The 92,202-nt window shown below is 55.7% G+C and carries 85 protein-coding genes and 3 pseudogenes; 48 read left to right on the top strand and 40 right to left on the bottom strand.

The window, feature by feature from the left end:
- Positions 1-24 precede the first annotated feature (24 nt).
- The 3 genes from ynfE to CKK19_RS09780 form a co-directional block, all read right to left on the bottom strand.
- Positions 25-2,454: a selenate/tellurate reductase subunit YnfE gene (gene ynfE, locus CKK19_RS09790; protein WP_063853684.1), complete on the bottom strand. Its 2,430-nt coding sequence runs from the start codon at positions 2,452-2,454 to the stop codon at positions 25-27.
- A gap of 130 nt (positions 2,455-2,584) precedes the next feature.
- Entirely contained in the window at positions 2,585-2,890 is a 306-nt protein-coding gene (locus CKK19_RS09785; RefSeq protein WP_006808860.1) for a DUF1161 domain-containing protein, read from the bottom strand.
- A gap of 102 nt (positions 2,891-2,992) precedes the next feature.
- Complete coding sequence (locus CKK19_RS09780) at positions 2,993-3,847, bottom strand: beta-1,4-mannosyl-glycoprotein beta-1,4-N-acetylglucosaminyltransferase (protein ID WP_023306114.1); 855 nt, start codon at positions 3,845-3,847, stop codon at positions 2,993-2,995.
- 192 nt (positions 3,848-4,039) lie between these two features.
- On the opposite strand from CKK19_RS09780, the gene CKK19_RS09775 reads away from it, so the two are divergent.
- Entirely contained in the window at positions 4,040-4,750 is a 711-nt protein-coding gene (locus CKK19_RS09775; RefSeq protein WP_032622202.1) for a YnfC family lipoprotein, read from the top strand.
- 17 nt (positions 4,751-4,767) lie between these two features.
- Here CKK19_RS09775 and speG read toward each other — a convergent pair whose 3' ends face one another.
- The gene (gene speG, locus CKK19_RS09770) at positions 4,768-5,328 is read right to left on the bottom strand and encodes a spermidine N1-acetyltransferase (RefSeq protein WP_023300006.1); all 561 of its coding nucleotides are present in this window, start codon (positions 5,326-5,328) and stop codon (positions 4,768-4,770) included.
- Positions 5,328-5,666, bottom strand: a complete 339-nt coding sequence (locus CKK19_RS09765) for a DUF1283 family protein (protein WP_022647984.1) — start codon at positions 5,664-5,666, stop codon at positions 5,328-5,330. The genes speG and CKK19_RS09765 overlap by 1 nt, the downstream gene beginning before the upstream one ends.
- 150 nt (positions 5,667-5,816) lie before the next feature.
- Here CKK19_RS09765 and CKK19_RS09760 point away from each other — a divergent pair, with 150 nt between their 5' ends.
- The 5 genes from CKK19_RS09760 to CKK19_RS09740 all read left to right on the top strand — a co-directional run bounded on the left by CKK19_RS09760 (position 5,817) and on the right by CKK19_RS09740 (position 11,643).
- The gene (locus CKK19_RS09760) at positions 5,817-6,143 is read left to right on the top strand and encodes a YnfA family protein (protein ID WP_063853683.1); all 327 of its coding nucleotides are present in this window, start codon (positions 5,817-5,819) and stop codon (positions 6,141-6,143) included.
- Between the two features lie 111 nt (positions 6,144-6,254).
- Positions 6,255-7,469 carry a D-mannonate dehydratase ManD gene (gene manD, locus CKK19_RS09755; protein WP_023300009.1) on the top strand — a complete coding sequence of 405 codons (1,215 nt, stop codon included), beginning with the start codon at positions 6,255-6,257 and terminating at the stop codon, positions 7,467-7,469.
- Positions 7,470-7,483: 14 nt separating this feature from the next.
- Entirely contained in the window at positions 7,484-8,503 is a 1,020-nt protein-coding gene (locus CKK19_RS09750) for a Zn-dependent oxidoreductase (RefSeq protein WP_063853681.1), read from the top strand.
- A 73-nt stretch (positions 8,504-8,576) separates the two neighbouring features.
- Positions 8,577-9,956 carry an MFS transporter gene (locus CKK19_RS09745; protein ID WP_045309023.1) on the top strand — a complete coding sequence of 460 codons (1,380 nt, stop codon included), beginning with the start codon at positions 8,577-8,579 and terminating at the stop codon, positions 9,954-9,956.
- A 223-nt stretch (positions 9,957-10,179) separates the two neighbouring features.
- Positions 10,180-11,643, top strand: a complete 1,464-nt coding sequence (locus CKK19_RS09740; protein ID WP_063853680.1) for a mannitol dehydrogenase family protein — start codon at positions 10,180-10,182, stop codon at positions 11,641-11,643.
- A gap of 44 nt (positions 11,644-11,687) precedes the next feature.
- On the opposite strand, the gene ydfZ is transcribed toward CKK19_RS09740, so the two are convergent.
- Positions 11,688-11,891 carry a putative selenium delivery protein YdfZ gene (gene ydfZ / locus CKK19_RS09735; protein WP_003857405.1) on the bottom strand — a complete coding sequence of 68 codons (204 nt, stop codon included), beginning with the start codon at positions 11,889-11,891 and terminating at the stop codon, positions 11,688-11,690.
- 287 nt (positions 11,892-12,178) lie between these two features.
- On the opposite strand from ydfZ, the gene CKK19_RS09730 reads away from it, so the two are divergent.
- A complete protein-coding gene (locus CKK19_RS09730; protein ID WP_023300013.1) occupies positions 12,179-12,610 on the top strand; it encodes a universal stress protein in 432 nt (143 codons plus the stop codon).
- A 35-nt stretch (positions 12,611-12,645) separates the two neighbouring features.
- Here CKK19_RS09730 and CKK19_RS09725 read toward each other — a convergent pair whose 3' ends face one another.
- Positions 12,646-13,332 (bottom strand): GntR family transcriptional regulator, encoded by a 687-nt coding sequence (locus CKK19_RS09725; RefSeq protein WP_225455111.1) that lies wholly within the window; start codon positions 13,330-13,332, stop codon positions 12,646-12,648.
- Positions 13,333-13,422: 90 nt separating this feature from the next.
- Positions 13,423-14,169, bottom strand: coding sequence for a bifunctional NADP-dependent 3-hydroxy acid dehydrogenase/3-hydroxypropionate dehydrogenase YdfG (gene ydfG / locus CKK19_RS09720; protein ID WP_038415990.1), 747 nt, complete (start codon positions 14,167-14,169; stop codon positions 13,423-13,425).
- Positions 14,170-14,312: 143 nt separating this feature from the next.
- On the opposite strand from ydfG, the gene dcp reads away from it, so the two are divergent.
- Positions 14,313-16,346: a peptidyl-dipeptidase Dcp gene (gene dcp / locus CKK19_RS09715; protein WP_063853679.1), complete on the top strand. Its 2,034-nt coding sequence runs from the start codon at positions 14,313-14,315 to the stop codon at positions 16,344-16,346.
- 297 nt (positions 16,347-16,643) lie between these two features.
- Here the strand turns inward: dcp and CKK19_RS25375 are convergent, their stop codons facing one another.
- Positions 16,644-16,751: a YnaM/YnfT family protein gene (locus tag CKK19_RS25375; RefSeq protein WP_022647993.1), complete on the bottom strand. Its 108-nt coding sequence runs from the start codon at positions 16,749-16,751 to the stop codon at positions 16,644-16,646.
- Positions 16,752-16,959: 208 nt separating this feature from the next.
- A complete protein-coding gene (locus CKK19_RS09710) occupies positions 16,960-17,187 on the bottom strand; it encodes a hypothetical protein (protein WP_071881491.1) in 228 nt (75 codons plus the stop codon).
- A 150-nt stretch (positions 17,188-17,337) separates the two neighbouring features.
- Between CKK19_RS09710 and CKK19_RS09705 the strand changes: the two genes are divergently transcribed.
- Positions 17,338-17,502: a YnfU family zinc-binding protein gene (locus tag CKK19_RS09705; RefSeq protein ID WP_213083702.1), complete on the top strand. Its 165-nt coding sequence runs from the start codon at positions 17,338-17,340 to the stop codon at positions 17,500-17,502.
- 247 nt (positions 17,503-17,749) lie between these two features.
- On the opposite strand, the gene CKK19_RS09700 is transcribed toward CKK19_RS09705, so the two are convergent.
- The 3 genes from CKK19_RS09700 to CKK19_RS09690 all read right to left on the bottom strand — a co-directional run bounded on the left by CKK19_RS09700 (position 17,750) and on the right by CKK19_RS09690 (position 19,528).
- On the bottom strand, positions 17,750-17,968 hold the full coding sequence (locus CKK19_RS09700) for a cold shock domain-containing protein (protein WP_022647994.1): 219 nt from the start codon (positions 17,966-17,968) through the stop codon (positions 17,750-17,752).
- A gap of 367 nt (positions 17,969-18,335) precedes the next feature.
- A complete protein-coding gene (locus CKK19_RS09695) occupies positions 18,336-19,025 on the bottom strand; it encodes an SOS response-associated peptidase (RefSeq protein WP_023306122.1) in 690 nt (229 codons plus the stop codon).
- Between the two features lie 263 nt (positions 19,026-19,288).
- The gene (locus CKK19_RS09690; protein ID WP_006808847.1) at positions 19,289-19,528 is read right to left on the bottom strand and encodes a DinI family protein; all 240 of its coding nucleotides are present in this window, start codon (positions 19,526-19,528) and stop codon (positions 19,289-19,291) included.
- Positions 19,529-19,854: 326 nt separating this feature from the next.
- Between CKK19_RS09690 and CKK19_RS09685 the strand changes: the two genes are divergently transcribed.
- Positions 19,855-20,274 carry a translesion error-prone DNA polymerase V autoproteolytic subunit gene (locus CKK19_RS09685; protein ID WP_022647996.1) on the top strand — a complete coding sequence of 140 codons (420 nt, stop codon included), beginning with the start codon at positions 19,855-19,857 and terminating at the stop codon, positions 20,272-20,274.
- A gap of 1 nt (position 20,275) precedes the next feature.
- The gene (locus CKK19_RS09680) at positions 20,276-21,544 is read left to right on the top strand and encodes a Y-family DNA polymerase (protein WP_032622206.1); all 1,269 of its coding nucleotides are present in this window, start codon (positions 20,276-20,278) and stop codon (positions 21,542-21,544) included.
- Positions 21,545-21,623: 79 nt separating this feature from the next.
- On the opposite strand, the pseudogene CKK19_RS09675 reads toward CKK19_RS09680, so the two are convergent.
- Positions 21,624-21,728 (bottom strand): annotated as a pseudogene (locus CKK19_RS09675) (ASCH domain-containing protein); the annotation flags it as partial.
- Positions 21,729-21,845: 117 nt separating this feature from the next.
- Here CKK19_RS09675 and CKK19_RS09670 point away from each other — a divergent pair.
- Entirely contained in the window at positions 21,846-22,607 is a 762-nt protein-coding gene (locus CKK19_RS09670) for an OBAP family protein (RefSeq protein ID WP_023300017.1), read from the top strand.
- A gap of 74 nt (positions 22,608-22,681) precedes the next feature.
- Here the strand turns inward: CKK19_RS09670 and CKK19_RS09665 are convergent, their stop codons facing one another.
- From CKK19_RS09665 to CKK19_RS09650, 4 genes are all read right to left on the bottom strand, one after another.
- Positions 22,682-25,624: an autotransporter domain-containing protein gene (locus tag CKK19_RS09665; protein ID WP_225455110.1), complete on the bottom strand. Its 2,943-nt coding sequence runs from the start codon at positions 25,622-25,624 to the stop codon at positions 22,682-22,684.
- A gap of 135 nt (positions 25,625-25,759) precedes the next feature.
- A complete protein-coding gene (locus tag CKK19_RS09660; RefSeq protein WP_225455109.1) occupies positions 25,760-25,975 on the bottom strand; it encodes a hypothetical protein in 216 nt (71 codons plus the stop codon).
- A gap of 348 nt (positions 25,976-26,323) precedes the next feature.
- Positions 26,324-27,289 carry a magnesium and cobalt transport protein CorA gene (locus CKK19_RS09655; protein ID WP_022648001.1) on the bottom strand — a complete coding sequence of 322 codons (966 nt, stop codon included), beginning with the start codon at positions 27,287-27,289 and terminating at the stop codon, positions 26,324-26,326.
- A 121-nt stretch (positions 27,290-27,410) separates the two neighbouring features.
- A complete protein-coding gene (locus CKK19_RS09650; RefSeq protein ID WP_038415997.1) occupies positions 27,411-28,268 on the bottom strand; it encodes an alpha/beta fold hydrolase in 858 nt (285 codons plus the stop codon).
- Between the two features lie 370 nt (positions 28,269-28,638).
- Between CKK19_RS09650 and CKK19_RS09645 the strand changes: the two genes are divergently transcribed.
- Both CKK19_RS09645 and CKK19_RS09640 read left to right on the top strand, forming a co-directional pair.
- Positions 28,639-29,004: a hypothetical protein gene (locus CKK19_RS09645; protein ID WP_045621686.1), complete on the top strand. Its 366-nt coding sequence runs from the start codon at positions 28,639-28,641 to the stop codon at positions 29,002-29,004.
- 10 nt (positions 29,005-29,014) lie between these two features.
- Positions 29,015-31,111 carry a pyrroloquinoline quinone-dependent dehydrogenase gene (locus tag CKK19_RS09640; RefSeq protein WP_063853678.1) on the top strand — a complete coding sequence of 699 codons (2,097 nt, stop codon included), beginning with the start codon at positions 29,015-29,017 and terminating at the stop codon, positions 31,109-31,111.
- A 75-nt stretch (positions 31,112-31,186) separates the two neighbouring features.
- On the opposite strand, the gene CKK19_RS09635 is transcribed toward CKK19_RS09640, so the two are convergent.
- A complete protein-coding gene (locus tag CKK19_RS09635; protein WP_032624324.1) occupies positions 31,187-31,777 on the bottom strand; it encodes a DUF4142 domain-containing protein in 591 nt (196 codons plus the stop codon).
- Between the two features lie 249 nt (positions 31,778-32,026).
- On the opposite strand from CKK19_RS09635, the gene CKK19_RS09630 reads away from it, so the two are divergent.
- The gene (locus CKK19_RS09630) at positions 32,027-32,305 is read left to right on the top strand and encodes a DUF1471 domain-containing protein (protein WP_003857380.1); all 279 of its coding nucleotides are present in this window, start codon (positions 32,027-32,029) and stop codon (positions 32,303-32,305) included.
- 306 nt (positions 32,306-32,611) lie between these two features.
- Positions 32,612-32,785 (top strand): GnsA/GnsB family addiction module toxin, encoded by a 174-nt coding sequence (locus tag CKK19_RS09625; RefSeq protein ID WP_022648006.1) that lies wholly within the window; start codon positions 32,612-32,614, stop codon positions 32,783-32,785.
- An 87-nt stretch (positions 32,786-32,872) separates the two neighbouring features.
- Here the strand turns inward: CKK19_RS09625 and CKK19_RS09620 are convergent, their stop codons facing one another.
- Positions 32,873-33,709: an alpha/beta fold hydrolase gene (locus CKK19_RS09620; RefSeq protein ID WP_063853677.1), complete on the bottom strand. Its 837-nt coding sequence runs from the start codon at positions 33,707-33,709 to the stop codon at positions 32,873-32,875.
- Between the two features lie 659 nt (positions 33,710-34,368).
- Entirely contained in the window at positions 34,369-35,358 is a 990-nt protein-coding gene (locus tag CKK19_RS09615) for a 2-hydroxyacid dehydrogenase (RefSeq protein WP_003857375.1), read from the bottom strand.
- A 210-nt stretch (positions 35,359-35,568) separates the two neighbouring features.
- Between CKK19_RS09615 and CKK19_RS09610 the strand changes: the two are divergent.
- The 3 genes and pseudogenes from CKK19_RS09610 (at position 35,569) to CKK19_RS09600 (ending at position 38,719) form a co-directional block, all read left to right on the top strand.
- Positions 35,569-38,206: pseudogene (locus CKK19_RS09610) on the top strand (YdbH family protein).
- Positions 38,203-38,394 carry a YnbE family lipoprotein gene (locus CKK19_RS09605; RefSeq protein ID WP_003857369.1) on the top strand — a complete coding sequence of 64 codons (192 nt, stop codon included), beginning with the start codon at positions 38,203-38,205 and terminating at the stop codon, positions 38,392-38,394. The pseudogene CKK19_RS09610 and the gene CKK19_RS09605 overlap by 4 nt, the downstream one beginning before the upstream one ends.
- Before the next feature lie 7 nt (positions 38,395-38,401).
- Positions 38,402-38,719, top strand: a complete 318-nt coding sequence (locus CKK19_RS09600; RefSeq protein WP_022648010.1) for a YdbL family protein — start codon at positions 38,402-38,404, stop codon at positions 38,717-38,719.
- On the opposite strand, the gene feaR is transcribed toward CKK19_RS09600, so the two are convergent.
- Positions 38,720-39,628, bottom strand: a complete 909-nt coding sequence (gene feaR / locus CKK19_RS09595) for a transcriptional regulator FeaR (protein WP_023300024.1) — start codon at positions 39,626-39,628, stop codon at positions 38,720-38,722. It lies immediately after the preceding gene.
- A gap of 241 nt (positions 39,629-39,869) precedes the next feature.
- Here feaR and CKK19_RS09590 point away from each other — a divergent pair, with 241 nt between their 5' ends.
- The gene (locus tag CKK19_RS09590) at positions 39,870-41,369 is read left to right on the top strand and encodes an aldehyde dehydrogenase family protein (RefSeq protein ID WP_022648012.1); all 1,500 of its coding nucleotides are present in this window, start codon (positions 39,870-39,872) and stop codon (positions 41,367-41,369) included.
- A gap of 39 nt (positions 41,370-41,408) precedes the next feature.
- Here CKK19_RS09590 and CKK19_RS09585 read toward each other — a convergent pair whose 3' ends face one another.
- The 4 genes from CKK19_RS09585 to paaZ form a co-directional block, all read right to left on the bottom strand.
- Complete coding sequence (locus tag CKK19_RS09585; RefSeq protein ID WP_023300025.1) at positions 41,409-42,515, bottom strand: GGDEF domain-containing protein; 1,107 nt, start codon at positions 42,513-42,515, stop codon at positions 41,409-41,411.
- 52 nt (positions 42,516-42,567) lie between these two features.
- On the bottom strand, positions 42,568-44,541 hold the full coding sequence (locus CKK19_RS09580; RefSeq protein ID WP_022648014.1) for an alkyl/aryl-sulfatase: 1,974 nt from the start codon (positions 44,539-44,541) through the stop codon (positions 42,568-42,570).
- Positions 44,542-44,707: 166 nt separating this feature from the next.
- Complete coding sequence (gene tynA, locus CKK19_RS09575; protein ID WP_225455108.1) at positions 44,708-46,981, bottom strand: primary-amine oxidase; 2,274 nt, start codon at positions 46,979-46,981, stop codon at positions 44,708-44,710.
- A gap of 196 nt (positions 46,982-47,177) precedes the next feature.
- Positions 47,178-49,217 carry a phenylacetic acid degradation bifunctional protein PaaZ gene (gene paaZ / locus CKK19_RS09570; RefSeq protein ID WP_063853675.1) on the bottom strand — a complete coding sequence of 680 codons (2,040 nt, stop codon included), beginning with the start codon at positions 49,215-49,217 and terminating at the stop codon, positions 47,178-47,180.
- Positions 49,218-49,502: 285 nt separating this feature from the next.
- Here paaZ and paaA point away from each other — a divergent pair, with 285 nt between their 5' ends.
- The 14 genes from paaA to CKK19_RS09500 all read left to right on the top strand — a co-directional run bounded on the left by paaA (position 49,503) and on the right by CKK19_RS09500 (position 62,862).
- The gene (paaA, locus tag CKK19_RS09565) at positions 49,503-50,432 is read left to right on the top strand and encodes a 1,2-phenylacetyl-CoA epoxidase subunit PaaA (RefSeq protein WP_003857355.1); all 930 of its coding nucleotides are present in this window, start codon (positions 49,503-49,505) and stop codon (positions 50,430-50,432) included.
- Between the two features lie 12 nt (positions 50,433-50,444).
- Positions 50,445-50,732 carry a 1,2-phenylacetyl-CoA epoxidase subunit PaaB gene (gene paaB, locus CKK19_RS09560; protein ID WP_003857353.1) on the top strand — a complete coding sequence of 96 codons (288 nt, stop codon included), beginning with the start codon at positions 50,445-50,447 and terminating at the stop codon, positions 50,730-50,732.
- Between the two features lie 8 nt (positions 50,733-50,740).
- Positions 50,741-51,487, top strand: coding sequence for a 1,2-phenylacetyl-CoA epoxidase subunit PaaC (gene paaC, locus CKK19_RS09555; protein ID WP_063853674.1), 747 nt, complete (start codon positions 50,741-50,743; stop codon positions 51,485-51,487).
- Positions 51,488-51,498: 11 nt separating this feature from the next.
- Positions 51,499-51,996, top strand: a complete 498-nt coding sequence (gene paaD, locus CKK19_RS09550) for a 1,2-phenylacetyl-CoA epoxidase subunit PaaD (protein WP_063853673.1) — start codon at positions 51,499-51,501, stop codon at positions 51,994-51,996.
- Between the two features lie 7 nt (positions 51,997-52,003).
- On the top strand, positions 52,004-53,074 hold the full coding sequence (gene paaE / locus CKK19_RS09545) for a 1,2-phenylacetyl-CoA epoxidase subunit PaaE (RefSeq protein ID WP_063853672.1): 1,071 nt from the start codon (positions 52,004-52,006) through the stop codon (positions 53,072-53,074).
- Positions 53,071-53,838, top strand: coding sequence for a 2,3-dehydroadipyl-CoA hydratase PaaF (paaF, locus tag CKK19_RS09540; RefSeq protein ID WP_225455107.1), 768 nt, complete (start codon positions 53,071-53,073; stop codon positions 53,836-53,838). The genes paaE and paaF overlap by 4 nt, the downstream gene beginning before the upstream one ends.
- Positions 53,838-54,626 carry a 2-(1,2-epoxy-1,2-dihydrophenyl)acetyl-CoA isomerase PaaG gene (gene paaG / locus CKK19_RS09535; protein WP_100148794.1) on the top strand — a complete coding sequence of 263 codons (789 nt, stop codon included), beginning with the start codon at positions 53,838-53,840 and terminating at the stop codon, positions 54,624-54,626. Before paaF ends, paaG begins: the two co-directional genes overlap by 1 nt.
- 1 nt (position 54,627) lies before the next feature.
- Complete coding sequence (gene paaH / locus CKK19_RS09530) at positions 54,628-56,052, top strand: 3-hydroxyacyl-CoA dehydrogenase PaaH (RefSeq protein ID WP_225455106.1); 1,425 nt, start codon at positions 54,628-54,630, stop codon at positions 56,050-56,052.
- Positions 56,042-56,464 (top strand): hydroxyphenylacetyl-CoA thioesterase PaaI, encoded by a 423-nt coding sequence (gene paaI, locus CKK19_RS09525; protein ID WP_023300032.1) that lies wholly within the window; start codon positions 56,042-56,044, stop codon positions 56,462-56,464. The genes paaH and paaI overlap by 11 nt, the downstream gene beginning before the upstream one ends.
- Positions 56,464-57,669, top strand: coding sequence for a 3-oxoadipyl-CoA thiolase (gene pcaF, locus CKK19_RS09520; protein ID WP_063853669.1), 1,206 nt, complete (start codon positions 56,464-56,466; stop codon positions 57,667-57,669). The genes paaI and pcaF overlap by 1 nt, the downstream gene beginning before the upstream one ends.
- A gap of 26 nt (positions 57,670-57,695) precedes the next feature.
- Positions 57,696-59,012, top strand: coding sequence for a phenylacetate--CoA ligase PaaK (gene paaK, locus CKK19_RS09515; RefSeq protein WP_023300034.1), 1,317 nt, complete (start codon positions 57,696-57,698; stop codon positions 59,010-59,012).
- 122 nt (positions 59,013-59,134) lie between these two features.
- The gene (paaX, locus tag CKK19_RS09510; protein ID WP_032622213.1) at positions 59,135-60,070 is read left to right on the top strand and encodes a phenylacetic acid degradation operon negative regulatory protein PaaX; all 936 of its coding nucleotides are present in this window, start codon (positions 59,135-59,137) and stop codon (positions 60,068-60,070) included.
- A gap of 9 nt (positions 60,071-60,079) precedes the next feature.
- Positions 60,080-60,685 (top strand): phenylacetic acid degradation protein PaaY, encoded by a 606-nt coding sequence (gene paaY / locus CKK19_RS09505; RefSeq protein WP_023300036.1) that lies wholly within the window; start codon positions 60,080-60,082, stop codon positions 60,683-60,685.
- Positions 60,686-60,864: 179 nt separating this feature from the next.
- A complete protein-coding gene (locus tag CKK19_RS09500) occupies positions 60,865-62,862 on the top strand; it encodes a BCCT family transporter (RefSeq protein WP_063853668.1) in 1,998 nt (665 codons plus the stop codon).
- A 38-nt stretch (positions 62,863-62,900) separates the two neighbouring features.
- Here CKK19_RS09500 and CKK19_RS09495 read toward each other — a convergent pair whose 3' ends face one another.
- Positions 62,901-63,536: a helix-turn-helix domain-containing protein gene (locus CKK19_RS09495; protein WP_032624309.1), complete on the bottom strand. Its 636-nt coding sequence runs from the start codon at positions 63,534-63,536 to the stop codon at positions 62,901-62,903.
- 203 nt (positions 63,537-63,739) lie between these two features.
- On the opposite strand from CKK19_RS09495, the gene CKK19_RS09490 reads away from it, so the two are divergent.
- Positions 63,740-65,716, top strand: coding sequence for an alkyl/aryl-sulfatase (locus CKK19_RS09490; protein WP_022648033.1), 1,977 nt, complete (start codon positions 63,740-63,742; stop codon positions 65,714-65,716).
- A gap of 53 nt (positions 65,717-65,769) precedes the next feature.
- Here CKK19_RS09490 and CKK19_RS09485 read toward each other — a convergent pair whose 3' ends face one another.
- Both CKK19_RS09485 and CKK19_RS09480 read right to left on the bottom strand, forming a co-directional pair.
- Positions 65,770-66,522 carry a hypothetical protein gene (locus CKK19_RS09485; protein ID WP_022648034.1) on the bottom strand — a complete coding sequence of 251 codons (753 nt, stop codon included), beginning with the start codon at positions 66,520-66,522 and terminating at the stop codon, positions 65,770-65,772.
- A gap of 1 nt (position 66,523) precedes the next feature.
- Complete coding sequence (locus tag CKK19_RS09480; RefSeq protein WP_022648035.1) at positions 66,524-66,721, bottom strand: hypothetical protein; 198 nt, start codon at positions 66,719-66,721, stop codon at positions 66,524-66,526.
- Between the two features lie 258 nt (positions 66,722-66,979).
- Between CKK19_RS09480 and CKK19_RS09475 the strand changes: the two genes are divergently transcribed.
- From CKK19_RS09475 to CKK19_RS09440, 8 genes are read left to right on the top strand one after another with little or no spacing between them, the layout of a single operon-like run.
- Positions 66,980-67,414, top strand: coding sequence for a nuclear transport factor 2 family protein (locus CKK19_RS09475; RefSeq protein WP_022648036.1), 435 nt, complete (start codon positions 66,980-66,982; stop codon positions 67,412-67,414).
- On the top strand, positions 67,411-68,130 hold the full coding sequence (locus CKK19_RS09470) for an SDR family NAD(P)-dependent oxidoreductase (RefSeq protein WP_063853667.1): 720 nt from the start codon (positions 67,411-67,413) through the stop codon (positions 68,128-68,130). The genes CKK19_RS09475 and CKK19_RS09470 overlap by 4 nt, the downstream gene beginning before the upstream one ends.
- Complete coding sequence (locus tag CKK19_RS09465; RefSeq protein WP_063149988.1) at positions 68,127-69,386, top strand: NAD(P)/FAD-dependent oxidoreductase; 1,260 nt, start codon at positions 68,127-68,129, stop codon at positions 69,384-69,386. Before CKK19_RS09470 ends, CKK19_RS09465 begins: the two co-directional genes overlap by 4 nt.
- 1 nt (position 69,387) lies before the next feature.
- Positions 69,388-70,110 (top strand): DUF1365 domain-containing protein, encoded by a 723-nt coding sequence (locus CKK19_RS09460; RefSeq protein ID WP_063853666.1) that lies wholly within the window; start codon positions 69,388-69,390, stop codon positions 70,108-70,110.
- On the top strand, positions 70,107-71,327 hold the full coding sequence (locus CKK19_RS09455; protein ID WP_063853665.1) for an SAM-dependent methyltransferase: 1,221 nt from the start codon (positions 70,107-70,109) through the stop codon (positions 71,325-71,327). The genes CKK19_RS09460 and CKK19_RS09455 overlap by 4 nt, the downstream gene beginning before the upstream one ends.
- Positions 71,324-71,809, top strand: a complete 486-nt coding sequence (locus CKK19_RS09450; protein WP_038416013.1) for a DUF2878 domain-containing protein — start codon at positions 71,324-71,326, stop codon at positions 71,807-71,809. The genes CKK19_RS09455 and CKK19_RS09450 overlap by 4 nt, the downstream gene beginning before the upstream one ends.
- Complete coding sequence (locus CKK19_RS09445; protein WP_063853664.1) at positions 71,806-72,330, top strand: hypothetical protein; 525 nt, start codon at positions 71,806-71,808, stop codon at positions 72,328-72,330. Before CKK19_RS09450 ends, CKK19_RS09445 begins: the two co-directional genes overlap by 4 nt.
- Positions 72,327-72,860 (top strand): DUF3833 domain-containing protein, encoded by a 534-nt coding sequence (locus CKK19_RS09440; protein ID WP_023300045.1) that lies wholly within the window; start codon positions 72,327-72,329, stop codon positions 72,858-72,860. The genes CKK19_RS09445 and CKK19_RS09440 overlap by 4 nt, the downstream gene beginning before the upstream one ends.
- Here CKK19_RS09440 and CKK19_RS09435 read toward each other — a convergent pair.
- Both CKK19_RS09435 and CKK19_RS09430 read right to left on the bottom strand, forming a co-directional pair.
- Positions 72,857-73,315 (bottom strand): DMT family transporter, encoded by a 459-nt coding sequence (locus CKK19_RS09435; RefSeq protein WP_022648044.1) that lies wholly within the window; start codon positions 73,313-73,315, stop codon positions 72,857-72,859. The genes CKK19_RS09440 and CKK19_RS09435 overlap by 4 nt on opposite strands.
- A 4-nt stretch (positions 73,316-73,319) precedes the next feature.
- The gene (locus CKK19_RS09430) at positions 73,320-73,754 is read right to left on the bottom strand and encodes a DMT family transporter (protein ID WP_003857304.1); all 435 of its coding nucleotides are present in this window, start codon (positions 73,752-73,754) and stop codon (positions 73,320-73,322) included.
- A gap of 98 nt (positions 73,755-73,852) precedes the next feature.
- Here CKK19_RS09430 and CKK19_RS09425 point away from each other — a divergent pair, with 98 nt between their 5' ends.
- Positions 73,853-74,785 carry a LysR family transcriptional regulator gene (locus CKK19_RS09425; RefSeq protein WP_063853663.1) on the top strand — a complete coding sequence of 311 codons (933 nt, stop codon included), beginning with the start codon at positions 73,853-73,855 and terminating at the stop codon, positions 74,783-74,785.
- A gap of 3 nt (positions 74,786-74,788) precedes the next feature.
- Here the strand turns inward: CKK19_RS09425 and CKK19_RS09420 are convergent, their stop codons facing one another.
- Positions 74,789-75,817, bottom strand: a complete 1,029-nt coding sequence (locus CKK19_RS09420) for a methionine synthase (RefSeq protein ID WP_003857302.1) — start codon at positions 75,815-75,817, stop codon at positions 74,789-74,791.
- Between the two features lie 26 nt (positions 75,818-75,843).
- A complete protein-coding gene (locus tag CKK19_RS09415) occupies positions 75,844-76,818 on the bottom strand; it encodes a DUF1852 domain-containing protein (RefSeq protein ID WP_063147385.1) in 975 nt (324 codons plus the stop codon).
- A gap of 168 nt (positions 76,819-76,986) precedes the next feature.
- Between CKK19_RS09415 and CKK19_RS09410 the strand changes: the two genes are divergently transcribed.
- Positions 76,987-77,526 (top strand): DUF2058 domain-containing protein, encoded by a 540-nt coding sequence (locus tag CKK19_RS09410; protein ID WP_022648048.1) that lies wholly within the window; start codon positions 76,987-76,989, stop codon positions 77,524-77,526.
- Between the two features lie 7 nt (positions 77,527-77,533).
- Here the strand turns inward: CKK19_RS09410 and CKK19_RS09405 are convergent, their stop codons facing one another.
- Together CKK19_RS09405 and azoR are read right to left on the bottom strand one after the other, a co-directional pair.
- A complete protein-coding gene (locus CKK19_RS09405; RefSeq protein ID WP_063201468.1) occupies positions 77,534-78,220 on the bottom strand; it encodes an RluA family pseudouridine synthase in 687 nt (228 codons plus the stop codon).
- A gap of 89 nt (positions 78,221-78,309) precedes the next feature.
- Complete coding sequence (azoR, locus tag CKK19_RS09400) at positions 78,310-78,915, bottom strand: FMN-dependent NADH-azoreductase (protein ID WP_022648050.1); 606 nt, start codon at positions 78,913-78,915, stop codon at positions 78,310-78,312.
- A gap of 203 nt (positions 78,916-79,118) precedes the next feature.
- On the opposite strand from azoR, the gene hrpA reads away from it, so the two are divergent.
- Entirely contained in the window at positions 79,119-83,021 is a 3,903-nt protein-coding gene (gene hrpA / locus CKK19_RS09395) for an ATP-dependent RNA helicase HrpA (protein WP_063853661.1), read from the top strand.
- 83 nt (positions 83,022-83,104) lie between these two features.
- Here hrpA and CKK19_RS09390 read toward each other — a convergent pair.
- The 5 genes and pseudogenes from CKK19_RS09390 to CKK19_RS09370 all read right to left on the bottom strand — a co-directional run.
- Positions 83,105-83,545 (bottom strand): annotated as a pseudogene (locus tag CKK19_RS09390) (O-methyltransferase); the annotation flags it as partial.
- A 61-nt stretch (positions 83,546-83,606) separates the two neighbouring features.
- A complete protein-coding gene (locus CKK19_RS09385; protein ID WP_063853660.1) occupies positions 83,607-84,986 on the bottom strand; it encodes an efflux transporter outer membrane subunit in 1,380 nt (459 codons plus the stop codon).
- Complete coding sequence (locus CKK19_RS09380) at positions 84,983-86,065, bottom strand: HlyD family secretion protein (protein WP_032624299.1); 1,083 nt, start codon at positions 86,063-86,065, stop codon at positions 84,983-84,985. Before CKK19_RS09380 ends, CKK19_RS09385 begins: the two co-directional genes overlap by 4 nt.
- 22 nt (positions 86,066-86,087) lie before the next feature.
- A complete protein-coding gene (locus CKK19_RS09375; RefSeq protein WP_023300055.1) occupies positions 86,088-87,740 on the bottom strand; it encodes an MFS transporter in 1,653 nt (550 codons plus the stop codon).
- 158 nt (positions 87,741-87,898) lie between these two features.
- The gene (locus tag CKK19_RS09370) at positions 87,899-89,218 is read right to left on the bottom strand and encodes an MFS transporter (protein ID WP_063853659.1); all 1,320 of its coding nucleotides are present in this window, start codon (positions 89,216-89,218) and stop codon (positions 87,899-87,901) included.
- 391 nt (positions 89,219-89,609) lie between these two features.
- Between CKK19_RS09370 and CKK19_RS09365 the strand changes: the two genes are divergently transcribed.
- The gene (locus CKK19_RS09365) at positions 89,610-90,404 is read left to right on the top strand and encodes a YdcF family protein (protein ID WP_022648057.1); all 795 of its coding nucleotides are present in this window, start codon (positions 89,610-89,612) and stop codon (positions 90,402-90,404) included.
- 199 nt (positions 90,405-90,603) lie between these two features.
- The gene (gene aldA, locus CKK19_RS09360; RefSeq protein WP_023306155.1) at positions 90,604-92,043 is read left to right on the top strand and encodes an aldehyde dehydrogenase; all 1,440 of its coding nucleotides are present in this window, start codon (positions 90,604-90,606) and stop codon (positions 92,041-92,043) included.
- The last annotated feature ends 159 nt before the right edge of the window (positions 92,044-92,202 follow it).

The raw sequence follows: 92,202 nt of genomic DNA, 5'->3' as shown, positions 1-92,202 counted from the left end.
TACTGGGTTGTCATCGGTTAATCCTTATGCCTTCTCGATCTGCACCAGGTTCGTGTGCTGCGGATTGCCTTTCGCCAGCGGTGACGGGCGGTGTGTGGTCAGGGTATTGATGCAGGAGCCGTGATCGACACGATCGCCGTTCATGTTGGCGTCATGCCAGGCGCCCTGGCCCATCGCGCTCACACCAGGCATAATGCGCGGGGTGACTTTGGCGGCAATGCGCACTTCGCCGCGATCGTTAAACACGCGCACCGTGTCACCGTTTTTAATGCCGCGCTTCTCGGCGTCTACAGGGTTAAGCCACACCTCCTGGCGACAGGCGGCCTGGAGCACATCCACGTTGCCGTAGCTGGAGTGGGTACGGGCTTTAAAGTGGAAACCGAATAGTTGCAGCGGGAATTTGCTGCGCTCGGGCGCGTCCCAGCCTTCAAAGGTTGAGGTATAGACCGGTAGCGGGGTGATGGTTTCGTCTTTTTGCAGTTCCCAGGTTGCCGCAATATCCGCCAGCTTGCTGGAGTAGATCTCGATTTTCCCCGACGGGGTTTTCAGCGGATTGGCATCTGGATCGTCACGGAATTTTTTATAGGCCACAAAATGTCCATTTGGATCTTTGCGCTTATAAATACCCATTTTTTTCAGCGCGTCGTAGGACGGCAGCAGCGGATCTTTGGCAACCATTTTGGCGTAAAGGTAGCGCAGCCACTGCTCCTGCGTACGGCCTTCGGTGAATTTCTGATAGACATCCGGTCCGAGACGTTTCGCCACTTCGCTCATGATCCAGTAGATGGGCTTGCGCTCGAACTTCGGGGCGGTTACCGGCTGGAGGAAAATCAGGTATCCCATGTTGCCGGCGTAATCGTTGGGGATGATATCTTCCTGCTCAACGGTCATCAGGTCCGGCAGGACAATATCGGCATACTTCGCGGACGAGGTCATGAAGTTGTCGATAACGACGATCGTTTCGCACTTACTCTCATCCTGCAAAATGTCGTGAGTTTTGTTGATATCAGAGTGCTGGTTGATGATGGTATTACCCGCATAGTTCCAGATGAACTTGATCGGCACATCCAGCTTATCCTTACCGCGTACGCCGTCGCGCAGGGCGGTCATCTCCGGTCCACGCACGATGGCATCCGTCCAGCTGAAGCAGGAGATTTGCGTTTTCACAGGATTTTCCGGCAGCGGCATACGTTCGATGGTGATGGTGTAGGTCGATTCGCGCGCGCCGCTGTTGCCGCCGTTAATGCCGACGTTGCCGGTCAGGATCGGCAGCATGGCGATGGCGCGGGATGTCTGCTCGCCGTTGGCCTGACGCTGCGGGCCCCAACCCTGGCAAATGTAGGCCGGTTTTGCCGAACCGATTTCACGGGCCAGCTTAATAATGCGATCGGCAGGAATGCCTGTAATGCGCGACGCCCATTCCGGGGTTTTCGCGGTTTTGTCATCACCCTGGCCGAGAATATAGGCTTTGTAATGACCGTTAACAGGTGCGCCTTCCGGCAGGGTTTTTTCGTCATAACCTACGCAGTATTTATCGAGGAAGGGCTGGTCGACGAGGTTTTCATTAATCAGCACCCACGCAATACCTGCCACCAGTGCGGCATCGGTGCCCGGACGAATCGGGATCCACTCGTCTTCGCGGCCTGCGGCGGTGTCGGTGTAGCGCGGATCGATAACGATCATCCGTGCGTTAGAGCGTTCGCGTGCCTGTTCAAGGTAGTAAGTGATCCCGCCGCCGCTCATGCGCGTTTCTGCCGGATTATTGCCGAACATCACCACCAGTTTGGTGTTTTCGATATCCGATGTACTGTTGCCGTCGTTGCTGCCGTAGGTGTAGGGCATTGCGCAGGCGATCTGCGCGGTGCTGTAGGTGCTGAGGAAGCCGCCGTAGCAGTTCATCAGGCGTGCCACCAGCGAGGCGTAAGGGGAGGAGCGGGTGATATTGCCGCCGACAATTCCGGAGGAGTAGTTAATGTAGACCGCTTCGTTGCCGTATTTTTCGACCACGCTTTTCAGGCTCGCGGCGATGGTGTCCAGCGCTTCTTCCCAGGTGATACGTTCAAACTTGCCTTCTCCGCGTTTGCCCACGCGTTTCATCGGATAGTTCAGACGGTCTGGATGATTAATGCGACGGCGAATTGAACGGCCTCGCAGGCAGGCGCGAACCTGATGGTTGCCGTAAACATCCTCGCCGGTATTATCCGTTTCAACCCAATAGACTTCGTCATCGCGAACGTGCAGACGCAGCGCGCAGCGGCTACCGCAGTTTACCGAGCAGGCGCCCCAGACGACTTTATCTTCCGCTGGCTGAATAGCGGTCTGCACTGCGGCGGCGGCGCTTTTCAGACCAAAAGGCAATGCGATCCCACCGGCGGCAAGCGCCAGAGATCCTATGGCAGTAGATTTAACCAGAGTTCGACGGCTTATCCCGTCGTGATGTTCAACTTCGGACATAACTCACCCCATCATTGTTAATAATTATTTTCACCCGTGACTACAACCGGGCTAATGATGGGGGGAGTGTTACTTATTTAGAGGTATTAAATATTAATCCTCGTCAACTCAGGGGAATTGAGTGGGAAAATCATTGCGGCTCAGCGGGTGCATTCTCCTGCGTACCTGCACCGCTTACCGGGTAGTTTCCGCTACTGGTGCGAGTGTACAAAATTTTGAAAGTATCGTTGGCGCAATGCCCAACGACCTGCGCATCCGGCTGGTCGGCCTGATCGTTCGGCACGATGTTCAGGGTAAAGCCAGACTCCGGTACGCCGTTGTTGATAATCTTCTGCTGAATGTCGCTTTTCACGCGCTCGCAGGAGTCCGGGGCCGCAAGAATAGCAGGTGAAGCACTCATTAACAGCAGGGCGGTAATCCAGGGTAACCGTTTCATCTGTAGCTCCTTTTCACTGTGTAGACTGTAAGCATAGCAGGGTTAGGGTAAGCTTTTGTTTTTGTGTCTCTCTTTCTGAATTGTCCTGGAGCCCCGCCTGCGTCATAAAATAAATTGCGAATAATGGTGCTGATTGTCTACCAGATAAGAAGGCAGGGTGCGTTTTGATACCTCTTGCCTGACCAGTTTTCGGTCTCGTCCCCAGATATCTTCGGCGTTGGTGATAACCTTCATAATATGTTCCGGGTTATTAAATTCCGGCAGATCGTATTCGGTATGAGAAATGGTAGACATTTTTTCGGAAATTCTTTCTGGGGTCATTACCCAGGAGAAATGCCAGCCGCCATCTTTCACAACCTTATTATTGATTTTTAGCCAGTTCCATTTAAACCATGACCAGTTTTTATCTTTGCGTGCACGCTTCCAGTTTCTGAAAGATTCAGGCTCACCGTGGAAGAAATGCTTAAGGTTGTAATAGGACGTCGCGCGGGGCAAGGTACATTTTCTCGGCGTACCATCCATGTTGTGAACCTGAAGATTAAACTGATAGTTGAACACGTTTTGATGAATAGTCGTGCAGAGCGCGCGTGGATTAATGGCCCTGACCGTCTCGGGAGAGAAAATTTCATCAACGTCTGACACCAGAATCAGATCGTCGTCTGCCGCGTCTTTTAACCCATTCATAATGGAGTTGCGAAGCGCTGCTTCATTTGCCCAGGCATCAACCTGGTTATTGTCAGCACTGTTTAAAATAGGCTGCGCGTCAAAAGGCACGTAAATAATTTTGTCTCTGAATTTGGCAAACTTCGTAATATCGAAATGTAATTCTCGCGGTATGCCCGTAAAAGAGTGTGTTGCTTCTACAATGACAAAACGGTCAACGACATCAGCGAGCGTATGTAATCTGATGTCGAGCAACATATCTTCGTCATAGTACAAAAAACAGTCGTAAATCATGATGTTAACCCGAAAATTTAAGAATCTAATTTTATAATAATGTGGAATTTTCCGCGCCCAAAGTAGCCACTTTGGCAGGTCTCGTCAATGCAAATGACGGATTTATACAGCGTAAAGAGTCAAATGAAGTGCTGTTATGTAAGTTGCTGTATTTGCTAATATGATTGTATCTCTCTCTGAACGGTAAATGATGTGAATAAATACGCAGCGATAACGCTACTGGCAACGGTACTGGTGGGATGTGACAACAACACCGCGCCGCTGTCATTTACGCCGGAGATGGCGAGCTTTTCGAACGAGTTTGACTTTGACCCTCTGCGCGGGCCGGTGAAAGATTTTACCCAGACGCTGTTGAACGATAAGGGTGAAGTCTCTAAACGCGTGACCGGAACGATGTCGTCGGAGGGGTGTTTCGATACCCTTGAACTGCACGATCTGGAGGCTAACACGGGCGTTGCGCTGGTGCTGGATGCTAACTACTACGTCGATGCGGAAACCCAGCAGCAGAAGGTGAAGTTGCAGGGAAAATGTCAGCTGGCGGAACTGCCGTCTGCCGGCCTGACATGGGACACCGACGATAATGGGTTTGTGGTTGCCGCGCACAGCAAAGAGATGGAAGTGAAGTACCAGTATGATACCGACGGCTACCCGCTCGGTAAAACCACGGTCTCCGGCGACCAGCGTTTATCGGTCAAATCGATGCCGTCGAAAGATCTGCGTAAGCGCATGGATTATACGGCGGTAAGCCTGTTGAACGATAAACCGATGGGCAATGTAAAGCAGAGTTGCGATTACGATCGCCACAACAACCCGGTGAGCTGCGAGCTGGTTATCGTCGATGACAGCGTTAAACCTGCCATTGAGCGCAAGTACACCATCAAAAACAGCATTGAATATTATTAAGAATAAAACCGCGCAGGTTACTGCGCGGTGGGTTTAAGCAGGTTGGCGGAGGAGGATTTATGCCCGGCCAGATGCTGATGCTGGAAAATGCACATGCGGATGGTGTTACGGTATTCGCCATTAATAAAGAACTCATGGATCAGTTCACCTTCCACCATAAAGCCGAGCTTACGGTAGATATGAATCGCTTTTTCGTTCTCTTTGTCGACGATAAGGTAAAGCTTGTAGAGATTCAGGACGTTAAACCCATAATCCATCGCCAGCTTTGCCGCCCGCGACGCAAGACCTTTCCCCTGGTGCTCCGGTGAAATAATGATCTGAAATTCCGCCCGACGGTGAACATGGTTGATCTCAACCAGCTCAACCAGCCCGGCTTTCTCACCTTCGCACTCCACCACAAACCGGCGTTCACTTTGATCGTGGATATGCTTATCGTAGAGATCGGACAGCTCGACGAAGGCCTCGTAAGGCTCTTCAAACCAGTAGCGCATCACGCTGGCATTGTTGTCGAGCTGGTGGACAAAGCGTAAATCTTCGCGCTCCAGCGGACGGAGCTTTACGTCACACGGCATCGACATTACGGTGCTACCGTGCGGCCAGTGCGACGATCCAGACAGCGCAGGGTGTTAGGCTCCCAGTAAGCGTTGACGTTGGCACTTTGCTGGCATTTGTCGCGGGCATCAAACGCGACGTCTTCTTTATCCCACTCTTTTTCCACGCGCTTATTCACTTTCTGACGCAGGCTGCGGGTGTCATTCCATTGTTCTTTGTCCATGGCAGCATTCTGGCGGCTTTGCGCGCTATCACCAGACTCAATGATGAGTTTGCTGGTTTCGGCTGATGCCGTTGCGGTGAAGGCGAACGAGGACAGCGCCAGTGCGGCTGTCAGACAAAGGCGTTTGCTTAATGTAGTCATAGCGTTTCCTTTAAACGGGTGCAGACAATCGGATTACCCCGTTGGATTCTACACCAATCCGAAAGGGTGTCATACCCGCGCGGCAGGTATGGGAACGATGAGAGCATTATCGCGTATGATGTCTAAATCAATCCTCACGAAACGAGAAAAATGTTCAAAACGACGCTGCTTTTTTTCGCGACCGCGCTGTGTGAAATCATCGGATGCTTTTTGCCGTGGCTCTGGATAAAGCGGGGCGCTTCCGCGCTGCTGCTGATCCCGGCGGGTGTGTCCCTGGTTCTTTTCGTCTGGCTGCTCACCCTGCATCCGGCCGCCAGCGGGCGGGTTTATGCGGCCTACGGAGGGGTGTACGTCTGTACTGCGCTGCTGTGGCTGCGCTTTGTCGATGGCATCAGGCTAAGCCTGTATGACTGGGCAGGCGCGCTGGTTGCCCTGTGCGGCATGTTGATCATCGTGGCTGGCTGGGGACGCGCATAGTCGTCCTCATAGTGTGATCATCCGCTGATTTTTCGATCATTATACTTGTATGGTAGTAGTGTAGTTGCGTAAATTTCCTGCATCACAACGAGCGATGTAAGGAAATGGATTATGAAGATTGTCGGGGCTGAAGTATTTGTCACCTGCCCGGGGCGTAACTTTGTCACCCTTAAAATCACCACCGATGAGGGCATTGTCGGTCTGGGTGATGCCACGCTTAACGGACGTGAACTTTCCGTTGCCTCCTACCTGAAAGATCACCTGTGCCCTCAGCTGATTGGCCGCGATGCGCACCGCATCGAAGATATCTGGCAGTTCTTCTATAAAGGCGCGTACTGGCGTCGTGGCCCGGTCACCATGTCAGCGATTTCTGCCGTGGATATGGCGCTGTGGGACATCAAAGCGAAAGCCGCGAACATGCCGCTCTATCAACTTCTGGGCGGAGCCTCCCGGGAAGGGGTGATGGTTTATTGTCATACCACCGGGCACACCATTGACGACGTACTGGAAGATTATGCCCGTCATAAAGAGATGGGCTTTAAGGCTATTCGCGTGCAGTGCGGCGTGCCGGGGATGAAAACCACCTATGGTATGTCTAAAGGAAAAGGGCTGGCGTATGAGCCTGCAACCAAGGGCGACTGGCCGGACGAGCAGCTTTGGTCCACCGAGAAATACCTCGACTTCACGCCGAAACTGTTCGACGCAGTGCGCAGTCAGTTCGGCTTCAACGAACATCTCCTTCACGACATGCACCACCGTCTGACGCCCATCGAAGCGGCGCGATTCGGCAAAAGTATTGAAGAGTACCGCCTGTTCTGGATGGAAGATCCGACTCCCGCTGAAAACCAGGAGTGTTTCCGCCTGATCCGCCAGCACACCGTCACGCCAATTGCGGTGGGGGAAGTGTTCAACAGCATCTGGGACTGCAAGCAGCTGATTGAAGAGCAGCTCATTGACTATATCCGCGCCACCATAACCCATGCGGGCGGCATCACCGGGATGCGTCGCATTGCTGACTTTGCCTCACTCTACCAGGTGCGCACCGGCTCACACGGCCCGTCGGATCTGTCGCCGATTTGCCACGCCGCGGCGCTGCATTTTGACCTGTGGGTACCGAACTTTGGCGTGCAGGAGTATATGGGGTATTCAGAGCAGATGCTGGAAGTGTTCCCGCACAGCTGGCGCTTCGATAACGGCTATATGCACCCGGGCGACAAGCCAGGGCTGGGCATTGAGTTTGATGAGAAGCTGGCAGCGAAATACCCGTACGAACCGGCCTGTCTGCCGGTGGCCCGTCTGGAAGACGGCACCCTCTGGAACTGGTAAACGAGGAGCGAATAATGAAAAGCGTAGTGATCCAACAGCCGAATGCGCTGGTGATTGAGGAGCGTCCTCTCCCGTTGCCGGGCGCAGGCGACGTCCGCGTCAGAATTAAGCTCGCCGGTATCTGCGGTTCAGACAGCCATATCTATCGTGGGCATAACCCGTTTGCCAAATACCCGCGGATAATCGGTCACGAGTTCTTTGGCGAAATAGACGCGGTTGGCGAAGGCGTGGAGAGCACCCGACTGGGCCAGCGCGTGTCTGTTGATCCGGTGATCAGCTGCGGGCACTGCTACCCGTGTTCCGTCGGAAAACCGAACGTTTGTACCTCGCTGGTGGTGCTGGGCGTCCACCGTGACGGCGGCTTCAGCGAATACGCCGTCGTGCCGGCGAAAAATGCCTGGCACATTCCGGATGCGATCCCTGACAAACACGCGGTGATGGTTGAACCCTTCACCATTGCCGCCAACGTGACGGGGCAGGCGAAACCCACCGAACAGGACGTGGCGCTGATCTACGGCGCAGGCCCGATGGGGCTGGTCACCGTGCAGGCGCTGAAGGGCGTTTACAAGGTGAAGCAGGTCATCGTGGTGGATCGCATTGATGAGCGGCTGGGGATGGCGCAACGCAGCGGCGCAGACTGGGTCTTCAACAACAGCGAGCATTCGTTACAGGCCGCGCTGGATGAAAAAGGCATCAAGCCGACGTTAATCATCGATGCTGCCTGTCATCCGTCCATTTTGCAGGAAGCGATTACGCTGGCGTCTCCGGCGGCGCGCATCGTGCTGATGGGCTTCTCCAGCGACCCGAGCAAGATCGTGCAGCAGGGGATCACCGGCAAAGAGCTGTCGATCTTCTCTTCGCGCCTGAATGCCAACAAATTCCCGGTTGTCATTGACTGGCTGGAAAAAGGGCTGATCGACCCTGAAAAACTGGTCACCCATACATTTGACTATCACCACGTTACAGACGCCATCGAACTGTTTGAAAAAGACCAGCGGCAGTGCTGCAAAGTCTTGCTCACGTTCGACCAATAATAATTCACGCGGTTAAGAGCCTGCGAAGACAGGCTCTCAGTGGTACGCATCTTACCTTGCAGAGATAGCCATTATGACTCAAGCACAACCTCAAAGAAGTACGTCAGACCTGGTGAAAGCCGCCGTATCCGGCTGGCTGGGCACCGCCCTGGAGTTTATGGATTTTCAGCTTTACTCCCTTGGCGCCGCGCTGGTATTCCATGAAATCTTCTTCCCTGAACAGTCCGCGGCCATGGCGTTGATCCTGGCGATGGGGACCTATGGGGCAGGCTACATCGCGCGTATCGTCGGGGCATTTATCTTCGGCAGAATGGGCGACAGAATTGGCCGCAAAAAGGTGCTGTTTATCACCATCACCATGATGGGGATCTGCACCACCTTAATCGGCGTCCTGCCAACCTACGCGCAGATCGGGATTTTCGCACCGGTGCTGCTGGTGACGCTGCGTATTATTCAGGGGCTGGGCGCGGGGGCAGAAATCTCCGGCGCAGGTACCATGCTGGCGGAGTACGCGCCGAAGGGTAAACGCGGCATCATCTCCTCGCTGGTGGCCATGGGAACCAACTGCGGGACGCTGAGCGCCACGGCGATCTGGGCCGTGATGTTCTTTGCCCTCGATCGTGAAGAACTTATTGCCTGGGGCTGGCGCGTGCCGTTCCTCGCCAGCGTGGTGGTGATGATCTTCGCCATCTGGCTGCGTATGAACCTTAAAGAGAGCCCGGTGTTTGAGAAGGTTAACGACGCTGAAACCATTGCGCCGGTTGCTGCGCAGGATACCTCGGTCGGCGCGATGTTTAAGAGCAAATCGTTCTGGCTGGCGACGGGGCTGCGCTTTGGTCAGGCCGGCAACTCAGGTTTGATTCAGACTTTCCTTGCCGGATATCTGGTGCAGACGCTGTTGTTTGATAAGGCGATCCCAACCGATGCGCTGATGATCAGTTCGATTCTCGGCTTCCTTTCCATCCCGCTGCTGGGCTGGCTGTCCGATAAAGTGGGGCGCCGTCTGCCGTATATCCTCCTTAACATTTCAGCCATTATTCTGGCTTACCCGATGCTGTCGATTATTGTCGATAAGAGTTACGCGCCGGGCGTGATTATGCTCTCTATCATCGTTATTCATAACTTTGCGGTGCTCGGGCTGTTCGCGCTGGAAAATATCACCATGGCAGAGATGTTTGGTTCGCGGAACCGCTTTACCCGCATGGCCATTTCGAAAGAGGCGGGCGGGCTGGTAGCCGTAGGCTTTGGTCCGGTGCTGGCGGGGATCTTCTGCAACATGACCGGGTCCTGGTGGCCGATTGTGGTGATGCTGGTGGCGTACTCGCTGATTGGGCTGGTCTCCGCGTTGCTGATGCCGGAAGTGCGCGACCGCGATTTGAGTGAAGCCGAAGATGCTGCGGAGGCTCCTCATAAGGAATCGGTAGCCTACGGCGCGCTCTCTTCACGCCGCTAGTGGTTTACATCTTGCGCTACCTGTCACACAACTTTTTACTGATGTCACACCACATGGCGAAAAGTTAATGTAAATCAAGATCTGAAAACGATGTATCAGTATGGTTAATGGCAGCGTTTTTTGACTCCGACTGCCATTCTAGTTGGTGTAGTCAGCAGGCGCTGCCGCTCTTAAAAGGAAGCGGCAGTGGATCACAGCTTTCATTAATTAACGAGTCTCAATCATGGAAAACCGGTTATTACAGGCGAAGGCAACGCGTCCTCAATACGATCGCGACAGCCTCAAGGCACGCATTGTTCATTTAGGGTTTGGCGCGTTTCACCGTGCGCACCAGGCGGTGTACACCGATATACTCGCCGCAGAACAGGGCAGCGACTGGGGTTACTGCGAAGTTAACCTGATTGGCGGCGAACAGCAGATCGCCGATCTGAAGGCACAGGATAACCTTTATACCGTGGCAGAGATGTCTGCCGATGCGTGGACGGCGCGCGTGGTCGGCGTCGTCAAAAACGCGCTGCATGCGCAGATCGACGGGCTGGAAATCGTGCTGGCGGCGCTGTGTGAGCCGCAGGTCGCCATTGTTTCCCTCACCATCACCGAGAAAGGATATTGCCACTCCCCGGCAACCGGACAACTGATGTTCGATCATCCGTTAATCGTTGCCGACCTGCAAAACCCGCATCAGCCTAAATCTGCGCCGGGCGTGGTGGTTGAGGCGCTGGCGCGTCGCAAGGCGGCGGGGCTAACGGCATTCAGCGTGATGTCATGCGATAACATGCCGGAGAACGGCCACGTGATGCGCAATGTGACCTGTGCCTACGCGCGCGCCGTAGACGGCGATCTGGCGGACTGGATCGAAGCGAATGTCACCTTCCCGTCAACCATGGTGGACCGCATTGTGCCCGCCGTCACGGCTGATACGCTGGATAAAATCGAACAGCTGACTGGCGTACGCGATCCGGCAGGTGTCGCCTGCGAGCCGTTCCGCCAGTGGGTGGTGGAAGATAATTTTGTTGCCGGACGCCCCCAGTGGGAAAAGGCCGGTGCGGAGCTGGTTTCTGATGTCATTCCGTTTGAAGAGATGAAGCTGCGAATGCTTAACGGCAGCCACTCGTTCCTGGCCTATCTCGGCTATCTTGCCGGTTATCAGCACATTAACGACTGCATGGAAGATGAACATTATCGCGCAGCCGCGCATGCGCTGATGCTGATAGAGCAGGCGCCGACGTTGAAAGTGCGGGGCGTGGATTTGGGTCGTTATGCCGACCAGCTGATTGCGCGCTACAGCAATCCGGCCCTGCGTCACCGCACCTGGCAAATCGCCATGGACGGTAGCCAGAAATTGCCGCAGCGCATGCTCGATTCCGTGCGCTGGCACCTTGTCCACCAGAAACCCTTCCCGCTGCTGGCCCTGGGCGTGGCGAGCTGGATGCGTTATGTCGGCGGTGTGGATGATCAGGGTAACGCGATTGAGGTGAGCGATCCGCAGCTGGCGGTGATTCAGGCGGCGGTAAACGGTAGCGCTGAAGGTGAAAGCCGCGTTAGCGCGCTGTTGGGCATTGAGGCTATTTTCGGTAACGAGCTGCCGAAGGACGCGGTGTTTGTGGCGTCGGTCATGCAGGCTTATCAGACGTTGCTGCAAAAAGGCGCGAAGGCCACGGTTGCTGAGTACACCACCCGGCTTTAACGCTATGACATGCCGCCGTTCGCGGCGGCATGTCGGGGCACAGCTTAGTGCATCCCCAGGCGAATCAGCTCAATCGGTTCGAACTTACCTTCGCATCCTTCCACTTCAACCGTTTTACCACGACGCACCTGCTCGGCATTAAGGCCGTCGCTGTGGATCGCTTTAATCACGCCGAACTGACCTGTGCCGCTAATCATGACGCGGCTGCCAGTGGTGATTGCATTTCGGTTACGGTCGTATGTCATCATGGTATTTTCTCCTCTCGCACTTATCCGTTACGGCGCTAATTCAACGGCTGCCGTTCACGGGGCACTATTAATACGCCTCTCTTAAACGAAATTATTTGCTTTTGATCAAGCTCACACTTTTTTCTTATTTCCAGATGGCGTTGACGGTTCAGGACACCGCTTTACAAAGCGGACAGTTATTTTCCTTAATTGATAGTTTCCAGACGCAAGCATTTAGGCTTTGTTTATATCCACAATGCCATTCTGGAGGCAGAAAATAACCCTTCATCGGAAAAGGAGTCAGGCTTATGTATAAGAAAATTTTGATGCCTGTTGACGTGTTTGAAATGGATCTAAGCGATAAAGCGGTACGCCACGCGGTCAACCTCGCGAAATCGGAAGGCGCGACGATCACCCTGGTCAACATTCTCCCTAACAGCAGTCGTTCGTTACTGCGGGGGTTCAATGCCGATATTAAGAAGTTCGAAGAGTATATGACCGCCGAGTCGGATAAGAAGATGAAGGCACTGAAACGGCTCTTTGATATGTCCCCGGAAAATATTGATTGTGAAGTACGTTTCGGCAACGTACGCGATGAAATCATCCAGCTCAGCAAAGAGGGGAAATATGACGTTATTGTTATTGGATCAAGAAACCCGAGCATGACAACACATCTGCTGGGCTCGAATGCTGAAACTATCCTGCGCTACGCCACTATTCCGGTGTTAGTGGTCCGCTAATCACTTCGCCGCAACCGAAAGGGGGCGGCGAGGTTTTATTCTTCGCTGAACCACTCGCGGTTTTCCTGACGAATTAACTGAACTGACTCGCTAATTTCCTGGAGGTGAAGCGTCATCGCTTTATCTACGGCTTCCACGTCGCGTTTTTCCAGTGCGCTGAAAATATTGTGATGCTGGCGCAGCAACATCTCTGGCGGAGAAACATGGTCGAGGCTCATGTAGCGCACGCGGTCGATGGTAGCTTTGATGTTTTCGACGGTATCCCACGCGAGCTGGCACTCGGCGATCTGCGCCAGTTTCTGGTGAAACTCGTCGTCCAGCTGGAAAAAGTCGTTCAGCTGTTTGCGGTCGATGGCAATGCGTTGCTGATGCAGGTTTTGCTCCAGCAGGTAGCACTGGTTATCGTTGATGAGCGACGCGGCGCGACGCACAACGGCGCATTCAATGGCCTGGCGAACAAAACAGCCATTCCGTACCTGCGAAAGCGAAATTTTATTTACATAGCTGCCGCGCTGAGGGCGGATCTGGATAAGGCCGTTTTCTGCGAGCTTAATAAACGCCTCGCGCACGGGCTGACGGGAAACGTCAAAACGTACCGAAACCTCTTTTTCTGAGAGTGGCGTTCCCGGTGGGATCAGGCAGCGAACGATATCACGGCGTAAGATGCGATAAATTTGCTGATTTACAGGCTGGGTAGGATTAAGTTGCGATTCAGCGGCCATGGGTTGTGATTTCTCAGAGAGTTAACCTGAACATACTACCATTCTTTTACCCGTCATCACATACCCGGCCCGCAGGCCGGGAAGGGTGAATTACCCGCGATGCACGCTGAGTCCGGCATAGGTCTGGCTGACGGGCATCATCTCAACCGTGTTGATGTTGACATGCTTCGGCAGCGTCGCGACCCACCAGACGGTTTCGGTGATATCTTCCGGCGTCAGCGCATTCGCATTTTCATAGGTTTTATCCGCTTTCGCGTCATCGCCTTTGAAACGCACGTTGGAGAATTCCGTTCCACCGACCAGACCCGGCTCAACATCGGTCACGCGGATCGCGGTACCGTGCAGGTCGGTGCGCAGGTTCAGGCTGAACTGGCGTACAAAGGCCTTGGTTGCGCCATAGACGTTGCCGCCCGCGTAAGGCCAGCTGCCTGCGGTGGAACCGATATTAATGATATGACCACGGTTACGTTCAACCATGCCCGGCAGCACGGCGCGGGTCATGTACACCAGGCCTTTGTTGTTGGTGTCGATCATGTTCTCCCAGTCTTCCACGTTGGCTTTGTGGGCAGGCTCCATGCCCAGCGCCAGGCCAGCGTTATTGACCAGCACGTCGATTTCACGCCATTCGGCAGGCAGGTTGGCAATCATCTCTTCAATGGCGGCGCGGTTGCGCACGTCCAGCTGTGCGGTCAGGATGCTGTCGCCCAGCTCGTCTTTCAACTCCTGGAGACGCTCCTGACGACGACCCGTTGCAATCACCTTATGTCCGTTGGCGACGAAGCGACGCGTGATGCTTTCACCAAAACCTGCTGTCGCCCCGGTAACTAATATAATCATCTCACTGTTCCTCAACGCTTTTTGTGTTGTACTACCATAGCACGCACTCGGGCACATCGTTAAGGCAACATTTGTATGACGCCATTGCAGGCCGGAGCAGGCTGGCCTACTCTGGTGAGAAATACCGTGCTCAGGAGTAAACGATGTCGGTCATCAACCCTTTCTTTGACGTTAGCCTGCTGCCTTATCAGGCTCCGCGTTTTGATGTGATAGAAGACAGCCACTATCGCCCGGCGTTTGATGAAGCAATGCGCCTCAAGCGTGCAGATATTGACGCGATTATCGCGCAGAGCGCCGTGCCGGACTTCAACAACACCGTGCTGGCGCTGGAAAAGAGCGGGGCCATGCTGTCGCGCGTCAGCAGCGTGTTCTTCGCCATGACGTCCGCACACACCAACGATTATCTTCAGGCACTGGACGAGCAGTTCTCCACCGAACTGGCCGGGCTGGCGAACGATATCTGGCTAAACGATACGCTTTTCGCCCGCGTGGAAGCCGTCTGGCAGGATCGCGACACGCTGGATGCCGAATCCCGCCGGCTGACGGAGGAGACGTATCAGCACTTTGTTCTTGCGGGCGCGCGTCTGAACGCCGATGAAAAAGCCGAGCTGAAAGCCCTGAATACCGAAGCCGCCACCCTGACCAGCCAGTTCAACCAGCGCCTGCTGGCGGCGAATAAGGCGGGAGGGCTGGTGGTGGATGATGTTCACCAGCTTGACGGACTCAGTGCGGAGGAGATGGCTGCCGCGGCTCATGCTGCCGCAGAAAAAGGGCTGACGGATCGCTGGCTGATCCCGCTTCTGAATACCACGCAACAGCCCGCGCTGGCGGCGCTGTCTCTGCGCGAGACCCGTAAAAAGCTGTTTAGCGCGGGCTGGGAACGCACTCAAAAAGGCGACGAAAACGATACGCGCGACCTGATCCTTCGGCTTACCGCGTTGCGGGCAAGACAGGCGCAACTGCTCGGCTTTGATAACTATGCCAGCTGGAGCATTGCCGATCAAATGGCGAAAACGCCGGATGCCGCGCTCGAATTCATGCGCGGGATAGTTCCTGCGGCGCGCAGCAGGGCCGCGCTGGAGCAGGCGGATATTCAGAAGGTCATTGACGACGAGCAGGGCGGTTTTACGGTGCAGGCCTGGGACTGGGCGTTTTATGCCGAACGCGTGCGTTCAGCGAAATACGCGCTGGATGAGTCGCAGATCAAACCCTATTTCGCGCTCAATACCGTGCTGGAAGATGGCGTATTCTGGACCGCCACGCAGTTGTTCGGTATCCGCTTTGTCGAGCGTTTCGATATTCCGGTTTATCACCCGGACGTTCGCGTGTGGGAGATTTTCGACCACACGGGTGAAGGAATGGCGCTGTTCTACGGCGACTTTTTCGCGCGTGATTCCAAAGCGGGCGGGGCGTGGATGGGGAATTTTGTTGAGCAGTCTTACGAGTTTGCCGCGCGTCCGGTGATTTATAACGTTTGCAACTATCAAAAACCAGCGAACGGGCAGACCGCGCTGATCTCCTGGGATGATGTGATTACCCTGTTCCACGAGTTTGGCCATACGCTGCATGGCCTGTTTGCCAGCCAGCGCTATGCCACGCTTTCAGGCACCAACACGCCGCGTGATTTCGTTGAATTCCCGTCGCAGATCAATGAACACTGGGCCAGCCATCCGCAGGTGTTTGCGCACTTTGCCCGCCATTATCAAACCGGCGAGCCGATGCCGGATGCGCTGCGGGAAAAAATGCTCAATGCGACCCAGTTTAATAAGGGTTATGACATGACGGAACTGCTGAGCGCCGCGCTGCTGGATATGAACTGGCACGGCATTCAGGAGCCCATTGAAGACGTGGAAGCCTTTGAAGCCGCCGCGTTGAAAAAAGAAGGGCTGGATCTTCCAGCCGTACCGCCGCGCTATCGCAGCAGCTATTTTGCCCATATCTTCGGCGGTGGCTACGCGGCGGGCTATTACGCCTATCTCTGGACGCAGATGCTGGCGGACGATGGCTACCAGTGGTTTGTCGAGCAGGGTGGTTTGACGCGCGAAAACGGACAGACATTCCGCGAGGCGATTTTGTCGCGCGGCAACAGTACTGATTTAGCTGAACTTTACCGGAACTGGCGCGGGCACGATCCGAGGATCGAACCGATGCTGGAGAATCGTGGATTGAGTGTTTAAGGGCTTTTTAGTGTGGAAACAGAACCGGGCGCGATGCCCGGTTTTTTGTTCGATTTTTTCTTCCTCGAAACTCCTCCAAATTCCTCCCCAAAATGAATCCTTAAATTCTGCGAAATTTACAGGATAACTTTCTTATGGCTGACCCTATATATCAGGGCAAACGACTGGGCAGCTTCCTGCTGCGCCAATGGAGAGGGAATTAATTGTGGAACGTACCCGGGGCTGGAGTGGCGCTGCCTGCGAGGAAAGGTGAATAGGCTGCCCAGTAAATAAAGAGGTTATGGAAACTTGAATACATTACAGTTCATCAGGATTGTTCGATACGCTGATCCCGATCTTGATCAGACTTAAAATCATCAATGCCAGTACCATTGCCACGATAGTAGAGATGATAAGCGTTGTCATAAAGGCCCCCTTTGTGAGTATATCTTTTAGACTGTTTGAATCAAAAAATGTTCCGAGTCCTAAAAAATATATGACATTAGACAGGAATGTATCGTCTGCTAAATGAAAAAAAAACCTACGCCAGGTAGGCAATACTGATAATTCCTAATTGTTTTAATAATGCTTGTTACTGAAGGTTATCCGCAGTGTTGGTAGAAGATATTGAAGCTTATAGATACTTCCTGGCTGCATCTAATATTTCCTGAGATGTAAGCTCTCGATCTGATGCAACATAGATAACTTCATGGTCACCTGTTAAAGAGGGAAAACCGGCTGACATTATCGGAAGGTTTATCCCTTCTCCATTAGGGTATTGTTCGCGTATTGATGTCACGCCCTTAAGTACGGTGATTACTTTACCTGGTTTACCATTAAAGAAAATAATTACTTTTTTCATGTATCACCATGTATTTCAGGGAGTTTTATGGCCCAAGATTGTTCGAAAGGGGGTTGATTTATTGACGTTTAGTTACCTCTTTCGAAATTAAAACAAGCAATATTATGCCTTAACGTGTACTGTAGCAGTCCATTTGTACTGGAGAAGCTTATGTCTGCACGTAAAAACACGCAATTCCGCCGAAATTATTTAGTCAAATGCCCTTGTCCAAACTGCACAAGAGACTCGGAGCATAGTTACAATCGTGTACAAAAGGGAGCTCAACTAGTTTGCCCTTACTGCAACGCGTTGTTCAAATCCCCTCAACATTACTAAAAAATCTCATATAATAACTAAGAAGTGATGCTTTTGGAGGCTGCCTAACCTCTTACGCACTTTAATATTTTATAAGCAGTTAGCTTCTGCTTTGAGACTATTCATACAGCAGTCCTGCATTTCATCACATCGGTCAGCAAATTTGACGGTGCTGTAAATATGCTGGCCTGTTGTAATGATATTCGAAAACGATAAATGACGCTTCTGATTATTTAATTCACAGAAGCTTAAGCGGTCATTGAGGGGGTTATTTATCGCAAAGCGTAACATTTGCAGCTGTCGGACCTTTGGTACCGGCAATGACAGCAAATTTAACTTTTTGGCCTTCAAAAAGAGTTTTGAATGTCTCTCCCTGTAGAGAAGAAGAGTGAACAAGGATATCTTTACTTCCATCGAGTGGGGAGATGAAGCCAAAGCCCTTATCATCGTTAAACCACTTAACAAGACCTATCATTTTTGATGACATAAAAACTCCACTTGAACACTTAAAAGTTACAAGTTCATGAAAAGAAACGCATGATGGCATACGTATGGACTCAAGAGGAGGGGATATCAGAGATAGCACCTGGTTATGAGGACTACTTTGGAAAAGTCAGATTCACATTGCATCGAACCAACCGCATCATTAAGGCACGTGTAGATCTTTTAAGCAAATCTTATTTTAGCCATCTGGGAGGCCATACAGATTAGATTAGCCAATCCAAATTTTTCCTGTGTCGTCGAATTTGATTTACAGCAAGGAAATAATTTGTCTCGTAAAATGACAGAAGCTGTCAAAGGTTTTGACTTCAATAGAGGGAAGGGTTTTATTATCCCATCTAAAAAGTGCAGGTCTAACTAAGATCAGATTTGATTTCTATTTGCTCTATCAAATTCCTCCCCTGGTTTTTTACATTTCCTACTGTACGCGTTACCGCATGCCAGACGAACTTATCGGTGGGCACTGCACCATCTGAAGCTATCTCTTCAGCTTCTTTCCCGCCAACATGCTGTCGCATCCACTCGCGTGCCGCTTCTGGTGACAAAACCAGTGGCCTGCGGTCATGAATGTCGACGAGGCCTTTATCAGCCGCAGACGTCACAATCAGAAATCCCTCGGCTTCATCGCCGCGCTCAAACGGTGTGCTTCCGATCGCCGCCATAAAGATTGGCTGACCGTCGGCCCGGTGGATGAAGTAGGGTTGTTTCTTGTCACCTGACTTCTTCCATTCGAACCATCCATCGGCAAAACAGATCGCCCGGCCATGTTGCCACAGAGGTTTAAACATTCTGCTGGTGGCCGCGGTTTCTACACGTGCGTTAATCAGTGGTGCTTTGTCCCACCATCCAGGTGCGTAGCCCCAGAACACCGGATCGAGGTGCAGTAGTTCGTCGCGTTCGCTCAGCAGCAGGACTTTGGTACCGGGCGCGACGTTGTACCGGCCAATGGGGGCCGGGTCATACGCGATGTCGCGATCGCCTTCGTCGGCAAGGTAGGCCAGGTATTCTTCACGGGTTTGGGCTTGTGCAAAGCGTCCACACATAGAAACCTCCAGTCGGATGTCATACTCAAAGTATAGGGCAGGGATAAGATGACTTGATCGACATGCAAAAGCTGTATCTTGTACAAGATAACGCGAGAAAATGGGCAGAAATTCCGGGAGGCGTTTTTATCTTGCGGGCACGATCCGAGAAATGAACCGATGCTGGAGAACCGCGGGTGAGTGATTAAAGGCATTACTGGCTGAAAACAGAACCGGGCATTGCGCCCGGTTTTTCCCCGGTGGGCTGGTATTTGTTAACCTTGTTACTCTTGCGTCAGCCACATGTCCGACTCTTCAAACATTTCCTCAAGCATACGGTTCAGCTTTTCCCGGTCGCTTTTGCTGGCATCGCTATTCAGGCCATTCGCCTGCATTGGCTTAACCGTCACGCTGGCATCAGGAAAAATCCGGTGCACACGTTTTGTCAGTTCAGCCAGAATTATCTCCCTGGCTCCCTCCAGCCCCTGTACGTTTCGCTTGTCATAAACCAGTTCAACAAACATTATTTTTTCCCTATGAATATTAATTGTGCGATTCTGTCTGCACGTAAAAATACTACTGTATATGGGTACAGTCAAACGGCATTCCGGCTAAAGAAATGCCATGCCGCCCTTCACCTTGTTTATGTTGATGACAATCTATTCATTTAGCCTTTAAAACGAGCAGTCGAAGCGTTTAATCGTAAAATTTACAAAAACCATAATTTGAAGCCAGAGAGAAACTTACAAACGAAACGGTGAAGGTTTAAACAGTCGCTACGGTTCAGCTGCCTTGCGCGTGCTTCAAAACAAAACTACTGTATATAAAAACAGTATTAGAGGTATGCGTAATGGAATTTATCAGACCTACAGAACTGCGTGAGATTATCGCGCTTCCACTTTTCAGCGATTTAGTTCAGTGCGGATTCCCAAGCCCGGCTGCCGATTATGTGGAGCAGCGCATTGATCTTAATGAACTTCTGGTTGCCCACCCCAGCTCGACGTATTTCGTTAAAGCCGCGGGTGATTCAATGATTGAAGGGGGAATAAGCGACGGCGATTTACTGGTGGTCGATAGTTCCCGAACGGCTGAGCACGGCGATATCGTCATCGCCGCGGTGGAAGGGGAATTCACCGTTAAGCGCCTGCAACTGCGGCCTAATGTTCAACTCAATCCGATGAACAGCGCTTATTCACCGATTATCGTTGGCAGTGAAGACACGCTGGACGTTTTTGGTGTGGTCACTTTTATTGTTAAATCGGCCAGCTGATATGTTTGCGCTCTGTGATGTGAATTCATTCTATGCATCATGCGAGACGGTATTCAGGCCAGATTTGAGAGGCCGACCGGTGGTTGTCCTCTCAAATAACGACGGTTGCGTGATAGCGCGCAGCGCAGAGGCCAAAGCCGCTGGCGTTACCATGGGGGCGCCATACTTTAAGCAGAAAGACCTGTTCCGGCGCGCCGGCGTGGTTTGCTTCAGCAGTAACTACGAACTTTACGCTGACATGTCCAGCCGGGTAATGACCACGCTGGAAGAAATAAGCCCTCGCGTCGAAATATATTCCATTGATGAGGCCTTTTGTGATCTCACCGGGGTTCGTAATTGCCGGGACCTGACTGATTTTGGCAAGGAGATCCGCGAAACGGTTTTGAAGCGTACGCACCTGAAGGTCGGCGTTGGCATAGCCCAGACGAAGACGCTGGCGAAGCTGGCAAATCACGCGGCGAAGAAATGGCAGCAGCAGACGGGTGGGGTGGTTGATTTATCCAATATCGACCGCCAGCGCCGGTTGTTGGCTATCGTGCCTGTAGAGGACGTATGGGGCGTGGGCAGGCGCATCAGCAAGAAGCTCAATGCGATGGGTATCAAAACGGCGCTGGATCTCTCAGAGCAGAGCACGTGGATTATCCGCAAGCACTTCAATGTAGTGCTGGAGCGAACGGTCCGGGAGCTGCGCGGCGAGCCGTGCCTCGATCTGGAAGAGTTTGCACCGACAAAGCAGGAGATCGTCTGTAGTCGGTCATTCGGTGAGCGCGTGACAGAATACGAGCAGGTGCGCCAGGCTATATGCAGCTATGCGGCCCGTGGCGCTGAGAAGTTACGTGGCGAGCACCAGTATTGCCGCTTTATCTCGGCGTTCGTAAAGACCTCTCCGTTCGCTCTGAACGAACCCTATTACGGCAACAGTGCCTCAATGACGCTTCTCACACCCACTCAGGACTCCCGCGACATTATCAACGCCGCGGTAAAGTGCCTCGACAAAATCTGGAAGGAGGGCCACCGCTACCAGAAAGCCGGCATTATGCTCGGGGACTTCTTCAGCCAGGGCGTTGCCCAGCTCAATTTGTTTGACAATAGCGCGCCGCGTGCCGGAAGTGAAAAGCTGATGGAAGTGCTGGATCGTCTGAACGCGAAAGATGGAAAGGGTACGCTTTATTTTGCCGGGCAGGGCATACAGCAGCAATGGCAGATGAAGCGTGAAATGCTTTCGCCGCGGTATACGACCCGGTATTCAGATTTACTGAGAATTCGATGAATGTTAATGGCTGTTTTGTGCCAGAAGCGGACATTGATATAAATGGCAATTGATCAAACGCCAGCCCCTTTACTTTGTCCTACAGGATCTCAACCACTTCAAACTCTTCTGCGATCAACTCCATATCTTCAGAAAAATGGCCTTCGCGGCTGAAAAATCTCTGATGCTCTTTCTGCCAGTATTTAAATGGTGTTCTTAAACGGAACGTACGCCAGTTTGCCGGATGGTTTAATAAAAACTCTCCTGGCGTGTCTGCGCGAATGTACTACTTTCAGTAAAGTGACTTTTACAGGGAGGGTCAATGAAACCATTATCGCTTTTATTATTGTCGAGCCTGACGTTAGTGGGTTGTGGCGCGAACAATACCCCTTCAAATACGCCTGTTCCGGGTGTAAAAACCTCCGTCGGGACGAGCACGCTTGAAGCCGGTGCTCAGCTTATCCAGTCCCGTCCGCCCATTGATGCAATGAGTGCCTACCTTGACGGTTTCCATTTTTATAGCGGGGATAAAAATGGCCAGATGGAAGCCCATCATTATGTAACCGTGTTGAATGAAGACGTGATGCAGGCGGTGATCTACGACGGTAACACCAAAGATGCCCGTTTAATGGGCGTTGAGTACATCATTAGTGAGCGTTTGTTTAACACACTGCCGCCGGAAGAAAAAAAATTGTGGCACAGCCATCAATATGAAGTGAAATCCGGCAGCCTGATTGCTCCAGGTTTACCTGCAGTGGCTGACAAAGCATTGATGAGCAAAATTGTGAATACCTACGGCAAGACCTGGCATACCTGGCACACCGACCGCGATAAAAAGCTGCCGCTCGGCATTCCGGCACTGATGATGGGCTTTACCGGGGAAGGGCAGTTAGACCCTAAACTTCTGGCGGACAGAGATCGACGCTTTGACGTGAGCACGCAAGCTATCAAAGAAGAACGTAAGGATATTGTGGCGCACCCAGTTGCTAAGGGAGCGGATGCCTGGCAACGTGGTGAAGAGATCCAGCTTAAGCGGGTTAAAGGTTCAGGTGAGCATGGCCAGGGCGACACAAGCCATTTTTGATATCAAAAGCCTTCAGGAATACCCCGGCAACGCCGGGGACAGGGCCAGTCCTATTATTTTCTCGTCCTCAGACATCAGAAACGCCAGGTGGCTGAAAGATTACCTGCAATCGAGTCATAGCCAGAACGAAACATTTCGCTTTCAACCCCGATGCCCAATTCGACATCAGCGTTGATTTTATAGCTCATACCTGCCTTAACACCCAGAGTGTCACGACCAGTCACCTGATTCCTGGAACTAAACCCTGTGCTTCGATAGTTGGCGAAAGAGGCTTGTTGCACTACGTTGCCATCAAGCAGTTCATGATCCCAGGTGAGCTGCAGCTCAGCTGCGAACGATGCCCCTGAAGCGAGGGGTACATTCCAGTTACCATTCACCCCGATACTTGATCTCAGAGAATCGAAGGTCTGCGAACCCAGCATCAGTCGGCTGCCGTCATTGCCGCTTTCCTTCACGCCGGGACGATGTAATGTGGTGTAATTCAATGACGTTACCGGTCCGGCGTTCACATTATTATTCAGCGCCCATCGATAGCCTCCGCCGGCCGTAACAGAACCTGACAATCCGGTCCAGGTGGCATGGTGGCTTGCTCCGTAAGTTTCTACATTAATGTTTCTGTCCAGCCAGCTGTCTTCAATACCCAATCGGCCAGTGCCGAATAAATACATTCCTTCGGACCTTTCAGCGCCGTAACGAGCATGAACACCCAGATCGAAAGCAGTGGTTTTCCCGGTTGCGGTTTCTGGTGATTTCACCGTCACCGACTGACCGCTGACCGCACCATGAAAGCCATAAATCCAGTTGTGATTCTCATCGTTTTGTTTTTCAGCACCGAATACAATGCCATAACTGCTGGCGTCGTACCCTACACTGTCACCCTGACGCTGTTGCCAGAAGCCGCCGCCAAAGGGTATGGCAAAGCTGCGCCATTCGCCTTCCGTCAGTTGCTTCGGCATAACCACAGGATTTGGCCCGCCAACGATCCGCGCTATCTGCTGTTCACGCTGCAGGGAATTTGCGAACATGGCGCTGTAGGCGCCCGCAGAAAGTTGCGGCAAGGCATTGCTGATACTCCCGCCATCAGTGGCTGAGAAATCCAGAGTACGGTACAGCGGTTGTATATCCGACTTAGCTTCCGCCACAATTTTTTCCAGCGCTTGCCCTACCTGCCGCGCATTAGCGTCCTGCGCATACCTGCTGTATGCGTTTGCAGCGCGCAGCATTGAGAGCTGCCAGCCATTCTTTCCCTGTGGCGTTGTTTGCAGCGTTAGCGTGGGTGAACGGAGCACGCTGTTCACCGCACTGAAATTGCCGTCGGAAGCGTCCGTTTTTAGCAAATCTTGCGTATTCAGACGCCAGTTTGTTGCGTACCAGTCCGGCTGCGGCGCAAACGTCAGTTGACCGTCAAATTGTGCGTGACCGTCCACTCGCAGAGTATCATGCCTGCCGCGCCCGTCGACTTCCAACAACAACTGCCCGGTATTCCCCTGTTGATAAGCACCGGATATATTGATTTGCCCAAGTGAATTACCCGGCGCAAGGATCCCGTTATTTACAAAGCGGCCTTCCTCATTAAGCGTATAGCTGGCGTTGCCGGACAGGCTGGCACCTGGCGCGATAGTCATGCTGTAAATCTGGAAATCGCCGTTAAGCGAGGTTTTCCCTCCGTGCGCGTCCAGTGCCAGATTATTGATACCTTCAATGTTTCCGCGGTACGTAAAGCTGAAATCAGCATCGGCAGCTTCCGTCGCTTGCCCGTACGCATTTGCCTTCCGACCGAAGGTAAGCAGCGTTAACCGCTGTTGGCCATAGTCATCCCGCTGGGCGTAGTCCGAATAAATATCACCCTCCAGCCGGGCACCCGTTAATATATTTATATTACCGACCAGCGCGTTCGGTGATATATAAATCGCCGCGCCTTTACCGGCAACCCGTCCGCTGATGTCGGCATTGTCTACCAGCGCTCCCTGCAACTCGGGTAATAACGCATCGTAATAGCCGTCCACGATATGAAGCCAGGATCCACGATAGTCCACCTCGTTACCCAGGAGGTTATTGCCAAAATCAAAACTGATACCGACGCCACTGGCTCCCAGTGCCTGAACGTCGCCACGTTGAATAAGGCTGTGCTGTTTACCGTAGGCAAACATCACCCCACGGCCATTAACGCCATCGGCGTATATCCGTACACCGGGATCGATGCTCAGGGTGTTATTTTGCCCATCTATACGGATGCCCGCGCCGCCAGCCCCTGACGTCAACAGGTCCGCTTGTTGAAAGATATGGTTATTACTGCCATACACATGCAGGCCAACTCCCAGATTAGCGGTATTGTATTGACCAGCCAGATAGCCATCCGCCTGCTGATTACGCTGAAAATAGCCATTGCGGTTAACGAGCGTTTGCCCGTTGCCATATAGCGAAAAACCGAAAAAGTTACGCCGGTCAATCTGATATCCCATATCCTGCAGCAACGCCAGTTCCGCTTCCATAAACGTGGTGTAATTGCGGTAGTTCTGATGGCTCATCATGCTGTTTTTCAGCTCGATATGGCTCATGTAGTTATCATCGACCGAGCCGTCGTCTGCTAACATTTTCACCGGCACGCCAGGCATGGCGCCTGCAAGGACTTCATCCACATGCCTGCCGGTGAAATAGCCTTTATCAAGCCGTACATCAAAGCCTTGTGGATCCCATCTGTTATTGCATCCATTACACAATATTACTTGCCCTGGCCGGGCAGGATTGCCACGGTCATCGCGCAGATGGCTGGTCCAGGAGCCAAAAGGCACGGTATCGAAAGCGGGCGTGAATGTGCCACTTCCTTGCAGATCGGTAACCATATTGGATATTCCCAGTCCATGTGCCAGCTCATGAACAGCGACGCTGACCAGATCGGCCTTTCCAGTGCGCGGCAATTGCGCGGGCACATAGGGAACGTTATCAAAATCCAGTTTGCCCATGATGAACTGGGCGTGGGAACCAAAGGTCAGCTCTCCGGTATCAATGCCGTTCAATGCGCCTTGCAACTGCGTCAGACTTATAATGCCGTCGGTAACTGAATCGCTGGAACCTGCGGCATTCTCGTCGTTAAACGTCCCCACATTGATAATGGCAGGCAGTTGCCCCGGGCTGGGGGTAATAACCTCAGCTCAGTAACGCATAGCATCGAGTATTTTTTCTTTTTGTTGCTGGCCAAGATCCCAGGTTGACTCAGACGCATTCGGCCAGTCCGGCATAAAGGGGCCGTCGCCAACATTAAAGAAACGCACTTCAAATACCGCAATATTATGTGGGTTATAGACCAGATAGCTTTCTCCTGCATACGGATTATTACTGACAAATAAACCCGTTAATGCAGCCGTCATAAAAACCCTTTTCATATTAACCATCCATGTGTGAAAAAATAATGTTTACGTCCGTCAATATAAATTCACATCTGAGCTCAATGAATCATAAACAAATATAATAATTATCGATGTGGTTTGATAATTTAGAATAACGAGTGACCTTGCCCTGTGATAGCCTCGTTTTTCAGGATTTTATAAACGGTGGAGCGGGCGATCCCGGATTGAGAAACCGGGTCCCGGTGAACAGGAATGTACCGACATATGCAGGGGAAATAACGGATAGGGTATGGTGTCGTGGCATATTCGACATAAGCGTGAGGCTTTACTGTACTTCACGACACCAAAAACTATCAGATCGCTTATCAATCAAAGCCAGCGAGAGCGTTTGAGCCGAAGCCACAGTAATACACAGGCTCCCAGCGTGACAGCGACCGTAGCCGGATAGCCAAAGAGCGTCTTCAGTTCCGGCATATGTTCGAAGTTCATACCATACATGCTAAAGACTACCGTCGGGATCACGAGGATGGCCCCCCAACCGGCCAGTTTCTTCACGACTTCGTTTTGCTGCACTGAAACCAGTGCCAGGTTAACGTGCATCGCGCTGCTTAGCAGCTCACGCATGTCATTTACATCCGTTACTACATGGCTTGCGTGATCCTGAATATCTCTGAAATACGCCCTGAGGGGTTTTGGAATAAGTTCTTCATGAATGCGAATAAGCTCTGTACAGATTTCTTCTACTGGCTGAGCGGCGTTGCGAAGCCCGAGTAGATTACGGCGGAGGGAATACACGTCCTGAATAGCTTCACGGTCAAATTCACTGTGAAAAAGTGTCGCTTCTATATCACCAATTTTGGTGTTGAGGCGCGCAGTCAGCTCTGCATAACTGTCAACAATAAAATCCAGAATACAGTAAAGAGGATAAGCCGGACCGTACGAAAGCATGTCCGGGGCCTCAGCAGCACGGGCGCGTATAGGTGCATAGCTCACTGAAGCACCATGGCGCACCGTAATAAGGAAGTTTCGGCCCACAAACAAATGCGTTTCGCCAAACTCAATATTGTCGTCCTGTCCACTGACGGTTTTTACAACGATAAATGCCGAGCTGCCATAACGCTCTATTTTAGGCCGCTGATGTGCATTAAGCGCATCCTCAACGGCCAGATCGTGCAGACCGAACTCCTCCTGGACTTTGTACATAAACGCAGGTTCAGGCTGCCAAAGCCCCAGCCAGATAAACGCATCGGTATCCTGGATGACTTCACTGATATCCTCAATATCTACGGTTTCGGCGGGGTGGCCTGAACGGTAGACCATACAGTTAACAATCATTTCCTGACTATCCCTTAAGCATGTGTCTAAGAAGCTTAACCATTTCCGTTAAATTTCCAAATTTTTATGCCGGCAGGTTTTAATATGTTGAATACTCAGAAAGGTCATGTTCACGCGTCGTTCAATCCGGGCACTGACTCTCCAGCCATTGACCGACGACGGGCCATAATTTCTCCGCACATCGCGTACGAAAAAATCCCATATGCCCAATGGACGAAAGACCAAACTCTGCGTGCCGTATCTCGCAGCGTTCTATTTTTGCTTGTTGCACCGGCTCCATCAGCCGCGCAATAGCTTCACGGTTAGCCCAGGGATCGTCATCAAATCCCATTACCAGCACGGGTAGGGTGATCTCACTTGCCCGTTGGCGTGCATTCCAGTGTGGATCATCGTAAAAATATCCAGGCATTGCGCTCCAGCGCCCCCATTGAAGCATGACTGGTGCCGGTAAATCTTCACCCAGCCCCAGGCGCCTGGCAGGCATGTAACCGAAGATACGGCACAGAATCGGAGCCAGAACACGCAATACGCACCAGACACGCACCTTTTCAGTGGTGCGTTTGATGGTGCTCGTCACCCCGGCATGTGAGGCTACAATGACCGCAGCTTGCAGGGCGTGGGTGGCTGTTGAAAGCAGAACGGCATGCCCGCCCACACTGTGTCCTACCGCCAACAGGCTAAGCCCTGGAAAATGTGCTTTAGCCCAGGCGGTTATACATCCGACGTCCTGGTCGATCCAGTCAGACATAGAAACGCGGTAAGTACGGACCAGCCCGGATTTAGAGAGGCCGGTGCCGCGATAATCGTATGTGAGGACGTTGAATCCTCTGTTAAAAAGATATTCTGCGAATCCCTTATAAAACCCCTGTACAACCGCCGTTGCCGGATGAAGGAGCACTATCGCTTTGGCATCGCTTCTTTCCCAAATTGTGGCTGCCAGAAATCCACCTTCATTGACGGGTATTATGACTGAACGCATTCATAGAGCCTTATTTATGTGGTCATACCAGTTATGCCTGAATTAAATCTAGCCTTTACTACCCCATCTGGCGATTTTTTTTTACACCCCAGCGTTTGTCCCTCGCTCAAAGCAGACAATAAACCTCGCCCGTGCGTTTTTAGCGAAACACACTGCCTTATGGGCTCAACGTGAGGAAGGGGACTCGCCGGATAAACGCCCCTTTAAAAAATCCTCTTCTATACTCAGTTACGTTTAGTGAAATATGCCGCCGTTTTTTTCACGTCGCGTTGTTTTAATAGCCATTGCACGCGCGAACAGCAGGGACATATATCCACGAAAACGCCTTAATGTTGGTCCATTTTGCATTTTTTAGAGGGGGATTCCTGGTATGTTGCATTCTCAATCTTCGCGCGTCGGCACTATTTTGCTGCTGTTGGCCGCGGTTATAGGCTTCGCGGTGGCGCTATACGCCTGGTGGACGCCGCTTACCGGCGTCACAGACACCATTGGCGCACTGGGCGTGGCCATTGCCAGCGCGGTGCTGGCGATACTGATCTTTGTGTTACGTGCGGCATCGGGGCGCGGGGCGCGTGTTTTCCTGATTATTGTCACCCTGGTGGTGTTGGCGGGTATTGGTTTTGCCGCCGCGCTGCTGCACCAGTACATCATAACGGCAGCCATGGTGGTCGGCCTGATTGGTCTGATTATGCTGAGCAGCCATTCCGCCCGTTACAACCATTCCGTCAGAACCTGAGGAGCCGCCCGTGCATAACGATAAGCATTATCCCTTCATAAAAGTCAGCATGACGGCGCTGGCGCTGCTGGTCACCCCGTTCGCGCTGCAGGCGCAGGATAAAGCCGCTGAGGCCTCTCAGGGGACCCAGGAATCACTGAATATTGATGCGGCCGATCAGCAGGCGCCTGGAACCACAAAAACCACAGACGATGCCTCAACCGGTAGCGGTGACGGAAAGAAAGCCGCCTCGGCCAGCCAGCCAGCGACGCCGCTGGTGCCCGGCACGCCAACCTGGGACAGCTTCCACGGCCAGCTTAACGCGCAGAAATACAGCCCGCTTACCCAGATCACGGCGGATAACGTCAGTAAATTAACGAAAGTCTGGGAGTTCCATACCGGCGACGTCTCGGATGGTAAAGGTGATACGCCAGCGACCGTGTGGTCCGCAACGCCCATTTTCGCTAACGACACGCTCTACATCGGTACCCCTTTCGATCGCCTGATTGCGCTGGATCCGGGCACGGGTAAAGAGAAGTGGCACTATGACACCAAATCGTCGCGCAAGGCACTGACCCAGCCGGTGCTGAAAAACCGCGGCGTTTCCTACTGGCAGGCCAAAAATCCGGTGAAGGGAGAGGCGTGCCAGAAGATGGTCTATATGGGCACCGTTGACGGCAAGCTCTTTGCGCTGGACGCCGATTCAGGCAAACCGTGCAGCGGCTTTGCGGACAATGGGGTGCTGGATCTGAATCAGTGGAACACCGTTAACGCCAAGTATCCGCTCTCTGTCCTGCAACCGCCAACCGTCGTCGGCAACCATCTGCTGGTGGGTTGGGCCGGGAAAGACTGGGCCTATGCCGAAGCGCCTCCGGGTACCGTATTTTCTGTCAACGCCCAGACCGGCAAGCTTGAATGGACCTTTGAGGCGATACCGGCAGAGATCCGCAAGCGTACCGGTACCGCTAACGTCTGGACGCACATGTCCGCCGATGAGGCCAATGGGCTGGTCTATCTCCCGGTCTCATCGCCGTCTCCCAACTATTGGGGCGGCAACCGCGTCGACGCAATTCCGCTTGGCACCTCCACCACCGCGCTGGACATCAACACCGGTAAAGTGGTCTGGTCCCGTCAGTGGGTACACCACGACGTCTGGGATTACGACATCAACTCTGCCCCGACGCTGATGGATATCACCGTAGACGGCAAGCAGATCCCGGCGCTGGTTCAGGCCACCAAGCAGGGCTTCCTGTTTGTGGTTAACCGCCTGACCGGGGAGGACGTATGGCCAATCGAAGAGCGTCCGGTTCCGCAGGGTGATGGTTCGGTCCAGGGCGAAGTTCTCTCGCCTACACAGCCGTTCCCGACCAAACCTGCTCCGCTGCTCGACCAGTCGAAAAAGCCGGAAATCTGGAAGCTGGCGGATATCGTCGGTGGCGGCCAGTGCTCTCGCCTGTGGGATAACCTGACCTATGAGGGAATGTATACTCCGCCTACCACCAAAGGCGAAGGCACGCTCACCTATCCCGATAGCGCCGGCGGCGTGCAGTGGGGCGGGGTGGCGTTCGATCCGCAAAAACAGATCGCCATCGTCAACACCTCGCATATCGTTCAGTACGTGAAGCTCTACAGCCGTGAGGATTACGATAACGCGGACAAAGACTCCGGCAATGAAAGCGGCTTTGCCCCACAGGAAGGCGCCCCGTACGGTATGCGTCTGCTGGTGGCGAGCAACTGGCTGGGCATGCCGTGCTGGCAGCCGCCATTTGGCGAAATCGTGGCGATAGACATGCACACGGGCGATGTGAAATGGCGTCGTCCGGTTGGCGCCTCACAGCAGTATGGCTTCTTCATGCCGGAAAGCTGGGGTTCGCCTACCATTGGTGGCCCGGCAGTGACGGCGGGTGGCGTGATCTTCATCGGTGCTTCAATGGATGCCAAAGTGCGTGCCTACTCGGTAGAGAGCGGTGAGGAGCTGTGGTCCGATCAGGCAGAAGCGCCAGCGGTAGCGAACCCGTCCGTGTATGAATATAAGGGTCGGCAGTATGTGGCCTTCGTGGCTGGCGGGAACACGATCCTGAAGGATCAGGTAGGCGATCAGGTGGTTGTCTACGCGTTGCCGGAATAATTCATCAGGAAGGTGAAATAAGCGTGGGGCCTGCGGGCCCCACTTTATTTTGCAGTAGTCGTTTCACCGACGCACTTATTTATCGGCTGATGTGCCAGCTCGCGTTGACATCTGCTCGGCGGACTTCAGATGCTGCTCAACGACCGGCGTGTGCTCGTTGGCCAAAGCCTTCACATCCGGATCGTCGATTTTACTGGCGTCGCTCTTAAGCTTCGACAGCACCTTCTCGTGGTCCTTCACGCCAGCATATTCCATATACATTTTGTCAAAAGCGTCACCGCGCTGGTTTTCAAGCCTTGAGTTCAGGGCTTTATGGGCGGCGTCTGGCTCGGTCGGCAGCTCTACGCCCTTTTTCTGGGCAACGGCCTGCACTTTGGTCAGGGCGGCGCCGTGGTCGTCGACCATTTTCTGGGCGAATGTTTTCACTTCACTGGTCTGGGCCTTGTCCAGGGCGAGCCTGGCGGCGGCGACTTCGTTGATATTGGCCTGCGCCATGTCCTTCAACGCTTTCTCGTCGCCGGAGCTGAGTCTGGCGTCCGGTTGAGCCTGGCCCGCAGCGTTAGTTTGCGCGGCGCTTGTCGTCTGGGCTTGTACGCCAACGGTGCTGAACATTGCTGCAACTGCTGATACGGCTAGCAGCCTTTTCAGGGTTTTACTCGTGTGCATATTGTTCTCCTGATGGTCATGGTACAGGTAAGTTTCGGTTACCTTACGCGCAACCGGGCAGATAAATGCTAACTTCACAGGTCAGTATAGTAGATGAACCTGCTGTAATCGCAGGTTGCGTCAGAGAGGGCAGGTAATAATGCTCAACAGGCGACGCTTATCGCTCAGTCTCTCTACGACATTGGCACGGATCATTCCCATATTTGATGCTAATTTTAAATAGATAGATTTATTAACAGGAGGAATGATATGAAAAAAGCACTATTAGGGAGTGTATTGGCTTTAACAGTTGCAAGCTTTGGCGCATCTGCGGCAGATATGATTTCCAAAGATGAAGCGCACCACTTCAAACTTGAATACCTGGGCAATGTATCTGTAGGGGCTTCAGGTGGACAAATTTCTTCACCTTCAGATCTTCATCAAAAACTCTCGAAACTGGCAGATGAGAAGGGCGGGAAATACTATGTCATCATCGCTGCTCGAGAGCATGGCCCTAACTTCCAGGCCGTAGCAGAAGTCTTCAAATAATCTTTCCGAATAACGCAGAAACCCGCTCATGGCGGGTTTTTTGCTTATAGGGAGCAAAAAAATGCCCCTGGTGCGGGGCGAGTTTGAGTCAAATCTTTTCTTATGTTTATGTGCTCTAAGGCGTTGGCACAATAACAGCTTATTCAAATAATGCAATCTAAATGCATATTTAAATGCAATGGCCCCATCTGCCCCTCATCTCAAGGTGAAGGCAGCATACGTAACGCAGATAGTCTACGCTTTACATAGGGTTATGGTTAAAACCAGTTAGATACTGGAAACAGTAAACGGCCGCAAGAGGTAAATATGAAAGTTGACGCAATGACGCAAAAGGCAGAGGAAGAAATTTCAGCGCTTATAGCCAAAAAAATTGCAGAATTACGAAAAAAAACAGGGCAGGAAGTATCTGAAATTGAGTTTATCGCTCGTGAGGCCATGACAGGCCTGGAGGGGTATGAAGTAAAAATCAAACTCCTGTAAGCGTTTCTTCCTGAAATGGTCGCTCAATTCTTGCCGCAAAAGAGAACCGGGCGTGGTGCCCGGTTGTTTTATGGATAATCAACGTCTTTATGGGCGAATAAACGTCAGGATATCGGCATTTATGGTATCTGCATGCGTGGTATGCATCCCATGCGGGAAGCCTGGATAGATTTTAAGCTCGCTGTTTGCGAGCAGCTTATCCTGAAGAAGGGAGGCATTTTTATACGGGACGACCTGATCGTCATCACCCTGCAACACAAGCACGGGAACGGTGATAGCTTTGAGATCGTCCGTCTGGTCGGTTTCTGAAAATGCCTTAATGCCATCATAGTGGGCTTTGGCGCTACCGATCATACCCTGACGCCACCAGTTCTGGATTGTTCCCTGCGAAACCTCTGCTCCGTCTCGGTTAAATCCATAGAAAGGACCGCTGGCGACGTCGAGGTAAAACTGGGCGCGGTTAGCGGCCAGCGCCTGGCGGAAGCCGTCGAACACTTCAATGGGCGTACCGCCGGGGTTCGTGTCTGATTTTACCATCAGCGGAGGAACGGCGCTGACAAGTACCGCTTTGGCCACTCGCCCCTGAGGCTGGCCGTACTTCGCAACGTATCTGGCGACCTGGCCTCCGCCGGTGGAGTGGCCGACGTGCACGGCATTACGCAAATCAAGGCTTTCGACCACGGCTGATGCGTCGGAGGCATAATGATCCATATCATGACCTTCACTCACCTGATCGGAACGACCATGACCACGACGGTCGAGGGCGATGACGCGGAAGCCTTCTGCAAGGAAAAAGAGCATCTGGTTATCCCAGTCATCGGCGCTCAGCGGCCAGCCGTGATGGAAAACGATCGGCTGCGCATCCTTCGGACCCCAGTCTTTGTAATAAATACTGACACCATCTTTCGTTGTTACGAATGCCATATTTCAGACTCCTCTGCTAATGGCAACATGTGTGAAGGCTAAGTAAATAGCCCAGCATTTAGGGACGTAATAAAACTGACTTATATTAATCTTATTACTGATATATCCGCTTAAAGTGTAGAAGGGTTCCTGAAAACAGTTATAGATTAATTTTGTATGGTCATTATTTATTTTTAAACGAAATATCCCCTAAACCAGCCGGGGCACTGTGTTATTTTTCTCGCGTGGTGAATCCCCCTGTGCGGAGGGGCTAAACAGCACGTGTAGCTTAGGCAATCAGTAGCGGGTCAAGGTGGCTGACCAACGACTCACCGGGAGGCACCCGGCACCACACATACGTTAAAGCTTGTATCTCGCTAAATTTATTAGGGATGGTGTATGAAGTTGGGCTTTTTGGCTGGAGCAGTGCTGGCAACCTGGTTGTCTTTAACCTACCCGACGCAAATGAGAGCTGTTTTTGAACAACTGGTTACGATAGTGCAGCAAATCACGCAGCCTTCAGCAGAGCCTCATTCTGATATGGTCACACCGGAACAGTCATATCCTTGATTGTTATATTTACGATGAACGTTAGCCATCTTAATAGTTAACCTGTGCTTATTTTTCTGATGGGCTTATTATTGGCCGGGCAGAGGTTACCGCCACCCGGCCTGACGGTCTTAAACGATCGCGTTAGGGCACGCTTCGCCCTTATCAAGCTGCTGTAAATTCCCCAGCGTGGTTTCCGAAATACTGATCAGCGCTTCGGCGGTCAGAAACGCCTGGTGGCCGGTGAACAACACGTTGTGGCAGGCCGACAGGCGACGGAACACGTCGTCCTGAATCACGTCGTTAGATTTATCCTCAAAGAACAGATCGCGTTCGTTCTCATACACGTCCATACCCAACGCGCCGATTTTTTGCGTTTTCAACGCTTCGATAGCGGCCTGAGAGTCGATCAGTCCGCCGCGGCTGGTATTGATGATCATCACGCCGTCTTTCATCTGGTCGAACGCCGACTGGTTAAGCAGGTGATAGTTTTCAGGAGTCAGCGGGCAGTGCAGGGAGATGACGTCAGACTGCGAGAAGAGCGTTTTCAGATCGACATACTCCACGCCCAGCTCCAGCGCAGCGGCGCTTGGATACGGATCAAATGCCAGCAGGCGCATGCCAAATCCTTTCAGGATGCGTAGGGCGGCCACACCAATTTTGCCGGTACCGATCACGCCTGCGGTTTTACCGTACATAGTAAAGCCGGTCAGCCCTTCCAGAGAGAAGTTGGCATCACGGGTACGCTGATAGGCACGGTGAATACGACGGTTGAGCGACATCATCATCCCGACGGCATGTTCTGCCACGGCTTCCGGAGAATAAGCCGGAACGCGAACGACCTTCAGACCCAGCTCTTTGGCGGCATCGAGATCGACGTTGTTAAAGCCCGCGCAGCGCAGGGCAATGTATTTCACGCCCTGTTTTTTCAACTCTTCCAGTACCGGTCGGCTACCGTCATCGTTAACGAAGATACACACGCCTTCGCAGCCGTGGGCGGTTTTAGCCGTCTTTTCAGTCAGCAGAAAGTCGAAAAATTCAAGATCGAAACCGTACGTCTCGTTAACATGTTGCAGATACTTTTTGTCGTACTGCTTTGTGCTATATACCGCGAGTTTCATAAGACTTTCTCCAGTGATTTTGGAACCACGTTAGCATGTTTAAAATTATCTTACAATTTTTCAAAATTCATTGAAATCAATAAGTTCTATGAATTATTGTAGAGCATCTACTCTTAAAAATGGCATTACCTTCAACTGACTGGCTAAACATGCGACAATGAGCGGCAAGAACGGCTTATTTATTTCGCAAAATCAGGATATTAACTGCCCATGAAGGGTAAATACAAAGCCGCAATCGCGCTATTACTGCTGCTATTTCTTGTGCCGCTGACGCTGCTGATGACGCTCGCCCAGTGGGTGCCCACGCTCGCGGGGATCTGGCTTCCCGTTGGAACACGCATCGCGTTTGAAAAAAGCCCACGGCTCACGCGCCACGCCCTGATCATCCCCGATCTCCGTTATCTGGTAGAAGAGTGCGAAATTGCCCGCGTGGAAAACGTGACCCTGTCACACCCCAGCCGCTGGGGTCTGGATATTGGCGCACTTGAACTTAACTCTGTCTGCCTGAGCAAATTACCGCAATCGGCGCCGTCTACGGTGGCGCCGAAAACGCTGGCGCAGTGGCAGGCCATCCTGCCCAACACCTGGCTGACCATCCACCGTTTTACCCTTTCTCCCTGGCAGCAGTGGGAGGGTGAGCTACATGCCTCACTCACGCCAGCCCGCCAGGACATCACCTATAAAGGCGAGCAGGTGAGCATTAAGGGGCAGTTGCGCGGCCAGACGCTCTCCATCAGCCAGTTCGATGTGCAGCTGCCGGACCAGTCGCAGCCCGTGAAGCTGGTCGGTGAATTTACCCTGCCGCTGGTGCCGGACGGCGTACCGGTGAAAGGGCATACGGTCGCGACCTTTAACGTGCCACAGTTATCCTCGCTGGTCGATGCCGATCTGGACTGGGAGGATAATCAGGGCCAGCTGGTGGTTATGGCGCGGGACAACCCCGATCCGCTGCTCGATTTACCGTGGCAGATCACCGCTCAGCAGTTGACCATCAGCGACGGGCGCTGGAACTGGTCAGCCTCCGGTATGCCGATGAGCGGTCGCATCGGCCTGAAGGTGAATAACTGGCAGCAGGGGCTGGAGAAAGCCACCTTCACGGGGCGGCTCAACGTGCTGACCCAGGGGGACGCGGGTAAGGGCAACGCGGTGCTGAATATCGGTCCCGGCTCGCTCAGTATGGAAAACAGCGCTATGCCGCTGCACCTGAGCGGGGAAGCCAAGCAAAACGATCTGATCCTGTATGCCAGACTCCCGGCGAAGCTGACCGGCAGCCTTTACGATCCGCAGCTTACGTTTGAACCCGGCGCACTATTGCGCTCGCGCGGACGCATCATTGACTCGCTGGATATCGATGAGATCCGCTGGCCGCTGGCGGGCGTGAAGCTCACGCAAAAGGGCGTGGACGGCCGCCTGCAAGCCATTCTGCGGGCGCATGAAAACGAGATGGGCAATTTTGAGCTGCATCTGGACGGCCAGGCTAACGACTTTTTACCGGACAACGGTTTGTGGCAGTGGCGCTACTGGGGTAAAGGGAACTTCACGCCGATGAACGCGCGCTGGGATGTCCGGGGAACCGGGGAGTGGCGCGACAACGTTATCGAACTGACCGATCTTTCCACGGGGTTCGACAAATTGCAGTACGGCACGATGCTGGTCAGCAAACCGCGCCTGGTGCTGGATCACCCGGTGCGCTGGTCGCGGGACCCGGATAACCCCACCTTTAGCGGTGCGCTCGCGCTCAATGCCGGGCAAACAAGCTTTTCAGGCGGAAGCGTGCTGCCGCCGTCCGTTTTGACCTTCAGCGTTGACGGGACAGACCCGACGGTGTTCCAGTTTAAAGGGAACCTTCATGCGGATGACATCGGCCCGGTCCAGGTGAATGGACGCTGGGACGGCGAACGCCTCCGCGGTCAGGCCTGGTGGCCAAAACAGTCTCTTACAGTGTTCCAGCCGCTGATCCCGCCAGACTGGAAAATGACCCTGCGCGGCGGCGAAATGTACGCGCAGGTGGCTTTCTCGGCGGCCCCCGACCAGGGGTTTGAGGCCGGGGGGTACGGCGTGCTGAAAGCGGGCAGCGCGTGGATGCCGGATAACGAAATCAACGGCGTTGATTTTGTTCTGCCGTTCCGCTTAAGCCAGGGCACCTGGTCACTGGGCACGCGCGGACCGGTAACGTTACGAATCGACGAGGTGAAAAACCTGGTCACAGCCCGAAATCTCACCGCGGATCTTCAGGGCGATTATCCCTGGACCGAAGCGAACCCGCTCCTGCTCACCAACGTCAAGGTGGAAGCGCTCGGCGGGAAAATCACCATGCAGCAGTTGAGAATGCCGCAGCACGATCCGGCTTTACTGCGCGTGGATAATATTTCCTCCAGCGAACTGATAAGCGCGGTAAATCCGAAGCAGTTTGCCATGTCCGGCCCGGTGAGCGGCGCGCTGCCGTTCTGGCTGGACAATGAGAAGGATCATTAAAGATGGCTGGCTGACCAACCCGGGGCCGATGACGCTGCGCATCGACCAGGACACGGCGGATGCCATTGTGAAAGACAACGTGGTTGCCGGGGCGGCGATCAACTGGCTCCGCTATATGGAAATTTCGCAGTCGTGGACAAAACTCAATGTGGATAATCTGGGTGTGTTAACCATGCAGGCGGCCATTAAAGGCACCAGCCGCGTCGAGGGCAAAAGCAGTTTCGTTAACCTGAATTACACCCATGAAGAGAACATTTTTACCCTCTGGCGCAGCCTGCGCTTTGGGGACAATCTGCAAACATGGTTTGAGCAACATGCGGCGATACCCCTTCTCCGCGGTTCGACAGGCAAGGAAAGTGAGGAACAACAATGAAAAAGAGGGCTGGTGTACTCACCGTGGCCGTCGTCGCGCTGCTGTCAGGCTGCACGCCGCGCATTGAAGTGGCGGCGCCCAAAGAGCCGATCACCATCAACATGAACGTGAAAATCGAGCATGAAATCCATATCAAGGTGGATAAAGACGTCGAAGCCCTGCTGAAATCCCGCAGCGATCTGTTCTGAGGATGCCATGAAACGATTAGCTCTGATGTTACTGGCGCTGGGGATGAACGTTCACGCCGCCACGCTTACGCTCAACGATGCGCGCACCCAGGGGCGCGTAGGGGAAACCCTGAGCGGCTATCTTGCGCCCGTTCAGCACGACGCTGAAACCCTGGCGCTGGTGAACCGTATCAACGCCGCACGCACGGAAAGTTACCAGCAGCTTGCTGACAGCAATAATTTGCCCGTCGACGAGGTGGCGAAAATGGCGGGGCAAAAGCTGGTGGCCCGCGCGCAGCCGGGTGAGTACGTGAAGGGGATTAACGGCAAATGGCTGAAAAAGTAACTAGCGGTAACGCTTACGGTATTCGCCCGGCGAAACCCCGAAACGCTGCTTAAAGGCGGTGGAAAAATGGCTATGGTCGGTAAAGCCCCAGCTGTAGCCAATGCCCGCCAGCTTTTCGTCATCGCCGATGGAACGCAGCGCCTGAGCGCATAAATCGAGGCGACGGTTCTTAATATACTGCGCCACCACCAGCCCTTTCCCGGCAAACATGCGGTACAAGCTACGCACGGACATGCCGCTCTCTGAGGCTATCCACTCCGGTCTTAACGCCTCCGACTGAATATGATCGTCAATCAGGGACAGAACGTGGCGGAACTGACGCTCCTTGCGCGGCAGCACCTCGTCATGCTGCTGGAAGGCCGGACGCAGCAGACACACCATCGCCTCCAGCGCCGCTTCGCTTTCACTGGCGCTGAGATCGGCATTGCCCATGCTCTCCTGTAATAGTCGGTAGCTCAGCTGTACGGTAGGCAAACTGCGGGAGAGGGGCAACGCGCACCTCACTTCCTGAAAACGCGCGTGTTGCTCAATGATTTGTCGCGGGAGCAACAGAGAAATCTGGCGGGAACGCTCCTGCCAGTAAATGGAGCACGGGCGGGAGGCATCAATCAGCGTGATATCCCCGGCTTTCAGCAGCGCGCGCTGGTCGTCCTGTTCGATTCCGGCGCTGCCTTCCAGCTGAAACACGGTGTAGAACCAGGCGTCGTTGCCGTTTTTGATCTCCTGACGAGTGCGAAACAGGTTAACGCCTGCGGCGGTCACCGTGCTCAGCTTCAGACTTTGGGTATAGCTGGTTTCCAGTTCGCCGAGAAACGCCCCCTCTAATGGACGTGCCGCAAAGCGCCCACAAACCTGGTTAATTTGCGCCAGCCACTGCTGAAAATTGTCCTGTTCGCTTGCACATGCCATTGATTTTCTCGCTGCACCGTCACTGTTTTCGCATTGTTGCATTTATGTTGCATTTTGTCAGGGTTACGAGGCTGACTATAGGAAAGAACACTCAACGGTTACAGCGATATAAGCGGGAATTATCACGATTTGCGGAGCCTGTCACAGCTGGCAAAGCGAATGTCACACAGACAAAAGCAGGAATGCGAATCCCCTCTTAGACTGCATACACACCCTGCGAAGCATAACGAAGGAGTATCCTATGTCCGAATCACACGTCGCCGTCCTGCCTGGCGTGCAGCAGTTTTTAGATCGCCAGCACGGCCTGTGGATCGAAGGGCGTCAGGCGGCATCCGATAGCGAAAAGCGTCTGAACGTCTACAACCCGGCGACCGGAGAGGTCATTGCCTCCACCGCCGATGCCAGCGTTGATGATGTCGATCGTGCGGTGATGTCTGGCTGGCGCGCCTTTGTCGCCCGAAGCTGGGCCGGGCGGCTTCCGGCAGAGCGGGAACGCATCCTGCTGCGGTTTGCGGATCTGGTGGAACAGCATGGCGAAGAGCTGGCACAGCTCGAAACCCTGGAGCAGGGGAAATCGATTAACATTTCCCGCGCCTTCGAGGTGGGCTGCACCCTGAACTGGATGCGCTACACGGCAGGGCTGACCACCAAAATTGCCGGTAAAACCCTCGATCTCTCGATTCCACTGCCGCAGGGCGCGCGTTATCAGGCGTGGACGCGTAAAGAGCCGGTTGGGGTCGTGGCGGGGATTGTGCCATGGAACTTCCCGCTGATGATTGGCATGTGGAAAGTGATGCCCGCGCTGGCGGCAGGTTGCTCCATCGTGATCAAACCCTCGGAAACCACGCCGCTCACCCTGTTACGGGTGGCGGAACTGGCGAGCGAGGCGGGGATCCCGGATGGCGTTTTCAACGTGGTGACCGGCAGTGGCGCCGTCTGTGGCGCGGCACTGACCTCGCACCCGCGCATTGCCAAAGTGAGCTTTACCGGATCGACGGCGACGGGCAAGCAGATTGCCCGCGCGGCGGCGGATACGCTAACGGGCGTGACGCTGGAACTGGGCGGCAAAAACCCGGCCATCGTGCTGAAAGATGCCGATCCGGCGTGGGTGATTGAAGGGCTGATGACCGGCAGCTTCCTGAATCAGGGGCAGGTCTGCGCGGCCAGTTCACGTATATATATTGAAGCTCCGCTGTTCGACACGCTGGTCAGCGGCTTTGAACAGGCCGTGAAATCCCTGAGCGTCGGGCCGGGCATGTCGCCGGATGCGTTTATCAACCCGCTGGTGTCGCGCGCCCACTGCGATAAGGTCCAGGCGTTTCTGGATGAGGCGAAGGCGCACAATGCGGAGCTGATCGCCGGGAACCGGGGGCCAGACGGCAAAGGCTATTACGTTTCGCCAACGCTGGTGGTCAACCCGGATAATCATCTGCGACTGACGCGTGAAGAGGTCTTCGGGCCGGTGGTGAATCTGGTCCGTGTAGCGGACGGGGAAGAGGCGCTTCAGCTGGCGAACGACACTGAATACGGCTTAACGGCCAGCGTCTGGACGCAGAACATCAGTAAAGCGCTGGAGTACACCGACAGGCTACAGGCCGGAACCGTGTGGGTGAACAGCCACACGCTGATAGATGCCAACCTGCCGTTCGGCGGCATGAAGCAGTCTGGCACCGGGCGCGATTTCGGCCCCGACTGGCTGGATGGCTGGTGTGAAACCAAGTCGGTGTGTGTGCGGTATTAATAAAACGCCGGGTAAGGCGAAGCCAGCACCCGGCATTATTTAACGCGACCACCTATCCCGCCCGGACTCCTTCGCCCGATACAACGCCGCATCGGCGCGGGCGATGATTTCCGGGCCGGCCAGTCCTGGGGTATAGCCGGCAATGCCCATACTCACCGTCACACATTCACTCACCTTCGACGCGCTGTGCGCAATGGCTGCGGTGCGCAGGCCAGCCTGGATCCGCGCGGCGACTTTCTCCGCAACGCTTTCTTCACAGTCAAAGAGGATCACGACGAACTCCTCACCACCGTAGCGCGAAACCACATCCTCTGGCGTGCGCACCGAAGTGTTCAGCACCTCCGCGACCCGCGCGAGACATGCGTCCCCCGCCTGGTGACCATAGGTGTCGTTATACAGTTTGAAGTAGTCGACATCCAGCATCAGGACCGTGAAGCGTTTGCCTTGCTCCACCGCATTTTCCAGCACCAGCTCCATCGCCCGGCGGTTGGCCGTTTTCGTCAGCGGATCCTGATGGGCCAGCGCATCCAGCCGCGAAATTAAACGCTGATTCTGCTGGTTGCGACGCCAGGCCTCTTCAAACCAGCTTAAGAGGATGTAGCGTCCGCAAACGAGAATGAACGTGAACACCACCCACAGCCCGGCAAAGCGAAGGTTCATCTCCTGATTCAGCAGCATGCTGGCAACGGGCATGGTGATCCACAGCGGCGCGATAAAGCACACCAGCCCCACCGGATGAAAATAGAGCGCGGTCATACCGGCCATCAGCAGGGTAACGAATATCGGCCAGGGATGAGGAAGCTGTATCACGTTGATAAACCAGTAACAACTTATCGACCATAGCAGGCTACACATTAACAGCACGGCGCTGACGCCGCGGATGTGGCGCCAGGCCATTATTACCAACGCCACGGAAAGGATGACTACCCCCAGCATGGAAGCGTCAATCATCTGTGTGAGAGGTGGGCTGACGTGTAAGAGGGTATCAATTTGGCCGAACAGGGAATTGCGCAGCAGGATCATTAGCGCAAAGCTCGCGTTGACGAAGGCGAGCCACGGCAGGTTCATGGCCAGCCCGTGGACAACCATGGCGTTACGGGTCGGCCAGGTCGCGGGCTCCGGAGTGGCGTTGTGTCTTTTTTCCATGAGAGAGAATGTCCCTGTGGCGGGCGGAAAGACCGCCCGCGAGTGCATGCCTTTACGGGGTCACAATGTTAAACCAGAATTCAAATTTATCCATGTAACCGAGCATGGCATCGAGTTTTGCGGCATCGCCCGTCACTTTGATATCGCCATTATCCTGAGCCTGTTTAAGCGTCACTTCTTTCAGGATGATTTTATTCAGCGTATCGCGGTTGAGGGTCACGGTCGCGTCAGCATCCTTCGCTTCGGCGTTCGCCGTGTGGTTCAGCACGCCATTTTCCAGCTCCAGCTTATATTTGCCGCCGTCGCTGCCGAGGTCGATGTTAAACACCGATTTTGCATCCGCTGCTTTTTCACCGTTGATATGCACCGCCAGATAGTCAAAGAACATTTCTGGCGTCATTGCGCGCACGGTATCCGGGCTGGCGGTATTCGGGGTCGGACCTTTCACCACGCCGTTACGCAACTCCTGCGCGCCGGTCAGGTAGAAGTTACGCCATGGGCCGGATTCAGCCTGATAACCCAACTGCTCCAGGGCATCCGCTTCAAGGTTACGTGCGGCCTGGTTGTTTGGATCGGCGAACACCACTTTGCTGACCACCTGAGCCACCCAGCGATAGTTGCCCTGGTCAAAATCGGTTTTAGCTTTACTCAGGATGGCATCCGCGCCTCCCATATACTCCACAAATTTCTTCGCAGCTTCTTCAGGCGGCAGTTCATCCAGGGTCGCGGGGTTGCCGTCAAACCAGCCTAAATAGAGCACGTAGGTGGCTTTGACGTCATGGCTGACTGAACCGTAATAGCCTCGGTTGGCCCAGGTATTGGCCAGGGAGTTCGGCAGCTTGAAGTTGGCGGCGATCTCGTCACGCGTCAGCCCTTCATTCGCCATGCGCAGGGTCTGGTCGTTGATGTAGCGGTAGAGGTCGCGCTGGCTTTTCAGCAGGTTAACCACATTCTCGTTGCCCCAGGTCGGCCAGTGGTGCTGCGCCATGATAACTTCGGCCTTATCACCCCAGCGTACAATTGCCTGGTTGATGTATTTCGACCATGGCAGCGGTTCACGAATTTTCGCACCGCGCAGGGAGTAGGTGTTGTGCAGGGTATGGGTAACATCTTCCGCAGATTCGATCAGCTTTTTCTCTTCGATATACCAGAGCATCTCGGAAGGCGCTTCCGATCCCGGCGCGAGCATAAAATCATAGGTCAGGCCGTCGATCACCTCTTTCTGACCATCTTTCTCGATGATATTGGTCGGGGCGATCAGGGTCACCGTCCCGGCGGAGGTGGTGGTGCCGAGACCCGCACCCACCTGGCCTTTCGCATCCGGCTTCAGCAGGTTGCCGTACATATAGCTGGCTCGGCGGCTCATGACGTTACCCGCCATGATATTTTCCGCGACGGCGGCCTCCATAAATCCGGCTGGCGCGTAGACTTTAACCTTGCCGGACTTCACGTCGGCTTCGTCCACCACGCCGCGCACGCCGCCATAGTGGTCAACGTGGCTGTGGGTGTAAATAACAGCGACGACAGGTTTCTTGCCGCGATTTTTATAGTAAAGATCCATCCCGACTTTGGCCGTCTCCGCCGACACCAGCGGGTCGACCACGGTAATGCCTTCTTTACCTTCAATAATGGTCATGTTTGACAGGTCGAGGTTACGGATCTGGTACACGCCCTCGGTGACTTCAAACAGGCCGCTGATGTTAATCAGCTGGGACTGACGCCATAAGCTCGGGTTAACCGAATCGGGCGCTTTATCGCCTTCCTTGATAAAGGCGTACTGCTGTGGATCCCAGACGGTGTTGCCTTGCTCCCCTTTGATAATTTCCTGAGGTAGCGGGGCGATAAACCCTTTGTGGGCATTGGTAAAATCGGTGTTATCGGAGAAAGGAAGCTGGTTGAAGAGTGCGTTGTTGGCCTGCTGAGTTGCTGCGGTTGCATCCTTAGGGGCTTCTGCGGCCCAGGCTGAACTGGCGGAAATGAAAAAACCGGCCAGCGCAAGGCTTCTTACTATCTCATTGACTTTCATCCTAAAACCTCTCGGTTATGTATAGCGTTGTTCATGGATACTTCGATATCTACAAAATGTTTCAGATGTTGCAAAAGCATTAAGCGAAGTAACATTAACTATAATCGGGGAGTGGTATTCAGCAAGAAAGCGAATGAAAAACCGGGCATCGTGCCCGGTCAACGTGTTATTTCTGCTCTTTTTTCTTACCGAGCGTTGGCGTCTCGTCAAAGAAGTTCCACGGCTTGAGTAACGTGTGCACCCATTCCGTCGGCATTATCGGCCACTCCTCGGCGCGGGCGACATGGGTGGTGCCGGTGGTCATCCAGATGACGTTATCCTGGTCGTTCAGCGACTCGTTATCTTTGCTGTACTGGCCGAGGCCCGTATCGTGCGTGGAACGGTTCGGGTATTTTCCCTCCGGGTACATCTCGTCGGGATGGTAACGCGTCACCCACAGCTGTTTATCCATAAAGCTCAGGCGGTGATAAATCCACTCGTCCGGGGCAAACTTCGCGCCCGTCGCCACCGGGTGTGTGCCCCCCGCGTAAGGGATGATCTGATACGAGACCGGGTTGCCCATGCGGTTCTCTTTGCTGGTGTTGCTCAGCAGGCGGATGGTGCCCGGATCAAACTTTTGCGCCGCCTGCTGTTCAGTATCAATATCATACTGATTCACCTGCATGGTGCTGGTGCGCGGTCCGCCAGCGGTGTTCGGTTTGACGTCCGGATCCATGGCCACCAGCTTGTTGTTGATGCCGTCCACGTCCATATCCAGACGGAAGTTGTAGATGTGCTGGTGGGTGGTGCCGACAATATTATGGTCGATCAGCGTACCGTATCGGGTGTCATCCTTCGCGGTGGCATCATGCATGGTTTTCGTCTGCACGCCTTTCACCGCTTCAATGCCCGTGGCCCCTGCATCAATGCCGATGGTGCCGTTTTCGTGGAATACCCAGTCGAAGATATAATCGTAGTTACCCACGGTGCTGACCCAGCGCACCACCAGCTCGCGGCGCTCGGTGCTGACGTTGGGTTTACCTAACTCCTGATGCTTATACTCCGGCCCGGCGTAACGCTCGAAAATGGCGATCGCCCGGGGGATCTCCATTGGCGCACCGGTATAGTCCGGGATGGTTTCGTTGAGCATCACGGCGTTAGACGGAACATCCTTGCCGCGCACCAGCGGGGAGGTCAGGGTACCCATGCCGTAATCACCGGAGTCCAGGTAGGCCTTAAAGTACCAGCCGATATCCGGGTCGCCGTACGGCACAATCATGCCCCCGAGCGATCCCTGATACATCACCTGTCGCTTTTTGCCGTTGTCGTTATAGGTCACGGTGGAGATCATCGGGCCGACGCGCGAGTCCAGGCTCAGATGAAAATCCCAGTTCTGCCAGTGCACCATATCCCCGGTAATGGTGTAGTTCTTGCCTTCCGGCTCGATAATCTCCAGCGGTTTTTTCACCGTTTCAACGCGGTCACGGCCATCATAAGGACGCGGGGTGAGCGGCACCGGCACGACCGGGCCCTCCTCAATCTTCTGGATTTTCTTCTGCTCGAGATCCACCACCGCAACCAGGTTTTCGATCGGGTGCGCCCAGTAGTTACCGTCGCCCACGTCGAGATAGCTGATCACTTTCAGCAGGCGGTCTTCCTGTTTCAGCCCATCCTTGCCGTCAAAAAAGCCGACGGTAAGCGGGGTGGTGATCACTTTCTTCGGATCGGTAATGCCGCGCTTTTTCAGCACGGCGGCAAACTCCGGGCTTTCATTGATGATCTGCTGCACGGTATTGAAGTCATCCAGCAGCACCATGCCGTGCGCGTCTTTGATCGGCTCCCAGCGGAGGATCTTTTTGTCCTTCAGATCCACCCGGCTTTCGATGATGTGTTTACCATCAAGCATGATGATATTGGCCTGGCGGGGCGCATCCACCGCCGTGCCGTTAAGCACAAAGTCCCAGACTTTGGCCTTTTCTGGCTCCGCCAGCGCAATCTGGGTAAAGCGGGTATTGGGTTTAAAATCCGCAGAGGCTTTCACAATGGCTACGGCCTGGTTGATTTCATCAGCGGTCAGCGCGTTTAACGGATGGGGGCGTTTTTCAACCTGGAATGTCTGATCAAGACCGGACTGAAAGACATCGTTGATAAAAGTCTCCGGGATATAGGCCTTATTGTTCTTCATCACCACGGGCACCTGGAGAGTCAGCGGTTTGCCGTTAACGATGGCGGTGTTGGCGCCGGGTTTGACCTTCACAAAGGCACCGTCTTTAACGATGGTGAACATCTGGGCGTAATCATCCCACTGCACGTCCGCGCCAAACGCCTGAAGCGTTTTGTCCATCGGGACCATATGCGCCTCGCTGCCGTGAGCGTAAACAGGAGATTGCCAGGCGCAACAGAGCGCAACGGCCATGGCCAGTGCCGTTCTACGGGCAGAAAAAGAAGAATTGCTTCCCATCGCAGACCTCATCTTGTTGTGTTTATTGTGTTGTGTCAGCCTTATCCTGACAGGCGCGCACGAAAAGCGTTTGCCTGCATCTGCCAGGTTGTTTGTCAGTCTTGCCAGGTTAAAAAAAGAGCGGGGGTGCATCACACCCCGGTCAGGTAGTTGTAGGCCGGGTAAGCGGAGCGACACCCGGCAAGAAAGAGGTGCGTCAGAAGTCACCCTGCTGGCGCGCCACCAGCGTCAGAATGGAGTAAAGCGCCACGGCCTGCTGATGCTGGTTGAAGATCTCCACCGCCCATTCCACCACGCCAGTCGGTTTTTCCTCGGCAGTGCGCTGTTTCTTCAGCGTTTTACGTTTACAGGTCAGGCGCACCTGAATGGTATCGCCCGGCTTGACCGGCTCGATAAAGCGCAGGTTTTCCATGCCGTAGTTGGCAATGACCGGCCCAACCCCGGCATCGACAAACAGCCCCGCCGCGGCGGAAATCAGGAAATAACCGTGTACCACGCGCTCGCCAAAAATCGACTCCGCCGCGCCAATTTTGTCCATATGGGCATAGAAATGATCCCCGCTCAGGCAGGCAAAATTCACGATATCCGCTTCCGTCAGGGTACGACGCGGGGTCAGCAGGCTGTCGCCCGGCTGTAACTCCTCGAAGTATTTACGGAAAGGATGAACGCGATCTTCCTGCACCTCCGCGCCACGGACCCACTGTTTGCCGATGGCGGCGAGCATGGATGGGCTGCCCTGAATTGCCGTGCGCTGGAGATAGTGCTTCACCGCACGCAGGCCGCCCAGCTCCTCGCCGCCGCCCGCACGTCCCGGGCCGCCGTGCACCAGCTGCGGTAGCGGTGAACCGTGGCCGGTGGATTCTTTCGAAGATTCCTGGTTGAGGATCTGTATGCGTCCGTGGGCGCGCGCGGCACCGGCAATAAATTGGCGCGCCACGTTTGAATCTGCCGTGACCAGCGTTCCCGCCAGGCTGCCGCCGCCCGCCCGCGCCAGCTGCATGGCGTGTTCACTGTTGCGGTACGGCATCAGGGTGGCGACGGGGCCAAAGGCTTCGGTGGCGTGAACGGCCGGAGTTTCGTCCGGCTGCGGGCAGAACAGCAGGGTGGGCGGGAAGAATGCGCCAGCCGCCTGCAAATCGGCTTTACCACCCAGACGGATCTGGCAGCCCGAGGCAAGCAGATGATCGACTTTTTCCTGCACGTCAGCACGTTGCTCACTGTTGACGAGAGCCCCCATCTTCACCCCTTCCTGGGCCGGATCGCCGACGACCACGTTCTCCAGCCGCGCAATCAGCGCCTGGCTGACGGCTTCAACCTGCGCTTCCGGCACGATGATGCGGCGGATGGCGGTACATTTTTGCCCGGCTTTGGCGGTCATCTCGCGCACTACTTCGCGAATAAACAGCGCAAACTCCGGCTGCTCCGGCGTCACGTCCTCACCCAGCACGCAGCAGTTAAGGGAATCTGCTTCCATGGTAAACGGAATGGAATGCGCGACGATATTCGGATGTACGCGCAGGCTCTGCCCGGTGCTGGCCGACCCGGTAAACGTCACCACGTCCTGGCTGTCGAGCTGGTTCAGCAGATCGCCCGCGCCACCACAGATCAGGCTGATGGCGCCGTCCGGCACCAGTCCGCTCTCGACGATCGCTTTCACCATTGCCTGAGTCACCTGCGCGGTGGCGGTGGCGGGCTTGATGATGGCGGGCATCCCGGCAAGCCAGGTGGGTGCGAGCTTTTCCAGCATCCCCCAGCACGGGAAGTTGAACGCGTTGATATGCACCGCCACGCCGGATTTCGACGTTAACACGTGACGTGCCGCAAAGCCGCCTTCCTTCGACAGCGGGATCAGCTCATCCTCCGGCCACAGGGTATCGTCCGGCAGCTCACGGCTGCCGAGGCTTGCGTAGGTGAAGAGGGTGCCGATACCGCCTTCAATATCCACCCAGCTGTCGGCCTTCGTCGCGCCGGTCTGGGCTGACAGGGCATAAAACCGATCCTTCTGGCTCAGCAGATGTTTGGCCACCGCCTTCAGCATGGCGGCGCGCTCGATAAAGCTCATTGCGCGGAGCGCTTCTCCGCCTTGTTCAATGGCGTAACGGCGCGCGGCCGCCATATCCAACCCTTCGCTGGTGACTTCAAATAGCGTTTCCCCGCTGATGGCGTGGGTGATGGTGCGCTCGCGGCCCCGGCCTGATTGCCAGGTGCCGGACAAGAAGCTGGCTAACTGCTGCATTTCTTCTCTCCAGGTGTTTCGTGATTTCACTATAAATAGTTTGATCGCGAATCATAAAAATCAAGCTGAGTTTTAATGAATTGTTAACGTTGTGATCTCTATTGCTTAGCCTGACCACCCGAAAGCCTTGTATAATCGGCCTTTCATGAAAAGGCTTGCGAGCGTCGTCACAAAATAAACAAACGCTTCTTGGGGTTATATTTAACCTTTGTGTAACTTTTAAGAAACCAAATGATTCACCATTATGCTGTTTTTGGTGATTTAACGAATCACAAAGGTGGTTATGTGACGCAAGAACAACGCTTTGAGCAACGCATCGCACAGGAGACGGCCATCGAGCCGCAGGACTGGATGCCGGATGCCTATCGCAAGACGCTGATCCGCCAGATTGGACAGCACGCCCACTCTGAGATTGTCGGCATGCTGCCGGAAGGAAACTGGATCACCCGCGCGCCGACGCTGCGCCGGAAAGCCATTCTGCTGGCGAAGGTTCAGGACGAAGCCGGACACGGCCTGTACCTCTACAGCGCGGCGGAAACGCTGGGCTGCGCCCGGGAGGACATCTATCAAAAGATGCTCGACGGCAAGATGAAATACTCCTCCATCTTCAACTATCCGACCCTGAGCTGGGCCGATATCGGCGTCATTGGCTGGCTGGTGGACGGGGCGGCCATTGTGAACCAGGTGGCGCTGTGCCGTACGTCTTACGGCCCGTACGCCCGGGCGATGGTGAAAATCTGTAAAGAAGAGAGCTTCCACCAGCGTCAGGGTTTTGAGGCCTGCATGGCGCTGGCGCAGGGCAGCGAAGCCCAGCGGCAGATGTTGCAGGACGCCATCAACCGTTTCTGGTGGCCCGCGCTGATGATGTTCGGACCCAACGACGACAACTCCCCAAACAGCGCCCGCAGTCTCGCCTGGAAGATCAAACGCTTTGGCAACGATGAGCTTCGCCAGCGCTTCGTGGACAACACGGTGCCTCAGGTGGAGATGCTCGGCATGACCGTGCCGGATCCCGACCTGCGTTTCGATGAAGAGAGCGGCCACTACCGCTTCGGCGAAATCGACTGGCAGGAATTTGACGAGGTGATCAACGGGCGCGGGATCTGCAACCACGAACGTCTGGCCGCAAAACGTAAAGCCTGGGACGACGGCGCATGGGTGCGTGAAGCCGCTCTGGCCCACGCGGAAAAACAACGCGCCCGCCAGGCCGCATAAGAGGAATCAACCATGAGCAATGTTTACTGGCCGTTATACGAAGTTTTTGTCCGTTCGAAGCAGGGGCTGTCGCACCGCCATGTGGGCAGCCTTCACGCTGCCGACGACCGCATGGCGCTGGAAAACGCGCGCGATGCCTATACCCGCCGCAGCGAAGGCTGTTCCATCTGGGTGGTGAAGGCGAGTGAAATCGTCGCCTCCCAGCCGGAAGAGAGCGGGGAGTTTTTCGATCCGGCGGAAAGCAAGGTCTACCGCCATCCGACGTTTTACACCATCCCTGATGGTATCGAGCATATGTGAGGTTGGGGATGAACAACGTATCTGCTTATGCCCTGCGTCTGGGCGACAACGGTCTGGTGCTCTCACAGCGTCTGGGCGCCTGGTGCGGCCACGCGCCGGAGCTGGAAATTGACCTGGCGCTCGCCAATATCGGCCTTGATCTGCTCGGGCAGGCGCGCAATTTCCTGACCTACGCCGCTGAACGGGAAGGTAAGGGTGATGAAGATACCCTGGCCTATGGCCGCGATGAGCGTCAGTTCCGCAATTTGCTGCTGGTGGAACAGCCAAACGGCAGCTTCGCCGACACCATTGCCCGTCAGTATCTGATGGATGCGTGGAACGTAGCGCTGTACGAACGGTTGATCCACAGCAGCGACAGTCAGCTTGCCGCCATCGCGGCAAAAGCCATTAAAGAGGCGCGCTATCACCTGCGCTTTAGCCGCGGCTGGCTGGTGCGGCTGGGGGACGGGACAGAAACCTCCTCACAGAAAATGCAGCAGGCGGTGGATAGCCTGTGGCGCTTTACGGCTGAATTGTTCGACGCCGACGACGTCGAGCTGGGGCTGATTGACACCGACGTGGCGGTTGATCCGCGCGCCCTGTGGGAACCGTGGGAGCGCGAAGTGTTTGCCGGGCTGGCGGAAGCTACCCTCCGCGTGCCCGAGGAAGTGGCGTATCGCACGGGCGGCAAGAAGGGGCTACATACTGAACACCTCGGACCGATGCTGGCTGAGATGCAGTATCTTCAGCGCGTTTACCCCGGCCAGCAGTGGTAAAGGAGAACGCTATGCAACGCCTCGTCGACATTGCGCCTGCCCAAATCCCGCAGATTTGGGCGCTGTTAAGCCAGATCCCCGACCCGGAAGTGCCGGTGCTGACCATCACCGACTTAGGCATGGTGCGCAGCGTGAAGGCGCAGGGGGAAGGCTGGATCATCGGCTTCACGCCAACCTATTCGGGCTGTCCGGCAACGGAGCATCTGCTGGGTGCGATCCGCGAAACTCTGACCGGGAACGGCTTTTCCCCGGTACATATTCTGCTGCAACTGGAGCCCGCCTGGACCACCGACTGGATGACCGACGATGCCCGCAGGCGCCTGCGGGAATATGGTATCAGCCCGCCTGTTGGCCATAGCTGCCATGCCCACGTTCCCGCGGAGGTGAGCTGCCCGCGCTGTGCAAGCACCGATACCTCGCTCATCAGTGAATTTGGTTCCACGGCCTGCAAAGCGCTCTACCGCTGCAATACCTGCCGTGAGCCCTTCGACTATTTCAAATGTATTTGAGGCTGCCATGACAACGTTTCATTCATTAACAGTGGCAAAAGTGGAACCTGAAACCCGCGACGCGGTGACCATTACCTTCGCGGTGCCGCAGGCGTTACAGGAGGCGTACCGCTTCCGTCCCGGTCAGCATTTGACCCTGAAAGCCAGTCCTGGCGGGGATGAACTGCGCCGCTGTTACTCCATCTGCCGGAGCACCGCGTGCGGTGAGATCAGCGTGGCGGTCAAAGCCATCGAGGGCGGACGATTTTCCCGCTATGCCCGGGACGAGATCAAACCGGGCATGGCGCTGGAGGTGATGGTTCCCCAGGGGCATTTTGGCTACCAGCCGCAGGCCGAACGCGAAGGCCACTATCTGGCGATTGCCGCCGGGTCCGGGATCACCCCGATGCTGGCGATTATGTCCGCTACGCTGGCCACTGAAGCCCACAGCCACTTCACCCTGATTTACGGTAACCGCAGCAGCCAGAGCATGATGTTCCGCCGGGCGCTGGCGGACCTGAAAGATAAATACCCGCAGCGTTTGCAGCTGATCTCTATCTTCAGCCAGGAGACGCTCGACAGCGATCTGCTCCATGGCCGTATTGACGGGGAAAAGCTCCATGCGCTGGCAAAAACGCTGGTGAATTTCCGCCAGTACGATGAAGCCTTCATCTGCGGCCCGTCGGCGATGATGGACGAGGCTGAGGCGGCGCTGAAAGCGCTGGGTATGCCGGAAAAAGCGATCCACCTTGAACGCTTTAACACGCCGGGAACCCCCGTTAAGCGGACAGTCAGCGTGCAGGCCGACGGGCAGAAGGTCACCGTCCGTCAGGACGGGCGCGACAGGGAGATCACCCTGACGGCGGACGACGAGAGCATTCTTGACGCGGCCCTGCGTCAGGGGGCGGATCTGCCTTACGCCTGCAAGGGCGGCGTGTGCGCCACCTGCAAATGCAAAGTGCTTCGCGGGAAGGTGGACATGGCGACCAACTACAGCCTGGAGCCGGACGAGCTGGCCGCAGGCTATGTGCTGAGCTGTCAGGCGCTGCCGTTAACCGCTGACGTTATCGTCGATTTTGATGCGAAGGGGATGGCATGAGCGAACTGATTGTCACCCGTCATGGCCGCGTGTTGCAGCTGACGCTTAACCGTCCGGTGGCGCGCAACGCGCTCAACAATGCGCTGCTCACGCAAATCGCGGAGCAGCTTGAAGCCGCCGCCGTGGATGCGGAGATCGCCGTCTGTGTGATTTACGGCAACGAACGCTGCTTTGCCGCCGGGGCCGATCTCAACGAAATGGCGGAGAAAGACCTGCCCGCCACCCTGAACGATATCCGCCCGCAGCTGTGGGCGCGGATAAACGCCTTCACCAAACCGCTGATTGCCGCCGTGAACGGCTACGCGCTGGGGGCAGGCTGTGAGCTGGCGCTGCTCTGCGACGTGGTGATTGCCGGTGATAACGCCCGCTTTGGCCTGCCGGAAATCACCCTCGGGATCATGCCGGGCGCAGGCGGCACCGAGCGGCTAATCCGTAGCGTGGGCAAATCGCTGGCCAGCAAAATGGTGCTGACGGGCGAAAGCATCACGGCGGTTCAGGCGCACAGCGCCGGGCTGGTCAGTGACGTTTACCCGGCCTCGCTGACGCTGGAGTATGCCCTGAAGCAGGCGGGGCTGATGGCGCGCCACTCGCCGCTGGCGTTACAGGCGGCGAAGCAGGCGCTTCGCCAGTCGCAGGAAGTGCCGCTTCAGGCCGGGCTGGCGCAGGAGCGTCAGCTGTTTGCGCTGCTCGCGGCCACCGACGATCGCCGGGAAGGTATCAACGCCTTTTTACAAAAACGCACCCCAGACTTTAAAGGACGCTAATTGTGGAATTTATTCTGAGCCATGTTGAGCAGGGCGTAATGACCATTACGCTGAACCGCCCGGAGCGCCTGAACAGCTTTAACGACGTCATGCACCAGCAGCTTTCCGAATGCCTGAAGCAGGCCGAGCGCGATGACGCTATCCGCTGCCTGCTGATCACCGGGGCAGGACGCGGTTTCTGCGCCGGGCAGGATCTCAACGACCGTAACGTGGACCCGAACGGCCCTGCGCCGGATCTGGGCATGTCCGTTGAGACTTTTTACAACCCGCTGGTGCGCCGCCTGGCAAAACTGCCGAAGCCGGTGATTTGCGCGGTTAACGGCGTGGCGGCGGGGGCAGGTGCCACGCTGGCCCTCGGCTGTGACATGGTGATTGCGGCCCGTTCAGCCAGCTTTGTGATGGCCTTCAGCAAGCTCGGGCTGGTACCGGACTGCGGCGGAACCTGGCTGCTGCCGCGCGTGACCGGACGCGCCCGCGCCATGGGGCTGGCATTGCTGGGCGACAAGCTCAGCGCCGAGCAGGCACAGGCCTGGGGAATGATCTGGCAGGTGGTGGACGACGAGCAGCTCTCCGCCACCGCACAGCGGATGGCGCTGCATTTTGCCTCGCAGCCGACCTATGGCCTGGGCTTGATCAAGCAGGCAATCAACGCCGCCGAAACCAACACCCTCGACGCCCAGCTTGATCTGGAGCGCGACTATCAACGTCTGGCCGGACGCAGCGACGACTACCGGGAAGGCGTCAGCGCATTCCTGGCAAAACGCGCGCCGAACTTTACGGGGAAATAAGATGGTGAATATCCATACGGTCGCCGTCATTGGCAGCGGAACCATGGGCGCCGGGATTGCCGAAGTGGCAGCCAGCCACGGTCATCCGGTTCTGGTGTACGACATTGACGCTGCGGCGATTTCCCGCGCCGTCGACGGCATTCGCCAGCGGCTGTCCTCTCGCGTTGCGCGCGGAAAACTCTCTGCCGACGCCGGGGAACAGATCCTCGCCCGCCTGACGCCGGTGACGAATATCGGTGCTCTGGCGAAAGCCGATCTGGTGATCGAGGCGGCCTCCGAGCGGCTTGAAGTGAAAAAGGCGCTGTTTACCCAGCTGGCAGAGGTTTGCCCGCCGCAGACGCTACTCGCCAGCAATACCTCGTCCATTTCCGTTACCGCGATTGCGGCGGAGATAAACCACCCTGAACGCGTCGCCGGGCTGCACTTCTTCAATCCTGCCCCGGTGATGAAGCTGGTGGAGGTGGTCAGCGGGCTGGCGACCTCACCCGAAGTGGCCGATGCGCTGTGCGAGCTGGCGCTGAGCTGGGGAAAGCAGCCGGTACGCTGCCAGTCCACACCGGGGTTTATCGTCAACCGCGTAGCGCGTCCTTTCTACTCGGAAGCCTGGCGTGCGCTGGAAGAGCAGGTGGCAGCGCCCGAGGTGATCGACGCCGCCCTGCGAGACGGCGGGGGGTTCCCGATGGGGCCGCTTGAGCTGACGGACATGATTGGTCAGGACGTCAACTTTGCCGTGACCTGCTCCGTATTTAACGCCTTCTGGCAGGAGCGTCGTTTTTTGCCGTCTCTGGTGCAGCAGGAGCTGGTGCTGGCGGGGCGTCTGGGTAAGAAAAGCGGGCAGGGCGTTTACCGCTGGCAGGAGGACAAACCCGCCGTCAGCTGGCTCGCCCCGGTCAGCCACAGCTTCAGCCCGATGCGCGCACAGCGAAGAAGTGACGGTGTCACGGAAATTGACGATATGTTGCTGATCGAAACGCAGGGTGAAACCGCGCAGTCGCTGGCGCTGCGCCACGGCTGTCCGGTGGTGGTGGTCGACCGCATCGAGCGGGATGTGGCCGTTATAGCCGCCGCGCCCGGCAACCCGCACGCCGCCACGCAGAAAGCCATTTACTGGTTGCAGCACCAGGAGAAACGGGTGGTCCAGATTGCGGATTACCCCGGCCTGCTGATCTGGCGCACGGTGGCGATGATTGCCAACGAAGCGCTGGATGCCCTGCAAAAAGGGGTCGCCAGTGAGCAAGACATCGATACCGCCATGCGCTTAGGGGTCAACTATCCCTGCGGCCCCATCGCCTGGGGCGAGCGCCTTGGCTGGCAGCGTCTGTTAACGCTGCTGGAGAACCTGCAACGTCACTACGGCGAGGAACGTTATCGCCCCTGTTCACTGCTGCGCCAGCGTGCGCTTCTGGAGAGTAGTTATGAGTCATAACGCCTGGCATAACGCCCGCGCGATGTACGAACGGGACGCCTGCGCGCAGGCGATGGGGATGGACATTATCGAGATGGGCGAGGGCTACGCGGTGGTGACCATGACCATCACCCCGCAGATGCTTAACGGGCATAAAACCTGCCACGGCGGACAGCTATTCTCGCTGGCCGATACCGCCTTTGCCTACGCCTGCAACAGTCAGGGGCTGGCGGCGGTGGCCTCAGGCTGCGCCATCGATTTTCTGCGTCCGGGCTTTGCTGGCGATAAGCTGACCGCTACCGCGCGGGTGAAGCATCAGGGCAAACTGACCGGCGTCTACGACATCGAAATTCAGAATCAACAACAGAAAACCGTCGCTCTTTTTCGCGGGAAATCCCACCGCACCGGCGGCAGTGTGACAGGAGAAGCCTGATGCGTAACGCATTTATTTGTGAGGGTGTGCGTACCCCGGTCGGTCGTTATGGTGGAGGATTATCCAGCCTGCGTGCCGATGACTTAGGGGCCGTTCCGCTGCGTGCGCTGCTGGCGCGTTACCCGCAGCTCGATCTGGAGCGTATAGATGACGTGATCTTCGGCTGCGCAAATCAGGCCGGAGAGGATAACCGCAACGTGGCGCGCATGTCGTCGCTGCTGGCCGGGCTGCCGCAGACCGTTTCCGGTACCACCATTAACCGCCTGTGCGGCTCCGGTCTGGATGCCCTTGGCTTTGCGGCGCGCGCCATTAAGGCCGGGGATGGCGATCTGCTGATCGCCGGTGGCGTCGAATCCATGTCCCGTGCGCCGTTCGTGATGGGTAAAGCCACCGCGGCGTTTCAGCGTCAGGCGGAGATCTTCGATACCACCATCGGCTGGCGATTTGTGAATCCGCTCATGCATCAGCAATACGGAACTGACAGCATGCCGGAAACGGCAGAGAATGTAGCGCAATTGTTAAATATAAGCCGTGCCGATCAGGACGCATTTGCCTTGCGCAGCCAGCAGCGCACCGCGCTGGCGCAGCAGAATGGCGTTCTGGCGCAGGAGATAATCCCGGTACAGGTAACGGGGAAAAAAGGCGCGGTAACGGAAGTGAGCGTAGACGAGCATCCGCGCGCCGAAACCACCCTTGAACAGCTTGCCGCGCTGAAAGCCCCGTTTCGCAAGAACGGTGTGGTGACGGCGGGGAACGCCTCTGGCGTCAACGACGGGGCGGCGGCGCTGATTATCGCCAGCGAGCCGATGGCGCTTGCCCAGGGGTTAACCCCGCGCACCCGCATTGTGGCCATGTCGACCGCGGGCGTCGAGCCGCGTCTGATGGGATTAGGCCCGGTTCCCGCCACCCGTAAGGTGCTGGAACGTGCCGGACTCAGTATCACCGATATGGACGTCATTGAGCTTAACGAAGCCTTCGCCGCACAGGCGCTGGGGGTGCTGCGTCAGCTGGGCTTGCCGGATGACGCGGAGCATGTCAACCCGAACGGCGGAGCGATCGCGCTAGGTCATCCGCTGGGAATGAGCGGTGCCAGACTGGCGCTGGCCGCGAGCAATGAATTGCACCGACGCGGCGGGCGCTACGCGCTGTGTACGATGTGCATCGGTGTGGGTCAGGGCATTGCCATGATCCTTGAGCGTGTTTGAGCGAACAATAATGTGAGTACCCTGCGATGATAAATACAACAAAGCTTGATCCGATCGAAACCGCGTCTATTGATGAATTGCAGGCGTTGCAGACCGCGCGCCTGAAGTGGACGCTGAACCACGCCTACAACAACGTTCCGATGTACAAACGCAAGTTTGATGCCGCGGGCGTTCACCCTGACGATTTCAACGAGCTGGCGGACCTGCAAAAATTCCCGTGCACCACCAAGCAGGATCTGCGCGACAACTACCCGTTCGATACCTTTGCGGTGCCGATGGAGCAGGTGGTGCGTATTCACGCCTCGTCGGGCACCACCGGAAAGCCGACCGTGGTGGGGTATACCCAGAATGATATCGACAACTGGGCCAATATCGTCGCCCGTTCCTTGCGCGCCGCCGGGGGCAGCGCGAAGGATAAGATTCACGTCGCCTACGGTTACGGGCTCTTCACCGGCGGGCTGGGGGCGCACTACGGTGCAGAGCGTCTGGGGGCGACGGTGATCCCGATGTCCGGCGGCCAGACGGAGAAGCAGGCGCAGCTGATCCGCGATTTCCAGCCGGATATGATCATGGTTACGCCCTCTTACTGCCTGAACCTGATCGAAGAGCTGGAGCGTCAGATGGGCGGTGATGCCAGCGCCTGTTCCCTGCGCGTCGGCGTGTTTGGCGCCGAGCCGTGGACGCAGGCGATGCGCCGCGAAATCGAGAAACGGCTGGGCATTACCGCGCTGGATATCTATGGTCTCTCCGAGGTGATGGGGCCGGGCGTGGCGATGGAGTGTCTTGAAACCGCTGACGGCCCGACCATCTGGGAAGATCACTTCTACCCGGAGATCGTCAACCCGAATGACGGCTCGCCGCTGGCCGACGGCGAGCAGGGCGAACTGCTGTTCACCACGCTGACCAAAGAGGCGCTGCCGGTGATCCGCTACCGCACCCGCGACCTGACGCGCCTGCTGCCGGGTACCGCACGCACCATGCGCCGGATGGATCGCATCAGCGGGCGCAGCGACGACATGCTCATCATTCGCGGCGTTAACGTCTTCCCGTCACAGCTGGAAGAGGAGATCGTCAAGTTCGAACATCTTTCGCCGCACTATCAGCTGGAGGTGAACCGCCGCGGGCATCTTGATTCACTTTCGGTGAAGGTCGAGCTGAAACAGAGTAGCTTAACGCTGACGCATGAACAGCGTTGTCAGGTCTGCCATCAGCTGCGTCATCGGATTAAATCGATGGTGGGGATTTCAACCGATGTGATGATCGTTAACTGCGGCAGCATACCGCGATCCGAGGGTAAAGCCTGCCGGGTGTTTGATTTGCGTAAGGTTGCGGCTAACGGATGAGGGATCTACACAAAATAATGTCTGCATCGACGGCCCCCTCTCCCTTGAGGGAGAGGGCTGGGGTGAGGGGGAAACCCCAAATTCCTATGCTATGATTCATCCAGGAAAAAAATAACAACAGAATGAATCACATGAATAAACTTGATGCCTTTATCCAGCACGCAGTCAGCTCTGTTCCCGTCAGCGGAACGTCGCTTATCTCCTCGCTGTATGGCGACGCGCTTTCCCATCGCGGCGGAGAGATCTGGCTCGGCAGCCTGGCGGCCCTGCTGGAAGGGATGGGATTCGGGGAGCGCTTTGTGCGCACCGCGCTGTTTCGCCTCAACAAAGAGGGCTGGCTGGACGTGTCCCGCATTGGCCGCCGCAGCTTTTACCGTCTCAGCGACAAGGGGCTGCGTTTGACCCGACGCGCGGAAAATAAAATCTACCGTGCAGAACTGCCGGCGTGGGATGGTAAATGGCTGCTGCTGCTTTCCGAGGGGCTGGATAAAACCACGCTCGCGGACGTGAAAAAACAGCTCATCTGGCAAGGGTTCGGCACGCTGGCGCCGAGCCTGATGGCCTCGCCGTCGCAGAACCTCGCGGACGTGCAGTCGCTGTTGCATGACGCGGGCGTGGCGGAAAACGTCATTTTCTTTGAAGCTCATTCGCCGCTGGCTTTGTCACGCGCGGCATTACGATCCCGCGTGGAAGAGTGCTGGCAGCTGACCGAACAAAACGCGATGTACGAAACGTTTATCAACTCGTTCCGTCCGCTGCTGCCGCTGCTGAAAGAGGCGTCGCCCGAGGATTTAACCCCGGAACGCTGCTTTCAGATCCAGCTGTTACTCATTCATTTTTATCGTCGCGTGGTGCTGAAAGATCCGCTGTTGCCGGAGGAGTTACTCCCGGCGCACTGGGCGGGACAGAGCGCGCGACAGCTGTGCATTAACATCTACCAGCGCGTGGCAGCGGGAGCCCTGGCGTTTGTCAGTGAGAAGGGGGAAACCTCCGTCGGCGAGCTGCCCGCGCCCGGCACGCTTTATCACCAGCGTTTTGGTGGTCTGAATATCACATAAGGAGAGGGTATGCCTGTTTATCAAATTGATGGTCTGACGCCGGTCGTGCCTGAAGAGAGCTATGTTCACCCGACCGCGGTGCTGATTGGCGACGTGATCCTCGGCAAAGGTGTTTACGTAGGCCCCAACGCCAGCCTGCGCGGTGATTTTGGCCGGATCGTGGTGAAAGACGGCGCGAACATTCAGGATAACTGCGTGATGCACGGTTTTCCGGAGCAGGACACGGTGGTGGAAGAGGACGGGCATATCGGCCACAGTGCGATCCTGCACGGCTGCATTATCCGTCGTAATGCGCTGGTGGGGATGAATGCGGTGGTGATGGACGGGGCGACGATCGGCGAAAACAGCATCGTCGGGGCGGCGGCGTTTGTGAAGGCCAAAGCGGAAATGCCTGCGAATCACTTAATCCTTGGCAGTCCGGCGAAAGCGATTCGTGAGCTAAGCGCGCAGGAAATAGAGTGGAAAAAGCAGGGCACGCGGGAGTATCAGGTGCTGGTGGATCGCTGTAAGCAGACGCTGCATCAGGTAGAGCCGCTGCGGGAAGAAGAGCCCGGACGAAAACGGCTGGTATTCGATGAGAACTTACGGCCCAAGTCGGCTGGCCGGGATAATTAACCATTTCTTGCCTGCGAAATAATGCAATGGCATAGGGATGCGTTAACGCGCAACAAATACCCTTTGGGGATAGTGTATAATTGAACGTTTCAGACCTGCATTCATAAAGGGATTTTGTTACCCTGACGCAGATCACGCCTCTCATTCAGAGCGGTCAATGCGTTTATGGAAGACACTATATGAGTGGAAACGACACTATCCCAAAGCAGTCCAAAAGCCAGATTAACAAAGCGGTATTTTACACATCTGCTTTGTTAATTTTCCTTCTTGTCGCCTTTGCCGCGATTTTCCCTGACGTTGCCGATAAAAACTTTAAGCTACTGCAACAGCAAATATTCACCAACGCCAGCTGGTTTTACATTCTTGCCGTCGCGCTGATTTTAATGAGCGTGACGTTCCTCGGCTTGTCCCGCTACGGCGATATTAAACTCGGGCCCGACCACTCCCAGCCTGATTTCAGCTACCACTCGTGGTTCGCGATGCTGTTCTCGGCCGGGATGGGGATCGGCCTGATGTTCTTCGGCGTGGCGGAGCCGGTCATGCACTACCTTTCCCCGCCGGTGGGGACACCTGAAACGGTCGCTGCGGCCAAAGAGGCCATGCGGCTGACATTCTTCCACTGGGGGCTGCACGCCTGGGCTATCTACGCCATCGTTGCGTTGATTCTGGCGTTCTTCAGCTACCGCCACGGCCTGCCTTTGACGCTTCGTTCGGCGCTTTATCCGATTATCGGCGACCGTATTTACGGCCCGATAGGTCATGCGGTGGATATCTTCGCGGTAATCGGCACCGTATTTGGCGTGGCGACCTCGTTAGGCTACGGCGTTTTACAGGTCAATGCCGGGCTGAACCACCTTTTTGGCGTACCCATCAACGATACCGTGCAGGTGATCCTGATCGTCCTGATTACCGGGCTGGCGACCATTTCTGTGGTGTCCGGTCTGGATAAAGGCATTCGCATTTTATCAGAGCTCAATCTGGGGCTGGCGGTACTGCTGCTGGTGCTGGTGTTGTGCCTGGGGCCAACCGTACTCCTGCTGAAATCCTTTGTGGAAAATACCGGCGGATACCTGTCCGAGCTGGTGAGCAAGACGTTTAACCTTTACGCTTATGAACCGAAATCCAGCAACTGGCTGGGAGGCTGGACGCTGCTGTACTGGGGCTGGTGGCTGTCCTGGTCGCCGTTTGTCGGGATGTTCATTGCCCGTGTGTCCCGCGGCAGAACCATCCGCGAGTTCGTGACCGGCGTGCTGTTTGTCCCGGCGGGCTTTACCCTGATGTGGATGACGGTGTTCGGCAATAGCGCCATTTACCTCATCATGAACAAGGGAGCGTCCGATCTGGCGAATACCGTCCAGCAGGACGTGGCGCTGGCGCTGTTTAATTTCCTTGAGCATTTCCCGTTCTCTTCCGTGCTGTCATTTATTGCCATGGCGATGGTCATCGTCTTCTTTGTGACCTCAGCCGACTCCGGGGCGATGGTGGTGGATACCCTCGCGTCCGGCGGCGAGGCCAATACCCCCGTCTGGCAGCGCATCTTCTGGGCCGCGCTGATGGGCGTAGTCGCTATCGCGCTGCTGCTCGCGGGCGGACTGAGTGCGCTGCAAACCGTGACCATCGCCAGCGCGCTACCGTTCTCGATGATCCTGCTGGTGTCGATCTATGGCCTGCTGAAGGCGCTCCGACGCGATTTGACCAAACGCGAGAGCCTGAGTATGGCCACGATCGCGCCGACAGCGGCCCGTAACCCCATTCCGTGGCAGCGCAGACTGCGTAACATCGCCTTCTTACCTAAACGCTCCCTGGTGAAACGCTTTATGGAAGAGGTGATCAAACCGGCCATGGTGCTGGTGCAGGATGAACTGAATAAACAGGGAACGCAGAGCCATATCAGCGACGCGTCGGACGATCGTATTCGCCTTGAGGTGGATTTAGGCAATGAGCTGAATTTCATTTATGAAGTCAGGCTGCGTGGCTATAACTCGCCGACCTTCGCGCTAGCGGCCATGGAGAATGATGAGAATCAAGCAGAACAGCACCGGTACTATCGGGCAGAAATCTACCTCAAGGAAGGTGGGCAAAATTACGATGTGATGGGCTGGAACCAGGAGCAGTTAATTAACGATATCCTGGACCAGTATGAAAAACATCTGCACTTCCTGCACCTGGTGCGTTAATCAGCCAGCCCCTGAAGCATTCGCTTCAGGGGCGTAATTTAATACGCCTCCGGCAGCGGACGGTCTATCGACACCAGCTTTCCGCGCTTCATGGTGATATAGCCCCCGGCTTTAAGATCCGCCAGCACGCGAAAGACATGCGTTCGCGACAGGTTAGTGCGCTTGATGATAAACAGCGCCAGACCCTCATTCTCTCCCGTGTGGGTTTCCTGCCGATAAAGATAGCGATAGAGCATGGGTTTAATGGTCTGGTAGCTGGTGACCTGCCTGCGTTCGTTATGCAGGTCGATGGTGAATATCGACATATAGGTCAGTATGGTGGCCAGCGCCTGCATGCGCTCAGGCCCACCCTGGAAAAATATCTGGTCGAAGTCGGCCCAGGATATTCTCACCAGTTTCACCCTGGCACTGCTGCGATATTCATACTTCGCCAGTGGACAATACCTTTCCATTAACCCGATCGGCATATACTCAATAGTATTGCCAATATTCAGCCCATCATCAGGCATTAATATCGTCAGCGACCCTTCAGTACAGAAATAAATATAGCCAGGTTCAACGGTGAGTTTTTTATTTGCGGCAACGGTTAAGACCTCGCCTTCACAAAGCATTTGCGGAAAAAATTGCCCAATATTGAGTTGCTGATAATAGGTATGGATATCCTGGAAATTCACGCTAAGCCTCTCCCCGCAACGTCTGCTATGGTAGCGAGTATAGCAGCAATAGCCCACGGATTACGAATCGATAAATAACCAGTCCCATATGGGACTATGAAGGGAAGGTATTCTGGTTAGAATGGTCCTCAATGAGTTCGCATTAAAATTATCCGCCACAATTAAATATCGCTGGCGGCGCAATTAATCTATGAGGCCATTTAATGAAATTAACGATAATCGCTAAACATCTGGCGCTGGCCGGTGTGTTGACGTCGCTGTCGCTTTCCGCGTTTGCGGAAGTACAGCCGCAGGATGCCACTCCTACAACCCAGCAGGCTAATAACGCCCTGTATAACAAATTACCGTTTGCCGATAAAACCGACTTTGAAAATGCCCATAAAGGCTTTATCGCCCCGCTGCCGCAAAACATGATCAAAGGCGAGCAGGGGAACGTTATCTGGAACCCGGCGAAATATGATTTCGTCAAAGAGGGTGAAAAAGCCCCGGATACGGTTAACCCGAGCCTGTGGCGTCAGTCACAGCTGATCAACATTGGCGGGCTGTTTAAGGTCACCGACGGCGTGTATCAGATCCGTAATCTCGATCTCTCCAACATGACCATCATTGAGGGCGAGAAGGGCATTACCGTTATCGACCCGCTGTTAAGCGCTGAACCGGCGAAAGAAGCGCTGGATCTCTACTATGCAAACCGCGGCAAGAAACCGGTCGTGGCTGTGGTGATCACCCACAGCCACGTTGACCACTATGGCGGCCTGCGCGGCGTGGTTGACGAAGCTGACGTCAAGTCTGGCAAAGTGAAAATCTACGCGCCGGATGGCTTTATGAAAGAGGCGGTTTCCGAAAACATTATGGCCGGAAACGCGATGAGCCGCCGTGCGAGCTATATGTACGGCAACCTGCTGAAGCCGGATGCAAAAGGCCAGGTGGGTGCAGGCCTTGGCACCACCACCTCTGCGGGTACTGTCACCCTCATCCCGCCGACCGACTACATTACCCATACCGGACAGGAAGAAGTGATCGACGGCTTGACCTACGACTTTATGATGGCGCCGGGTTCAGAAGCTCCGTCGGAGATGCTGTGGTACGTCAAAGAGAAGAAAATGATCGAGGCCGCAGAGGACGTGACGCATACTCTGCACAACACCTACTCCTTGCGCGGCGCGAAAATCCGCGACCCGCTGGCCTGGTCTAAGTACATTAACGCCGCCATTGAGCGCTGGGGCGCGGACGCGGAAGTGATTATTGCGCAGCACCACTGGCCGACCTGGGGTAACGAGAATATCGTCAAGCTGATGAAAGGCCAGCGCGATATGTACCGCTACATCAACGACCAGACCCTCCGTATGGCCAACAAAGGCCTGACTCGCGATGAGATCGCCGCAGAATTTAAGCTGCCGGAATCGCTCGAGAAACAGTGGGCAAGCCGCGGTTACTACGGCTCCGTTAGCCACGACGTCAAAGCCACTTACGTGTTTTATCTCGGCTGGTTCGACGGCAACCCGGCAACCCTCGACGAGCTGCCGCCTGAACAGGCTGCGAAGAAGTTCGTGCAGTACATGGGCGGCGCTGATGCCATCATGCAGAAAGCCAAAGCGGATTATCAGCAGGGTAATTACCGTTGGGTTGCTCAGGTGGTCAGCAAAGTGGTCTTTGCCGATCCTAACAACCAGGCTGCCCGTAATCTGGAAGCCGACGCGCTTGAGCAGTTAGGTTACCAGGCGGAAGCGGGCACCTGGCGTAACTTCTACCTGACCGGCGCGCAAGAACTGCGTAATGGCGTGAAGAAGCTGCCGACGCCGAACACCGCCAGCCCGGATACCGTGCGAGCGATGACCCCGGAAATGTTCTTCGACTACCTGGGTGTGCACATCAACGGGGTGCGGGCCGGTAACGCGAAGGCGGTCTTCAATGTCGATCTCGGTAAGGATGGCGGCAAATACAAGCTGGAGCTGGAAAACGGCGTGCTGAACCATACCGCCAACGCGCAGGCGAAGGATGCCGACGCAACTATTGCGCTTGACCGCACCACGCTGAACAACATCATCCTTAAGAAAGAGACGCTGAAGCAGGCGATGGATAAAGGTGACGTGAAGGTGAGCGGAAACGGGGCGAAGCTGGAAGAGATGCTGAGCTACATGGACAAATTTGACTTCTGGTTCAATATCGTAACGCCATAAGTTCAGGTTTCATCCACATAATCCTGGCGCCTTAGAAATAAGGCGCCATTTTTTTATTCACGCATCGCCAGCGCGCTGGCACTTGCCGGATCGAACAGCGAAATACTCTCGATCTGATCAAGCATGATCACCTTACGGAAATCCATAGCGCTTTTTGGCTCTGAGTCGAGCGTAACCTCATGCTCGGCGTACCATTTGCTGTAGTTGTGCTCAATACACAGCTGCATGTTCTCCCCGTCGCGGTAGCCGCTCAGCATCGGGATAAGCACGATATTGGCGGTTTTTTCATACTCCAGCGTGGCGGTATGGATCATGCCAATATAAATCCGCCGCGACTTCAGCGTGACGTGCGCAAGTTCACCTTCCTCCATGCACTGATAGAGCAGTTGTTCAATCCCGCTCGATTGTGCCAGCCGCTTGTAGAGCTTTTTCCGGCCTTCGCCGTCCAGCCGCGCGCTGCCGGCCCAGTTAGAACGATAGAGACAAAACAGGATCGCAAAGGCCAGCATCACCACGACCGGAGCCTGAATCCCTAAAAAGCTCCAGTTCATAAAATCAATTTGCCAGTCGGCGTATTTTGCGGACGTGAAATGGAACGTGTTGTCGGCGGCGGAGAGGGCGAACAACAGCAGCCAGAGCAGGCCGGTGGCGATCACGCCCTGTAAAACGAAAATGCAGCCATACAGCGCCACAAGGAAATAGACATCCCAGCCGAATGAACGCTTAATTTTGAACCGGGTTGAGAGATCGCGGCTGGTGTACCAGTAGCCGCATACCATCAATACCATGAATATTGCCGTTCCCATTTCAGGCCCTCTTCAGCGCGTTGACATGGCGCAGAAAGTCCTGCCGAACCTCGTTACTTTTGTAGTTAACCGAGGCGTTTCCATCCTGATCGATGATGATGCGGTCGCCATCCTCTACGGCTTCGATAATTTCCTGGTGACTCATAACCTGCAACAAGGATTCCGGGCTGGAAAAGAGCGCCATCAGTAAATTTTTCATCGCGTGACATCCTTATGAATTAAAAGGATAAGTCTGGAAGATAAATGGCACCTTTGCCTTAAGGTTATCCCTAAAAAATAACGGCACGGCGGTGAGAATCTGCTTTTGACTCAAATTGGCACCTCAGGGAAAGTTTTTAAAGTACTGAATTAAAAGAGGTATAGAAAATATATCTGCACAAACTTGGACAAATAACGCTAATTGTGTAAGTTTTAATTATGCGATTTCGCTACGTTGTTTACAGCCAGGATGTGACCCATGAGCACGTTGCCGTCCGTCATCAGTCGATTCGTTGATTATTACGCCACGCTGGATACCCAGCCACCTTCGGCTCTGGCAAAGATTTATCGCGCCGATGCCACGCTTATCGATCCCTTTGGCGAACACAGCGGGTTGTTCGCGATTCAGCGCTATTTCACTCACCTGCTGGCTAACGTCCAGCGGTGCCGCTTTACCGTCGATGCACCCTTGCAGCAGGGCGATCGCTTTGTTGTTACCTGGATGATGCACTGGTCGCACCCGCGTATTGCTCGGGGGGCAATGCGCCAGTTGCCGGGCTGCTCTGTGGTAGACATGCGCGACGATCGCATTGTTCGCCAGCGGGATTACTACGATGCCGGAGAGATGATTTACGAACATCTTCCGGTGCTCGGCTGGGCCGTACGCGGCGTGAAGCGGAGAGTAAAATCATGAAAACGGTTCTGATCACCGGCGCAAGCTCGGGCATCGGGGCCGGGCTGGCGAAATCTTTTGCCGACGATGGCTACCGGGTGATTGCCTGCGGGCGCGATGCGCAACGTCTGGCAGCCGTGCATCAGCACAGCCCCAACATTACGGTGCGCCTGTTCGATATGACAGACAGGGACGCCTGTCGCCAGGCGCTGGCGGACTGTGCTGCCGACACGGTGATTCTTTGCGCCGGAACCTGCGAGTATCTCGATCGCGGCGAGGTGGATGCCGCGTTGGTGGCGCGCGTCATGACCACCAATTTCATGGGGCCGGTAAACTGCCTTGCGGCGTTGCAGCCGCAGCTGATATCCGGCAACCGCGTGGTGCTGGTCAGTTCGATGGCGCACTGGCTTCACTTCCCGCGAGCCGAAGCCTATGGCGCCTCTAAAGCGGCGTTAACCTGGTTTGCTGAGACGCTGCGCCTCGACTGGGAGCCGAAAGGGATCGCCGTCACGGTCGTTTCACCTGGTTTTGTCGACACGCCGCTGACCCGAAAAAATGATTTCCCGATGCCGGGCCGGGTCAGCGTGGAGGACGCCGTCCATGCCATTCGTCGCGGTCTGGCAAAAGGGAAGGATCATATCGCGTTTCCCGCCGGGTTTAGCCTGGCGCTGCGCCTGCTCTCCGGTCTGCCCGATATACTTCAGCGCGCACTGCTGCGCAGGATGGTGCGATCATGAAGATCGCGATTATCGGCAGCGGTATCGCCGGGTTAACCTGTGCCTGGCGGCTCGCCGGACATCATCAGGTCACGCTGTTTGAAGCGCAGGCCACGCCGGGCGGTCATACCGCAACGGTGGATGTCGACACGCCGCAGGGCAACTTTGCCATCGACACCGGTTTTATTGTCTACAACGACCGCACCTATCCGCGCTTCATGGGGCTGCTGAGCGAACTGGGCATCAGCGGGCAAAAAACGCAGATGAGTTTTTCGGTGCATAACCCGCAGAGCGGGCTGGAGTACAACGGCCACACGCTGACGTCGCTGTTCGCCCAGCGTCGTAATCTGTTAAACCCTGCCTTCTGGACGCTGCTGAAGGAGATCGTGCGCTTTAACCGGCTGGCGAAACAGACGCTCCGGGGTGACGTCAGCGAGTCCGCCACGCTGGAGACGTTCCTGCACCAGCACCGCTTCACGCCTTTTTTTGCGCGTCACTACATTCTGCCAATGGGGGCGGCTATCTGGTCATCCTCGCTACAGGAGATGAAACGCTTTCCGCTGCCGCTCTTTTTACGCTTTTTTGAAAACCACGGTCTGCTGGACATTACCCTTCGTCCGCAGTGGTACGTGGTGCCGGGCGGCTCCCGGGAGTACATCCGCGCGATGATGGACAAGCTTGGCGATCGCCTGACGCTGCACCTCAATGCGCCGGTGCAGCAGGTTATTCGCCACGATCGCGGGGTTGATATAACGCGTGAGGGCGTAACAGACAACTTTGATCAGGTGATCTTCGCCTGCCACTCCGCTCAGGCGCTGACGATGCTCGCCAGCCCAACGCAGGCTGAACGTGAGGTGCTGGGTGATATCGGCTGGCAGCGTAACGAGGTGGTGCTTCACAGCGATCCGCGCTGGCTGCCGGTGCGCAAGCGCGCGTGGGCGAGCTGGAACTACCGCCTCAGCGAGCAGGATCGGGCCAGCGCCTGCGTCACCTACAACATGAATATCTTGCAGGGACTGCCGCCGGGTAGCCCGCTGTTTTGCGTCACCCTCAACCCGGAAACGCCGGTGGAAGAACGCTATGTGCTGCGCCGCTTTGTCTATGAGCATCCGCTTTTTAACCCGCAAAGCTGGCAAGCCCAGGCCCGGCGTGGCGAAATAAACGGTCGCCAGCGGAGCTGGTTCTGCGGCGCGTACTGGTACAACGGCTTCCACGAAGATGGGGTACGCAGTGCGCTGGATGTGGTAAACGCCATTGCGGCCGGGGAGGGCAACTGAGATGAACAGCTGTCTTTACCACGGCACATTGCGCCATCGCCGTCTTTCGCCAAAAGCGCACCACTTTACCTACAGCGTCTTTATGGCCTGGCTCGATCTCGATGAGCTGGACGCGCTGCCCTCCGTCGGTGTGCGCCGTAACCGCGTTGCGCCCGCGGCATTTTATGATGCGGACTACCCGCTGGGCACGCCGCTCAAAGAGCGCGTCCTTGAGCGTCTGGAAAATCTGACCGGCGAACGCCCGGCGGGGCGGGTCATGCTTCTAACCCAACTGCGTTATTTCGGCTTTCATTTTAACCCGGTCAATATTTACTACTGCTATGACAGGGAAGACACCCTGCGCTGGGTTCTCGCCGAAGTCCGCAACACGCCGTGGAATGAACGACACTACTACGCGGTAGCGGGGCGGGACGCACCGCCGACGGAAAAAGCGTTTCACGTCTCGCCCTTTAATCCGATGGACATGGTCTACCACTGGCGCTTCAACAGTCCGGCCAGCACGCTGCGCATGCATATCGAAAACCATCAGGAGACGAAGGTGTTTGATGCCACTCTGACGCTGCGCCGGGAGCCGCTGACGCGCGCAGCGCTGCGGTCGCTGCTGGCGCGGATCCCGTTGATGACCCTCAAAACCGTTTTCGCCATTTACTGGCAGGCGCTCAGGCTGTGGCTGAAGCGCGTGCCGCTGCATAACCATCCCCTAAGCAGGAGTGAACGCTCATGACCGATCCCGTCTTTGCGCTTGAACCCGATATCCCGCGCAACGTCCGCATCGCGCGATGGCTGCTTTTTCGCCTGCTGAACGGGCTGCGCGGCGGCTCGCTGACGCTGCGTGAAGGCGCCCAGACATTCCAGTTCGGCGACGCCTCCACCGCGCTTCACGCTGAGGTGCAGGTACTCGCTCCGGGCGTCTACTGGCGCATTTTAACCGGGGGCAGCCTCGCCGCGGCACAAGCGTGGATAGATGGCGACTGGGAGACGGCCCACCTGACGCCGCTGCTGGAGATGATAGCGCGCAATAGCCAGATCCTCGGGCAACTGGAAAAAGGGTTTCGCCTGCTCGGGAAACCAGTGGAGCGGCTACGGCACTGGATGCGGCGCAACTCCCGCGCGCAGGCACGGGAAAATATTGCCGCCCATTACGATTTGGGCAACGCCTTTTACGCCCATTTCCTTGATGAACAACTCCTTTACTCCAGCGCGCTGTTTACCGGGGAAGAGCAGGATCTGGCAGCGGCTCAGCAGGCAAAAATGGCCAGGCTGTGCGACCAACTGGCGCTCACCGCAAACGATCATCTGCTGGAGATTGGTACCGGCTGGGGGGCGATGGCGGAATATGCCGCCCGTCATTATGGCTGCCGGGTAACAACTACCACGCTATCGCAGGAGCAGTACCAGTGGGCCACCGCGCGGATCGCGCGGGCAGGTTTACAGGATCGCGTTGAGGTGCTGCTCTGCGACTACCGCGATCTGACCGGAGTGTACGATAAGCTGGTGTCGGTTGAGATGATTGAAGCCGTCGGCCAACGCTACCTGCCAACGTTTTTCCGCACCTGCCAGGCGCGTCTGCGTCCGGGCGGGCGGATGGCGATTCAGGCCATCACCATTCAGGATCAGCGCTATCGCGACTACAGCAAAAGCGTCGATTTTATTCAGCGCTACATCTTCCCCGGCGGCTTTTTGCCCAGCATCACCGCCATGAATGAACTGATGACCCGCCATACCGATTTTGTCGTGCGTAACCTCTTCGATATGGGGCCGGACTACGCCCGCACGCTGGCGCACTGGCGTCAGCGCTTCGTTCACGCCTGGCAGGAGATTGAAAAGCTCGGATTTGATGACCGTTTCCGCCGGATGTGGCTGTACTACCTCGGCTACTGTGAAGCCGGGTTTAACGCCCGCACCATCAGCGTGGTGCAACTGACTGCGGAACGCGTATGAAGCGCTACGGGCAGGTCTTTCTGCTGGCCATCGGGTTTGATCTCTACTGGACGCTGGTGGTGCTGTTTCGCGAGCAGGGGCTGGTCATCTGGATCGCGCTGGCGCTGATTGCCTGGCTGTTGTTACCGCCATCACACCGGGTATACGCCCTTGTGCTGGCGGCGTCGGGCGCGATGCTGGACGCCCTCTGGGCGCTGACGGGGCTGATTTCATTCACTGGCACGTCTCTGATGCCGCTATGGATGGTGGCGCTGTGGCTGATGTTTGCCACCGTCTGGACGCAACTGACCCGCACGACCACCTTGCCGGGCTGGCTGCTGACGGCGCTGGCGACCCTGGGCGGGCCGGTGGCCTACCTGTTTGGCGAGCGTCTGGGGGCCATCACGTTCCTGGAGCCGACTTTTATCGTCGTCAGCTGGATGATCCCGGGCTGGCTGGTGCTGATGCTGTTTTTCCACCTGCTGATGGGGAGACAACAATGAGACATCTGTTACTCGCGCTCGCGCTAACCGTTATGGCCTGTAACGCGCAGGCGACTGACTGGCTGAGCTGGCGCAAGGTAGGCGATGCCACCCTCACCTGGGGGCCGTTTACCGTTTATACCTCTCAACTGCTGACGCCCGACGGCAGCTATACAGGAACAGACAGCGATAACGCGCTGATTATCACCTATGCCCGGGATATCGATGGCGACGACCTGGTCGAGGCGACCCGTGACCAGTGGCAGGCGCAGGGCATTTTGCAGCAGGAGCCGCAGAGTGAAGCCTGGCTGCGGATGCTAAAAGCGCTCTGGCCCGACGTCACGCCCGGCACGCAGCTCGCGTTTGTGGTTAATAACGGTCAGGGGCAATTTTGGTATCGCCACACGGCTTTGCAGAAAAAATTTACGCCCCTCGGGCCGCGCCAGTCGGCAGCGTTTAGCTCGCGCTTTCTGGCGATCTGGCTCGATCCCCGCACCGCGTATCCTGAACTGCGTCAGCAGTTAATCGGAGGACCACAATGAAACGATTCCTGTTAATGGCGCTTACACTGACAATGCTGGTGGCCGGGTGCAGCACAGAAGTGACCGAGTATCGTCAGCAGCAGCCAAGGCTTGATATTTTCCACTACTTCCAGGGCAAAACCGAGGCGTGGGGGATGGTGCAGGACCGCAGCGGTAAGCAGATCCGCCGTTTTCACGTCGAGATCGCCGGAGATGTCATCGGCGATACGCTGACGCTGAACGAGCATTTTGTCTATGACGACGGCGAGAAGCAAAAGCGCGTCTGGCATATCCGCCGCATTGGCCACGATCGTTACGAAGGCACGGCGGGTGACATAGAAGGTGTCGCGACAGGTCAGGTTTCGGGCAATGCCCTTAACTGGCGCTACAGCATGAACGTGAAGGCGGACGGTAAAACCTGGCTGCTGCACTTTGATGACTGGATGTATTTGCAGGACAGCACCCGCCTATTCAATAAAACCGAGATGAAGAAATTTGGCGTCACCGTCGCCACGGTGACGCTGTTCTTTACCCGCAAAGAGGGCGGTTAATCCTCTTCGGGCTGAGGTTTACTGCTTGAGTAGATGAAGAAGAGCGCGATACTCAGGCAGACCACGGCCCCGAAACGGCTCGCTGAAAACGGAATGGCTTCATTGTTCAGCCAGCCAAAGTTATCAATCAGCATGCTCATGGCCAACTGACCCAGGATCACCGCTACCGTGGCAACGGCGGTGCCGATACGCTGCACCGCGAGCACCATAATCACTATATAGGGCACGCCGCACAGGGCGCCCAGAAGCTGCCACTTGGGCACATCCATCAGGCTGACCGCCTGTTTCGGCTCAAAAAAGAAAATGAGCAGGGCGGTTACCAGCGCGCCGACGGAAAAGGTCAGAAACGCGCTTTTGAATACCCCCACGCTGCTGCCTAATTGCCCGTTAATGGCAGCCTGAATGCTCAGTGTCGCGCCGCCAATCACCGCCAGAATAATCATAATCACTGTCATAACGTTACCCCTGCGCCACGAGAATGAGCGCGGCGATGATAAATCCCAGCGCAATAATGCGTTTTGTATCGATCCTGCGGTGCGGCGTACCCAGCAGGCCATAGTGGTCAATAATCAGGCTTTTAAAGACCTGGCCTGCCAGAATGCCGATCATCGTCATAGCAATACCGATCGCTGGCGTGGCAATGGTGAGAATGATGACGTAGACCGGGCCGAGCACGCCGCCCAGCAGGTGCCATGACGGCTGCGCAAAAAATGAGGGACTGTTGCGGGGGCTGAAAAACAGCATCAGCAGAAACGTCAGCCCGGTTCCCACGCTAAATATGCTGAACGCCGCCCACAGGTCGCCCACCTCCGCGCCCAGCGGCCCCAGCAGCCCGGCTTCCACGGACAGCCCCATGCCGCCGGCAATCACCAGTAAAATTAAAATAATGTGCATAACGCTTTTTCTCCTTTTTCCAGGCGGAGAAGATTACGTCTGAACATCATTGAGAAAAATGCCATAATGCAGGAACCACCTGTGCAGGAAATGCATTAATGATGGATGCCGGACATATCAGCGTTCGCGCGCTGCTGATCTTCATCGACGTTTATGAAACGCAGAATTTTTCCGTGGTGGCGAGGCGGGAAGGGATTTCTGCGTCGCAGGTTTCCCGCATGATCCACCAGCTTGAGGACGCCCTCGGGCAACAGCTTTTCTACCGCAACACGCGGGCGATTATGCCCACAGAGAGCGGGCATCTTTTTGTGCGCTATGCCCGGGCGATGGCCGGAAATCTGGAGGATGCGCGACGCGAGCTGGATGAACGCGCCCGCGAGCCGTCGGGCACGCTGCGTATCAATGGCCCGGTCTTTTTCGGACAACGGCACATCGCGCCGGGCCTGCCGGGGCTTCTGGCGCGTTATCCTCGTCTCTCCATTGAACTGACCCTCACCGACGATTTTATCGATCCGCACCGCGACGCCGCGGACGTTATCTTCCGCATCGGCGCGCTGACGGACTCCTCGTTTCACGCCCGGGTGTTCGGTCAGCAGTTCTACCATCTGGCGGCCTCGCCGGACTATCTGCAAAAACATGGCGCGCCCGACGGGCCGGACGATCTCAGCCGTTACCACTGTCTGGTTTACCGCGGCTCGTCCGGGCCTAACCGCTGGCTGATCCGGCAGTCGGGCGAGGCGTGGGTTCACTATCCCATCGTACCGCTGATGACTTCCAATAACGCGGAAACGCTCCTGATTGCGGCGCTGGGCGGCATGGGCGTTGTGCTATTCCCGGACTGGATGGTGAGCGAACGGCTCAAAAGCGGTGAGCTGGTGGCACTGCTGCCGGAAATGGAGTGTTCTATTAATACGGAGCCACTGACGATTGCGGCGATTTACCCGAACGCGCGTCATCCGCCCCTGAACGTCAGGGCGGTGATTGACTACTATATTGAGCGGTTCGGTACGCCGCTGTACTGGCAAACCTGAAGTTTAGCGGGCAAGCTCGCGACGGATAATGTCAGCCCCGGCGCTTAATGCCTTCAGCTTACCGTTGGCGACCTGGCGGGAAAGGGGAGCCATGCCGCAGTTGGTGGACGGATAGAGCTTGTCTGCATCCACAAACTGCAACGCCTTGCGTAGCGTATCGGCGACCTCTTCCGGCGTTTCGATGGTCTGGGTGGCAACATCAATTGCCCCGACCATCACTTTTTTACCGCGGATCAGCTCCAGCAGATCCATCGGCACGCGCGAGTTGTGGCACTCCAGCGAGATGATATCGATCTTTGAGGTCTGCAACTTTGGAAACGCCTCTTCATACTGGCGCCACTCGGAGCCGAGCGTTTTTTTCCAGTCCGTATTGGCTTTGATGCCGTACCCGTAGCAGATATGTACTGCGGTTTCGCATTTCAGCCCTTCAATGGCGCGCTCCAGCGCGGCGATGCCCCAGTCATTCACTTCGTCGAAAAAGACGTTAAAAGCAGGTTCGTCGAACTGAATAATGTCAACGCCGGCCGCTTCCAGCTCGCGGGCTTCCTGATTGAGAATTTTAGCGAACTCCCAGGCCAGCTTTTCGCGGCTTTTATAGTGAGCATCGTATAGCGTGTCGATCATGGTCATCGGGCCAGGCAGCGCCCACTTGATCGGCTTATCCGTCAGCTGGCGAAGGTATTTCGCGTCGTCTACAAACACTGGTTTCTGGCGCGCCACCGCGTCTACCACGGTCGGCACGCTCGCATCGTAACGGTTACGGATGCGCACCGTCTGACGATTTTCAAAATCCACGCCGCTGAGATGTTCAATAAAGGTGGTGACGAAATGCTGGCGGGTTTGTTCCCCGTCGCTGACGATATCAATCCCGGCGCGAATCTGTTCATCCAGAGACAAACGCAGCGCATCCTGTTTCCCTGCCAGTAATTCCTCATCCTGGAGTTTCCACGGCGACCAGAGCGTTTCCGGCTGCGCAAGCCAGGTGGGTTTCGGCAGGCTGCCAGCCGTCGATGTCGGGAGCAATGTTTTCATAAGAAGAACCTTTTATTCGTATTAAATTAAAGCGTGAAGTGATGAGACCACTGCTCAAGAAGGGTTTTATAGGGTTTGATGAACCGCTCTTCGGTATATTTACCCTGTTCAATGGCCAGCCGGCTGCGCTCTTCACGGTCATAGACGATTTTTGTTAATGAGTGATCCTGCTGATTCAGGTCGGGCTGATAGCACTGTCCCGCAGCGGAATTGGCATTGTAAATTTCTGGTCGATAGATCTTCTGGAACGTCTCCATGGTGCTGATGGTGCCGATCAGTTCCAGATTGGTGTAATCACGCAGTAAATCGCCGGTGAAGAAGAAGGCAAATGGCGCGACGCTGTTTTCCGGCATGAAATAGCGAACCTTGAGGCCCATCTTCGCGAAGTACTGTTCCGTTAGCGACTCGCCGTCCGGCTGGTACTCATACCCCAGCACCGGGTGGTGGTTACCGGTACGACGATAGGTGTCTTTGCTGGAGACGCTCAGGCAGATCACCGGCGCTTTTTTAAAGTTCGCCTGATATTCCGCAGAATGAATGAAGCTTTTAAAGATATTGCCGTGCAGCTCGCCAAAATTCTCGGGAAGGGTAAAACGGGGCTGATCTTTATTATGTTCCAGCAGCAGGACGCTGAAATCATAGTCACGAACATAGGATGAGAAGTTATTCCCGACGATGCCTTCGATGCGCTCGTGGGTCTTTTTATCCACAATCGTCGTTTGCAGAATTTCGATGGCCGGGAAAGTAAAATCGCCGCCGATATTCATATCGACTGAAATAATCTCCAGCTCGACGGCATAGCGGTCGGCTTTCGGGTTATCCCAGCTCGCCAGCGCGTTAAAGCGGTTGTTGATCATCACTAGCGTATTGCGCAGGTTCTCCTGACGCTTCTCGCCACGCGCCAGGTTGGCGAAGTTGGTGGTGGTGCGCGTGTTTTCTGACGGGTTATAATTTTCATCAAAGCAACTGCGCTTAAGGGTAAATGTGAAAGCCTGACTCATTTGGTTATGCATCCTAAGTTCATGTTGCCTAAACGTTATCAATGCATAATTTATGCCTGAGCCACTGGCGCAGGGGAAGTGACTTAATTTCACTGCGTCATGAGGGTTCTTCATGAACTGCGCGATTCAGGTATAATCCCCCGACATTTCCAACCGGTTTAAACGATCATGACAAAACTCACCCTACAAGAGCAGATGCTGAAAGCGGGCTTAGTCAGCAGTAAAAAGATGGCGAAGGTTCAGCGCACGGCGAAAAAATCCCGCGTCCAGGCTCGCGAGGCGAGAGAGGCTGTTGAAGAGAACAAGAAAGCCCAGCTGGAGCGTGATAAGCAGCTGAGCGAACAGCAAAAACAGGCGGTGCTGGCAAAAGAGTTCAGGGCGCAGGTGAAGCAGCTGATTGAGATGAACCGCATCACCGTGGCGAAGGGCAACATTACCTTTAACTTTACCGATGGCAGCCTGATCAAAAAAATCGACGTCGATAAGCAGACGCAAACCCAACTGATCAACGGTCGTCTGGCGATTGCCCGACTGGTGATTAACGCGAATGGCGACTGTGATTACGCGATTATCCCGGCGGTTGTGGCGGATAAAATTGCCCAGCGCGATGCGGACAGCATTGTGCTAAACAGCGCGCTGAGTCAGGAAGAGCAGGACGAAGACGATCCGTACGCAGACTTCAAAATCCCTGACGATTTAATGTGGTAAACCTCGTTCAGAATGGCGCGGCGTGACGGGCATTCATGGTCTCGCCGCTCAGCGGATGAATAAAACTCAGAACGCTTGCATGCAGCATCAGCCGGGGCGTTTCTTCCGCCCCCGGCCATTCCAGACCCCCATACAGATCGCACCCCAGAATAGGATGGCCTAACTGCTGGCAGTGAATGCGCAGCTGGTGGGTGCGCCCGGTCTCCGGGGTAAGCTCAACCCGCGTCAACGGCATTGTCGTATCCTGGTAAATACGTTCCATCACCCGATAGCGGGAGCGAGCGGGCTTACCGGTGTGGGCACAGATCGTCATCAGCGGAAACAGCGCCGGATCTTTGGCAATCGGGGCATCCACGGTCCCTTCGTCCTGTTCCACATGTCCGCACAACAGGGCGGTGTAAACCTTGGTCACGGCGCGCTGGCTGAACTGGTGGCAAAGCGCGGCGTTAATCGCTTTGTTACGTGCAATGACCATCAGACCCGAAGTGCCAAAATCAAGACGATGCACCAGCGTGCAGCCGGGAAAGCTTTGCACCAGACGGTGGTGGACGGAATCGCGGTTTTGCGGATTTTTCCCGGACAGGCTGAGCAGACCAGAGGGTTTGTTGATCAGCAGCAGATGCTCGTCCTGCCAGAGGATCTCAATGTCGTCGTGACAGGGTGGTGCAATAAACGTATCGATAATGACAGACATCAGGCCGCCGGGCTGGAGAGTGGGTGCGGATGATAACGAAATACGGGGGAAAGAAAAACCCTCCCACCGGGCGGTGAGAGGGGGAAAATTTAGGCTGCGACCAGGCTGTCGATAGCGGCTTTCGCGTCGGTCTGCGCTTTGGTGGCTACTTCCGGGCCGTAAGCGATACCTTCAGCGAACACGAAGTTCACGTCGGTAATGCCGATGAAGCCCAGGAACAACGTCATGTACGGTGCGACCAGATCGGTAGGGGTATCTTTGTGAATACCGCCGCGGCTGGTCAGGACGATAGCGCGTTTACCTTTCACCAGACCTTCCGGGCCGTTCTCGGTGTAACGGAAGGTTACGCCAGCGCGCGCCACCAGGTCGAAGTAGTTCTTCAGCTGCGTAGGAATGTTGAAGTTATACATTGGGGCGTTGATCACGATAACGTCGTGGGCCTGCAACTCAGCAATCAGCTCGTCGGAGAGCGCCAGGGCTTCCTGCTGACGTGGGGTGAGAGGCGCATCGCTCGGACGCAGCGCGCCAACCAGCTCGCCGTCCAGCACAGGAATCGGGTTTGCCGCCAGGTCACGCACGGTGATTTCATCCGCGCTGTGCTGTTCACGCCACTGTTCAACGAAATAGTCAGCCAGCTGACCAGACTGTGAATACCCTGCCAGAATACTGGATTTCAACACTAATACTTTGCTCATGGGAATTTCCTGTTTTGTATTTGATTGAGGGGGGTGCCCCGTTGCTTGTTGACACTTTATTCACAATCCTGCCACAGGGATAGCGCAATATATCGAAGCCTATGTTCGAATTTTTTGAATAAGGCGCGAAAAGCACTGATGTGGTACTCTATAGCAATCATTAAAAAGAGATTTTATCCGGCAGTGCACTGCCCGTTAACGCTATGACAGAACAACAGAAATTATCCTTCCCGGTGCTGATGCAACAGCTTGATTCGCTGATGCTGCGCGATAAACAGCGGTTTGCGCGCCGTCTGCACGGCGTTAAGAAGGTTAAAAATCCTGATGCACAACAGGCCATTTACCAGGAGATGGCCAAAGAGATTGAACAGGCGGCAGGGAAAGTTATGCTGCGCGAAGCCGCACGCCCGGAGATTACCTATCCGGAAAACCTGCCCGTCAGCCAGAAAAAACAGGACATTCTTGAGGCCGTGCGCGACCACCAGGTGGTGATCGTCGCGGGGGAAACCGGTTCAGGTAAAACCACTCAGCTGCCGAAGATCTGCATGGAATTAGGCCGCGGGGTGAAAGGGTTGATCGGTCACACCCAGCCGCGTCGTCTGGCGGCGCGCACCGTGGCGAACCGTATTGCCGACGAGCTGCAAACGGAGCCGGGCGGCTGCATCGGCTACAAGGTGCGATTCAGCGACCACGTCAGCGATAACACCATGGTTAAGCTGATGACCGACGGTATCCTGCTGGCGGAAATCCAGCAGGATCGTCTGCTGATGCAGTACGACACTATCATCATCGATGAAGCGCACGAGCGCAGCCTGAACATCGACTTCCTGCTCGGCTACCTGAAAGAGCTGCTGCCCCGGCGTCCGGATCTGAAAATCATCATCACCTCCGCGACCATCGACCCGGAGCGCTTCTCAAAACATTTCAATAATGCGCCGATCATTGAAGTCTCAGGCCGAACCTACCCGGTTGAAGTGCGCTATCGCCCGATTGTTGAAGAGGCGGACGATACCGAGCGCGACCAGCTTCAGGCCATCTTCGATGCCGTCGACGAGCTGGGCAACGAGAGTTCTGGCGACATTCTGATCTTCATGAGCGGCGAGCGTGAGATCCGCGATACCGCCGATGCGCTCAGCAAGCGCGATCTGCGCCATACCGAGATCCTGCCGCTGTACGCGCGCCTGTCCAACAGCGAGCAGAACCGCGTGTTCCAGCCGCACAGCGGGCGCCGCATCGTGCTGGCGACCAACGTGGCCGAAACCTCGCTGACCGTACCGGGCATTAAATACGTGATCGACCCGGGTACGGCGCGCATCAGCCGCTACAGCTACAGAACCAAAGTTCAGCGTCTGCCGATCGAGCCGGTTTCGCAGGCGTCAGCTAATCAGCGTAAGGGCCGCTGCGGCCGCGTGTCGGAAGGGATCTGTATTCGTCTCTATTCGGAAGACGATTTCCTTTCGCGCCCGGAGTTTACCGATCCGGAGATCCTGCGAACCAACCTGGCATCCGTTATCCTGCAAATGACCGCGCTGGGGCTGGGCGATATCGCCGCCTTCCCGTTTGTGGAAGCGCCGGATAAGCGCAATATTCAGGACGGGGTGCGGCTGCTGGAAGAGCTGGGTGCCATTATCACCGACGAGCAGGCGACGGCCTACAAGCTAACGCCGTTGGGCCGCCAGCTTAGCCAACTGCCGGTCGACCCGCGTCTGGCGCGCATGGTGCTGGAGGCGCAAAAACACGGCTGCGTGCGCGAGGCGATGATCATCACTTCGGCGCTCTCCATTCAGGATCCGCGCGAGCGTCCGATGGACAAACAGCAGGCGTCGGATGAAAAACACCGTCGCTTCCACGATAAAGAGTCCGATTTCCTCGCATTCGTCAACCTGTGGAACTACCTCGGCGAGCAGCAAAAAGCGCTCTCTTCGAATCAGTTCCGCCGTCAGTGCCGGGTGGATTTCCTCAACTACCTGCGCGTGCGCGAGTGGCAGGATATCTACACCCAACTGCGCCAGGTAGTGAAAGAGCTGGGCATCCCGGTGAACAGTGAACCGGCGGAGTACCGCGAAATTCATATCGCCCTATTGACCGGCCTGCTGTCCCATATCGGGATGAAGGATGCGGATAAACAGGAATTTACCGGCGCACGCAACGCGCGTTTCTCCATCTTCCCGGGCTCCGGTTTGTTCAAGAAGCCGCCGAAGTGGACCATGGTCGCCGAGCTGGTGGAAACCAGCCGTCTGTGGGGGCGTATCGCCGCGCGTATCGATCCAGAGTGGGTTGAGCCGGTGGCGCAGCACCTGCTGAAACGCTCGTACAGTGAGCCGCACTGGGAGCGCGGGCAGGGCGCGGTGATGGCGACGGAAAAAGTCACCGTTTACGGCCTGCCGGTGGTTGCAGCGCGTAAGGTTAACTACAGCCAGATTGACCCGGCGCTGAGTCGCGAGCTGTTTATCCGCCATGCGCTGGTGGAAGGCGACTGGCAGACGCGCCATGCGTTCTTCCGCGAAAACCTCAAGCTGCGTGCCGAGGTGGAAGAGCTTGAACACAAGTCCCGCCGCCGCGACATTCTGGTGGACGACGAGACGCTGTTTGAGTTTTACGACCAGCGCATCAGCCACGATGTGATCTCGGCGCGCCATTTCGACAGCTGGTGGAAGAAAGCCAGCAAAGAGACCCCGGACCTGCTCAACTTTGAAAAGAGCATGCTGATCAAAGAGGGCGCGGAGTCGGTCAGCAAGCTCGACTACCCGAACTTCTGGCATCAGGGCAACCTCAAGCTGCGTCTGACCTATCAGTTTGAGCCGGGCGCGGATGCCGATGGCGTGACGGTGCACATTCCGCTGCCGCTGTTAAACCAGGTGGATGAGAGCGGGTTTGAGTGGCAAATTCCCGGCCTGCGCCGCGAGCTTGTCATTGCATTAATCAAATCCCTGCCTAAACCAGTGCGGCGCAACTTTGTACCGGCGCCGAACTACGCCGAAGCGTTTTTAGGCCGCGTCACGCCGCTGGAACTGCCGCTGCTGGACGCACTGGAGCGTGAGTTCCGACGCATGACCGGGACCACCATTGACCGCGACGACTGGAACTGGGATCAGGTGCCCGATCACCTGAAAATCACATTCCGCGTAGTGGACGATAAAAACAAAAAGCTGCTCGAAGGCCGTTCTCTGACGGAGCTGAAAGAAGCGCTGAAAGGTAAAGTCCAGGAGACGCTCTCTGCGGTGGCCGATGACGGTATTGAGCAGAGCGGGCTGCACATCTGGAGCTTTGGTCAGCTTCCGGAAAGCTATGAGCAGAAGCGCGGGAACTACAAGGTGAAAGCCTGGCCCGCGCTGGTGGATGAGCGCGACAGCGTGGCGATTAAGCTCTTTGACAATCCGCAGGAGCAACAGCAGATGATGTGGCGCGGGCTGCGTCGCCTGCTGCTGCTTAACATCCCGTCGCCGATTAAGTATCTGCACGAGAAGCTGCCGAACAAAGCCAAGCTGGGGCTCTACTTTAACCCGTACGGTAAGGTGCTGGATCTGATCGACGACTGCATCTCCTGCGGTGTGGACAAACTGATCCACGAGGCGGGCGGTCCGGTCTGGACGGAAGAGGGCTTTGCTCAGCTTCATGAAAAGGTGCGCGCGGAGCTGAACGACACCGTGGTGGAGATTGCCAAACAGGTCGAGCAGATCCTCACCGCCGTGTTCAATATCAACAAGCGCCTGAAGGGGCGGGTGGATATGACCATGGCCCTGGGTCTGTCGGACGTGAAGGCGCAGATGGCGGGGCTGGTGTATCGCGGCTTTGTCACCGGCAACGGCTTTAAGCGTCTGGGTGATACGCTGCGTTATTTGCAGGCGATAGAGAAGCGTCTGGAGAAAATGGCGGTCGATCCGCATCGCGATCGAGCGCAGATGCTGAAAGTCGAAAACGTGCAGCAGGCGTGGCAGCAGTGGCTCAACAAACTGCCGCCAGCGCGTCGCGATGATGACGACGTGCGGGAGATCCGCTGGATGATCGAGGAGCTGCGCGTCAGCTTCTTCGCCCAGCAGCTCGGTACGCCATATCCCATTTCGGATAAGCGTATCTTGCAGGCGATGGAGCAGATCTCCGGCTAAAACCATTGCCCGGTGGCGCTGCGCTTACCGGGCCTACGGGAGAACATGCAGGCCGGGTAAGGCGTAGCCGCCACCCGGCTTTTTTATCGTTCCACCATCGCTAGCGTAAACCCATCCCACCCCTTAACGCCCACTGTTTGCAGCGCGGTGGCGGTTAAGCGTGGGTTATCTCCAGTCATCTCGATAAACTTCCGTACCCCCTGCACGCGTGCATCGTCGCTTTGCCCGTTAACCACCTCGCCGTCGCGCACCACGTTATCGCCGATTATGACCGTGCCGGGACGGGAGTAGTGCAGCGCCCATTCCAGGTAGCCGGGATTGTTTGGCTTATCGGCATCAATAAAGATCAGGTCAAAGGGCGGGACGTCACCGAAATTCTCGAGCGACTTTAGCGCCGGGCCTGTAATCAGTTCGATACGATCGCCGAGTCCCGCAAGATGAATATTCTGTCGTGCAACTGCGGCATGTGTCGGGTCCGCTTCTAGCGTAATCAACTTTCCGTCCGGCGGCAGGGCGCGCGCCATGGGGGTATCGCCAGAGGCGAAATGTAGGCCGGGTAAGGCGTAGCCGCCACCCGGCATGTTTTCACGCACTGACCCAACCGCCGCCCAGCGCTTTATACAAATCAATTTGCGCCAGCAGCAGGTTGTTTTTCACCTGTACCACGCTGGTCTGCACCGAGAACAGCGTGCGCTGTGCATCGAGCACATCCAGATAAGAAGAGTACCCGTTGCGGTAGCGGTTTTGCGCTATCCGCAGCGTCTCCTGCGCGACCGCCTGCTGAGCCAGCAGCTCGTTAAGCTGTTCCTGATAACGAGTGATGGCATCAAGGCTGTCATTCACCTCGGCAAACGCATTACGTACGGTTTTTTCGTAGCTGTACAACGCCTGATTACGCTGAGACTGAGAGATATCCACCTGTGCATTCAGCGCCTGTCGGTTCAGCAGCGGCGCAAGAATACTGCCGCCCACGCTCCAGAGCTGGAGGGGGTTATCCAGCAATCCCGACAGCGTGCGATCCTGCACCGATCCTGTGGCCGTGAGGTTGATCGACGGCAGCAGGCTGGCGCGCGATGCCGCCAGCGTCGCGTCCGCCGCAATCAGCTGACGTTCAGCCTGGACGATATCCGGACGCCGGTTCAGTAACGTCGACGGCAGTTGGGAGGGCAGTTTCAGCGGCGTCAGGGCATCAAAGCTTTCACCGCGCGCAACGTCACCCGGGTTGCTGCCCAGCAGCAGGCTAAGCGCATTCTCCTGCTGCGCAATCTGGTGCTGAAGCAGTGGAACCTGAGCGCGGGTGGCGCGCAGCTCAGAATCCGATTGCATCAGCTCAAGGCGAGAGCTGTATCCCGTCTCAAACTGTCGTTTAGCAAGATTGAACGCCTCTTCACGCGATTTCAGCGTGGACTGGGTAACGCGAAGCTGTTCATCCAGCGACAGGAGAGTGACGTACCCGGAGGCCACCGACGATGCGACCGTGAGATCTGCCGCCGCGGCCGCCGCCTTTTGTGCCTCCAGCGACGCTTCGGCGGCACGGGAGGTGCTGCGGTTTACCCCCCAGATATCCACGTCGTAGCTGGCGGTCAGGCTGCCTTTGTACAACGTACCGTATACCGGAAGGCCTGTGGCGGCGGACTGCGAGCGCGCGCGCGTCCCGGTCACGCCCGCGTCAAGCGACGGGAACAGGCTGCCGTCGGCGGCGTATACCCGGGCCTGGTACTCGTTAATCCGCTCGCGGGCAATCAGCACGTCGCTGTTGTTCTTCAGCGCCTGATCCACATAGTGATTCAGATTGCTGTCGTGGAAATTACGCCACCAGAGCTGCTCTGTCGGGCTGGTTGGCCCCGACGTCGCGCGCCACTGGGCCGGGATGTGCAGGGACGATTTGGCGGGCTCAACGTCAACCGACTGGCAACCCGCAAGGATAGCCATCATCAGCAGGCCGGCTATCGGGCGAAGCGTCATTGTTTCGCCTCCCGCGTGTCGATGGTGACCTGCACCGACATGCCAGGGCGCAGCAGCCGGTACGCCTCCGGCTCACCGAGTACCTCAATGCGTACCGGGATGCGCTGGGCGATTTTAACAAAGTTGCCCGTGGCGTTATCCGGGGTGATAGCGCTGAACTCGACGCCTGTGGCCGGGGATATGCTCTCCACGCGGCCCTGATAGGCTTTATCGTTTAACGCATCGACGGTGAATTTCACTGGCTGTCCGACGCGTAAATTCGCCAGCTGCGTCTCTTTGATATTGGCGATCACCCAGTGCTGCGGCGGGACCAGCGTGGTAAGGTGCGTCCCGGCGGTGACGTACGCTCCCAGACGCACCGCAATCTGCCCGAGCTGACCGTCACGCGGCGCGACAATTCGGGTGTTTTGCAGATCGATCTGCGCAAGCTCCAGCGCGGCTTTCGCATTTTCAACGTCCGCTTCCAGCGAAGCGCGATTGACGATAACCGTTTGTAGATCCTGGCGCGACATCTCAAGCGTTGCTTTCGCCTGGTCGATATCGGCGCTCCCCTGGGCGGCACTGGCCAGCGCCGCATCGCGCTCGCGAATGGACAGGGAGCCGTCTGCGGTCAGATCCTTCACGCGTTTCAGATCCGCCTGGGTTTTCAGACTTTGGGCACGGGCGTTTTTCAGTGCCGCTTCGTTTTTGGCAATCACCGCTTCCGCGCTTTTACGCTGTTGCAGGTTGTTGTTCAGCGCAGCAATTTTCATTGCCAGCTGCGCCTCGGCCTGATGGACGCGCTGGCGATAGATCCGGTCATCAATCTGCAACAGCAGGTCGCCTTTTTTAACCTGCACAAAATCCTGAACATGGACCTCAGTAATGTAGCCGTTGACTTGCGGACTGATGAACGTGGTCTGGCCGCGCACGTAGGCGTTATCAGTAAACTGGGTATGACGCGTGAACGGGGGCAACTGCCAGGCATAAAGGATCACCAGCACCCCGACAATGCCGATAGCCGCGGCGGTGAAAATGGAAACGACGCGTACATTTTTGCGGGTGTTGGCCTGCTCTTTGGCGGCATCCTGCTGACTCATAACTTCTCCTGAAAAATAGTCATTACTTATTGCCAGTGGCGTTCTTAAGGGCCATACGGGCGGTGATGCGCAGGCGCAGCAAGCGCCATAAAATCCAGACCAGCGTGGCTGTGGCAATGCTCGCCGTCAGGAGATAAGTATCGTTGTAAGCCAGAATGTTTGCCTCAAGCGTCGTCACCGTCTGAAGCTGAATAATGGCCTGGGTTCCCAACAGGGAACTGTCGCCAACCAGGCTTTTATACATCTGGGTGTAAAGCTGAATGCGTTCGTTCACCAGCGGGTTGAGGGTGGTGAGCTGGTCAGCCAGCAGGCTGGAATGGTACTTCTCGCGCCAGGTCTGGAAGGTACCAAGGATTGCAGAACCCAGCAGGCCACCAAGGTTCTGACTCATGCCAAACATCACGGAAAAGCTGACCAGATTGCGTGGTTCGGCGATCACCCCGCCAATGGCGGCCAGCATCGCAGGGGCGAGGAAGAAAGCGCTGCCGAAACCAAGCAGGAACTGGCTGAACATCAGCTGATCCGGCCGGGTCAGGTTGTTGGACTGGCTGTCCAGCAGCGAAGCAACAATCATCAGCGCCAGCGAGGTGATAATCGGCCAGGCCAGCTTAGTGGGTTTGATCGTCAGACAGCTGGTGACGATACCGCAGACGATTCCGGCGAAAATAGACCACGCCAGATGGGTCATCTGTTCATTCTGTAGGCCCGCATATTGCAGCCAGCCGATGACGCCGGTGTTCTGTTCCGCCAGTACGATGCGGATCAGCAGCATAATCAATCCCAGGCGTACGATGCTGCCGCTGGACAGCCAGCGGGTATTGAGCAGCGGGTTGCTGCGGTTATGTTCAAAGACGATTGCACAGACAATTAGCACCAGCGAGAGAGCCAACGCCCAGCCGATCCACGGTGTTTCAAACCACCATTCCAGACGCCCTAGCGACAGAACCGCGCACAACAGCGCCATACCGGGCGCAAGCAAAAAGAAGGTGATGAAATCTTTCTTCTCGAAAACTTTGCGTCGATCGCCCGGGGGCAGTTTCAGCACCATCACGCAGGCCAGTGAGATCAGGGCCAAACCCAGCTCGAAGAAGTACAGCCCGCGCCACTCATCAAGCTGCAACAGCTCGGTGGAGAACAGCCGCGCCAGCGGTATCGCCAGCGACGAACCGGTAATGCCGATGGTCAGCGCCTTTAGTCGGTGCTTCGCGGGCCAGGCCTGTATCTGGTAATAAATGCCGAGCGAGCTGAGCGCGGCGGCGACCATCCCGTGTGCCGCACGTACCATCAGCGCCGAGCTGAGATCGTTCACAAACAGGTGGAAAAAGGTGACCAGCACATACAGCACCAGGAAGCCTTCCGTAAACGCGCGCAAACCGTACTGCTGGCGAAACTTTACCAGCAGCAGGTTGATGGAGACGTTGGTCATGACATATACGGCAGGCAGCCAGGCGATTTCAGTCGACCAGGCGCCGAAGGTGCCTTGCAGATTTTGCAGATTGGCGGTGACGACCGCGTTACCCAGCGCCCCGGTCAGACACACCAGCAGGCCGACCACGCCATAGGCGATCCGTTTCGACGTCGGATGTTCCGGGGTGGAAGGGGAACCCAGCAGAGCGGGTTTCTCGTGTGGCTGCCACTCGCGAGGAGCATAAGGATCGCGTTGGGGCAGGCGCATAACGGGGTTTACCTTTAAAAATGTTGAATTGTGAGCGGGCTAATGATTCTACGGCTGACGCAAATCATAATTCAAGTGAATACGAATATTGTATGTTAATCAAATGTAGAGGGAATGATGAAGAAAAAGTGCGGCTCGCGAACGGAGCCGCAATAATATTATCGCTGTTCCGGCTGCGCCTGAAGGTGGCGTTCACGGTTGATGCGGCTGGCACAAAAAATTGCAATGAGGGAGATAGCGACCGTCACGCCCAGATACCAGGCCACGGGTACCCAGTCGCCGTCGTATTTCGCCAGCAGTCCGGTAGCTATTAGCGGTGCCGTTCCGCCCGCCAGCGCGGCCCCAAGTTGATAACCCAGCGTGATACCGGTGTAGCGAACGTTGGCACTGAAAATTTCAGAGCAGAGCGTGCCGAGAACTGCCGTCACCGGTGCCCACAGTACGCCAAAAGCGATAACGGTCGCGAGCACAATTCCCCAGGTGGTACCGGTATTCAGCAGCATAAACCAGGGCACGATAAACAGGCCGAGCACGAAGACACTGACGGCGTACATACGCTGGCGACCAACCCTGTCGGAGAGCAGCCCCATCAGCGGGATCATGATAGTGGCGACCAGTGCGCCAAGAGTTACTGCCTCCAGCGCCTGGGATTTCTGATAGGTCAGGGTGGTAGTGGCGTAGCTCACCACAAACGTGGAGAAAATATAGAACGGTGCTGTCTCAACAACCTTAAGCCCGGCGGCAATTAGCACTTCACGCCAGTGGTGTTTTATGGTGTCGCGCAGCGGAGCTTTCGCAACCTGACCGGATTTTTTCACTTTCTGGAAATCAGGCGTTTCGTCAATATCTTTCCGGATCCAAAGCCCCAATATTACCAGCACGGAACTGAGCAGGAACGGAATGCGCCAGCCCCAGGAGAGAAAATCCTCTTCGCTGAACAGCGTCATTAGCGAGACGATAAATGTCGCCATCAACATGCCGATGGTAACGCCCGCCTGCGGAATACTGCCGAAGAAGCCTTTGCGTTTTTCTGGCGCATACTCGTAAGCCAGCAGCAGCGCGCCACCCCATTCACCGCCGATACCCATCCCCTGAATAATACGCATCAGGATCAGCAACGCGGGCGCCCACATCCCGATCATGTTGTAGGTGGGCAGCAGGCCAATCATCACGGTTGCACCTCCCATCAATGAAAGGGTGAGGACAAGCGTTTTTTTGCGACCGATACGATCCCCGATATGTGCAAAGAGAACGCCGCCAATGGGGCGAATAAAGAAGGTCAACGAAAAGGAGAGATAGGAGAGGATCAGCCCGATTACCGGGTCGACCATCGGAAAGAAAATCTTGTTAAACACCAGCGCGGCAGCGGTGCCATAGAGAAAATAATCAAACCATTCAATAGAACTTCCCGTAAGACTGGCAATTAATACCTTTTTGTTTTTCCGCAATACCGTTGTCGTGCTCGCATGTTGTGTCATGACTCAAAACTCCGCCACGTGGATGATAATAGAGGTGTTACCTGGCGCGCTTCAGGTGCAACCTGTCGGTGTGTAATGGTTGTGAAATTGTTAAGCAACTTAGGGTTGGATGTTACGTTTGGCAAGTCAGCCAGAACTAAAACGGGTCAGATCACGATGGATTAAGCAGCAACTGGTGCTTTTTCAGCACGCTGTTGTGGCAGGATGTGTTGAAGGGCAGATAATCAAAAGCACAAACTCAGGGTGCAACCCAATTGTTTTTGGATGTTTCTGGTTATTTCATCAAAATGACAAATATGCAGCGTAATGAGCACCTCGGCTTTCAGAGTGATCTCCTTTTCACCCCCGTTGTGTGAAGTACTCTAAAGATTAATGCTGTAAGGAGGTAACGATGACAATGGCACTTTTCCCCTGTCTGCCTGGCACAACACTCGACGCCGTGAATACCGTTGGAGCGTGGCTTGCTCAGGACGACTATCAGGACAACCAGCCCGTTGATCTGGTGATTCTGGCGGGTAACGCGGTGATCCCCGCGATTGATGCTGCCTGTAAAATCGCGGCTGAACAGGGGGTTCCTCTGATCATCAGCGGCGGGATCGGTCACTCGACGACCTTCCTCTACGCCGCGATTGCTAAGCACCCCCGCTATAACAGGATACCCACCACCGGGCGGGCTGAGGCGGCTATTCTGGCCGACATCGCCCGTGAATTCTGGAACATTCCGGCTGAGCATCTTCACGTTGAGGATCAGTCGACCAACTGTGGCGAAAACGCCCGCTTCAGCCGGGCGTTGATGAAACAGTCCGGACTGAATGCCGCCCGGGTGCTGGTAGTGCAGGACCCGACGATGCAGCGTCGCACAATGGCTACGTTTGCCCGCGTTTGCCGCGACGAGGCTGCATCGCCCGCATGGATGAGTCATCCCGGCCTGACGCCCGTGCTGCAAAACAGTGACGACGGTCTGGCGTTCAGCGGCCCGGTCGAGGGGTTATGGCCGGTAGAACGTTACCTGTCGCTGGTGCTGGGTGAATTTCCGCGACTCAGGGACGACATCAACGGCTACGGTCCGGCGGGACGTGATTTCATTGCCCATGTCGATATCCCTGCCGACGTGGACGCCGCGTGGCAGATCCTGCGAAACGACGTCATTCTCACCGACGCGCTGGTGAGCCGTTCTCTGCTGTAATGCTCTTGCCCGTTTGCGCCATCTTTTACGCAAACGGGCAGCCTTTGTTGCCGATTTGTGATTTTTGAAACGGGCTGACCCGTTTCTTTTATGAGATATCTCACAAAAACAGACTCATAGAGTAGGCAATTGCCCCGGTAATTATAGTTTTTAACATTAAGTTTACTTGTTAAAAACAGTGTGATTACAGGAGCAGGTTATGACAGTACCCGTACAACATCCTATGTATATTGATGGACAGTTTGTTGCCTGGCAGGGTGATGCCTGGATTGACGTGATCAATCCGGCCACGGAAGAGGTCATTTCCCGTATTCCCGACGGCACCGCCGAGGACGCCCGCAAGGCCATTGACGCGGCAGAGCGCGCGCAGGCTGGCTGGGAGGCGCTGCCTGCCATTGAACGCGCCAGCTGGCTACGCAAAATTTCCGCCGGGATCCGCGAGCGCGTCAGCGAAATCAGCGCGCTGATTGTGGCCGAAGGGGGCAAGATCCAGCAGCTGGCGGAAGTGGAGGTTAACTTTACCGCTGACTATATCGACTATATGGCCGAGTGGGCGCGCCGTTATGAAGGGGAAATCATTCAGAGCGACCGTCCGGGCGAGAATATTCTGGTGTTTAAGCGCGCCCTTGGCGTCACCACCGGCATTCTGCCGTGGAACTTTCCCTTCTTCCTGATTGCCCGTAAGCTCGCTCCTGCGCTAATCACCGGCAACACCATCGTTATCAAACCGAGCGAATTTACCCCAAACAACGCCATTGCGTTTGCCAAAATCGTCGACGAGATTGGCCTGCCGAAAGGCGTCTTCAACCTGGTGCTGGGCCGCGGTGAAACCGTCGGACAGGAGCTGGCCGGGAACCCGAAAGTGGCGATGGTCAGCATGACCGGCAGCGTCGGGGCGGGTGAAAAGATCATGGCTGCGGCTGCGAAAAACATCACCAAAGTGGGGCTGGAGCTGGGTGGTAAAGCCCCGGCCATCGTGATGGACGATGCCGACCTCGAGCTGGCCGTGAAGGCCATTGTGGATTCACGCGTCATCAATACCGGACAGGTGTGTAACTGCGCGGAACGTGTCTATGTTCAGAAGGGGATCTACGACCGCTTTGTGAATCGTCTGGGCGAGGCAATGAAAGCCGTCCAGTTTGGCAATCCGGCTGAGCGAACGGATATTGCCATGGGGCCGCTGATCAACGCCGCCGCGCTGGAGCGTGTGGAGCAGAAGGTGGCGCGCGCGGTGCAGGAAGGGGCTAAAGTGGTCCTTGGCGGTAAAGCGGCAGAGGGCAAAGGGTATTTTTATCCCCCAACGCTGCTGCTGGACGTACGTCAGGACATGGCCATCATGCACGAAGAGACCTTTGGCCCGGTGTTGCCGGTGGTGGCTTTCGACACCCTGGAAGAGGCCCTGAAAATGGCCAACGACAGCGACTACGGTTTAACCTCGTCTGTATATACGCAGGATCTGAATGTCGCCATGAAAGCCATTAAAGGGCTTAAGTTCGGCGAGACCTACATTAACCGTGAAAACTTTGAAGCGATGCAGGGCTTCCATGCGGGCTGGCGGAAATCCGGGATCGGCGGGGCGGATGGCAAACACGGTCTGAATGAGTATTTGCAGACGCAGGTAGTCTATTTGCAGTCGTAATCAGGAGCCCCCTCCATGCGAGATAATGTGTGCACGAAGCAGTTCCCTCGCCCCTTTGGGGAGAGGGTTAGGGTGAGGGGAACATACGGCTCTGGTGGTCATTCCGTTCACTTTAGGTTCCTTGCTACTCTGTAACAAAATGACCGGTGAACGTGCCAG

This window comes from Enterobacter sp. CCUG 70166, from assembly GCF_020224095.1.
GTDB classification, from domain to species: domain Bacteria; phylum Pseudomonadota; class Gammaproteobacteria; order Enterobacterales; family Enterobacteriaceae; genus Enterobacter; species Enterobacter intestinihominis.
The sequence above is the reverse complement of the archived record's forward strand: the minus strand, read 5'-3'. Positions and strand labels throughout refer to the sequence as shown.

Coding starts and splice junctions, on each gene's coding strand:
- CKK19_RS09445 (WP_063853664.1), top strand. CDS start 71,806: ATGAGACATCTGTTACTCGCGCTCGCGCTAACCGTTATGGCCTGTAAC.
- CKK19_RS09430 (WP_003857304.1), bottom strand. CDS start 73,754: ATGCACATTATTTTAATTTTACTGGTGATTGCCGGCGGCATGGGGCTG.
- CKK19_RS09475 (WP_022648036.1), top strand. CDS start 66,980: ATGAGCACGTTGCCGTCCGTCATCAGTCGATTCGTTGATTATTACGCC.
- CKK19_RS09730 (WP_023300013.1), top strand. CDS start 12,179: ATGTATAAGAAAATTTTGATGCCTGTTGACGTGTTTGAAATGGATCTA.
- feaR (WP_023300024.1), bottom strand. CDS start 39,628: ATGGCATGTGCAAGCGAACAGGACAATTTTCAGCAGTGGCTGGCGCAA.
- paaC (WP_063853674.1), top strand. CDS start 50,741: ATGAACAACGTATCTGCTTATGCCCTGCGTCTGGGCGACAACGGTCTG.
- azoR (WP_022648050.1), bottom strand. CDS start 78,915: ATGAGCAAAGTATTAGTGTTGAAATCCAGTATTCTGGCAGGGTATTCA.
- CKK19_RS09435 (WP_022648044.1), bottom strand. CDS start 73,315: ATGACAGTGATTATGATTATTCTGGCGGTGATTGGCGGCGCGACACTG.
- CKK19_RS09625 (WP_022648006.1), top strand. CDS start 32,612: ATGAAAGTTGACGCAATGACGCAAAAGGCAGAGGAAGAAATTTCAGCG.
- manD (WP_023300009.1), top strand. CDS start 6,255: ATGAAGATTGTCGGGGCTGAAGTATTTGTCACCTGCCCGGGGCGTAAC.
- paaH (WP_225455106.1), top strand. CDS start 54,628: ATGGTGAATATCCATACGGTCGCCGTCATTGGCAGCGGAACCATGGGC.
- CKK19_RS09630 (WP_003857380.1), top strand. CDS start 32,027: ATGAAAAAAGCACTATTAGGGAGTGTATTGGCTTTAACAGTTGCAAGC.
- CKK19_RS09690 (WP_006808847.1), bottom strand. CDS start 19,528: ATGTTTGTTGAACTGGTTTATGACAAGCGAAACGTACAGGGGCTGGAG.
- CKK19_RS09685 (WP_022647996.1), top strand. CDS start 19,855: ATGGAATTTATCAGACCTACAGAACTGCGTGAGATTATCGCGCTTCCA.
- CKK19_RS09660 (WP_225455109.1), bottom strand. CDS start 25,975: ATGACGGCTGCATTAACGGGTTTATTTGTCAGTAATAATCCGTATGCA.
- CKK19_RS09440 (WP_023300045.1), top strand. CDS start 72,327: ATGAAACGATTCCTGTTAATGGCGCTTACACTGACAATGCTGGTGGCC.
- paaY (WP_023300036.1), top strand. CDS start 60,080: ATGCCTGTTTATCAAATTGATGGTCTGACGCCGGTCGTGCCTGAAGAG.
- CKK19_RS09740 (WP_063853680.1), top strand. CDS start 10,180: ATGGAAAACCGGTTATTACAGGCGAAGGCAACGCGTCCTCAATACGAT.
- CKK19_RS09725 (WP_225455111.1), bottom strand. CDS start 13,332: ATGGCCGCTGAATCGCAACTTAATCCTACCCAGCCTGTAAATCAGCAA.
- paaX (WP_032622213.1), top strand. CDS start 59,135: ATGAATCACATGAATAAACTTGATGCCTTTATCCAGCACGCAGTCAGC.
- CKK19_RS09385 (WP_063853660.1), bottom strand. CDS start 84,986: ATGACGCTTCGCCCGATAGCCGGCCTGCTGATGATGGCTATCCTTGCG.
- CKK19_RS09370 (WP_063853659.1), bottom strand. CDS start 89,218: ATGACACAACATGCGAGCACGACAACGGTATTGCGGAAAAACAAAAAG.
- CKK19_RS09380 (WP_032624299.1), bottom strand. CDS start 86,065: ATGAGTCAGCAGGATGCCGCCAAAGAGCAGGCCAACACCCGCAAAAAT.
- CKK19_RS09645 (WP_045621686.1), top strand. CDS start 28,639: ATGTTGCATTCTCAATCTTCGCGCGTCGGCACTATTTTGCTGCTGTTG.
- CKK19_RS09415 (WP_063147385.1), bottom strand. CDS start 76,818: ATGAGTCAGGCTTTCACATTTACCCTTAAGCGCAGTTGCTTTGATGAA.
- CKK19_RS09405 (WP_063201468.1), bottom strand. CDS start 78,220: ATGTCTGTCATTATCGATACGTTTATTGCACCACCCTGTCACGACGAC.
- CKK19_RS09460 (WP_063853666.1), top strand. CDS start 69,388: ATGAACAGCTGTCTTTACCACGGCACATTGCGCCATCGCCGTCTTTCG.
- CKK19_RS09420 (WP_003857302.1), bottom strand. CDS start 75,817: ATGAAAACATTGCTCCCGACATCGACGGCTGGCAGCCTGCCGAAACCC.
- CKK19_RS09620 (WP_063853677.1), bottom strand. CDS start 33,709: ATGGCATTCGTAACAACGAAAGATGGTGTCAGTATTTATTACAAAGAC.
- CKK19_RS09745 (WP_045309023.1), top strand. CDS start 8,577: ATGACTCAAGCACAACCTCAAAGAAGTACGTCAGACCTGGTGAAAGCC.
- CKK19_RS09600 (WP_022648010.1), top strand. CDS start 38,402: ATGAAACGATTAGCTCTGATGTTACTGGCGCTGGGGATGAACGTTCAC.
- dcp (WP_063853679.1), top strand. CDS start 14,313: ATGTCGGTCATCAACCCTTTCTTTGACGTTAGCCTGCTGCCTTATCAG.
- paaZ (WP_063853675.1), bottom strand. CDS start 49,217: ATGCAGCAGTTAGCCAGCTTCTTGTCCGGCACCTGGCAATCAGGCCGG.
- CKK19_RS09375 (WP_023300055.1), bottom strand. CDS start 87,740: ATGCGCCTGCCCCAACGCGATCCTTATGCTCCTCGCGAGTGGCAGCCA.
- CKK19_RS09615 (WP_003857375.1), bottom strand. CDS start 35,358: ATGAAACTCGCGGTATATAGCACAAAGCAGTACGACAAAAAGTATCTG.
- paaD (WP_063853673.1), top strand. CDS start 51,499: ATGCAACGCCTCGTCGACATTGCGCCTGCCCAAATCCCGCAGATTTGG.
- CKK19_RS09470 (WP_063853667.1), top strand. CDS start 67,411: ATGAAAACGGTTCTGATCACCGGCGCAAGCTCGGGCATCGGGGCCGGG.
- CKK19_RS09780 (WP_023306114.1), bottom strand. CDS start 3,847: ATGATTTACGACTGTTTTTTGTACTATGACGAAGATATGTTGCTCGAC.
- CKK19_RS09670 (WP_023300017.1), top strand. CDS start 21,846: ATGAAACCATTATCGCTTTTATTATTGTCGAGCCTGACGTTAGTGGGT.
- paaI (WP_023300032.1), top strand. CDS start 56,042: ATGAGTCATAACGCCTGGCATAACGCCCGCGCGATGTACGAACGGGAC.
- paaB (WP_003857353.1), top strand. CDS start 50,445: ATGAGCAATGTTTACTGGCCGTTATACGAAGTTTTTGTCCGTTCGAAG.
- ynfE (WP_063853684.1), bottom strand. CDS start 2,454: ATGTCCGAAGTTGAACATCACGACGGGATAAGCCGTCGAACTCTGGTT.
- CKK19_RS25375 (WP_022647993.1), bottom strand. CDS start 16,751: ATGACAACGCTTATCATCTCTACTATCGTGGCAATGGTACTGGCATTG.
- CKK19_RS09635 (WP_032624324.1), bottom strand. CDS start 31,777: ATGCACACGAGTAAAACCCTGAAAAGGCTGCTAGCCGTATCAGCAGTT.
- CKK19_RS09410 (WP_022648048.1), top strand. CDS start 76,987: ATGACAAAACTCACCCTACAAGAGCAGATGCTGAAAGCGGGCTTAGTC.
- paaE (WP_063853672.1), top strand. CDS start 52,004: ATGACAACGTTTCATTCATTAACAGTGGCAAAAGTGGAACCTGAAACC.
- CKK19_RS09580 (WP_022648014.1), bottom strand. CDS start 44,541: ATGAAAGTCAATGAGATAGTAAGAAGCCTTGCGCTGGCCGGTTTTTTC.
- CKK19_RS09650 (WP_038415997.1), bottom strand. CDS start 28,268: ATGCGTTCAGTCATAATACCCGTCAATGAAGGTGGATTTCTGGCAGCC.
- CKK19_RS09480 (WP_022648035.1), bottom strand. CDS start 66,721: ATGAAAAATTTACTGATGGCGCTCTTTTCCAGCCCGGAATCCTTGTTG.
- ydfZ (WP_003857405.1), bottom strand. CDS start 11,891: ATGATGACATACGACCGTAACCGAAATGCAATCACCACTGGCAGCCGC.
- CKK19_RS09605 (WP_003857369.1), top strand. CDS start 38,203: ATGAAAAAGAGGGCTGGTGTACTCACCGTGGCCGTCGTCGCGCTGCTG.
- CKK19_RS09750 (WP_063853681.1), top strand. CDS start 7,484: ATGAAAAGCGTAGTGATCCAACAGCCGAATGCGCTGGTGATTGAGGAG.
- ydfG (WP_038415990.1), bottom strand. CDS start 14,169: ATGATTATATTAGTTACCGGGGCGACAGCAGGTTTTGGTGAAAGCATC.
- CKK19_RS09465 (WP_063149988.1), top strand. CDS start 68,127: ATGAAGATCGCGATTATCGGCAGCGGTATCGCCGGGTTAACCTGTGCC.
- CKK19_RS09695 (WP_023306122.1), bottom strand. CDS start 19,025: ATGTGTGGACGCTTTGCACAAGCCCAAACCCGTGAAGAATACCTGGCC.
- CKK19_RS09700 (WP_022647994.1), bottom strand. CDS start 17,968: ATGTCATCAAAAATGATAGGTCTTGTTAAGTGGTTTAACGATGATAAG.
- CKK19_RS09705 (WP_213083702.1), top strand. CDS start 17,338: ATGTCTGCACGTAAAAACACGCAATTCCGCCGAAATTATTTAGTCAAA.
- tynA (WP_225455108.1), bottom strand. CDS start 46,981: ATGGGAAGCAATTCTTCTTTTTCTGCCCGTAGAACGGCACTGGCCATG.
- CKK19_RS09785 (WP_006808860.1), bottom strand. CDS start 2,890: ATGAAACGGTTACCCTGGATTACCGCCCTGCTGTTAATGAGTGCTTCA.
- paaK (WP_023300034.1), top strand. CDS start 57,696: ATGATAAATACAACAAAGCTTGATCCGATCGAAACCGCGTCTATTGAT.
- aldA (WP_023306155.1), top strand. CDS start 90,604: ATGACAGTACCCGTACAACATCCTATGTATATTGATGGACAGTTTGTT.
- CKK19_RS09485 (WP_022648034.1), bottom strand. CDS start 66,522: ATGGGAACGGCAATATTCATGGTATTGATGGTATGCGGCTACTGGTAC.
- CKK19_RS09710 (WP_071881491.1), bottom strand. CDS start 17,187: ATGAAAAAAGTAATTATTTTCTTTAATGGTAAACCAGGTAAAGTAATC.
- paaF (WP_225455107.1), top strand. CDS start 53,071: ATGAGCGAACTGATTGTCACCCGTCATGGCCGCGTGTTGCAGCTGACG.
- speG (WP_023300006.1), bottom strand. CDS start 5,328: ATGTCGATGCCGTGTGACGTAAAGCTCCGTCCGCTGGAGCGCGAAGAT.
- CKK19_RS09490 (WP_022648033.1), top strand. CDS start 63,740: ATGAAATTAACGATAATCGCTAAACATCTGGCGCTGGCCGGTGTGTTG.
- pcaF (WP_063853669.1), top strand. CDS start 56,464: ATGCGTAACGCATTTATTTGTGAGGGTGTGCGTACCCCGGTCGGTCGT.
- CKK19_RS09455 (WP_063853665.1), top strand. CDS start 70,107: ATGACCGATCCCGTCTTTGCGCTTGAACCCGATATCCCGCGCAACGTC.
- CKK19_RS09365 (WP_022648057.1), top strand. CDS start 89,610: ATGACAATGGCACTTTTCCCCTGTCTGCCTGGCACAACACTCGACGCC.
- CKK19_RS09500 (WP_063853668.1), top strand. CDS start 60,865: ATGAGTGGAAACGACACTATCCCAAAGCAGTCCAAAAGCCAGATTAAC.
- CKK19_RS09760 (WP_063853683.1), top strand. CDS start 5,817: ATGTTCAAAACGACGCTGCTTTTTTTCGCGACCGCGCTGTGTGAAATC.
- CKK19_RS09680 (WP_032622206.1), top strand. CDS start 20,276: ATGTTTGCGCTCTGTGATGTGAATTCATTCTATGCATCATGCGAGACG.
- CKK19_RS09425 (WP_063853663.1), top strand. CDS start 73,853: ATGATGGATGCCGGACATATCAGCGTTCGCGCGCTGCTGATCTTCATC.
- CKK19_RS09585 (WP_023300025.1), bottom strand. CDS start 42,515: ATGGAAAAAAGACACAACGCCACTCCGGAGCCCGCGACCTGGCCGACC.
- hrpA (WP_063853661.1), top strand. CDS start 79,119: ATGACAGAACAACAGAAATTATCCTTCCCGGTGCTGATGCAACAGCTT.
- CKK19_RS09765 (WP_022647984.1), bottom strand. CDS start 5,666: ATGACTACATTAAGCAAACGCCTTTGTCTGACAGCCGCACTGGCGCTG.
- CKK19_RS09655 (WP_022648001.1), bottom strand. CDS start 27,289: ATGATTGTTAACTGTATGGTCTACCGTTCAGGCCACCCCGCCGAAACC.
- CKK19_RS09450 (WP_038416013.1), top strand. CDS start 71,324: ATGAAGCGCTACGGGCAGGTCTTTCTGCTGGCCATCGGGTTTGATCTC.
- CKK19_RS09590 (WP_022648012.1), top strand. CDS start 39,870: ATGTCCGAATCACACGTCGCCGTCCTGCCTGGCGTGCAGCAGTTTTTA.